93 protein-coding genes and 2 pseudogenes (2 of these 95 cut by a window edge) are annotated in these 115,343 nt (G+C 71.0%); 54 read left to right on the top strand and 41 right to left on the bottom strand.

Translation table 11 applies throughout. The annotated features are described in order from the left end of the window. Positions 1 to 569 carry the 3' portion of an SDR family NAD(P)-dependent oxidoreductase gene (locus ACQEV2_RS36035; protein WP_433051347.1) on the top strand. Its footprint begins 223 nt before the window's first position, so the window shows 569 of its 792 coding nt (coding positions 224-792); its start codon lies beyond the left edge, outside the window; the stop codon is at positions 567 to 569. A 4-nt stretch (positions 570 to 573) separates the two neighbouring features. Here the strand turns inward: ACQEV2_RS36035 and ACQEV2_RS36030 are convergent, their stop codons facing one another. Continuing rightward, positions 574 to 3,249, bottom strand: coding sequence for an ATP-binding protein (locus tag ACQEV2_RS36030; protein ID WP_433051344.1), 2,676 nt, complete (start codon positions 3,247 to 3,249; stop codon positions 574 to 576). 207 nt (positions 3,250 to 3,456) lie between these two features. Between ACQEV2_RS36030 and ACQEV2_RS36025 the strand changes: the two genes are divergently transcribed. The 3 genes from ACQEV2_RS36025 (at position 3,457) to ACQEV2_RS36015 (ending at position 7,189) form a co-directional block, all read left to right on the top strand. Then, on the top strand, positions 3,457 to 4,749 hold the full coding sequence (locus ACQEV2_RS36025) for an MFS transporter (RefSeq protein ID WP_433051341.1): 1,293 nt from the start codon (positions 3,457 to 3,459) through the stop codon (positions 4,747 to 4,749). 4 nt (positions 4,750 to 4,753) lie between these two features. Then, entirely contained in the window at positions 4,754 to 5,908 is a 1,155-nt protein-coding gene (locus tag ACQEV2_RS36020; RefSeq protein ID WP_433051338.1) for an anhydro-N-acetylmuramic acid kinase, read from the top strand. A gap of 75 nt (positions 5,909 to 5,983) precedes the next feature. Beyond that, positions 5,984 to 7,189 carry a DUF2510 domain-containing protein gene (locus ACQEV2_RS36015; RefSeq protein ID WP_433051335.1) on the top strand — a complete coding sequence of 402 codons (1,206 nt, stop codon included), beginning with the start codon at positions 5,984 to 5,986 and terminating at the stop codon, positions 7,187 to 7,189. A 178-nt stretch (positions 7,190 to 7,367) separates the two neighbouring features. Here ACQEV2_RS36015 and ACQEV2_RS36010 read toward each other — a convergent pair whose 3' ends face one another. Further along, positions 7,368 to 7,982, bottom strand: a complete 615-nt coding sequence (locus tag ACQEV2_RS36010; RefSeq protein WP_433051332.1) for a TetR/AcrR family transcriptional regulator — start codon at positions 7,980 to 7,982, stop codon at positions 7,368 to 7,370. A 257-nt stretch (positions 7,983 to 8,239) separates the two neighbouring features. Between ACQEV2_RS36010 and ACQEV2_RS36005 the strand changes: the two genes are divergently transcribed. Then, positions 8,240 to 9,085: a phosphatase PAP2 family protein gene (locus tag ACQEV2_RS36005; protein WP_433051329.1), complete on the top strand. Its 846-nt coding sequence runs from the start codon at positions 8,240 to 8,242 to the stop codon at positions 9,083 to 9,085. Next, on the top strand, positions 9,082 to 10,047 hold the full coding sequence (locus tag ACQEV2_RS36000) for a DMT family transporter (protein WP_433051326.1): 966 nt from the start codon (positions 9,082 to 9,084) through the stop codon (positions 10,045 to 10,047). Before ACQEV2_RS36005 ends, ACQEV2_RS36000 begins: the two co-directional genes overlap by 4 nt. 18 nt (positions 10,048 to 10,065) lie before the next feature. Here ACQEV2_RS36000 and ACQEV2_RS35995 read toward each other — a convergent pair whose 3' ends face one another. Then, the gene (locus tag ACQEV2_RS35995; RefSeq protein WP_433051323.1) at positions 10,066 to 12,117 is read right to left on the bottom strand and encodes a phosphocholine-specific phospholipase C; all 2,052 of its coding nucleotides are present in this window, start codon (positions 12,115 to 12,117) and stop codon (positions 10,066 to 10,068) included. A gap of 161 nt (positions 12,118 to 12,278) precedes the next feature. Between ACQEV2_RS35995 and ACQEV2_RS35990 the strand changes: the two genes are divergently transcribed. Next, positions 12,279 to 13,577 (top strand): MFS transporter, encoded by a 1,299-nt coding sequence (locus ACQEV2_RS35990; protein ID WP_433051320.1) that lies wholly within the window; start codon positions 12,279 to 12,281, stop codon positions 13,575 to 13,577. 97 nt (positions 13,578 to 13,674) lie between these two features. Here the strand turns inward: ACQEV2_RS35990 and ACQEV2_RS35985 are convergent, their stop codons facing one another. Further along, the gene (locus tag ACQEV2_RS35985) at positions 13,675 to 14,592 is read right to left on the bottom strand and encodes an amidohydrolase family protein (protein WP_433051317.1); all 918 of its coding nucleotides are present in this window, start codon (positions 14,590 to 14,592) and stop codon (positions 13,675 to 13,677) included. Between the two features lie 285 nt (positions 14,593 to 14,877). Here ACQEV2_RS35985 and ACQEV2_RS35980 point away from each other — a divergent pair, with 285 nt between their 5' ends. The 3 genes from ACQEV2_RS35980 to ACQEV2_RS35970 are packed head-to-tail and all read left to right on the top strand — an operon-like array spanning position 14,878 to position 17,056. Further along, on the top strand, positions 14,878 to 15,948 hold the full coding sequence (locus ACQEV2_RS35980) for a Rieske 2Fe-2S domain-containing protein (protein WP_433051314.1): 1,071 nt from the start codon (positions 14,878 to 14,880) through the stop codon (positions 15,946 to 15,948). Then, positions 15,945 to 16,124: a hypothetical protein gene (locus tag ACQEV2_RS35975; protein ID WP_433051311.1), complete on the top strand. Its 180-nt coding sequence runs from the start codon at positions 15,945 to 15,947 to the stop codon at positions 16,122 to 16,124. The genes ACQEV2_RS35980 and ACQEV2_RS35975 overlap by 4 nt, the downstream gene beginning before the upstream one ends. Next, a complete protein-coding gene (locus ACQEV2_RS35970; RefSeq protein ID WP_433051308.1) occupies positions 16,121 to 17,056 on the top strand; it encodes a PDR/VanB family oxidoreductase in 936 nt (311 codons plus the stop codon). The genes ACQEV2_RS35975 and ACQEV2_RS35970 overlap by 4 nt, the downstream gene beginning before the upstream one ends. Here ACQEV2_RS35970 and ACQEV2_RS35965 read toward each other — a convergent pair. Then, the gene (locus ACQEV2_RS35965; protein WP_433051305.1) at positions 16,971 to 17,876 is read right to left on the bottom strand and encodes an IclR family transcriptional regulator domain-containing protein; all 906 of its coding nucleotides are present in this window, start codon (positions 17,874 to 17,876) and stop codon (positions 16,971 to 16,973) included. The two genes, ACQEV2_RS35970 and ACQEV2_RS35965, sit on opposite strands and share 86 nt — an antisense overlap. 157 nt (positions 17,877 to 18,033) lie before the next feature. On the opposite strand from ACQEV2_RS35965, the gene ACQEV2_RS35960 reads away from it, so the two are divergent. The 4 genes from ACQEV2_RS35960 to ACQEV2_RS35945 all read left to right on the top strand — a co-directional run bounded on the left by ACQEV2_RS35960 (position 18,034) and on the right by ACQEV2_RS35945 (position 21,461). Then, positions 18,034 to 19,002, top strand: a complete 969-nt coding sequence (locus ACQEV2_RS35960) for an ABC transporter substrate-binding protein (protein WP_433051302.1) — start codon at positions 18,034 to 18,036, stop codon at positions 19,000 to 19,002. A gap of 63 nt (positions 19,003 to 19,065) precedes the next feature. Then, positions 19,066 to 19,839 (top strand): ABC transporter permease, encoded by a 774-nt coding sequence (locus ACQEV2_RS35955; RefSeq protein ID WP_433051299.1) that lies wholly within the window; start codon positions 19,066 to 19,068, stop codon positions 19,837 to 19,839. Beyond that, the gene (locus ACQEV2_RS35950; protein ID WP_433055046.1) at positions 19,839 to 20,615 is read left to right on the top strand and encodes an ABC transporter permease; all 777 of its coding nucleotides are present in this window, start codon (positions 19,839 to 19,841) and stop codon (positions 20,613 to 20,615) included. The genes ACQEV2_RS35955 and ACQEV2_RS35950 overlap by 1 nt, the downstream gene beginning before the upstream one ends. A gap of 24 nt (positions 20,616 to 20,639) precedes the next feature. After that, positions 20,640 to 21,461 (top strand): ABC transporter ATP-binding protein, encoded by an 822-nt coding sequence (locus tag ACQEV2_RS35945; RefSeq protein ID WP_433051296.1) that lies wholly within the window; start codon positions 20,640 to 20,642, stop codon positions 21,459 to 21,461. On the opposite strand, the gene ACQEV2_RS35940 is transcribed toward ACQEV2_RS35945, so the two are convergent. From ACQEV2_RS35940 to ACQEV2_RS35885, 12 genes are all read right to left on the bottom strand, one after another. Further along, positions 21,433 to 23,601 carry a discoidin domain-containing protein gene (locus tag ACQEV2_RS35940; protein WP_433055043.1) on the bottom strand — a complete coding sequence of 723 codons (2,169 nt, stop codon included), beginning with the start codon at positions 23,599 to 23,601 and terminating at the stop codon, positions 21,433 to 21,435. The genes ACQEV2_RS35945 and ACQEV2_RS35940 overlap by 29 nt on opposite strands. A 56-nt stretch (positions 23,602 to 23,657) precedes the next feature. Then, positions 23,658 to 25,244, bottom strand: a complete 1,587-nt coding sequence (locus ACQEV2_RS35935) for a glycoside hydrolase family 13 protein (protein ID WP_433051293.1) — start codon at positions 25,242 to 25,244, stop codon at positions 23,658 to 23,660. Positions 25,245 to 25,274: 30 nt separating this feature from the next. Next, a complete protein-coding gene (locus ACQEV2_RS35930; protein WP_433051290.1) occupies positions 25,275 to 26,135 on the bottom strand; it encodes a carbohydrate ABC transporter permease in 861 nt (286 codons plus the stop codon). After that, positions 26,132 to 27,088, bottom strand: a complete 957-nt coding sequence (locus ACQEV2_RS35925; RefSeq protein WP_433051287.1) for a carbohydrate ABC transporter permease — start codon at positions 27,086 to 27,088, stop codon at positions 26,132 to 26,134. Before ACQEV2_RS35925 ends, ACQEV2_RS35930 begins: the two co-directional genes overlap by 4 nt. A 6-nt stretch (positions 27,089 to 27,094) precedes the next feature. Next, complete coding sequence (locus tag ACQEV2_RS35920) at positions 27,095 to 28,435, bottom strand: ABC transporter substrate-binding protein (protein ID WP_433051284.1); 1,341 nt, start codon at positions 28,433 to 28,435, stop codon at positions 27,095 to 27,097. A gap of 133 nt (positions 28,436 to 28,568) precedes the next feature. Further along, entirely contained in the window at positions 28,569 to 29,567 is a 999-nt protein-coding gene (locus tag ACQEV2_RS35915; protein ID WP_433051281.1) for a LacI family DNA-binding transcriptional regulator, read from the bottom strand. 138 nt (positions 29,568 to 29,705) lie between these two features. Further along, on the bottom strand, positions 29,706 to 30,707 hold the full coding sequence (locus tag ACQEV2_RS35910; protein ID WP_433051278.1) for a proline racemase family protein: 1,002 nt from the start codon (positions 30,705 to 30,707) through the stop codon (positions 29,706 to 29,708). A gap of 34 nt (positions 30,708 to 30,741) precedes the next feature. Further along, positions 30,742 to 31,638: a dihydrodipicolinate synthase family protein gene (locus ACQEV2_RS35905; RefSeq protein ID WP_433051275.1), complete on the bottom strand. Its 897-nt coding sequence runs from the start codon at positions 31,636 to 31,638 to the stop codon at positions 30,742 to 30,744. 77 nt (positions 31,639 to 31,715) lie between these two features. Continuing rightward, positions 31,716 to 33,149, bottom strand: a complete 1,434-nt coding sequence (locus ACQEV2_RS35900; RefSeq protein WP_433051272.1) for an FAD-dependent oxidoreductase — start codon at positions 33,147 to 33,149, stop codon at positions 31,716 to 31,718. Beyond that, the gene (locus ACQEV2_RS35895; protein WP_433051269.1) at positions 33,142 to 33,444 is read right to left on the bottom strand and encodes a (2Fe-2S)-binding protein; all 303 of its coding nucleotides are present in this window, start codon (positions 33,442 to 33,444) and stop codon (positions 33,142 to 33,144) included. Before ACQEV2_RS35895 ends, ACQEV2_RS35900 begins: the two co-directional genes overlap by 8 nt. Then, on the bottom strand, positions 33,441 to 34,592 hold the full coding sequence (locus ACQEV2_RS35890; RefSeq protein ID WP_433051266.1) for an NAD(P)/FAD-dependent oxidoreductase: 1,152 nt from the start codon (positions 34,590 to 34,592) through the stop codon (positions 33,441 to 33,443). The genes ACQEV2_RS35895 and ACQEV2_RS35890 overlap by 4 nt, the downstream gene beginning before the upstream one ends. A gap of 137 nt (positions 34,593 to 34,729) precedes the next feature. Beyond that, positions 34,730 to 35,392 (bottom strand): hypothetical protein, encoded by a 663-nt coding sequence (locus tag ACQEV2_RS35885; protein ID WP_433051263.1) that lies wholly within the window; start codon positions 35,390 to 35,392, stop codon positions 34,730 to 34,732. A 221-nt stretch (positions 35,393 to 35,613) separates the two neighbouring features. On the opposite strand from ACQEV2_RS35885, the gene ACQEV2_RS35880 reads away from it, so the two are divergent. Together ACQEV2_RS35880 and ACQEV2_RS35875 are read left to right on the top strand one after the other, a co-directional pair. Then, positions 35,614 to 36,264: a helix-turn-helix domain-containing protein gene (locus ACQEV2_RS35880; protein WP_433051260.1), complete on the top strand. Its 651-nt coding sequence runs from the start codon at positions 35,614 to 35,616 to the stop codon at positions 36,262 to 36,264. A gap of 38 nt (positions 36,265 to 36,302) precedes the next feature. Further along, positions 36,303 to 36,827, top strand: a complete 525-nt coding sequence (locus ACQEV2_RS35875; protein WP_433055040.1) for a toxin-antitoxin system, toxin component — start codon at positions 36,303 to 36,305, stop codon at positions 36,825 to 36,827. A 61-nt stretch (positions 36,828 to 36,888) separates the two neighbouring features. On the opposite strand, the gene ACQEV2_RS35870 is transcribed toward ACQEV2_RS35875, so the two are convergent. After that, complete coding sequence (locus ACQEV2_RS35870; RefSeq protein ID WP_433051257.1) at positions 36,889 to 37,932, bottom strand: alpha/beta fold hydrolase; 1,044 nt, start codon at positions 37,930 to 37,932, stop codon at positions 36,889 to 36,891. A 232-nt stretch (positions 37,933 to 38,164) separates the two neighbouring features. On the opposite strand from ACQEV2_RS35870, the gene ACQEV2_RS35865 reads away from it, so the two are divergent. Next, positions 38,165 to 38,398, top strand: a complete 234-nt coding sequence (locus ACQEV2_RS35865; RefSeq protein ID WP_433051254.1) for a hypothetical protein — start codon at positions 38,165 to 38,167, stop codon at positions 38,396 to 38,398. An 18-nt stretch (positions 38,399 to 38,416) separates the two neighbouring features. Here ACQEV2_RS35865 and ACQEV2_RS35860 read toward each other — a convergent pair whose 3' ends face one another. Continuing rightward, positions 38,417 to 39,097: a 4'-phosphopantetheinyl transferase family protein gene (locus ACQEV2_RS35860; protein ID WP_433051251.1), complete on the bottom strand. Its 681-nt coding sequence runs from the start codon at positions 39,095 to 39,097 to the stop codon at positions 38,417 to 38,419. After that, a pseudogene (locus ACQEV2_RS35855) lies at positions 39,094 to 39,962 on the bottom strand (metallophosphoesterase family protein). Before ACQEV2_RS35855 ends, ACQEV2_RS35860 begins: the two are co-directional and overlap by 4 nt. A gap of 310 nt (positions 39,963 to 40,272) precedes the next feature. Here ACQEV2_RS35855 and ACQEV2_RS35850 point away from each other — a divergent pair. Both ACQEV2_RS35850 and ACQEV2_RS35845 read left to right on the top strand, forming a co-directional pair. Further along, positions 40,273 to 41,397, top strand: coding sequence for an ATP-grasp domain-containing protein (locus ACQEV2_RS35850; RefSeq protein WP_433051248.1), 1,125 nt, complete (start codon positions 40,273 to 40,275; stop codon positions 41,395 to 41,397). 176 nt (positions 41,398 to 41,573) lie between these two features. Continuing rightward, positions 41,574 to 43,259, top strand: coding sequence for a carbohydrate binding domain-containing protein (locus tag ACQEV2_RS35845; protein WP_433051245.1), 1,686 nt, complete (start codon positions 41,574 to 41,576; stop codon positions 43,257 to 43,259). A gap of 252 nt (positions 43,260 to 43,511) precedes the next feature. Here the strand turns inward: ACQEV2_RS35845 and ACQEV2_RS35840 are convergent, their stop codons facing one another. From ACQEV2_RS35840 to ACQEV2_RS35825, 4 genes are all read right to left on the bottom strand, one after another. Continuing rightward, entirely contained in the window at positions 43,512 to 44,762 is a 1,251-nt protein-coding gene (locus ACQEV2_RS35840; RefSeq protein WP_433051242.1) for an alpha-L-fucosidase, read from the bottom strand. 3 nt (positions 44,763 to 44,765) lie between these two features. After that, on the bottom strand, positions 44,766 to 47,825 hold the full coding sequence (locus ACQEV2_RS35835; protein WP_433051239.1) for an alpha-mannosidase: 3,060 nt from the start codon (positions 47,823 to 47,825) through the stop codon (positions 44,766 to 44,768). Positions 47,826 to 47,904: 79 nt separating this feature from the next. After that, positions 47,905 to 49,245 carry a 6-phospho-beta-glucosidase gene (locus ACQEV2_RS35830; RefSeq protein WP_433051236.1) on the bottom strand — a complete coding sequence of 447 codons (1,341 nt, stop codon included), beginning with the start codon at positions 49,243 to 49,245 and terminating at the stop codon, positions 47,905 to 47,907. After that, the gene (locus ACQEV2_RS35825; RefSeq protein ID WP_433055037.1) at positions 49,242 to 50,006 is read right to left on the bottom strand and encodes a DeoR/GlpR family DNA-binding transcription regulator; all 765 of its coding nucleotides are present in this window, start codon (positions 50,004 to 50,006) and stop codon (positions 49,242 to 49,244) included. Before ACQEV2_RS35825 ends, ACQEV2_RS35830 begins: the two co-directional genes overlap by 4 nt. Before the next feature lie 181 nt (positions 50,007 to 50,187). Here ACQEV2_RS35825 and ACQEV2_RS35820 point away from each other — a divergent pair, with 181 nt between their 5' ends. From ACQEV2_RS35820 to ACQEV2_RS35775, 10 genes are all read left to right on the top strand, one after another. After that, positions 50,188 to 51,225, top strand: coding sequence for a carbohydrate kinase family protein (locus tag ACQEV2_RS35820; protein WP_433051233.1), 1,038 nt, complete (start codon positions 50,188 to 50,190; stop codon positions 51,223 to 51,225). An 83-nt stretch (positions 51,226 to 51,308) separates the two neighbouring features. Continuing rightward, complete coding sequence (locus tag ACQEV2_RS35815) at positions 51,309 to 52,589, top strand: ABC transporter substrate-binding protein (protein WP_433051230.1); 1,281 nt, start codon at positions 51,309 to 51,311, stop codon at positions 52,587 to 52,589. Positions 52,590 to 52,713: 124 nt separating this feature from the next. Further along, a complete protein-coding gene (locus tag ACQEV2_RS35810; RefSeq protein WP_433055035.1) occupies positions 52,714 to 53,598 on the top strand; it encodes a carbohydrate ABC transporter permease in 885 nt (294 codons plus the stop codon). Further along, on the top strand, positions 53,595 to 54,467 hold the full coding sequence (locus ACQEV2_RS35805; RefSeq protein WP_433051227.1) for a carbohydrate ABC transporter permease: 873 nt from the start codon (positions 53,595 to 53,597) through the stop codon (positions 54,465 to 54,467). Before ACQEV2_RS35810 ends, ACQEV2_RS35805 begins: the two co-directional genes overlap by 4 nt. Positions 54,468 to 54,494: 27 nt before the next feature. Further along, on the top strand, positions 54,495 to 55,442 hold the full coding sequence (locus ACQEV2_RS35800) for an alkaline phosphatase family protein (protein ID WP_433055032.1): 948 nt from the start codon (positions 54,495 to 54,497) through the stop codon (positions 55,440 to 55,442). Beyond that, a complete protein-coding gene (locus ACQEV2_RS35795) occupies positions 55,439 to 58,378 on the top strand; it encodes a glycoside hydrolase family 2 TIM barrel-domain containing protein (protein WP_433051224.1) in 2,940 nt (979 codons plus the stop codon). The genes ACQEV2_RS35800 and ACQEV2_RS35795 overlap by 4 nt, the downstream gene beginning before the upstream one ends. Before the next feature lie 35 nt (positions 58,379 to 58,413). Next, complete coding sequence (locus ACQEV2_RS35790) at positions 58,414 to 60,252, top strand: LamG-like jellyroll fold domain-containing protein (RefSeq protein ID WP_433051221.1); 1,839 nt, start codon at positions 58,414 to 58,416, stop codon at positions 60,250 to 60,252. A gap of 16 nt (positions 60,253 to 60,268) precedes the next feature. Continuing rightward, entirely contained in the window at positions 60,269 to 61,936 is a 1,668-nt protein-coding gene (locus tag ACQEV2_RS35785) for a PHP domain-containing protein (protein WP_433051218.1), read from the top strand. Then, positions 61,936 to 62,784: a hypothetical protein gene (locus ACQEV2_RS35780; protein WP_433051215.1), complete on the top strand. Its 849-nt coding sequence runs from the start codon at positions 61,936 to 61,938 to the stop codon at positions 62,782 to 62,784. Before ACQEV2_RS35785 ends, ACQEV2_RS35780 begins: the two co-directional genes overlap by 1 nt. Before the next feature lie 24 nt (positions 62,785 to 62,808). After that, positions 62,809 to 63,663 (top strand): PaaX family transcriptional regulator, encoded by an 855-nt coding sequence (locus ACQEV2_RS35775; RefSeq protein WP_433051212.1) that lies wholly within the window; start codon positions 62,809 to 62,811, stop codon positions 63,661 to 63,663. 24 nt (positions 63,664 to 63,687) lie between these two features. On the opposite strand, the gene fxsT (ACQEV2_RS35770) is transcribed toward ACQEV2_RS35775, so the two are convergent. Continuing rightward, positions 63,688 to 67,728 (bottom strand): FxSxx-COOH system tetratricopeptide repeat protein, encoded by a 4,041-nt coding sequence (gene fxsT, locus ACQEV2_RS35770; protein ID WP_433051209.1) that lies wholly within the window; start codon positions 67,726 to 67,728, stop codon positions 63,688 to 63,690. Positions 67,729 to 67,896: 168 nt separating this feature from the next. On the opposite strand from fxsT (ACQEV2_RS35770), the gene ACQEV2_RS35765 reads away from it, so the two are divergent. From ACQEV2_RS35765 to fxsT (ACQEV2_RS35750), 4 genes are read left to right on the top strand one after another with little or no spacing between them, the layout of a single operon-like run. Next, positions 67,897 to 68,643, top strand: coding sequence for a TIR domain-containing protein (locus ACQEV2_RS35765; RefSeq protein ID WP_433051206.1), 747 nt, complete (start codon positions 67,897 to 67,899; stop codon positions 68,641 to 68,643). Continuing rightward, a complete protein-coding gene (locus tag ACQEV2_RS35760) occupies positions 68,640 to 69,515 on the top strand; it encodes a macro domain-containing protein (RefSeq protein WP_433051203.1) in 876 nt (291 codons plus the stop codon). Before ACQEV2_RS35765 ends, ACQEV2_RS35760 begins: the two co-directional genes overlap by 4 nt. A gap of 27 nt (positions 69,516 to 69,542) precedes the next feature. Next, complete coding sequence (locus tag ACQEV2_RS35755; protein WP_433051200.1) at positions 69,543 to 70,811, top strand: TIR-like protein FxsC; 1,269 nt, start codon at positions 69,543 to 69,545, stop codon at positions 70,809 to 70,811. Beyond that, entirely contained in the window at positions 70,795 to 74,643 is a 3,849-nt protein-coding gene (gene fxsT, locus ACQEV2_RS35750; RefSeq protein ID WP_433051197.1) for an FxSxx-COOH system tetratricopeptide repeat protein, read from the top strand. The genes ACQEV2_RS35755 and fxsT (ACQEV2_RS35750) overlap by 17 nt, the downstream gene beginning before the upstream one ends. Positions 74,644 to 74,709: 66 nt before the next feature. Here the strand turns inward: fxsT (ACQEV2_RS35750) and ACQEV2_RS35745 are convergent, their stop codons facing one another. Genes ACQEV2_RS35745 through ACQEV2_RS35730 form a run of 4 tightly spaced genes read right to left on the bottom strand, consistent with a single transcriptional unit; the run spans position 74,710 to position 78,491 of the window. Beyond that, entirely contained in the window at positions 74,710 to 75,165 is a 456-nt protein-coding gene (locus ACQEV2_RS35745; RefSeq protein ID WP_433051194.1) for a MaoC family dehydratase, read from the bottom strand. Between the two features lie 8 nt (positions 75,166 to 75,173). After that, entirely contained in the window at positions 75,174 to 76,676 is a 1,503-nt protein-coding gene (menE, locus tag ACQEV2_RS35740; RefSeq protein WP_433051191.1) for an o-succinylbenzoate--CoA ligase, read from the bottom strand. Between the two features lie 10 nt (positions 76,677 to 76,686). Next, on the bottom strand, positions 76,687 to 77,562 hold the full coding sequence (locus ACQEV2_RS35735; RefSeq protein ID WP_433051188.1) for an amidohydrolase family protein: 876 nt from the start codon (positions 77,560 to 77,562) through the stop codon (positions 76,687 to 76,689). Positions 77,563 to 77,573: 11 nt separating this feature from the next. Beyond that, a complete protein-coding gene (locus tag ACQEV2_RS35730) occupies positions 77,574 to 78,491 on the bottom strand; it encodes an SDR family NAD(P)-dependent oxidoreductase (protein WP_433051185.1) in 918 nt (305 codons plus the stop codon). 122 nt (positions 78,492 to 78,613) lie between these two features. On the opposite strand from ACQEV2_RS35730, the gene ACQEV2_RS35725 reads away from it, so the two are divergent. Both ACQEV2_RS35725 and ACQEV2_RS35720 read left to right on the top strand, forming a co-directional pair. After that, positions 78,614 to 79,162: a MarR family winged helix-turn-helix transcriptional regulator gene (locus tag ACQEV2_RS35725; protein WP_433051182.1), complete on the top strand. Its 549-nt coding sequence runs from the start codon at positions 78,614 to 78,616 to the stop codon at positions 79,160 to 79,162. A 10-nt stretch (positions 79,163 to 79,172) separates the two neighbouring features. Continuing rightward, complete coding sequence (locus ACQEV2_RS35720; RefSeq protein ID WP_433051179.1) at positions 79,173 to 79,961, top strand: IclR family transcriptional regulator; 789 nt, start codon at positions 79,173 to 79,175, stop codon at positions 79,959 to 79,961. Between the two features lie 354 nt (positions 79,962 to 80,315). On the opposite strand, the gene ACQEV2_RS35715 is transcribed toward ACQEV2_RS35720, so the two are convergent. Next, entirely contained in the window at positions 80,316 to 80,699 is a 384-nt protein-coding gene (locus tag ACQEV2_RS35715; protein ID WP_433051176.1) for a VOC family protein, read from the bottom strand. Positions 80,700 to 80,747: 48 nt separating this feature from the next. Further along, positions 80,748 to 81,035: a DUF1905 domain-containing protein gene (locus ACQEV2_RS35710; RefSeq protein ID WP_433051173.1), complete on the bottom strand. Its 288-nt coding sequence runs from the start codon at positions 81,033 to 81,035 to the stop codon at positions 80,748 to 80,750. Between the two features lie 207 nt (positions 81,036 to 81,242). On the opposite strand from ACQEV2_RS35710, the gene ACQEV2_RS35705 reads away from it, so the two are divergent. Then, positions 81,243 to 82,640 carry a glycoside hydrolase family 16 protein gene (locus tag ACQEV2_RS35705; RefSeq protein ID WP_433051170.1) on the top strand — a complete coding sequence of 466 codons (1,398 nt, stop codon included), beginning with the start codon at positions 81,243 to 81,245 and terminating at the stop codon, positions 82,638 to 82,640. Positions 82,641 to 82,752: 112 nt separating this feature from the next. On the opposite strand, the gene ACQEV2_RS35700 is transcribed toward ACQEV2_RS35705, so the two are convergent. After that, a complete protein-coding gene (locus tag ACQEV2_RS35700; protein ID WP_433051167.1) occupies positions 82,753 to 83,415 on the bottom strand; it encodes an ArsR/SmtB family transcription factor in 663 nt (220 codons plus the stop codon). A gap of 74 nt (positions 83,416 to 83,489) precedes the next feature. Between ACQEV2_RS35700 and ACQEV2_RS35695 the strand changes: the two genes are divergently transcribed. Genes ACQEV2_RS35695 through ACQEV2_RS35685 form a run of 3 tightly spaced genes read left to right on the top strand, consistent with a single transcriptional unit; the run spans position 83,490 to position 86,145 of the window. Then, complete coding sequence (locus tag ACQEV2_RS35695; protein ID WP_433051164.1) at positions 83,490 to 83,951, top strand: hypothetical protein; 462 nt, start codon at positions 83,490 to 83,492, stop codon at positions 83,949 to 83,951. Then, positions 83,924 to 84,889, top strand: a complete 966-nt coding sequence (locus tag ACQEV2_RS35690) for a rhodanese-like domain-containing protein (RefSeq protein WP_433051161.1) — start codon at positions 83,924 to 83,926, stop codon at positions 84,887 to 84,889. The genes ACQEV2_RS35695 and ACQEV2_RS35690 overlap by 28 nt, the downstream gene beginning before the upstream one ends. Next, a complete protein-coding gene (locus ACQEV2_RS35685; RefSeq protein ID WP_433051158.1) occupies positions 84,886 to 86,145 on the top strand; it encodes an MFS transporter in 1,260 nt (419 codons plus the stop codon). Before ACQEV2_RS35690 ends, ACQEV2_RS35685 begins: the two co-directional genes overlap by 4 nt. Before the next feature lie 81 nt (positions 86,146 to 86,226). On the opposite strand, the gene ACQEV2_RS35680 is transcribed toward ACQEV2_RS35685, so the two are convergent. Then, positions 86,227 to 87,117, bottom strand: coding sequence for a helix-turn-helix domain-containing protein (locus ACQEV2_RS35680; protein WP_433051155.1), 891 nt, complete (start codon positions 87,115 to 87,117; stop codon positions 86,227 to 86,229). A 180-nt stretch (positions 87,118 to 87,297) separates the two neighbouring features. Between ACQEV2_RS35680 and tkt the strand changes: the two genes are divergently transcribed. From tkt to ACQEV2_RS35640, 8 genes are read left to right on the top strand one after another with little or no spacing between them, the layout of a single operon-like run. Next, a complete protein-coding gene (tkt, locus tag ACQEV2_RS35675) occupies positions 87,298 to 89,373 on the top strand; it encodes a transketolase (RefSeq protein ID WP_433051152.1) in 2,076 nt (691 codons plus the stop codon). 19 nt (positions 89,374 to 89,392) lie between these two features. Then, positions 89,393 to 90,541 (top strand): transaldolase, encoded by a 1,149-nt coding sequence (gene tal, locus ACQEV2_RS35670; RefSeq protein WP_433051149.1) that lies wholly within the window; start codon positions 89,393 to 89,395, stop codon positions 90,539 to 90,541. Next, complete coding sequence (zwf, locus tag ACQEV2_RS35665) at positions 90,538 to 92,082, top strand: glucose-6-phosphate dehydrogenase (protein WP_433051146.1); 1,545 nt, start codon at positions 90,538 to 90,540, stop codon at positions 92,080 to 92,082. The genes tal and zwf overlap by 4 nt, the downstream gene beginning before the upstream one ends. Then, positions 92,079 to 93,014 (top strand): glucose-6-phosphate dehydrogenase assembly protein OpcA, encoded by a 936-nt coding sequence (gene opcA, locus ACQEV2_RS35660; protein ID WP_433051144.1) that lies wholly within the window; start codon positions 92,079 to 92,081, stop codon positions 93,012 to 93,014. The genes zwf and opcA overlap by 4 nt, the downstream gene beginning before the upstream one ends. Next, entirely contained in the window at positions 93,007 to 94,659 is a 1,653-nt protein-coding gene (gene pgi / locus ACQEV2_RS35655) for a glucose-6-phosphate isomerase (protein ID WP_433051142.1), read from the top strand. The genes opcA and pgi overlap by 8 nt, the downstream gene beginning before the upstream one ends. 1 nt (position 94,660) lies before the next feature. Beyond that, positions 94,661 to 95,539 (top strand): phosphogluconate dehydrogenase (NAD(+)-dependent, decarboxylating), encoded by an 879-nt coding sequence (gene gnd, locus ACQEV2_RS35650; RefSeq protein ID WP_433051139.1) that lies wholly within the window; start codon positions 94,661 to 94,663, stop codon positions 95,537 to 95,539. 6 nt (positions 95,540 to 95,545) lie between these two features. Continuing rightward, positions 95,546 to 96,145, top strand: a complete 600-nt coding sequence (locus ACQEV2_RS35645) for a histidine phosphatase family protein (protein ID WP_433051136.1) — start codon at positions 95,546 to 95,548, stop codon at positions 96,143 to 96,145. A gap of 33 nt (positions 96,146 to 96,178) precedes the next feature. Continuing rightward, on the top strand, positions 96,179 to 97,624 hold the full coding sequence (locus ACQEV2_RS35640) for a membrane-associated oxidoreductase (RefSeq protein ID WP_433051133.1): 1,446 nt from the start codon (positions 96,179 to 96,181) through the stop codon (positions 97,622 to 97,624). A gap of 1 nt (position 97,625) precedes the next feature. Here the strand turns inward: ACQEV2_RS35640 and ACQEV2_RS35635 are convergent, their stop codons facing one another. After that, positions 97,626 to 99,404, bottom strand: coding sequence for a bifunctional sugar phosphate isomerase/epimerase/4-hydroxyphenylpyruvate dioxygenase family protein (locus tag ACQEV2_RS35635; protein WP_433051130.1), 1,779 nt, complete (start codon positions 99,402 to 99,404; stop codon positions 97,626 to 97,628). An 87-nt stretch (positions 99,405 to 99,491) separates the two neighbouring features. Next, entirely contained in the window at positions 99,492 to 100,388 is an 897-nt protein-coding gene (locus tag ACQEV2_RS35630) for a shikimate dehydrogenase (RefSeq protein WP_433051127.1), read from the bottom strand. A gap of 169 nt (positions 100,389 to 100,557) precedes the next feature. On the opposite strand from ACQEV2_RS35630, the gene ACQEV2_RS35625 reads away from it, so the two are divergent. After that, positions 100,558 to 101,223 (top strand): TetR/AcrR family transcriptional regulator, encoded by a 666-nt coding sequence (locus ACQEV2_RS35625; RefSeq protein WP_433051124.1) that lies wholly within the window; start codon positions 100,558 to 100,560, stop codon positions 101,221 to 101,223. A gap of 207 nt (positions 101,224 to 101,430) precedes the next feature. Next, complete coding sequence (locus tag ACQEV2_RS35620) at positions 101,431 to 102,777, top strand: MFS transporter (protein ID WP_433051121.1); 1,347 nt, start codon at positions 101,431 to 101,433, stop codon at positions 102,775 to 102,777. A 66-nt stretch (positions 102,778 to 102,843) separates the two neighbouring features. Here ACQEV2_RS35620 and ACQEV2_RS35615 read toward each other — a convergent pair whose 3' ends face one another. The 4 genes from ACQEV2_RS35615 to wecB are packed head-to-tail and all read right to left on the bottom strand — an operon-like array spanning position 102,844 to position 108,592. Beyond that, positions 102,844 to 105,027 (bottom strand): glycosyltransferase, encoded by a 2,184-nt coding sequence (locus ACQEV2_RS35615; protein WP_433051118.1) that lies wholly within the window; start codon positions 105,025 to 105,027, stop codon positions 102,844 to 102,846. Positions 105,028 to 105,046: 19 nt separating this feature from the next. Then, positions 105,047 to 106,864 carry a hypothetical protein gene (locus tag ACQEV2_RS35610; RefSeq protein WP_433051115.1) on the bottom strand — a complete coding sequence of 606 codons (1,818 nt, stop codon included), beginning with the start codon at positions 106,862 to 106,864 and terminating at the stop codon, positions 105,047 to 105,049. Next, on the bottom strand, positions 106,864 to 107,511 hold the full coding sequence (locus ACQEV2_RS35605) for a class I SAM-dependent methyltransferase (protein ID WP_433051112.1): 648 nt from the start codon (positions 107,509 to 107,511) through the stop codon (positions 106,864 to 106,866). The genes ACQEV2_RS35610 and ACQEV2_RS35605 overlap by 1 nt, the downstream gene beginning before the upstream one ends. Beyond that, positions 107,504 to 108,592, bottom strand: a complete 1,089-nt coding sequence (gene wecB, locus ACQEV2_RS35600; RefSeq protein WP_433051109.1) for a non-hydrolyzing UDP-N-acetylglucosamine 2-epimerase — start codon at positions 108,590 to 108,592, stop codon at positions 107,504 to 107,506. Before wecB ends, ACQEV2_RS35605 begins: the two co-directional genes overlap by 8 nt. Positions 108,593 to 108,790: 198 nt before the next feature. On the opposite strand from wecB, the gene ACQEV2_RS35595 reads away from it, so the two are divergent. From ACQEV2_RS35595 to ACQEV2_RS35585, 3 genes are all read left to right on the top strand, one after another. Then, positions 108,791 to 110,251 (top strand): glycosyltransferase family 4 protein, encoded by a 1,461-nt coding sequence (locus ACQEV2_RS35595; RefSeq protein ID WP_433051106.1) that lies wholly within the window; start codon positions 108,791 to 108,793, stop codon positions 110,249 to 110,251. Positions 110,252 to 110,257: 6 nt separating this feature from the next. Beyond that, positions 110,258 to 111,583 (top strand): nucleotide sugar dehydrogenase, encoded by a 1,326-nt coding sequence (locus ACQEV2_RS35590; protein WP_433051103.1) that lies wholly within the window; start codon positions 110,258 to 110,260, stop codon positions 111,581 to 111,583. Between the two features lie 117 nt (positions 111,584 to 111,700). Further along, the gene (locus ACQEV2_RS35585; protein WP_433051100.1) at positions 111,701 to 112,867 is read left to right on the top strand and encodes a glycosyltransferase; all 1,167 of its coding nucleotides are present in this window, start codon (positions 111,701 to 111,703) and stop codon (positions 112,865 to 112,867) included. Positions 112,868 to 112,895: 28 nt separating this feature from the next. Here the strand turns inward: ACQEV2_RS35585 and ACQEV2_RS35580 are convergent. Continuing rightward, a pseudogene (locus ACQEV2_RS35580) lies at positions 112,896 to 113,198 on the bottom strand (VOC family protein); the annotation flags it as partial. A gap of 78 nt (positions 113,199 to 113,276) precedes the next feature. After that, positions 113,277 to 113,726, bottom strand: coding sequence for a PPOX class F420-dependent oxidoreductase (locus ACQEV2_RS35575; protein WP_433051097.1), 450 nt, complete (start codon positions 113,724 to 113,726; stop codon positions 113,277 to 113,279). Between the two features lie 91 nt (positions 113,727 to 113,817). Between ACQEV2_RS35575 and ACQEV2_RS35570 the strand changes: the two genes are divergently transcribed. Together ACQEV2_RS35570 and ACQEV2_RS35565 are read left to right on the top strand one after the other, a co-directional pair. Continuing rightward, the gene (locus ACQEV2_RS35570; protein WP_433051094.1) at positions 113,818 to 114,402 is read left to right on the top strand and encodes a TetR/AcrR family transcriptional regulator; all 585 of its coding nucleotides are present in this window, start codon (positions 113,818 to 113,820) and stop codon (positions 114,400 to 114,402) included. Further along, positions 114,399 to 115,343: the 5' portion of an MFS transporter gene (locus tag ACQEV2_RS35565; RefSeq protein WP_433051091.1), read on the top strand. 405 nt of this gene lie beyond the right edge of the window; 945 of the gene's 1,350 nt are visible here — the first part of the coding sequence; its start codon is at positions 114,399 to 114,401; its stop codon lies beyond the right edge, outside the window. Before ACQEV2_RS35570 ends, ACQEV2_RS35565 begins: the two co-directional genes overlap by 4 nt.

Below are 115,343 nucleotides of genomic sequence, written 5' to 3'. Positions count from 1 at the left end.
ATCCCGAGCTCGACGTGCTGATCAACAACGCGGGGGTGGGCTTCGGTTCGCCCGACGCGGGCCGTGAGCTCAGCGCCGACGGGCACGAACTGCGGCTCGCGGTCGACTACTTGGCGCCGGTCGCGCTGACCCGCGCCCTGCTCCCGGTCCTGCGCGCGAACGCGCCGGCGCGGATCGTGAACGTCGGCTCGGCCGGCCAGGAGCCCCTCGACTTCGACGACCCCGAGCTGAGCCGCGGCTACAACGGTGTCTCGGCGTACCGCCGTGCCAAGTTCGCGCTCGCCGCCCATACGTTCACCCTGGCCGAGGAGCTGGCCGGCACGGGCGTCTCGGTGAACGTCCTGCACCCCGCCACCTTCATGGACACGGCGATGGTCCGGGAGGGCGAGATAGCGCCCTGGAACACGGTCGCCGACGGGGCTCCCGGCGTCCTGGCCCTGGCCACCCGTGACCTGGGCACCGGTCAGTACTTCGACGGCACGCGTCCGGCGCGGGCGCACGAGGGCACGTACGACCCCGAGGTACGCAAGCGGCTGGCCGCGGTCACCGATCAGTTGCTGGCCCTCTGACCTCTCACACCACGCCCGACAGCAACGCCGCCTCTGCCTGCGCCACCAGCCCGTCCGCACCGCACGACCGGGCCAGGGTCAGCCCGCGCCGGAGCTCCGCCGACGAGCGGGCCGCGATGCCGTACTCGACGCGGGCGGCCGCGTGTTCGTACTGGCAGGGCGAGGCCTCCAGATAGGTGACCGCCTGTTCGGCGAGGCGTACCGCGCGCTGGCCGGTCTCCAGGGCGGCGGCGCAGCGCAAAGCCTCGCCGATGGCGGTGTCGGTGCCGAAGCGCTCGGCGTGGCGGCGGACGTCGGTGGCGAGCCGGGCGGCGCGCGCCGGGTCCTCATTGGCGAGGGCGCGGGCCAGGTCGACGGTCCAGGGGACCAGCACCGGGTTGTGGTGGCCGCGCACGGCCGCCGCCTTCTCCGCCGCCTCCAGTTCGTTGATGCCGTCCTTGGTGCGGCCGACCGCGAGGAGCAGGCGGCCGCGGACCGAGCGCGGGTCCGGCAGGACGATGGTGGAGGGGTAGGGCGGGGCGAAGCCGTACTCCTCGGCGACCTGCCACGCCTGGTCGACATGGCCGCGGGCGAGCAGGGTGTCGACGAGGTTGCAGGTCGCGGACCAGTGCAGGGGCAGCCGGCGGCCGACGCGTTCGGCGAGCGCCAGCGACTTGCGCAGGGACGCCTCGGCCTCGCGGAGCCGGCCGCGCCTGCGGTGGGCGAGGCCGACGTAGGCGTGGGCCAGGGCGAGGTGGCCGCCGCTCCAGCCCGCGGACTCGTAGGCGCGCAGGCCCTCGTGGTAGAGGGTTTCGGCCCGGTCGAGCCGGTCGGTGTAGGCGTAGGAACTGGCCAGCATCATCGGCAGCTCCAGGCCCCACTCCGGGTCGGTCCAGCCGAGTCCGGGCGCGAGGCGGCCGTTGACGAGGGCGCGGTCGCACAGCTCGACGACCTCCTCGGAGTTCTCGCCGCGGGCCATGGCGTCGAAGCCGCGCAGGATGAGCAGGGCGCGCTCGGAGTTGTCGCGGCCGGTGCAGGTCCCGGCGAGGTCGGCGAGGCGTGCGGAGCGTCCCGGGGAGGTGGCCTCGCCCGCGTGGATGCCCTCCCACATGAACTGCACCGCCTGGAGCCGCAGCTTGGCGGGTCCGGCCGGTTGCCGGGCGGCCTCCGCCTCGACGGTGCGGACGGCCTCCTCCAGCTGGTCGTTGTGGAGCAGGGCCTGGGAGAGGCGGTGGACGGCGTCGACGCGTTCGTCGCCCTCCAGGCCGGGCATGGCGAGCGCGGTCTGGAGGTGGTCGACGGTGGTGGCGGGCGCGGAGAGCAGGGTGACGCAGCCCAGTTCGTAGAGCACCCGCGCGTGGACCTCGGGCAGGGGCGGCTCCACCAGGGCGCGCTCCAGGCAGCGGCGGGCCGCGTCGGGGGCGCCGACCGCGAGGTGCTCGCGGGCGGCCTCGCGCAGCTGCTCGACGAGTTCCTCGTCGCTGTCCGGGTGGACCTCGAGGAGGTGGCGGGCGGCGACCGCGGCACTGTGGCCGTTGTCGGTGACGACGCGGGCGGCGATGCCGTGCATCGCGGTGCGCAGGGCGTCGGGGATGGAGTTGTAGACGGCGGTGGCGATCAGCGGGTGCACGAACTGCAGCTCGCCGTCGTCGGGCTGGACGCCCGCCGGGTCGGGCTCGGTGAGGATGCGGGCGGTGCGCAGCAGGTCGGCGCAGCGGACGGCGTCGTCGAGGCTCATGGTGGCGAGCTCGGCCACCAGGTCGACCGAGATGCCGGTGCCGAGGATCGCGGCCGCCCAGGCGAACCGGGTGGCCTCGATGCCGAGCGTCTCCAGGCGGGCGACGAGGCCGCCGCCGCGCGCCGAGCGGTTCAGGGCGCGCAGTTCGCCGGCCGCGGACTCGGTCGGCTCGAACTCGCTGTCCTGCACCTTGGCGAGGAGTTCGACGGTCTCGTACGGGTTGCCGCCGGTCACGGCCCAGACCTCGCGGCAGAACGGGGCGTCGGCGTGCGCGCCGAGAGTGGCGCGGGTGAGGCCGGCGGTCGCCTCCGGGGTGAGGGCGCTGAGGTTGGCGACGGAGGAGCCCGTGGCGGCGACCGCGTCGAGGTGGCGGGCGCTGTCGCCGCTGACCTCGCCGGGGCGGCGGGCCACCACGACCAGGACGTTCAGGTCGTCGAGGCGTTCGGCGAACGCGGCGAGCCAGCGCAGGGTCTCCTGGTCGGCCCAGTGGGCGTCGTCGATGAGCAGCACCAGCGGCCAGTCGCGGCGGGCGAGTCGGCGTACGGCGGCCACCAGGCCGTCGCACACGCCCTGCGGGTCGGCCTGGCGCTCGCCGGGGTCCGTGATACCGAGGGCGGGGCCGGCGATGTCGTACCAGTCGCCGAGGTATTCGCGCGCCTCTTCCGGCATCAGCGACAGCAGCGCGGGCTGCAGCAGCTGCCGTACCACGTTGAAGGGCACGGAGCTCAGGGTCTCGCTGCCGCGGGCCGACCACACCGTGCAGCCGCGGGCCTCGGCGATGCGGCGTGTCTCGGACAGCAGCGCGGTCTTGCCGAGTCCCGCCTCGCCCCGCAGCACCAGGAGGCTGCCCGAGGAGGACTCGTCGGCGCACAGCGTGTCGAGGGCCCGCTCGACGGCGGCGAGTTCCTCGTCGCGCTCCCACAGGGAGGCCGAGGCGGCCGGTGTGGGCCGTACCTGCGTCATCCCGCTCCCTCCCCAAGTCGCCCGAACGACGTACAGAGCTCGAGCGTAGCCGTCCGATTGACTGAGTGGAGGCCGGTCCGGGCAGCTGTTGCCGTGATGGGTGAAAGCGGGTGCGTGCGGGCGACGCACAGGGCCCGCGACCTGCGGTGGTGAAACTTACCGACAGTCAAAAACCGACGGCCGCACCGACAGTCGAGAGGCGCGGGCATGACGCTGACGATCCATGGGAGAGGCACGGTCCGTTCCCGCAGGGCCCTGGTCGCGGGTTCGGTGGGCAACTTCATCGAGTGGTACGAGTTCGGTGTCTACGGCTACTTCGCGACGATCATCGCGGCGCGGTTCTTCACGCCGGAGGGCGGCAGCGAGGCCGAGGCGCTGGTGAGGACGTACGCGTCGTTCGCGCTGGCGTTCTTCTTCCGGCCCGTCGGAGCGGCCCTGTTCGGCCGGCTCGGCGACCGGATCGGCCGCCGACCGGTGCTGATCGTGGTGATCCTGCTGATGACGGGGGCGACGACGCTGATCGGCGCGCTGCCGACGTACGCCACCGTCGGCGCCCTCGCCCCGTGGCTGCTGACGTTCCTGAGGGCGCTTCAAGGGCTGTCGGCGGGTGGGGAGTTCGGGGGCGCGGTGTCGGTGATGACCGAGTTCGCGCCGGCGGGGCGGCGCGGGCTGTACGGGGCGTGGCAGTCGTTCACGGTGGCGCTGGGGCTGCTGGGCGGTGCGGGGGTGGCTGCGCTGCTGGCCACGGTGCTGACTGAGGATCAGCTGGGCGACTGGGGCTGGCGGTTGCCGTTCCTGCTGACGCTGCCGCTGGGGCTGGGTGCCCTGTGGCTGCGGCTGAGGCTGGACGAGACGCCGGCGTTCCGGGAGGAACGGGAGGCCGAGCGGCCACCCGGGCGGGAGGTCGTGGGGGCGATCGCGCTGGGCGCGGGGCGGATCATGGGGTGGGCGGCGGCCGGGTACACCTTCCTGGTCGTGCTGCCGTCGTATCTGCAGTCGACGCTGGACGCGACGTTCCAGCAGGCGCTGATCGCCACGGTCCTGGCCAATCTGGGGTTCGCGCTGACCATCCTCCCGGCCGGCCTGCTCAGCGACCGGTTCGGCAGGCGGGCGGTGATGCTGACGGGGGCCGTGCTGGTGGTGGTCCTCGCGGTGCCGCTGCTCAACCTTCTTCAGGACCCGGGCGTTTCCCTCACCGTGAAAGGTGCGGCAGTGTGGGGCGCGGGTGCCGTCGTGGGGCTGATGGCGGGGCCCGGCCCGGCGATGCTCGCCGAGCTGTTCCCGACGAACGTGCGGTACACGGGGCTGGGACTCGCCTACGCCCTGTCCAATGCGGTGTTCTCGGGCTGCGCCGGGCTCATCATCACGGAGACGATCGAACGGACCGGGAGTGTGGACATCCCCGCGTACTACGCGGCGGCGACCTGCGCTGTGAGCGTCCTCGCGCTGGCCAGGGCCCCCAAGGCCCGGGGCAGGCCTCCGGAGGGAAAGGCGAGTTGAGCACATGCGGGTGATCGGCCTGATGTCGGGCACGTCGTACGACGCCATCGACGCGGCCGCCGCCGACCTGAGCCTCGTCGGCGACAGCCTCGTCCTCAGGCCGCTGGGGCTGGTGAGCGAGGCGTACGACGACGTGCTGCGCGAGGAGCTCGCGGCGGCGCTGCCGCCGGGGACGACGTCGATGGCCGAGGTGTGCCGGCTCGACACCCGGATCGGGCAGGCCTTCGCGTCGGCGGCCGTCCGGGCGGACCGGGAACTGTGCGACGGGCGGGCCGAGTTGGTCGCCTCGCACGGGCAGACCGGGTACCACTGGGCCGAGGACGGGCGGGTCCACGGCACGCTGCAGCTCGGGCAGCCGGCGTGGATCGCCGAGGCGACCGGGCTGCCCGTGGTCGCCGACTTCCGGCCACGCGACATCGCCGCCGGCGGCCAGGGCGCGCCGCTGGTCAGCCTGGTCGACCTGCTGTGGCTGCGCGGGCGGCCGGGTACGCCCGTCGCCCTCAACCTCGGCGGCATCGCCAACCTCACCGCGCCCGACGGCACCGCCTTCGACACCGGGCCGGGCTGTGCGCTGATCGACGCGGCGGCGCGGGGGTTCAGCGGCGGACGGCTGGCGTACGACGTGGACGGGGCGCTGGCCGGCAGCGGCGAGGTCCGTGAACCGCTGCTGCGACGGCTGCTGGAGGAGCCGTACTACGCGCTGCCCGCGCCCAAGACGACCGGCAAGGAGCTGTTCCATCTCGGCCGTCTGACGGATGCGCTGGCGGGGTTCGGGACGCTGCCCGCCGAGGACGTCGTCGCCACTCTCACCATGCTCACGGCACGGACGGTCGCCGACGCCGTGCGCTCGGTGGGCGCGACGGAGGTGATCGCCTCGGGTGGCGGGACGCGCAACCCGGTGCTGATGAGGATGCTCGGGCAACGGCTGCCGGGGGTGGCGCTGCGCACCTCCGACGCCTTGGGGCTGCCGGCGGCGGCGAAGGAGGCGTACGCCTTCGCCGTGCTGGGATTTCTGACGGTGCACTCACTGGCGGGCACCGAGCCGGCGGCCACCGGCGCCCGGCACGCGCGCGTGCTCGGCTCGATCACCCCCGGCCGGGACGGGCTGCGGCTGCCACCGCCAGCACGGGAGCGGCCGGTGCGGCTCGTTCTGGAGTGACGGCGGCCGAAATCCGTACGTGCGGGGGCGGGATCCTCTCATCCGGCTTTCACCGAGACCTCATACGGTGGGCGTATGACGCAGGTGACTCCTCCCGGCTGGTACCCCGACCCCGGCCGGAAAAGTGACGGTCCGCCCACCGAGCGCTGGTGGGACGGCAAGGCATGGACGGACCAGGTCCGGCCCGCGGGGTCGGCCGCCGCGTGGGGGCCTCCGGGGCAGCCGCCGGCCGGCGGAGCGCAGTCCGCGGACGCGGGGCAGCCGCCGGCCGGCGGAGGGCAGCCGGCGGATCCCGGGCAGCCGACGGCCGGCGGAGGGCAGCCGGCGGATCCCGGGCAGCCGACGGCCGACGGAGGGCAGCCGGCGGAGCTGCTGCAGTCACCGACTGGCGCGGCTCATCTCGCGTATCCGGTGCATCCGGGGTATCCCGGCGAGCCGCAGTCCCGCGGGCGGCGCGGCCTGCGCACGGGCATAGCCGTGGGAGTGGCCGCGGTCGTCCTCGCGAGCATCGGTGTCGGCGTGTACGCGCTGACCGCCGGCGACGGCTCGGGCGGCGGCAGCGCCGACTCCCGGCAAGGCCCTGGCGGGCCGGGTGGACAGGGTGGACAGGGCGGGCCCGGCGGCGGTCAGGGCGGGCCCTTCGGTGACTCCGGCGGCGGCAACGGCGGCGGTTCCGGTGGCAGCGGTGGTTCCGGTGGCAGCGGTGGTTCCGGCGGGCAGTCGCCCTCCCCCGACGAGTCCGAGGCGCCGAAGGTGGACAGCGGTTCCGTGTCCGACCCCGTGAACGGGATCAGCATCCCCATCCCGGACGGCTGGTACGGCCAGCAGATCGGCTGGGGCGCGCAGGTCGCGTCGGACGAGACGTACAAGTGCCCCTCCGACACCTCCCAGACCTGTATGAAGGGCGGCGCCTACTCGGCGCCCGCGCTGGCGCTCCGCACCAAGGGCGACACGGCCGAGGAGGTCGCCAAGGCGGACATCGCGGCGAACGCCGAGGAGTCCTACGGCAAGGGGTACGGAAAGATCACCTCGCACGAGGTGCTGGCTTCCAAGGCGGTGACCGTGGCCGGACAGAAGGGCTACATGGTCCGCTGGAAGGCGGTCACGAGCAAGGGCGCCGACGGCTATGTCGAGTCGCTCGCCTTCCCCTCGCCCGTCAATGAGCAGCAGATGGTCGTGGTCCGCTTGGGCGTCGACGCCGGCGAGCAGCAGTCGGTCCTCGACGAGATCACCAAGGGCATCAAGGTGTCCACCGGCGGCGGCAACGGCCAGGACGTCTGAGCCGCGTTCCCGACGCGCCCCCACACCCCGGGTCGCGCCGGACATGATGCGGCCGGGTGGGGCGCCCCTCCGCTCAAGAGGAACCCCACCCGGCCGGGGGGTGCGCGCCGCCCCCGTCCCCACGGTGCGGCGCGGAACAGGTCACCGTCCAGTCATCCCGTGGACGGCGGCCTGAGTCTCAGGTCAGGCCCAGACAGGGCAGCACGGCGGCCTCCACGAAGCGGACGAGGTAGTCGGGGTCTGCGTCCTCACCGTCCAGGATCGGACGCGCCCGCAGCACGCCGAAGATCTGGGCGGGGACGTACTCCAGCGCCGGATGGTCTCGGGCGACCTCGCCGCGTTCGACGCCGCGCCGCAGGATCGCCTTCAGCGCTTCGATCTCGGGTTGGATGAGCGCCTCGCGCAGGGCGCACTGGAGCTCGGGGTCCTGCGTCACGGCGTGGCCGAGCGCCTGGAGGAGCCGGGTGTCCTTGGCCGACCACGCCCCCGCGGCCCGGGCTGCCTCGCGCAGGTCCCCGGCGAGGGTGCCGGTGTCGATGCCCTCGAAGCGGGTCTGCCGGCTGGCGCGCAGGGCGGCCGCCACGAACTGCGGCTTCGTCTTCCACTGCCGGTAGAGCGTGGACTTGCTGCAGCGTGTGCTGGCGGCGATGCCCTCCATGGAGACGGCGTCGTAGCCGCACTCGCGGATCTGTTCGAGCACGGCGTCGAAGAACTCCTGCTCACGCTCGGGCGTGATCTTGGAGCGGCGCGAGGCGGCGACCGTCTCCGGTCCGTCCGCGGCCTGCGACGTCATCGGCTCTTCTCCTCGTTTCGCGTGCGGTGCCCGCCGGGTGAATCGGGCTGCGTTTCCAGTGTGGCGTACGTCTATCGATACGCCACTGTACCGGAACGCTGCCGTATCGGTACAGTGGCGTATCGGTACAGATGCGTTTCGGTACGCCGACGTATCGATGAGTTCGGCGAGCCCGCGCAGTCAGCACTCGACAAGCTCACCCCGCACCACCCAGCACCACGCAGCACCACCCACCGTTCAGCGAAAGGGCCGGGGGAATGAATGGCCGCACCGAGCCTGCAGAAGCGGAGACCGACGCGATAGCGCGGCCTCCGCTGGTCCGTGAGCTCCTGCTCGTCGCAGGGCTCTTCCTCGTCTACAAACTGGGCCGGCAACTGGCCACGGGCCACACCGGCGAGGCCTTCCGCAACGCCGACCGCGTGTGGGACCTCGAACGAGCCGTCCGTCTGCCCGGCGAGGGCTCGGTGCAGAACCTGCTGCTGCACGGCGACACGCTCATACACGTCGCGAACACCTATTACGCGACCGTGCACTTCCCGGCCACCGCGGCCTTCCTGATCTGGCTCTATCTGCGCCGCCCCGCACACTACGTCCGGTCCCGCCGCGTCCTCGCCGCGCTCACCGCCGCCGCCCTCATGGTGCATCTGGCCTTTCCGCTCGCCCCGCCGCGCATGCTGGCCGCGACCGGCCTGATAGACACCGGGCAGGTGTACGGCCCCTCCGTGTACGGCTCACCTCAGACCGACCACCTGTCGAACCAGTTCGCGGCGATGCCGTCGCTGCACTTCGGCTGGGCCCTGATGGTGGCGATCGGCCTGATCGCGGCGACCCGGTCGCGGTGGCGATGGCTGTGGCTGCTGCATCCCTTGCTGACCCTGCTGGTCATCGTGGGCACGGCCAACCACTACTGGCTGGACGCGATCGTGGCGACGGCCATGCTCGGCCTCGCGCTCGCGGTGATCCTCCCCCGGACTTCGTCCGGAGGGACCCCCATCTCGCTTCGCTCGCCGCAGCGCACGGCCACGACGGCCGGACGCGGCACCCGGAAGCTCGTGCCGACGCCCCGGGACGAGGAAGCCGTCCTCGTGGGAGCGGGCCGATGAACGCCACCCTTCTCGCCGTCGTCCTGTCCCTGTTCTCCGCCGTCGCCTACGCCACCGCGGCCGTCGCCCAGGAGCGCCTCGCCTCCCGCAGCCCCGGTTCGGGCCTGCTGCGGCTGCTGGGCTCCGGCGCCTGGTGGGGCGCGGTCCTGCTCAACGGCTCCGGTGCGCTGCTGCACGTGGCGGCCCTGAAGTACGGTCCGCTGACGCTGGTGCAGCCGCTCGGCGCGCTCACCCTGGTGGCCGCGGTGCCGCTGGGCGCGCGCGTCGCCGGGCGGCGGGTCAGTGCGGTCGAGTGGCGCGGTACGGCGCTGACGCTGGTCGGCCTGGCCGCGATCCTCGTCACGGCGTCCGGGCCCGCGCCCGACGATGTGCTGAGCACGTCCGAGGCGCTGGCGGTCGCGGCCGTGACCGCCGCGCTGATCGGCATGCTGGCGCGGCCGGGTGCCCGGCCGGGACTGCGGCACGCGAGCGCGTCCGGCATCACCTCCGGGGTCGCCTCGGCGCTGACGCAGACCGTGACGGTGGCCGCCACGGACCACTCCGCCCCGCCGCTCAGCCTCCAGGTGGTCGGCGTGGCGCTGCTGGTCGCGGCCTTCGCGGCGAGCGGACTGCTGCTGTCGCAGACCGCCTACCGGGGTGGCCTGGGCGCACCGCTGGCCGTGGTGACGCTGGCCAACCCGATGGCGGCCGCGGTGATCGGGCTCGTCCTGCTCGGCGAGCGACTCCAAGGAGGCGCGGCGGGCGTCCTCCTCGCGCTGGCCGGAGCGAGCCTGGCGTCCTGGGGTGTGGTGCTGCTCAGCCGGGCGACACCGGAACCCGCCTCGGACGAGGAGCACGTCGCTCCCGCGCCGGTCGACGAGCACCCCGTGGCCGCCGTACTGGCCCTGGAGTCCGAATCGGCGCAGCCCGAACCGGCGTTGGTGCCCCGGCAACCGGAGCCGGGGCACCTCACGGCGCTCTGAGCAGCGCTCCGTTTCGGGCTACTCGGTGATGATCGCCGGGTCGCTCACCCCCGGCCGCCCGTTCTCGACGTGCCCGGCGAACCGCCGCAGGAACGCCGCGTCACCGTCGGAGGTGACGGTCAGGTCGTACCAGCGCCGGCTCGCCAAGAGGTCGACGCACCGCCGCACCGTGGCGCCGGACGCAACCGTCACCGTCGTGGCGGGACCGCCGTACCCGTTGGCGATCTTCAAGCGAACGCTCGCCGTTCCCTTGTTGGTGAAGGTCAACTCGATGTCGTCGCCCTTGTGCCGGGCGGTGACCTCGGGACCGGCCGCCTTGTTCGAGCCCTTGAACCAGCGCACGAACCCGTTGGGGCCGTGCACCGTCAGGTCGTACGAGCCGTTCGAGTACGCCGAGTTCCAGGTGTCCGCGATGCTCTTGCCGGCCTCGGTGGTGTACATCCAGGGGCCGTCGGTGCGATTGCCGGACGTGACGTGGAAGGCGGCACCGGCCTTGGCGCCGGAGGCGAACGTCAGCGTGAACTTGCCGGCCGCCGCGTCGACGGAACCGTCCACGTAGGGGGCGTACTTCAGCGGGCGGGCGGGGCGCAGGCCGCGCTCCTGCCTGGGCATGTCCGGGTCGGCCGGCGGCGTCGGCTTGTAGTCGGGGTGACGCTCGCGGTCCTGCGGCTCGTACTCGTCGGTCCCCGGCAGCGCGGCCGGGCGGCTGTCCTTGCGGGAGAAGTCGAAGGCCGAGGTCAGGTCGCCGCAGATGGCCCGACGCCAGGGAGAGATGTTGGTCTCCTTGACGCCGAAGCGGCGCTCCATGAACCGCAGGATCGAGGTGTGGTCGAGGGTCTCGGAGCAGACGTAGCCGCCCTTGCTCCACGGCGAGACGACGAGCATCGGCACCCGCGGGCCGAGGCCGTAGGGGCCCGCCGGGCGCTTGCTGTCGCCCGGGTAGAGGTCGAGCGAGACGTCGACCGTGGACTTGCCGCGGGAGGCGTCCTTCGGCGGGAGCGGCGGCACGACGTGGTCGAAGAAGCCGTCGTTCTCGTCGAACGTGATGAACAGGGCCGTCTTCGACCAGACCTCGGGGTTGGCGGTGAGGGCGTCCAGGACCTGGGCGATGTACCAGGCGCCGTAGTTCGAGGGCCAGTTGGAGTGCTCGGAGAAGGCCTCGGGGGCGGCGATCCAGGAGATCTGCGGCAGCTTGCCCGCCTTGACGTCGGCCTTCAGCCGGTCGAAGTAGCCGTCGCCGTTCTTGACGTCGGTGCCGGTGCGGGCCTTGTCGAACCAGGGGTCGCCGGGCTGGGCGCCCCGGTATTTGTTGAAGTACAGCAGCGAGTTGTCTCCGTAGTTGCCCCGGTAGGCGTCCTCGATCCAGCCCCAGGAGCCGGCCGCGTCCAGGCCGTCGCCGATGTCCTGGTAGATCTTCCAGGAGATGCCCGCCTGCTCCAGGCGCTCGGGGTAGGTCGTCCAGCCGTAGCCGAGCTCGTCGTTGCCGAGGACCGGCCCGCCGCCCGTGCCGTCGTTGCCGGTGTAGCCCGTCCACATGTAGTAGCGGTTCGGGTCGGTGGAGCCGATGAACGAGCAGTGGTAGGCGTCGCAGACGGTGAAGGCGTCGGCGAGGGCGTAGTGGAAGGGGATGTCCTCACGGGTCAGGTACGCCATGGTCGTGGTGCCCTTGGCGGGGATCCACTTGTCGTACTTGCCGCCGTTGTAGGCCTGCTGGCCGTCGGTCCAGCCGTGCGGCAGGCCCTCCAGGAACTGCATGCCGAGGTCGTCGGCGTCCGGGTGGAACGGCAGGATCTCCTTGGTGCCGTCCGACTGGTGCCAGTTCGACTTGCCGTTGTCCAGTTTCACCGGGCGCGGGTCGCCGAAGCCGCGGACGCCGCGCAGCTTGCCGAAGTAATGGTCGAAGGAACGGTTCTCCTGCATCAGGACGACGATGTGCTCGACGTCCTCGATCGACCCCGTGCGGTGGTTCGCGGGGAGGGCGGCGGCGCGCTGGATGCTGCTCGACAGAGCCGTGAACGCCGTGGTCGCGCCCGCGAGTTGAAGGAATCTGCGCCGGTTGACTTCGGGCATGAGTGAGGGACCTCTTCCCATAGTGGGTGTTTTGACCGGCCGTTGGTGATGGAATGCGCGCGGAAGGAGTGTTCCAGGAGCACCAAACGTCAGGGAAGGGTCTGGTGGCGCTCGTGTGAAAGTCGTCGGTACGCCAGGTGTGCCGGGGGCGGGACGCGGGGATGGTCGCGATCATGACAGAGACGACGCGCACGGACTCCCCGCCGACGAACCGGCCCGTACGCCAGCTCCTCGCCGCCTCGGTCGGCAATGCCGTGGAGTGGTACGACTGGTACGCCTACACCTTCCTGGCCACCTATATCGCGGCCGAGATCTTCCCCAAAGGGGCGGACAACTCCCTGGTGCCGCTGCTGTCGACGTTCGCGGTCTTCGCGGTGGGCTTCTTCATGCGCCCGGTCGGCGGGCTGCTCATGGGCACGATCGCGGACCGCCGCGGCCGGCGCGCCGCCCTCACCGTCACCATCCTTCTGATGGGCGGCAGCAGTCTGCTCGTCGGCCTGACCCCGACGTACGAGACGGCCGGCGTGCTGGCTCCGGTGGTTCTGGTGGTGGCCCGGCTGCTCCAGGGCCTGTCGGTGGGCGGCGAGTTCGCGGCGTCGACGACCTTCCTGGTGGAGTCGGCGGGGCCGGGCCGTCGCGGGCTGTTCTCCAGCTTCCAGTACGTGTCGACGACGGCCGGGCAGCTGGTCGCCTCCGGTATCGCGACGCTGCTGGTGGACACCTTGAGCGACGGGCAGATGAACGGCTGGGGCTGGCGGGTGCCGTTCGTGCTCGGGGCCGTCCTCAGCCTGGTCGGCTTCTGGATCCGCCAGGGCGCGGCGGAGACGAGGAGCACCGAGCAGCAGCAGGCCCCGCGCCCCGGCCTGCTGGAGGCACTGCGCCGCCATCCGCGCCAGTCCCTGCTGATCTGCGGCATCACGGCGGGCGGCACCATCGCCTACTACACCTGGACGTCGTACCTGCCGACGTACGCGGAGCTCAACGCGGGCGTCGAGAAGTCGGACGCGCTGCTCGCGGGCACGATCTCACTCGCCTTCTTCGGCCTGCTCCAGCCCCTCGGCGGCCTCCTCTCCGACCGCTTCGGGCGGCGTCCCCTGCTCCTCTTCTTCGGCCTGGGCTTCACCCTCCTCACCGTCCCCCTCCTGCACACCCTGCGCGACTCGTTCGCCGTGCTGCTGCTCGTGCAGTGCGCGGGCATGGTGCTGCTGACCGGGTTCACCTCGATCAGCGCGGCCGTGAACGCCGAGGTGTTTCCGCCGCGGGTGCGGGCGGCGGGCATCGGGTTCCCGTACTCGCTGACGGTCGCGCTGTTCGGGGGTACGGCACCGTACGTCGGCACGCTGTTCAAGGAGCTGGGTCACGCCGACCTGTTCCCCTGGTACGTCGCCGTCCTCTGCCTGGGCTCTTCGCTCGTGTATCTGCGCCTTCCCGAGTCCGCGCACCGGGCTCTGGAACGGTGAGCGCACGGCTGCGGGTCAGCGGGGCGCGGCGATGGTGCCGCGTACGACGAGCCCTCAGCACAGGTCCTGAACGGCATGAGGAATCATGAAACGGCTCTCACAGTCCGAACAGCCCTGCCGCGTTGTCGTGGCACACCGCCCGCAGCCACTCGTCTCCGAGATCCAGCCGCTCCAGGGCGTGGAGCTGGTCCACGTACGGGTAGGGGATGTTGGGGAAGTCGGAGCCGAGCAGAATGCGGTCGCCGAGCCCGGCCAGCCGGGGCAGAGCCCGGCGGGGGAAGGGCATGAGCCCCTCGGTGAAGTCGGTGAACGCCATCGTCGTGTCCAGCCGCACCTCCCCGTACCGCTCGGCGAGACCGAGAAAATCCTCGTACTCGGGCATCCCCAGATGCGCGACGACCAGCCGCAGCCGGGGATGCCGCGCCAGCACCTGCCCGATCGGCCCGGGGCCGGTGTGCTTGCCGGGCGCGGGCCCGGAGCCGCAGTGGATCACCACCGGGATCCCGGACTCGGCCAGCAACCCCCACGCCTGCTGGAGGAGTTCGTCGGCCGGGTCGTACGCCCCCACCTGCGCATGCGCCTTGAAGACGCGCGCACCCGCCTCGACGGCCTGACGGACGTATGCCTCGACGCCCGGCTCGGGGTAGAGGGTGGCGGTGTGCAGACAGTCGGGGGTGCGGCGGGCGAACTCGGCCGCCCAGCCGTTCAGCCAGCGGGCCATGCCGGGCTTGTGCGGGTAGAGCATCGCGGTGAAGGCCCGTACGCCGAACTCCCGGAGCAGGGCCGTCCGTTCCGCCTCCTCCTGCCGGTAGGTGATCGGCCACTCAAGCCCGCCGGTCAGCGGTCCCAGCGCGTCGAAGTAGTCCCAGACCTTGCTCAGGACACGCTCGGGCATGAAGTGCGTGTGAACGTCCACCAGCCCGGGAAGACCGAGCCGACCCCAGAACCGGCGCACCTCCCGGGCGAATTCGGCGGAGCCGGCAGGGTCCAGAGGGTTCATGGGGTGATCGTTCATGTCGCCCACGATCGGCCCAGGTGAGGTGGCGGGTCCATTCCTTTGCGCAGGGAATCCGTGAGGGATCCGTCACCGGCCGAACGCGGCAGTGGTACCGCAGTACCACTCCCGCACCCCAGGAAGTTCCCCGCGAAGGGGCGCCGTGACCAGCCCTTGACCTGCCACTTCACAGAAGCTCTTCCGTCTGGCAGAAGCCACCTTGCCTCGCCACCGCAAGCCTCACGACCCTGATTCCAACCACGGCACGCGGGGCGACGAAGCCCCGCCGACAGGGACGGGAACCCCATGCCTCACACGACCGCCTTCGCCAGGAACCAGTGGTACGTCGCCGCCTACAGCCATGAGGTCGGGCGCGAGTTGCTCGGCCGGACGATCCTCGGTGAGACCCTCGTGCTCTACCGCACGGAGGAGGAGGGGACGCCGGTCGTCCTGCACGACCGGTGCGTGCACCGCCGCTACCCGCTGTCCGAGGCCCCGACCCGCCTCGACGGCGACCGGATCGTGTGCGGGTACCACGGGTTCACGTACGACACGACCGGTGCGTGTGTGTACGTGCCGGGGCAGAAGCGCGTCCCGCGCACGGCGCGCGTAGCCTCGTATCCCGTCGTCGAGCAGGACTCCCTGATCTGGGTGTGGATCGGCGACCCGACGCTCGCCGACCCGCAGAGCATCCCGCGGGCCAGGCATCTCGACTCCCCCGGCTGGGTCACCGTGCGCGGTATGGAGCCCATCGACTGCGACTACGGGCTCCTTGTCGACAACCTCCTCGATCTGTCACACGAGACCTACCTCCACGGCGGCTACATCGGTACCCCCGAGGTCGCCGAGACGCCGATCACCACCGAGGTCGACGAGGGCGCCGGCATCGTCCGGGTGAGCCGGCACATGGACGATGCCGAGTGCCCGCCGTTCTACGCCAAGTCGACCGGCATCAAGGGCCGTATCACCCGCTGGCAGGACATCGAGTACCACGCCCCGTGCCTGTACCTGCTGCACAGCCGTGTCGCTCCGGTCGGGGTGGTGCCCGAGCCGGACGGCAGCGACCCGAACGGGTTCCACACCGAGGTGACGTACGCCATCACGCCGTCCGGCGAGGGCAAGGTGTACGACTTCTGGGCGGTCTCGCGGGACTGGGCGACGGACGACGACGAGGTCACCGAGTTCCTGCGGGGCAACAACCACACCGTCGTGATGCAGGACGTCACCGCCCTCAACCTGCTGCAGAAGACCCTCGGCACCGAGCGCCACGGCTACCAGGAGCTGAGCATCAACATCGACACCGGCGGTCTGGCGGCCCGGCGTATCCTCGCCCGGCTGGTCGAGGAGGGCGAGAAGCCGATGGAGAAGGTCCAGTGACGAGCCCGACCGGAGAGATCTACCGCATCGACTGGCTGCCGGGCACCGACATCCTGCACGGCACCTGTCACTGCGGCCGCGAGCACACCGCGCGGGACCCGGTGGAGATGTGGGAGTGGATGCTCGCCCATCCCCAGGGCCACTCCTTGGACAAGCCGCAAGGAAACAGCTCATGAGCGTGTACGAAGCCGAACTCGTCGTCGATCGCAGGGAGTCCGCGGCCGACGGCGTACTCGCCCTCATCCTGCGCCATCCGCTGGGCGAGGAGCTCCCGGAGTGGGAGCCGGGCGCCCATATCGACGTCGTGCTCGCGCCCGGGCTGGAGCGGCAGTACTCGCTGTGCGGCGACCCGGTCGATCGCACCGCCTGGCGGATCGCCGTGCTGCGCGAGCCGGACGGGCGAGGTGGATCCGCCCATGTGCACGAGCAGTTGGGGCAGGGCGACAAGGTCCGGGTGCGCGGGCCGCGCAACCACTTCGCCCTGCTGCCCGCGCCTCGCTACCGCTTCATCGCCGGCGGCATCGGCATCACCCCGATCCTGCCGATGCTGGCCGCGGCCGAGGCGGCGGGCGCCGAGTGGACGCTGCTGTACGGCGGGCGTACTCGCCGGTCCATGGCGTTCACCGCGGAGTTGGGGCGGTACGGCGACCGGGTGACGATCGCCCCGCAGGAGGAGACCGGGCTGCTGGATCTGGCCTCGGTGCTGGGCGATGTGCCGGACGGCACGCTCGTCTACTGCTGTGGTCCCGGGCCGCTGCTCGACGCCGTCGAGGAGCGGTGCCCGGCCGGGGTGCTGCGCGTCGAGCGGTTCCAGCCGAAGGCACAACCGGGCGGCGAGGACGGGGACTTCGAGGTCGAGCTGGCGCAGAGCGGCCTGACGCTCACCGTCACACCCGGTGTCTCCGTGCTGGACACGGTGCGGGCGGCCGGCATCGAGGTCCTCTACTCCTGCACCGAGGGCACCTGCGGGACCTGTGAGACCGACGTCCTCGACGGCACCCCGGACCACCGGGACTCCGTGCTTACGCGGGAGGAGCAGGAGAGCGGCGAGACGATGATGATCTGCGTGTCGCGCTGCCGGGGGAAGCGCCTGGTGCTGGATCTGTGACCCAGCCCGGATCTGTGACCCGGCCCGGATCTGTGACCCGACCTGGATTTGTGACCCTGAGGTCGGCCTCGATCCCGGCGACGGTCGCCAGCAGGGGCGGCAGCAAGTCCCGGCGCACGGAGTCGACGGAGTTGCGGCCGGCGTGCACGGCGATGTTGACCGCCGCGACCACCTCGCCGTCCCGGTCCCGCACCGGGGCGGCGACCGACCTCAGCCCCTCCTCCAGTTCCTGGTCGACGACGGCGTAGCCCTGTCGGCGGACGCGACGCAGCTCCGCCCGCAGGGCGTCCGGCGCGGTGAGGGTGCGCGCTGTCAAGGGCTTCAACTCAGCCCTGCCGAGTTGGACTTCGACCTCCTGGTCCGGCAGATGGGCGAGGATCACCCGGCCCACCGACGTCACATACGCGGGGAAGCGGGTGCCGACCGTGATGGACGCGCTCATGATCCGGCGGGTCGGCACCCGGGCGACGTACACGATGTCGTCGCCGTCGAGGACGCACAGCGACGACGACTCCCGTACCTGCGTGACGAGTTGCTCCAGATGCGGCTCGGCGATCTGCGGCAGCGTGTAGCTGGAGAGGTAGGAGTAGCCGAGTTCCAGCACGCGCGGGGTGAGGCGGAAGAGCCGGCCGTCCTGGTGGACGTAGCCGAGGTCGGCGAGGGTCAGCAGCAGGCGGCGGGCGGCGGCGCGGGTCAGGTCGCAGGTGTGGGCGACCTCGCTCAGCGTGCGGGAGGGATGGTCCGCGTCGAAGGAGCGGATGACGGCGAGGCCGCGCTCGAAGGACCTCACGAAGTGCGGTGCGCGGTCTTCGGCGGACATCGCCACCTCCAGAAGTGTCAACAATGTTGTCGGAGAGCCCATTGAACGGATGCGTTTGAGACTTCTACCTTCCCGCTGAGCAACTCCGCGCACTACTGTGCGCCTTGCGCACAACCTGTCGGAACACCGTTGCACCGTTGTCTGTACAGGAGGAGCCATGCGTCGTCTGTCGGCCGGTCTCACCGCCGGCGTCCTGCTGCTGGTCGCGACGGCCTGTGGCTCGTCCGACGGCGGTACGCCGGAGGCGGGCGCGTCGTCCGGCGGTGTCACCACCGTCAAGCTCGGCCTCATCCCCATCGTCGATGTCGCGCCGCTGTACCTCGGCCAGAAGAAGGGCTTCTTCGAAAAGCAGGGCCTGAAGCTGGAGTTCACGGCCGCTCAGGGCGGGGCGGCGATCGTGCCCGGCGTGATCAGCGGGCAGTTCCAGTTCGGGTTCAGCAATGTGACGTCCCTGATGGTCGCCCAGACCAACGGCGTTCCCGTGAAGGCCGTCGCCAACGGCATCGCGTCGACGGGCGTGCGCGGCAAGGACTTCAACGGCCTCATGGTCAAGAAGGACAGCCCCGTCAAGTCGCCGAAGCAGCTCGAGGGCAAGAAGGTCGCCATCAACACCCTGAAGAACATCAACGAGACCGCGGTCCGCCAGGCGGTGCGCAAGGACGGCGGCGACCCGGACAAGGTGAAGCTCGTCGAGATGGCCTTCGACCAGATGCCCGCCGCCCTCGACAACGGCCAGATCGACGCCGCTTGCGTGGTCGAGCCGGCGACCGCCACCATCAGGAGCCAGGGTGGCCGGGAGATCGCCTCGCCCCTGATCGACATCGCGCCGCAGCTCACCGTCGCGATGTACTTCACGTCGAACCAGTACGCGCAGCAACACCCGGACGTGGTCAAGAGGTTCCAGGAAGCCACCGCCGAGTCACTCGCCTACGCCGAGGCCCACCCGGACGAGGCCCGGCAGATCGTCACGACGTACACCAAGATCCCGGCGTCGGTGCTGGACCAGGTGACCCTGCCGATGTGGCCGGCCGAGCCGAACCGCTCCTCCATCGAGGCCCTCATGAAGCTCGGCGAGGAGGACGGCCTGTTCAAGAAGACGCCCGACCTGGACGCGCTGCTGCCGTGAGGGGCGGGGCACATGAGGGACACGGACGTATGAGAGACGCACACGTATGAGAGACGCAGACGCATGAGAGGCGGGAACGTCGCCCTCGGTGCGGCCGGGCTCGCGGCCTTCCTCGCCCTCGGTGAGGTGGTGCCGCGGCTCGGCCTGGTCAAGGAGGCCTACTTCCCGCCGACGAGCCGTATCGCCTCCGCCCTGCGGGACGAGCTCTCCGACGACGCCTTCTGGCACGCACTCGGCGACACCCTCACCGGCTGGGCGCTGGGCCTCGCCATCGCGGTCTGCGCCGGAGTCGTCGCGGGCGTGGTCGTCTCGATCGTGCCGTACCTGCGCGAGGCCACGGCTTCGACGATCGAGTTCCTGCGCCCGATCCCGTCGGTGGCGCTGATCCCGCTCGCGGTGCTGCTCTACGGCACCGAACTGAAGTCGGTGCTCCTGCTGGTGGTGTACGCCTCCTTCTGGCAGGTGCTGATCCAGACCCTGTACGGCGTCCAGGACGTCGACCCGGTCGCCGAGGAGACGGCACGCAGTTACGGCCTCGGCACCTGGGCGCGCGTCCGCCATGTGCTGTGGCCGACGGCCCTGCCGTACGTCATGACCGGTGTGCGGCTGGCCGCCGCGGTGGCGCTGATCCTCGCGATCACCGCCGAACTCGTCATCGGCGCACCGGGGTTGGGTCAGCAGATCGCGGTGGCGCAGACCTCGCAGGCGGTGCCGGAGATGTACGCGCTCATCGTGGTCGCGGGACTTCTGGGACTGCTCATCAACGTCGGCGCACGGACCGTGGAGCGGCGGGCGCTGGCCTGGCACCAGTCGGTGCGCGGGGAGGTGGCGGTGTGATCGGGCGCCTGCTGCTGAGGCTGTTCTTCGCCGTCGCGCTGCCCGTGGTGCTGGTCGCGGTGTGGTGGGCGGCGTCGTACGGCAGCACGGACCCGTTCTGGCCGCCGCTGCGGACGATCCTCGACACCTTCCCCGACGTCTGGACGGCCGACCGGCTGCGCACGGACGTCGTACCGAGCCTCCTGCGCCTCCTGGGGGGCTGTGCGACGGCTGCCGTGGTCGGTGTCGCGCTGGGCACGGTCATCGGCTCGTACCGCAGGGTGCGCGCGGTGTGCGAGCCCGTCCTGGAGTTCCTGCGGGCCGTTCCGCCGCCCGTGCTGGTCCCGGTGATCATGCTGTTCGCGGGCATCGGCGACACCATGAAGATCGTCGTGATCGCGAGCGGCTGCGTCTGGCCGATCCTGCTCAACACGGTGGAGGGCGTACGCGCGGTCGACTCGGTGATGCTGGAGACGGCCCGTTCCTACGGCGTCACGGGGATCGCCCGCCTGCGCCATCTGGTGCTGCGCTCGGCGAGCCCGCAGATCTTCGCCGGGCTGCGTCAGGCGCTGTCCATCGGCATCATCCTCATGGTCATCAGCGAGATGCTCGCCGCCAACAACGGCATCGGGTTCACCGTCGTCCAGTTCCAGCGCAGCTTCGCGATCCCCGACATGTGGACCGGGATCCTCGTCCTCGGTCTGCTCGGCTTCCTGCTCTCCGTCGTCTTCCAGCTGGTCGAGCGCCGGGTGCTCGGCTGGTACCACGGTCTGCGCTCCACCACCCGGCGGTCCTGAGTGAGCATCCTGAAGGGGCGGTCCATGCTCGACGTACGCGGCCTGAAGAAGGTCTACGAGGGTTCCGGGCGGCGCGTGGAGGCGGTGCGCGACCTCACCTTCACCGTCGACGCGGGCGAACTGGTCTGTCTCGTCGGCCCGTCGGGCTGCGGCAAGACGACGCTGCTGAAGTGCATGGGAGGGCTGCTCACGCCGACGGGCGGGGAGGTGCTGCTGGAGGGGCGGAGGGTGAACGGCCCGCCGCCCGGGATGGCGTTCGTCTTCCAGGAGTACGGGCGCAGTCTGTTCCCCTGGATGCGGGTCGGCGAGAACGTCGAACTACCGCTCAAACAGAAGGACTTGAGCAAGGCGCGGCGTCGGGAGCTGGTGCGGGACGCGCTGGAGTCGGTGGGCCTGGCGGATGCCTCCGGGGCGTATCCGTGGCAGCTGTCCGGCGGCATGCAGCAGCGGGTGGCCATCGCCCGGGCGCTGGCCTACGAGCCCCGTGTGCTGCTGATGGACGAGCCGTTCGCGGCGGTGGACGCACAGACGCGGGCCGATCTGGAGGACCTGGTCCGGGGGCTGTGGCGGGAGCGCGGCATCACGATCCTGTTCGTCACCCATGACATCGACGAGGCCGTCTACCTGGGCGAGCGGGTGATCGTGCTGTCCGCGTCGCCGACTGTCGTCCGGGAGCAGCTGAAGGTCGATCTGCCGGCCGAGCGCGACCAGTTGCACACCCGGGTGGATCCGCGCTTCGCCGAGCTGCGTACCCATGTGTACGAGCAGATCCAGGCGGCGAAGCGCGGAATCCCTCAGGACGCGGGCGGGAACACCGTCAAGACAGATACGCCTCCACCTCGCTGAACTGGGCTGCGGGCCACCCCGTGTTGCCGGTGACGTGCAGCCTCAGGTGGCGCAGGCTCGTGCCGCTCGGCAGCGAGACGGTGACCGTGTTGCCGGTCGCCGGGTCGAAGCGGTAGTCGCGCGCCGGGACCACGGTCGAGTACGCCGAGCCGTCCGTGCTGCCCTGGACCGAGAGCGTCTGGGTGCGGGCCTGCCAGGCCGACAGCGGCGGCAGCTTCAGCACCAGCCGGCGGACTGCCTCTGTGGAGCCGAGGTCGACGGTCCAGGACTGCGGGAAGGCGTTGTTGGTGGACTCCCAGTAGCTGCCCGCGTCGCCGTCGACCGCCTTGCCCGGCGTGTAGACGTCCTGCGATCCGCTAGCCGTGGCCGGGCGGCCCTTGGCCAGGTTGCGGCCGGGATCCGGGTCCGGGTTGCCCTGGCCGGGCTGGGGCCAGGTGGAGCAGTCCTGCCAGGTGCTGCTCCAGCCGGAGTTGCCGCCGCCGTCGGTGAGGGTGAAGGTGCCTGAGCCGTTGGGATAGGGGCAGTTGTAGATCCCCGCGGCGCCGACGCCGGTCGCCGTGACGTTGCGGAAGGTGGCGGCGCCCTGGGTCTCGGCCTGGACGACGACCGTGCCGGTGCCCCGCACGGTGGCGCCCTCGACGGTGATGTTCTTCGCCGCGAATCCGCGTCCGCTGCCGGAGACGAACTCGAAGGCGCTGTAGGGGCTGTCCGTGATCGTGGTGTTGGTGATGCGGACGTTCGCCTCGATGGCGCTGTCGTAGGAGTCGACCCGCAGGGCGCCCATCGGGTGGTTCCAGTTGGGGTTCATCGCGCCGGTGCGCACGAGGGTGTTGCCGTCGACCGTGATCGTGCCGGCCAGCGGATGGAAGGGGTCCAGGAACTTCTGGTTGGAGATCGCGATGCCGCTGCCCAGGGCGTTGGTGTCGGAGATCAGGTTGTCCTTGACCGTGATGTCGGTGCCGCCGTAGATCGCGATGCCGTTGGCGAGGTTCGGCTGTGTGATCGTGTTGTTCTCGAAGCTGCTGTTGGTGTCGGGTGCGTACAGCGACCACATGGCGAGCGCGTCGTCGCCCTGGTTGCGCAGGAAGTTGTGGCGGACGCGGACGCCGCGCGCGTTGCCGTTGAGGTTGAGTCCGTCGGCGGTCATGTCGAGGAAGCGGTTGTTCTCGACGACGAGGTTGTCGTTGTTGCCCATCAGCCAGAGGCCGACCTTCAGGTGCTGCAGCCACATGCCGGAGACGGAACTGTTCGGTCCCAGCGAGCCGTTGACGAAGTTGTCGGGGCTGGAGTCGACCCGCTCGGTCACCTCGCCGATCACCGCGAAGTCCTTGATGCGGACGTTCCCGGAGGAGCTCGACTGGTCGATGAAGCGGGAGGTGCGCACGACGGAGTGCCAGTGCCCGGCCCCCTGGAGGGTCACGTTCCGCACGCCGTTCAGGGACGAGGTCAGCCGGTACTCCCCCGGCGGAATCCACACCACGCCGCCCTGCGCGGCGGCGATGGCGTCCCGGAAGGCCTGCGTGGAGTCGCCCTGGCCGCTCGGGTCGGCGCCCTTGGAGGTGACGGAGACCGATCCGGCGGGCTGGGTCGCGGGCCCGGAGGCCTGCTCGAAGTCGGCGACGTCGACGGTGGTCTGGACTCCGGTCGCCTGGACGGCCACCTTGTCGCCCGCTTGCAGGTTCTGTCCGAGCAACAGGCGGGCGTTGTCGTAGAAGTGGTGTGTCTTGGCGCCGGGGATCCAGCCGGTGTCGACGTAGGAGTACTTGGAGGTGACCGTGAGGGTCTTGGCGATCCGCTGTCCGTTGACGTACACGTCGAGCGTGCCGGACTGGCCGTCGGGGACGCTGTAGGCGACGTTCACGGCGTTGGCCGCGCGCGGGACCGTGAACTCGACGCGCTGGCCGGCCGCGAGGCGTACGGCCTGGCGTCCGGAGGCCTCCGAGGCGAGGGTCCCCTGCGTGTGGTCGGGGCCGATCCTGGTGCCGGTCGTGGTGGCGGACTCTGCCTCGACCGAGGTGAAGGGGAGGGTGGCGCCGGCGGCCGCGTGGGCGGTCGGGGCCGTCGCGGTGAGCAGGCCGGCGGCGAGGGCCACGGCGACCACGGGTGGCATGACCCTGACATATCTGCGCGTGTACTGCATGTACTGCATGTGCTGATCCCTTCGTGGTGGGGGTACGGGGATAGCGGGCCGCGGTCTCAGGCGCGGAGCCAGACCGCGGTGTCCTTCGGCAGTCGGCCCTCGTCGTCCAAGGGACCGCTGGCGAGGAGGAGTTCCGTGCGGGCGGGCAGGTCGGCGGGGGCGTCCGCCAGGTTCACCATGCAGGTCACTCCCGGCGCGCGGGTGAAGGCGAGGACGCCGTCGGGCGCGGGCAGCCACGTGAGCGGGCCGTGGCCGAACGCCGGCCGGAGCGCGATCGCCCGACGGTAGAGGGAGAGCATGGAATGGGGGTCCGCGGCCTGACGGTCGACTGCATACGATGTCCAGTCGACCGGCTGCGGAAGCCAAGGCGGCGTATCCCGTGCGCCGAATCCCGCGTACGGCGCCCCGGCCACCCACGGCAACGGCACCCGGCACCCGTCCCGCCCCGGGTCGGTCCCCCCGGAGCGCGCGTGCATCGGATCCTGGATGCGGTCGACGGGAATGTCGGCCTCGGGCAGACCGAGCTCCTCGCCCTGGTAGACGTAGACGGCTCCGGGCAGCGCCAGCGACAACAGCGCGGCCGCCCTGGCCCGGCGGGTGCCGAGGGCGGGGTCGGTCGGGGTGCCGAAGACCTTGGTGGCGAAGTCGAAGCCGGTGTCGGCACGGCCGTAGCGGGTGACCGTACGCGTCACGTCGTGGTTGCCCAGCACCCAGGTCGCGGGGGCGCCGACCGGGGCGTGCTCGGCGAGGGTCTCGTCGACGGCCGTGCGCAGCCGCCCGGCGTCCCAGGGGCAGGTCATGAACGAGAAGTTGAAGGCCGTGTGGAGTTCGTCGGGGCGCAGGTAGCGGGCGAAGCGTTCGGTGTCGGGGAGCCAGACCTCGCCGACGAAGATGCCGTCGTACTCGTCGGCGACAGCGCGCCAGGAGCGGTAGATGTCGTGGAGTTCGTCACGGTCGACGTAAGGGTGCGGGTTCCGGCCCTCGGCGAGGTCCGGCAGGCGCGGATCCTTGACCAGGAGCGCGGCGGAGTCGATGCGGACTCCGGCGACGCCGCGCTCGAACCAGAAGCGCAGGATGTCCTCGTGCTCCTGGCGGACCGCCGGGTGGGACCAGTCGAGGTCGGGCTGTTCGGGGGCGAAGAGGTGGAGGTACCAGTCGCCGTCCGGTACCCGCGTCCAGGCGGGGCCGCCGAACTGGGACTGCCAGTCGTTGGGAGGGAGTTCGCCGTGCGGGCCGCGTCCCGGGCGGAAGTGGAACAGGGCGCGCTCCGGGCCGCCGGCGAGGGCGGCGCGGAACCACGGGTGCCGGTCGGAGACGTGGTTGGGCACGATGTCGACGAGGGTGCGGATGCCGAGCTCACCCGCTTCGGCGATGAGCTTCTCCGCCTCGGCGAGGGTGCCGAAGGCCGGGTCGATCGCGCGGTAGTCGGCGACGTCGTAGCCGCCGTCCTTCATGGGTGACACGTACCAGGGCGTGAACCACAGGGCGTCCACGCCGAGTTCGGCGAGATACGGCAGCCGGGCGCGAACGCCCCCGAGGTCGCCGGTGCCGTCGCCGTCGCCGTCCGCGAAGCTGCGCACGTAGACCTGGTAGATGACGGCGGAGCGCCACCAGTCCGGCTGGGCATGGGTGGGCTGTCCCACTGAGCTTCCCCTCTCTTGGAACGGTTTACGTCAGCCCTTCGTGCTGCCCGCGCTGATCCCGGCGATGATCTGCCGCTGGAAGAGCAGGAACATCGCGACCATGGGGATGCTGGCGATCACCATCGCGGCGATGAGCACGGTCAGCGGGATGTTCTGCGACAGCTGGACGAGTGCCACGCTGATGGGCTGTTTCCCGGTGTCGGAGAAGACCATCAGCGGCCACAGGAAGTCCTGCCACACGGCGACGAGAGCGAAGATCGAGACCACTCCCAGGACCGGCCGTGACATCGGCAGCACGATCGACCACAGCGTGCGCAGCTTCCCCGAGCCGTCGATCTCGGCGGCCTCCAGCACGTCTGTCGGGATCTGGTCGAAGAACCGCTTGAGCAGGTACAGGTTGAAGGCGTTCGCGACGGCCGGCAGCCAGATGGCCACGGGGTCGTTGAGCAGGCCCAGGTCCGCCACCGTCAGGTATTTCGGTACGACCAGCGCCTGGGCCGGGACCATCAGGGTGGCGAGGATGCCGCCGAGGATCACCTTGCCGAAGGCGGGCCGCAGCCTGGACAGCGCGTAGGCGGCGGCCGTGCAGAACACCAGCTGGAACAGCCAGGCGCCGGCGGCCTGGACGACCGTGTTCCACAGGTGCGTGGGCAACTGCATCAGGTCCCAGGCGTCGGTGTAGCCGCTGAGGTGCCACCGCTCCGGTACGAGGGTGGGCGGGGTCCGCGCCACCTCGTCCGGTGACTTCATCGCGCCCGTCGCCATCCAGTAGACGGGGAAGAGGAAGGCGAGCGCGAACAGCAGGACGGTGCCGGTGAAGACCGACCAGTAGACGGCCCTGCCGCGCGGACGGGACAGGGTCGCCGGGGAGACGAGGGTCCGGGTGGTCATGCGTCCTCCCCCGAGGTGCGCGTCAGACGCAGGTATACGGCGGAGAAGGCGCCGAGGAGCGCGAGGAGCAGGACGCTGAGGGCGCAGGCGCCGCCGAAGTCGTTGTAGAGGAAGGCGTACTTGTAGATCAGGTAGAGGACGGTCACCGTGGCGTTCTCCGGGCCGCCGCCCGTGATCACGAAGGGCTCGGTGAAGACCTGCATGGTGGCGATGATCTGAAGGAGCATCAGCATCAGGATCACGAAGCGGGTCTGCGGGATCGTGACGTGGCGGACGCGTTGCAGCAGGTTCGCTCCGTCGAGTTCGGCCGCCTCGTACAGCTCCCCCGGGACGGCCTGGAGCGCGGCCAGGTAGATGAGCACGGTGCCGCCCATGTTGGCCCAGGTGGCGACGATGACGAGGGAGACGAGCGCGGTGTCGGCGCCGTTGGACCAGTTCGAGGTGGGCAGGTGCAGGAATCGCAGCGCCTCGTTGGCGAGGCCCGTGCCGGGGTCGTAGAACCACTTCCACAGCAGGGCACTGACCACCGGCGGGATCATCACCGGCAGATAGACCACGACGCGGAAGAACGCCTTGGCGTGTCTCAGCTCGTTGAGGACCAGCGCGAGTACGAAGGGGATCGCGAAGCCGATGAGCAGGGCGAGCAGGGTGAAGGTGAGGGTGTTGCGCCAGGCCGCCGCGAACTCCGGGTCGGCGAGCACGCGGGTGAAGTTGGCGGTGCCGACCCACTCGGGCTCGCTGCCGGGCGTGTACTTCTGGAAGGCGATCACGACCGCGCGGATCGCCGGGTACCAGGAGAAGAGGGCGAAGCAGATCAGGCCGCCGAGGAGGAAGCCGTAGGCGCGGGCCTGGTCGGCGAGGCGGCGCCGCCTGGCGTCCCCTGCCGGGGGCGGCGCCTGCACGGGACGGACCGTGACCTTGGCGACGTTCCGCCGCTGAGCCGTCCTGGTCATCGTCCGTCAGCCCCGGGCCAGAATGCCGTCGATCTTGGTGGACGCGTCCTTCAGGAGCCGGTCGATGTCGGCGTCCTCCTTGGTGAGAACGGCGGAGACGACGCCGTCGAGGACGGAGTAGATCTGCTGGGCGTGCGGTGGCTCGATCTTCATGTCAAGGTTCTGGTTGCCGTCGAGGAAGGCCTGGTAGTTCTCCACGGGCACATTGGCGTTGGCCTTCTTGACCTCCTGGTCCTTGGCGTCGGCGGCCCCGGTGAACAGCCGCGGCTCGGGCAGGCCGACCGGTGCGTCCGCCTTCTTGGCGCGGGCGTAGTCGCCGAGGAAGCCGTCGCCAGGGGTGAGGAACATGTGGTCCAGCCACTTCAGTCCGGCGCGGATCCGGGCGGGGCTCGCCTTCTTGTTGACCATGTAGCCGTCGCCGCCGATGAGCGTGCCCTTGCCGCCGGGCATGGGGGCCAGCGCGAGGTCCTTGTAGTCGCCGCCCTTCTCCTTGACCAGGATCGGGATGTTGTCGGGCGCGGCGAGATACATGCCGAGCTTGCCGGAACCCATCATCTGCTGGACGTCGTTGATGACGAGGAGCTGCTTGCTGCCCATCGAGTCGTCCGTCCAGCGCATGTCGTGCAGGTTCTGCAGCACGGCGCGGCCCTCGGGCGTGTCGACGGTCGCCTTCCTGCCGTCGGCCGAGACGACGTCGCCGCCCTGGGAGTACACCTCGGCGGTGAAGTGCCAACCTCCCTGGTTCTGGGCGCTGTAGTCGGCGTAGCCGACGATTCCGTCGCCGAGGCCGGCGATCTTCTTGGCGGCGGCGCGCAGCTCCTCCCAGGTCGCCGGGGGCTTGTCGGGGTCGAGGCCGGCCGCGGTGAAGAGCTTCCGGTTGTAGATCAGGCCCATCGAGTAGCCCGTGCGCGGGATGCCGTAGATCTTGCCGTCGACGGTGTAGATGTCCCGCAGCTGCTGCTGGATGGTGTCGTAGCTCTTCAACTCCTTGACGTACGGCGTGAGATCGGCGGCCTGGTCGATGTCGACGACGTGCCGTGCGTCGGTGAAGTACGTGTAGAAGACGTCCTCCATCTGCCCGCCGGCGAGCTTGGCGTCGAACGTCTTCGGGTCCTGGCAGGGGAACGCGTCGTGGGCCACGACGTCGATGTCCGGGTTCTGCTTCTCGAAGACGGCGACTTCCTGCTCGAAGAACCGACGGTCGACCTTGGCGCTCTGGGGCGGCATGCAGTTGACCGTGATGCGGGTCTTGCCGCTCGCCGAGTCCCCGCCGGATCCGCAGGCGGTGAGGGCGAGGGAGCAGACGCTGAGCGCGACGAAGGCATGGCGGAACCCGGTGCTTCTCATGGCTGGACCCCTCTGGGCAGGAGCGGTGGGCGCCGCACACTCAAGCACCGGCGACATCGGCGCGCAAGATGTCGCGTGAGATTTGGAATTTTTGGACTACAGATCGGATGTCGGGGGCAGACGCCTGCGGCGCTCAGCGGCGGGGCGCCTGTGCCGTCGACCCGCGCACCACCAGCTCCGGCTCGAAGAGCAACTCCTCCGCGGGTACGGCAGTGCCCGCGATCTGCGCGTTCAGCAGCTCCACGGCCGCCCTGCCCATGGCTTCGATGGGCTGACGGACGGTGGTGAGCGGAGGCTCTGTGCAGTTCATGAACGCCGAGTCGTCATACCCCACCACGGAGATCTCCGACGGGACGTCAAGTCCCTTGCGGCGAGCGGCCCTGATCGCCCCGAGCGCGAGTGGGTCGCTGGCGCAGATGATGCCGGTCACCCCTCGGTCGATCAGCCGGGAGGCCGCCGCATGCCCGCCCTCGATCGAGAAGATGGCCCGCGCGACGCGCTCCTCGGGCAGCTCCCCGGCGATACCCCGGGCCGCGGCCAGCTTGCGCGCCGACGGCACGTGGTCGCCCGGGCCGAGCACGAGCCCGATGCGTTCGTGGCCCAGCGAGGCCAGGTGCCGCCATGCCTGCTCCACGGCCACGGCGTCGTCGCAGGACACGCCGGGGAAGCCAAGGTGCTCGATGGCCGCGTTGACCAGGACCACGGGGATGTTGCGGTCGGCGAGTTCCTTGTAGTGGTCGTGGGGGGCGTCGGCCTGGGCGTACAGCCCGCCGGCGAAGACGACGCCGGAGACCTGCTGTTGCAGCAGCAGCGTGACGTAGTCGGCTTCGGAGACCCCGCCCTTGGTCTGCGTGCAGAGCACCGGCGTCAGCCCGAGCTGGGCGAGCGCTCCGCCGATCACCTCGGCGAACGCGGGGAAGATCGGGTTCTGCAGCTCCGGCAGCACGAGGCCGACGAGGCGGGCGCGTTCGCCGCGCAGCTGGGTGGGCCGCTCGTAGCCGAGGACGTCCAGGGCGGACAGCACCGCCTGCCGGGTGGCCTCGGAGACGCCGGGCTTGTCGTTGAGCACCCGGCTGACCGTGGCCTCGCTGACCCCGACCTTCTTCGCCACCTCAGCAAGTCGTCGCGTCATGCGCGCAAGAATAGCGCAACAAATGCAAGCCGTTTGCGTAATGTCACGCGTTATGCGCCTCAATATCGTCGACGTTCAGGGCACCGGTCCTCGACGTTCGGTGCACCGGTCGACCGTCGGTGCACCGATCCCCGACGTTCAGAGCACGAACCCGGCCGGGAACGGGTCGGACGGGTCGAGCAGGTACTGCGCGGTGCCGGTGATCCAGGCGCGGCCGGTGAAGCTGGGCAGGACGGCCGGGCGGCCCGCGACCTCGGTGGTGCCGAGGAGGCGTCCGGTGAACCGGGTGCCGATGAAGGACTCGTTGACGAACTCGATGTGCAGGGGCAGTTCGCCACGGGCGTGCAGCTGTGCCATCCGCGCGCTGGTGCCCGTGCCGCAGGGTGAGCGGTCGAACCAGCCGGGGTGGATCGCCATGGCGTGCCGGGAGTGCCGGGCGGTGGCGCCGGGGGCGATCAGGTGGACGTGGTGGCAGCCGTGGATGGACGGGTCTTCGGGGTGGACGGGTTCCTCCTCCGCGTTGATCGCCGCCATGAGGGAGAGGCCGGCCTTGAGGATGTCGTCCTTGCGGGTGCGGTCGAAGGGCAGCCCGAACTGGTCCAGCGGGAGGATCGCGTAGAAGTTGCCGCCGTACGCCATGTCGTAGGTCACGGTGCGTCCGTCGGCCAGGGTGATCTTGCGGTCGAGGGCGACGGAGAAGGACGGCACGTTCTGCAGGGTGACCGCCTTCGCGGCGCCGTCCTCCACGGCCACCTCGGCGACCACGAGCCCCGCCGGGGTGTCGAGCCGGATGGTGGTGACCGGCTCGACGACCTCGACCATGCCGGTCTCGACGAGCACGGTCGCCACGCCGATGGTGCCGTGCCCGCACATCGGCAGATAGCCGGAGACCTCGATGTAGATCACGCCCCAGTCGCAGTCGGGGCGGGTGGGCGGCTGGAGGACGGCGCCGCTCATCGCCGAGTGGCCGCGCGGCTCGTTCATCAGGAGCTGCTTGATGTGGTCGCGGTGTTCGCGGAAGTACAGGCGCCGCTCGTTCATGGTCGCGCCGGGGATCGTGCCGATGCCGCCGGTGATCACGCGGGTGGGCATGCCCTCGGTGTGCGAGTCGACGGCGTGCAGGACGAGTGTGCTGCGCACGGTCAGGTCTCCTTTGCGGTGAGCGCGAGTGCGGTTATGCGAGCCCTGCGGCGACGGCCTTCTCGGTGGCGGCGCGGATCGTGGCCTCCTGCTCCGGCAGCAGGGGCACCCGCGGTGGACGGCAGCGTCCCCCGTGGCGGCCCACGATGTCCATGGAGAGCTTGATCGCCTGCACGAACTCGACCTTGGAGTCCCAGCGCAGCAGCGGGTGCAGCTGCTCGTAGAGCTTCCTGGCGGTGCCCAGGTCGCCGCCCACGGCCGCCCGGTACAGCTCCACGCTCGACTTGGGCAGCGCGTTCGGGTAACCGGCCACCCAGCCCTTCGCCCCGGCGATCGCCAGCTCCAGCAGGACGTCGTCGGCGCCGATCAACAGGTCCAGTCCGGGGGCGAGTTCGGCGAGCTGGTAGGCGCGGCGGACGTCGCCGGAGAACTCCTTGACCGCGTGGATGTACCCCTCGCCGTGCAGCTTCGCGAGGAGTTCGGGGACGAGGTCGACCTTGGTGTCGACGGGATTGTTGTACGCCACGACCGGGACGCCCGCTTTCGCGACCTCCTCGTAGTGGGCGAGGACGGAGCGCTCGTCGGCGCGGTACGCGTTCGGCGGCAGCAGCATCACGGACGTACAGCCCGCGTCCCGGGCCTGTTCGGCCCACCGCCGGGACTCGGCCGAGCCGTAGGCGGCCACGCCGGGCATCACCCGCGACCCGCCGATCGCGGCGACGGCCGTCTCCACGACCTTCGCGCGCTCCTCCGGGATGAGGACCTGGTACTCCCCGAGAGAGCCGTTCGGCACGACGCCGTCACAGCCGTTCTCGACGAGCCAGGCGCAGTGCTCGGCGTACTTGGCGTAGTCGACGCGGAGGTCGTCGTCGAGCGGGAGCGCGGTGGCGACGAGGACGCCACGCCAGGGACGGTTCTCGGTGGTGGTCATCTGAGTTCCCTCTCAGCGGCGTGTGACATTTTATTGACGGACGACGAGGGACGCCGACGGGCGACGGCGGTCGGCGGCTACGGCACTCGGGCGTCGTCGTCCTCACTCTCCCCGGCCCGCGCCAGCACCCCGAGCGGCACCGGCCGGGCGAAGGGCCGACGTGCCGGGGTGAGCTCGCACCCGGCGAGCCCCGCAACCGCCGGCCCGCACATCCGGCCCTGGCACCAGCCCATCCCGGCCCGGGTCAGCAGCTTCACGGTCCGCAGGTCTCCGGCGCCCAGCTCCGCGACCGCCGCACGGATCGCACCGCCGGTGACCTCCTCGCAGCGGCAGACGACGGTGTCGTCGGTGACCTGCTCGGGCCAGTGGGCCGGCGGGGCGTACACGGAGTCGAGTGCGGCGAAGAAGGCGCGCAGCCGTGTCCGGGTCCTGGCGGCGGCCGCCCACTGTGCCGGGTCGGGCCGGGCGCCGTGCAGGCGGGCGGCGGCCGATCGCCCGGCGATGTGCCCCTCGGCGAGCGAGAGGGCCGCGCCCCCGATGCCGGTGGTCTCCCCCGCGGCCCACACGCCGGGTACATCGGTGCGCTGCTCTTCGTCGACGTGCACGGCGAGTCCGTCGAGGCGGCAGCCGAGGGTTTCGGCGAGGTCGGTGTGCGGCAGCATGCCGTGGCCGACGGCGAGGGTCTCGCAGGGGATGCGGCGCCCGGTGCCGGGCCTGACTCTCCCGTCGGCGTCGAGCGCGGCGACGGTCACGGCCTCCAGCCGCTCGGTGCCGTGTGCCTCGACGACGGTGTGCCGGGCGAGGAGCCTGACCCGGTGCCGCAGCAACCGGGCCCCGTATCCGGCGCCTTCGGCGATCTTGCCGGGCTGGGCCGCCAGCGCACGGGTGCGCCGTGCGAACGCCTTCGGATCCGCGGCCTCGACGAGCGCGGCCACCTCGACCCCGGCCGCGGCGAGCCCGGTCGCCACGGGGAGCAGCAGCGGGCCGGTGCCGGCGACGACCGCGGTGCGCCCGGACAGCGCGAGGTTGCCCTTGAGCATGGCCTGGGCGCCGCCGACCGTGACGACGCCGGGGAGGGTCCAGCCGGGGAAGGGCAGCGCCTTCTCGTATCCGCCGGTGGCGAGGAGCACGGCGTCGGCCCGCACCTCGGCCGGGTCCTGCTGTTCGGGGCCGAGCAGGGTGTGCACGGTGAAGCCGCCGTCAGGCCGGTGCTCGACGAGCCAGACGTGGTGGTCGGTCAAGTGCCGTACCCGACCGGCCTGAACGTGGGTGTCCAGCCCGTTCCTCAGTCGCTCCCACGTCCGCCACGCATGGTGCAGGGCCTGCGGTCTGCGGGCACGCAGTCCGGTGGCCGGCTGCCGGTAGAACTGGCCGCCCGCCTCCGTGGCCGAGTCCAGCAAGGTGACCCGGACGCCGTGGGCAGCGGCGGCGAGGGTCGCGGCCAGTCCGGCGGGGCCCGCCCCGATCACGACGAGATGCGGCGTCCTTCGTTCGAGGTCGCGGTCAGTCATCGTGCCCCGTCCCCTCCTGCGTCCGGATCGCGTCCCCCGGTCGCAACGGCACCAGGCAGGCCCGCTGGTTCGGGCGGTCGTTGACGGTGATCAGGCAGTCGAAGCAGACGCCGATACCGCAGAAGACGCCGCGCGGGCGGGCCTCGCCCCGGCTGGTCCGCCAGGAGGTGACTCCGGCGGTCCAGAGCGCGGCGGCGACCGTCTGACCGGGCAGGGCCTCGATCTCGCGGCCGTCCAGGGTGACCGTGAAGGCCGGGCCCGGGTGGGCGTCGGCCAGGTCCAGAGGGGTTCTCACGCGGCCTCCTCGGCGAAGCGGTCGGGGCGGAACGGCGTCAGGTCCAGGTCGGGGGTCTTGGCGGTCAGCGCCTGGGCGATCAAGTGGCCGGTGCCGGTGGCGAGTCCGATGCCGGCGCCCTCGTGGCCGCAGGCGTGGTGCAGGCCGGGCACGCGCGGGTCGGGGCCGATGGCGGGCAGGTGGTCGGGCATGAACGGGCGGAAGCCCAGGTAGGCGCGCATCGCGTGGACCTCCGCCAGGAACGGGAACAGCCGGGTGGCGCCCGCCGCCAGCGCCCGTACGACGGGCAGCGAGAAGGTCCGGTCGAAGCCGACGCGCTCGCGGCTCGCGCCGATCAGGACGGGGCCCGCCGCCGTGCCCTCGACGACCGGTGAGGTCTGCAGCGCGGCCGAGTCGCTGGCGACGTCGGCCACGTAGTCGGCGGCGTACACCTTGTGGCGGACCTTGCGCGGGAGGGGCTCGGTGACCAGGACGAAGCCTCGCCGCGGGAGGACGGGGAGGTCGACACCCGCGAGTGCGGCGAGTTCGCCGCCCCAGGTGCCGGCCGCGTTGACGACCGCGGGGGCGTGGATGTCGCCGTGGTCCGTGCGGACCCCGCGTACCGAACCGTCCGGCGCGCGCAGGACGTCCGTCACCGTGCGGCCGGTGAACAGGCGGGCGCCCGAGGCGCGGATCAGGTGGGCGGCGGCCAGGGCGGGCATGACCTGGCAGTCCTGGGGGTAGTGGACGCCGCCCGGCAGTCCGGGTGCCAGGTGGGGTTCGAGGTCGTACAGGCGGTCCGGCGCCACCGGCTCCGCCACGACCGCGGCGGCGCGCTGCCCCTCGGCGAACCGCTCCAGTGCCGTGAGTCCGCCCGGCGACGACGCCACGACGACGCCGCCCTTCGCCTCGTACTCGACGGCCGCCCCGAACTCCCGCGCCAGCTCGGCCCACAAGCGCCCGGACAGCAGCGCGAGGTCGAGCTCCGGGCCCGGTTCCTTGTCGGAGACGAGGAGATTGCCCTCACCGGCGCCGGTCGTGCCGCCGGCCACCGGGCCCCGGTCGACGAGGATCACGTCGAGGCCGGCCCGGGCCGCGTACAGCGCACAGGCCGCGCCCACCATCCCCGCACCGACGACAACGACGTCGCAGGTCAGTCGCTCACTCACGTCAGTACTATGTCACACACCACTATCGGGCGGAATGGTGCGGCGACAGCGGCACGCCGCAGTACGCGTCTGATCCCGTACGACCACACGGCACTGACGGGGCGCCGTCGGCGACCTGAACGCCGACGGTGCCCCGTTCAGTCCTCGGTGGCGGGCACCACGCGCAGGTGGGCCGCGCCGCGCCGCACCCCGCGCGCCCTGGCCCGGTCACGCCGCACCTCACGCAGCACCAGCGTCAGCCGGGTGTACCCCATCTCCTGAAGGGTCCTCGGCGTCTCGTCGACGACCCGGCACTCGGTCGCGCCCCATCGCGGGTCCGGGTGCAGCAGCGGGCGTACGGCGCCGTCCTGCGCGACGGCCCGCTCGCCGACCGCGCGGATCCAGTGCGGCAGCCCCTGCCGGTAGGCGGCCTCCATGATCGGGTCCTGGGCGATCTCCCGGCGGATGGCCTGCAGCCCGTGGTCATGACCGTGCCGTTCCACCGCCGCCGCGAACTGCGCCAGCATCGGCAGGCACCAGCTGGACTCGTGCTCGCCGAGGACCGAGCCGGCGTCCGGATGGAAGAGCACGAATCTGAGGAAGTTGTCGTCGGGCATGGCCGTCGGATGCGAGCCCACACCACGGAAAAGTGACGCGAAAGCGGCGTTGGTCAGAACGACGTCCCAGCGGTGATCGAGGATCACGGAAGGGAAGGGCACGGCCTCCAGGAGAGTGGCGTAGTCCCGGAGATACGCCTGGGCCTCGCAGCTGTCGGGGACGGGCCGCGGTACGAACCGCTGCCCACCTGCCTGATATGCCATCGGGAGGTCACCCCTCTTGCCTATGCGGCCTTCACGCGGCGTCTTGATCCTGCTGCCCGGTCCGGACCATGTCAACTATCGTGGCATTCCATGCCTGTTGACGGCTGAAATTGGCCACAGTTGTGGCGAGACCTGGATGTGAGTTCGAACCAACGGGTAATCTCCCCCAAGTTCACGGCAACCGCTTGTGAGAAGCCTGTGAGAGACGTAGGAGATCGTCGGTGACGGTTGGCTTCGAGGGTCCGGGCGCCACCCCGACGGCTGCGCTGCCGGCCGTCGTCGCTCGTGTCACCGCGCTCGCCGACCGGCTCGGCGTGCCGCACGCGGAGGTCTTCGACACCGGCCGCCTGTCCGTGGCCTCCGGCGTCCCGGAGCCCGTGGTCAAGGCCCTGCTGAGCGGCCGCCCCGCGGGCGAGCCCGACGTCCAGGCCCGGTTCCTGCAGCGCCTGGACCTCCTGCGCCGCACCCGCCTCAAGCCCAACGGCCGCAGATACACCCAGCAGGAGATCGCCGACGGCGCCGGTATGTCCCGCCAGCAGGCAGGCGCCCTCATCAACGGCGACCGGCGCCCCACCATGGAGCACTGCGACGCCATCCAGCGCTTCTTCCGCGTGCACGCCGGATTCCTCACGGCCGAGGACCCCGAGGCGCTCGCGGGTGCCCTCCAGCGCACCGAGCAGGACCTGCTGCAGAAGCTCGCCGAGCGGGAGGCGGCCCAGGCCGCCGAGGATCCGCTGGAGAGACTCCTGCAGGACCACGGCGTACGCGGAATCGCCTGGCGGGCCGCACAACTACCCACCGACCAGCACCGCGACAAGGTCGCGGAGTGGCTGGACATGCTCCTGGAGAGCGTCAAGCGGCCCGAGTCGTGATGCGGGAGAACGGGAGACCTGTGGGCATCGGTAGGGAAATGCGCCGCCTGTGCGGCGAGTTGGTCGCGGAGCTGACGCTCCCCGCACCCGCGGCGCCGGAGAAGCTGTACGGCGCCCTGTGCGACGCGATGAGCAGACGCCGCGGCCGCCCCGTCCACTTCCGCACGGCCGCCTTCCCGGCCGGCACGGCCAGCGGCCTCTGGCTCGACATGGCCGACCAGGACCTGGTCGTGATCGAGGAACGCACCGCCCCCGACCACCAGTTGGTGATCCTCGGCCACGAACTGTGGCACATGAAGGCCGGCCACTGCAGCCACAGCATCGAGGGCGCCACGGTGGCGGCCCGCCTCCTGAACGACGACGCCGACCTGCACTCGACGGTCCTGAAGGTGGCCGCCCGCAGCCACTTCGACCAGGCCGAGGAAAAGGAGGCCGAGACCTTCGGTCTGTTGCTGGCCAGCAAATGCCGAGCATGGCTGGCGGTGTCGTCGGTGCGGGGCCAACGGGACCACCTGGCAGGCCGGATCGAGGCGTCACTGGGCTACCTGGGCCCTCAAGCCTGAGCGGTGTGTGCGATGGGGGTGGGCAGGCCGGCCTGCCGGCCCTGGCTGCGGAGGTACCCGGTCAAGTAGCGCTGCGTTCGCTGGCCTCCCGCAAATCCCGCTCCACCGCGCGGCTCCGGGCCGTGTCCGGCTGCCCCGCCGCTGTCCCGGGCCGTCCCGCCCGCAACAGCTCACGCCACGTCTCCCGGCTCCAGTCCGCCGGTGCCGTGCTGCTCGTGAACTCCTCGACCAACGCGACAAACCTATCGGGATCCGTGTGGAACGGAAAATGCCCGGCGCCCTCGAAGATCTCCAGCCGGCTCCCCGGCATGGCCTCATGCGCCCCATACGCGTGCCGCACCGGAACCACACTGTCCCGGTCCCCCCACAGCAGCATGGTCGGCATGCCCTCGGTCAGATAGCAGCGGTCCAGCATGGTCACCACCTGTCCACGCCAGTCGACGACCGCCCGCAGGGTACGGATGAAGGCGTTGCGCGAGGTCTCGTCGGGCAGCGCGTCGACCAGGGTGAGCAACTCCGGCGCGTCCTGGCCGAGATCCGTGTCCAACAGCCTCATCAGCCGGACCGCCAGCCCCACTTGAAGCCGCATCCCCGGCACCCGCAGTGCCGACAGCATCAGATGGGCACCGGGCAGGGAGACCAGCCGCAGCACCGGATTGACCTCGCGGCCCACCCCGCCCGCGCTGACCAGGACGAGCCGCTCCGTGCGCTCGGGGAACTGGTAGGCGAACTGCATCGCCACTCCCCCGCCCAGTGAGTGCCCGACCAGCGTCGCCGACTCGATACCAAGGGTGGTGAGCAGATCGCGCACGCCGTTCGCGTACGCGGCCACCGAGTAGTCGGCGCGCGGCTTGTCCGAGGCGCCGTGGCCGAGCAGGTCGGGGGCGATCACGGTGTGGGTGCGGGCGAGGTCGGGTATGAGCCGGGCCCAGGTGTCGGAGGAGTCCCCGATGCCGTGGATCAGCACCAAGGCCGGGCCCTCGCCGGCCATCCGGAAGGCGCGCCGGTAGCCGTGCACGACGCGGTACTGCAATTCGAGTTCGCCGTCGCCCACCGGACGCAGCCGTATGGCGCGCGCCGGGGGCGGTCCCGGGACGTCGACCACGCACTCGCTCCCGTTCTTGTGCCCGTTCACCGGCCGCGACCACACGGCCGAAAGCCCTTCCCTCCAGCGTAGGACGGCTTTCTCACAAGGGATTTCGGTGAGGTTTCACCTCCGCTAAGCGGGCGAACCCGCACGTGGCCGAGCCCGATTGTCAGTGGTGGACGGCAAGCTGGTGGTGCGCCCTGGTATGCGGGGCGTGACGCGACGACGCCGACTTGGGGAGAGCCGACCGATGCCCACCGCCGTACTGACCGACCGTGAGCGCACCGCCGTCCAGGCCTATCTGCGGCTGTTGCACACCGTACGAGCCGCGTTCGACGGTCCCCCTGGCTCCCGCCGACCACCGGTCGTCCCGCCGGCCGTGCTGGCCGAGGCGGAACAGGCGCTGGCGGACGCGGGGCTGAGCGGAAACGAGGAGGAGTTCTTCCGGCTGCTGCAGAGCTGGTGTCCGGGAGAGGTGGTGTAGGGGGCTGCGGCGGGTGGCTCAGGTGTGCGGCACGCTCACCGCTGTCGCCACCAGCCCCCGCCGGACCGTCCACCGGCCCTCGAAGAGGTCGACCCGGCGGTCGCCCACCCGCGGGCCGGGGACGAGGAGCCGGGCGCGCAGGCCACCGCTGTACTGCTCACCGGGGTCGGCGAAGACGTCGATGTCGGCCTCGGTGAAGTCCAGCCACTGCCCGGTGAGGGGGAACCACGCCTTGTAGACGGATTCCTTGGCGCTGAACAGGAGCCGGTCCCAGTGGATGCCGGGGTGGTCGCCGGCCAGCCGGCGCAGCCGTTCCGCCTCGGCGGGCAGGGCGACGGCCGGGAGGACGCCCTCCGGAAGCGTCTGGTGGGGTTCGGCGTCGATACCGAGGGAGGCCAGGTCGGTGGCGCGGACCAGTGCGGCGGCGCCGTAGCCGTCGCAGTGGGTCATGCTGCCGGCGAGGCCGGCCGGCCAGGCGGGGGCGCCGCGCTCGCCGGGCAGGATCGGCTGGGGTGGCACGCCGAGCTTCTCCATGGCGCGGCGGGCGCAGGCGCGTACGACGGCGAACTCCCGGCGGCGCTTGGCGACCGCCTGGAGCACAATCGCCTCCTCCTCGGGGTACAGGACGGTGTTCGGAGGCTCTTCGTCGCCGTACGCCTCGACGGTGACCACCGTGTCCGGCAGCAGTTCCTCGATCAACGGGCCCCGTCCTCCCTGGACACACCGGGCAGAATCCGGCGCAGTCGTCCCGGCGGGTCCGGTCGCTTGCGCCACTCGCGGGGGTAGCCCACCGACACCTCCTCGAAGCGGACGCCCTCGTGCCAGGTGGTCCGCGGGATGTGGAGGTGGCCGTAGACCATGGTGTCGACGCGGAACCTGCGGTGCCAGTCCGCGGTCAGGCGGGTGCCGCACCACATGGCGAACTCGGGGTACCACAGGACGTCGGTGGGGTGCCGGTCCAGCGGGTAGTGGTTGACGAGGACGGTGGGCAGGTCCTCGGGCAGCGCGGCGAGCCGGCGCTCGGTCTCGGCGACCCGGGCCTCGCACCAGGCCTCGCGGGACGGGTACGGGTCGGGGTGCAGCAGGTACTCGTCGTTGCACACGATGCCGGTCCCGTGCGCGTACTTCAGCCCCTCGTCCTTGGTCGTGCAGCCGGAGGGCAGGAAGGAGTAGTCGTACAGCAGGAACAGCGGGGCCACGGCCACCGGGCCGCCGGGACCGTCCCAGACGGGGTACGGGTCCTCGGGGTGGTCACGCCGAGTTCCCGGCACACGTCGACCAGGTGGTGGTAGCGGGCGACGCCGCGCAGGGTGACGGTGTCCTTCGGGTGGGTCCACAGTTCGTGGTTGCCCGGCGTCCAGACGACCTTGCGGAAGCGGCCGGCGAGGGTCTCGAGGGCCCAGCGGATGTCGGCCACGGTCTCGGCCACATCACCGGCGACGAGCAGCCAGTCGTCGTCCGAGTCGGGGCGCATCTTCTCGACGAGGGCGCGGTTCTCCTCGTAGCCGATGTGCAGGTCGCTGATGGCCAGCAGCTGTCCGGCACCGCCGACCGTCGACGTCACCCCTCGCCCCTTTCGATCATCCGGATGGAACCACGAGAACACATGGTGCGTTCACGGTACAAGGCGGGATCACGTCGTCGTCCCGGCAGGCGGTGTGACGCCGGGTGTGCGGGGCGGCCGGGACGGTCAGGAATGATCCGCAAATCCGTAACACGTACGTTGCACGCCGCACCCCTTGAAAGCCGTATGATCGCCCCAACACCACCGCTATGAACGCCCCTCGCACGGGGCGCTTTGGTGTCCCTCCATCCACCCTGCCCGGGTACGGGCCTGCTTCGCCCTGCCCGCGAACCCGAAAGGACGGCCCTGCATGGTCTCTCGCGTACGCGTCTGGCTCAACCGCACGTACGCGGAGAACGTGTTCTTCATGGATCAGCTGCGGAGAAATCCCAGCGATCGGGCGGTCGAGATCCATGCGACGCACGGGGATGCCGACTCGCCCGTGCTGGCCGCCGCCGACACCGCCGATCTGGAGCCGGAGGGCCTGTCCCCGGCCGCGTATGTCGAGTACGCGCTCGACCAGTGCCAGCGCCGTGGCATCGACGTGTTCGTGCCCCGGCTGCACCAGTCGGCGATCGTGGCGCATCGCGCGGACTTCGAGGCCGTCGGTACGGCGCTGCTGGCGCCGCCGCCTGAGGCCGTGGCGGTCTTCCAGGACAAGGTGATCGCGTACGAGGCCGTACAGGCGATCGGGGTGCCGGTGCCGCCGTGGTGGCGGGTGCGCACCGCCGACGAACTCGTGGCCGCCGTCGAGGAGTTGGAGGCGGGCGGACACAAGGCCTGCTTCAAGCCGGCGTCCGGTGCGGGAGGAGTGGGCTTCCGGGTGATCACGCGCTCCCCCTTCTCACTGGTGCACCTCAACGGGTTCCCGACGCCGTACGTCCAGCTGGACCTCGTGGTGGACGCGTTGCGGCGGGCCGACGAGCCGGTGGACTGGCTGGTCATGCCGCGGCTGGAGCAGCCGGAGGTGTCGGTGGACTGCCTCACGGGTCCCGACAACCGGGTGCGGCTGGCGATCGGGCGCAGCAAGAACGGGCGGCGGCGTGGGTTCACGCTGCAGGAGCAGTGGCTGGAGCCGGCGCGGCGGATCGCCGAGGGGTTCGGGCTGCACTATCTGTCCAACATCCAGTTCCGGATGTTCGGGGAGACGCCGGTGCTGATGGATGTCAACACGCGGCCCGCCGGAGGGTTGCATCAGCTGTCGCTGTGTGGGGTCAACGTGCCTTGGCTGGCTGTGCAGTTGGCGCTCGGGGAGGACCCGGGAGAGGTGGCGCCGCCGTTCCTCGGGCAGGACTACACGGTGGTGTCGGGGCCGCGGCCGCTGCGGCCGGTGTCCATTCCGCAGCAACGCGCCGAAGAGACGGGGGCGTTGCTGCCTGCCTTGCCGGCGCCGGTCGAGTCCGTTGAGGTCTCGGCTCAGGTACTGCCGCTTTAGGTTGTCTGCCGGGTGCGGGTTGCGTGTGGCTTGTCGCGCAGTTCCCCGCGCCCCTAGGGCGTTGACCAATCCCGGCGTCCGGTCTTGACACCGGGATTGGTCCATACCAACTTGGTTGCGCACCGTTCTGCATGTCTCTGCACTCCCGAACACCCCACAGCCTTCAGGGAGATCGCGTGCGCAACTCACTGTTCAGACGTTCCAGACGGCGTCTACTCGCCCTGCTCGGCTCCGCCGCCCTCGCGCTCGCCGGAGCCGTCGCGCTTCCCGGTACGGCCCACGCGGCCAACATCCTCTCCAACGCAGGCTTCGAATCCGGCGCCCTCTCCCCCTGGTCCTGCGCCGGCAACCTCGGCTCGGTCGTCTCCTCCCCCGTGCACGGTGGGTCCAAGGCCCTCGCGGGGGCGGTGAGTTCGAGTGACAACGCCAAGTGCAGCCAGACCGTCTCCGTCCGGCCGAACACGACGTACTCGCTCAGCGGCTGGGTGCGCGGCTCCTACGTGTACCTCGGCGTGGACGGCGGCGCCTCGACGTGGACGTCGTCCCCGTCGGCGTACAGTCAGCTGTCCCTGTCGTTCACGACCGGCGCCTCGCAGACCAGCGCCACCGTCTACGTCCACGGCTGGTACGCGCAGGGCACCTACTACGCCGACGACATCAGCCTCGACGGGCCCGGTGGCGGCGGCTCGGACAGTCAGGCGCCGAGTGTGCCGGGCAGCCTGCGGTCCACCGGCAAGACGTCGTCGAGCGTGTCGCTCGGGTGGAACGCCTCGACGGACAACGTCGGGGTGACGGCGTACGACATCTACCGGGGTTCGAGCCAGGTGCTCAGTGTCTCCGGTACCAGCGCGACGGTCAGCGGGCTGTCGCCGAGCACGAGTTACACCTTCACGGTCAAAGCGAGGGACGCCGCGGGGAACGTCTCCGCCGCCTCCAACGCCGTGACCGTCACGACGGACGCGGGCGGCGGTGGCGGTACCGGATTCAAGCAGGCCGCGCCCTATCTGTACCTGGGCTGGGGCGACCCGCCCAGCGCGACCTCGGTGATGAGCGCCACCGGCATCAAGTGGTACACGATGGCGTTCATCCTGTCCTCCGGCGGCTGCAACCCGGCCTGGGACGGGCAGCGTCCGCTGACCGGCGGGAACGACCAGTCCGTCATCAACTCCATCCGCTCCGCGGGCGGTGACATCGTGCCGTCCATCGGCGGGTGGAGCGGCAACAAGCTCGGGCCGAACTGCGCGACCGCCGAGGCGCTGGCGGGGGCCTATCAGAAGGTCATCGACGCGTACGGGCTCAAGGCGATCGACGTCGACATCGAGAACACCGACGAGTTCGAGAACGCGACCGTGCAGGACCGGATCCTGAACGCCCTGAAGATCGTCAAGGCGAACAACCCGGGCCTGCGGACCGTTCTCACCTTCGGCACCTCCACGACCGGGCCGACGTACTGGGGCAACCGGCTCATCGAGCAGGCCAAGGCGCTGAACGCCGACATCGACGTGTTCACGATCATGCCGTTCGACTTCGGCGGCGGCGCCGACATGTACGGCAACACGGTGAACGCGACGGAGGGGCTGAAGAACAAGCTGAAGTCCACCTTCGGGTGGGACGACGCCACCGCCTACGCCCACATCGGCATCTCCGGCATGAACGGCCTGTCCGACCAGCAGGAGCTCACCTCGCCCGCGACCTGGACCCAGATCCGCGACTGGGCGAACTCGCACCACATCGCCCGCCTCGCCTTCTGGTCGGTCAACCGCGACCGGCCGTGCCCGGGGGGCGGCGTGACGAGCAACTGCTCCGGGATCAGCCAGAGCAACTGGCAGTTCACGTCCATCACGGCCGGGTTCACCGGCTGAGGCGGCCGGGGCGGCTGGGGCGGCACTTTCTCGGCAACCTTTTCCCGGGAGGGTGTATCAGGGCGCGGACCGCGCGCTCATAGGAGTGAAAGGCAACGGGGGAAGCACAACAACGGGGGACACGGGGGACGCACCACCACGGGGGAGCACCACCCACGGGGGAACGCACCGCACGGGGGAGCACGGGGGCCTCGGATCGGCCGGCGCTGTCACGGGGGCGGCGGCCGGCCGATCCGCAGGGGAGCCGTGGGATCAGAAGCGGCCCGAGCCCCGGTACAGCTCCAGCTCACCGTCCAGTTCGACGGCGAGCACCGTCGCGTGCGGGTCGAGGTCCGCCGCGGTGGGCGGTTCGATCCAGAGCACGCCCGGCGTTTCGTGCAGGCCGCCGGTGATGCGGTGGGCCAGTTCGGTGCCGCTGCCCAGCACCGTGACGCGGCGTACCGAACCGAGCAGTCCGCGTACGTTGATCTCGGCGCGCGGGGCGTCGAAGAGGATCAGGTAGAGGGTGCGGCGGTCCTTGGAGAGGGTGCTGGGGCCGTAGTGGTGACCGGCCGGAAGGCCGCGCACCGTGCCGTACACCGCCTCCGCGTGCCTCGCGATCCAGTCGCCGAGGCCCTCCAGCCGCTCGACCTGCTCCCGCGGGATCGTGCCGTCCTCCCGCGGTCCGACGCTGAGCAGCAGGTTGCCTCCACCGCCGATCGTCTCAGCGAAGTAGCGGATCAGCTGGTCGACCGATTTGTGGTTGTGGTCGTGGTGCTGGTGCCCCCAGGAGTCGTTGATCGTCAGGCACAGCTCCCAGGGGCCCTCGGGCGGGACGACCGGGGCGCCCTGTTCGGGCGTCGCGTAGTCGCCCTCGCTGAGCATGCGGGCGTTGAAGACGACGTCCGGTACCTCGGAGCGGATCAGCGCGGCCAGCTCCGGGATGCGCCACTGCTCCTCGCTGCGGTCCCACTCGCCGTCGAACCACAGCAGGTCCGGCTTGTAGCGTGACGTCAACTCCCGGATCTGGCCGTCCCGGTAGGCGAGGAAGCGTTCCCAGGCCTGAAGGTCCTCGTCCTCCGCCGCGACCTCCGAGTAGCGGTTGTCCTCCAGCTCCGGAGGGCGGCCGGGCTTGCGGGTGGAGGCGTAGTCGGGGTGGCTCCAGTCCGAGTGCGAGTAGTACAGGCCGACCTTGAGGCCCTGCTCCCGCAGGGCGTCGGCGTAGCCGCCGATCAGGTCGCGTCCCACGTTCAGGTCGCCGTACGCGGTGTCCCACAGGGCGACGCCGTCGTGGTGGCGGCTGGTCAGGACGGCGTATCTGGCGCCCGCCCGCGCGAAGAGCTTCGCCCAGTCGCGCGGGTCGTAACGGGAGGCCGTGAAGCGGTCGAACTGGGACATGTACTGGTCGTACGGGACGATGTCGTCGTAGAACGACCAGGACTCCTGCACGCCGTCGACGGCGTAGATGCCCCAGTGGATGAAGATCCCCAACTTGGCGTCGGGGAACCAGGGTTGCATCGGCACGGCTCAGCTCCCGTCGGCGCGCTTCAGTCGGAGCGTGAGCACCTGGAAGGGGCGCAGGGCCACCGCGACCCCGCCCTCGCCGGTGATGTCCACGTCCTCCTCCAGCGGGCGCTCCAGCAGGTCGGTCACCTGGGCGCCCGCGAGCGGGAAGCCGGTGCGCAGGACGCCGGTCGCGCGGCCGCCGCGGGACTCGTAGAGGCGTACGACGACGTCGCCGGACTGGTCGTCGGCCAGCTTGACCGCCTCGACGGTCACGCCGTCGCCGTCCACGGAGACGACCGGCTCGGGAGCGCCCGCGGAATCCGCCACCCGCAGCGGGAGGTTGAGGGCGTAGCCCTCGGCGACGGCGTCCTCGATGCTCGCGCCGGGGAGGAGGGAGTACGTGAAGCGGTGCTTGCCCTGGTCGGCCTCCGGGTCCGGGATGCGCGGGGCGCGGACCAGGCTGAGGCTGACCCTGGTGGTCGTACCGCCGTCCTCGCGGACCGTGCGGGAGACGTCGTGGCCGTACGTCGAGTCGTTGATGACCGCGACGCCGTAGCCGGGCTCGGCGATGTGCACCCAGCGGTGGCCGGAGACCTCGAAGCGGGCCGCCTCCCAGCTGGTGTTGGTGTGGGTGGGCCGCTGGATGTGGCCGAACTGGATCTCGGCGGAGGAGTGCGGGGCGCGGATGTCCACCGGGAAGCCGGCCTTGAGGATCTTCTCGGCCTCGCGCCAGTCGATCTCGGTCTCGAAGTCGATCCGGGGGCTGCCGGCGCGCAGGGTGATCGTCTGGGCGATCCGGGATCCCTTGCCGAAGGAGCGCGTGACGCGGATCGCGCCGACCAGCGTGTCCTGCTCGACGACGGTGACGGACTCGGGATCCAGCAGGTCCGTGTACCGGTTCTTGTAGTGCTTGTCGATGTCCCAGGCGTCCCAGTAGTTGGGCAGGTCCGTGTGGAGGCGGAGGAGGTTGCCCTGGTCGGCGAGGACTTCGCGGTTCGACCGTAGATCGTATACAGACGACAGTGTTCCGTCCTCCGCCACCTCCACACGGACCAGTCCGTTGTCGAGGACACGGCCCTCGACAACGACCGGCTGCGGGGGCTCGGCGTCACCGGCGAGGGGCGCACTGCCGCTCGCGGGCACCTTCACGTACACCGGTGCGCCCTCGGCCGTACGGACCACCTCGGCACGCTCGTACGGGCTCGTGTTGAAGACCCGGGTGTCACCACCGCCCAGCGCGGCGACCGCCTCGGCCGTCAGCTCCTCCAACTCCTCGGCGACGCGGGCGTATTCGGCCTCCGCCTCGCGGTGCACCCAGGCGATCGAGGAGCCCGGCAGGATGTCGTGGAACTGGTGCAGCAGGACCGTCTTCCACAGGCGGTCCAGCTTCTCGTACGGGTACGCGTAGCCCGGCGCGTGCAGCGCGGCGGTCGTCGCCCACAACTCGGCCTCGCGGAGCCGGTGTTCGGAGCGGCGGTTGCCCTGCTTGGTGCGGGCCTGGGAGGTGTACGTCGCCCTGTGCAGCTCCAGGTACAGCTCGCCGACCCACACGGGGGCGTCCGGGTACTCCTCGCGGGCCTTGGCGAAGAACTCGTCGGGGTGCTCGACGACGACCTTGGGCGAGCCCTCCAGATCGGCGAGGCGGCGCGCCCGCTCCATGATCTCGCGGGTGGGGCCGCCACCGCCGTCGCCCCAGCCGAAGGGGGCGAGGGAGCGGGTACCGGCGCCCTTCTCCGAGTAGTTGCGGACCGCGCGGTCCATCTCCTCGCCGCTGAAGCGGGCGTTGTAGGTGTCGACCGGCGGGAAGTGGGTGAAGATGCGGGTGCCGTCGATGCCCTCCCACCAGAAGGTGTGGTGGGGGAACTTGTTGGTCTGGTTCCAGGAGATCTTCTGGGTGAGGAACCACTCGTTGCCGGCGAGCTTGGCGAGCTGCGGGTAGGCGGCGGTGTAGCCGAAGGAGTCCGGCAGCCAGACGCCCTTGGTCTCGACGCCGAAGTGCTCGATGAAGAACCGCTTGCCGTGGATGAGCTGGCGGGCGATCGCCTCGCCGCCGGGCAGGTTGCCGTCGGCCTCGACCCACATGCCGCCGACCGGAGCCCACTGGCCCTTCTTCACCGACTCCTGGATGCGGGCCCACACGTGCGGGTAGTTGTCGCGGACCCACTCGTACTGCTGGGCCTGGGAGCAGGCGAAGATGAAGTCGTCGTACTCGTCGGCCAGGGACGTGACGTTGGAGAAGGTGCGGGACGTCTTGCGCTTGGTCTCGCGGATGGGCCACAGCCAGGCCGAGTCGATGTGGGCGTGGCCGACGCCGGAGATCGTGTGGGCGCTGGCGTGGGCGGGGCGGGCCAGGACGGGGGCGAGGACCTCTCGGACGGCCGTGGCGCTGCCGGAGATGTCGTCCAGGTCCAGGGTGTCCATGGCCCGGTCGAGGGCGTGCATGATCTCGTGGCGGCGCGGTTCGTGCTCGCCGAGGTGGACCATGAGCTCGCGCAGCACCTGAATGTCGAGGTCGAGGTGCCACACCTCCTCGTCGAGGACGGCGAGGTCGGCGCGCTGGAAGGTGTAGAGGGGCTTGTCGCCCGCCGTCAGGACGTCACCGAGCGGGGTCGGGGCCGCGAAGTTGTTCGCCAGGATGTCCGGGTTGGAGGCGGCCTCGACCAGGTAGTCGATCTCCTCGCCGCCCGCGACCGGGTTGCCGATCGGCACGTACTGGTTGAGCGGGTTGACCGCCTTCAGGGGGCGGCCGTCGGGCAGGTGGACCAGGGCCTCGGCCTGGTTGCCCGGCCAGTCGCCGACGAACCCGAGGTCGATGACCGCCTCGACGCGCCGTCCGGCCCACTCGGCGGGCACCCGGCCGCGCATACGGAACCAGGTCGTGCCCCAGGGCGGACCCCACGGGGTGTTCATCGCGAAGGGCGTGTACCGGGCGGCCGCGGCCTCCTCGAAGGAGACCGGCTCGCCCGGCGCCTGCCAGGCCTCGACCTCGAAGGGCACGGTGGCCGAGTAGATCGCGGGCTTGATGCGCTGGGCGTGGAGGCGCTCGACGCGCTCTTCGATCCGGCGTCGTTCGTCGTGCATCAGGGTCTCCAGGGAGGGAGCAAGCGGAGAGGGAAGCGAAGGGTGGGACGAGGAGTGGAAGCGATTTCCCGGGCGAGCGCTACTTAAGGTACGCCAGGCCGGGATGTACCCCGGTGTAGCCGTCGACCAGCCTGCGGGCAACGTTGACCGAGTCGACCAGCGGGTGCAGCGCGAAGGCCTTCACCGCCGTCCTGCGGGAGCCGGACTCGGCTGCGGCGAGCACCTCGCGCTCGACCGCCTTGACCGCGCAGACGAGCCCGGTGGCGTGGTCGGGCAGCGGGGCGACCGCGACCGGGTGGGCACCGTTGGCGTCGACCAGGCACGGGACCTCGATGACGGCGTCGGTGTCGAGGACGGACAGGGTGGCCTGGTTGCGGACGTTGAGGATCAGGGTCGTGCGCTCGTCCCGGGCGATGGCCCGCATCAGCGCGAGCGCCACCTTCTCGTAGCCGCCGGAGAGGTCGTCGGCGTCGCGCTCACCGGCGCCGGCCGTCTCCCGGTTCTCGGACATGTAGGTGGCCTCGCGCTCGGCGCGGGTGCGGTCCCACACGTCGAGGGCGGAGACGTCGGCGCGCCGGGCCACCTCGTAGAAGCGGGCCTGCTGGTCGCGCAGGAAGGCGCCGCGGGTCTTGTCGGCCTGCTGGTAGGCGCGGACGGCTTCCCGGTTGAAGTAGTAGTAGTGCAGGTATTCGTTGGGGATCGCGCCGAGTGACTGCAGCCAGTCGACGCCGAAGAGCTTGCCCTCCTCGAAGGAGCCGAGCAGGTCGGGGTCGGCGAGCAGGCGCGGGAGTTCGTCACGGCCGGCGACGCGCAGGCCGCGGACCCAGCCGAGGTGGTTGAGGCCGACGTAGTCGATCCACGCCTCGCCGGGGTTCTTCACGCCGAGCACGCGGGCGATACGGCGGCCGAGGCCGACCGGTGAGTCGCAGATGCCGATGACGCGGTCGCCGAGGTGGCGGGACATGGCCTCGGTGACCAGTCCGGCGGGGTTGGTGAAGTTGATGACCCAGGCGTCCGGCGCCAGGCGGGCCACCCGCCGGGCGATGTCGACGGCGACCGGGACCGTGCGCAGGCCGTAGGCGATGCCGCCGGCGCCGACCGTCTCCTGGCCGAGGACGCCCTCGGCGAGCGCGACCCGCTCGTCGTTCGCACGGCCCTCCAGGCCGCCAACGCGGATCGCGGAGAAGACGAAGTCGGCGCCGCGCAGGGCCTCGTCGAGGTCGGTGGTGGCGGTCACCTGGGGCGCGTCAGGGACGCCGGCCGCCTGTTCAGCCAGTACACGGGTGACTGCATACAGTCGACTGTCGTCCAGATCGTGCAGAACGACCTCGGTCACGCGCCCCTCGCCACGGTCCCCGAGCAGCGCCCCGTACACGAGCGGCACGCGGAATCCTCCGCCGCCCAGAATCGTCAGTTTCACGCTTGCACCTTTCCTGCCACGACCACTTGGACGCCCGCCTCCTCCAGGGAGGACCGGGTCGCCGCGTCGACCGGCGCGTTCGTCACCACCACGTCCAGGTCTTCCGGACCGCACACCTTGGCCATGCCCGTACCGGGAAACTTCGCCGCGTCGGCGAGCAGCACGACCTTGCCGCCGGCCTTGATCATGGCCCGCTTGACCGGCACCTCGACGACCGTCGTGTCCATCACCTGCCCGCCCGGCCGCACTCCACTGGTGCCCAGGAAGAGCCAGTCGGCATGCAGCTGGCGCAGATTGTCCTCGGTGAGGAAGCCGACCAGGGAGCGGTACTCGCGGCGGACCATGCCACCGAGCAGCACGAGTTCGATGCCCTCGTCGTCGGCGAGCTCCTCGTAGACCACCAGGTTGCTGGTGATCACGGTGAGGCGGCGGCCGTGCAGCTGGCGGGCCAGCCGGAACGCGGTGGTGCCGATGTCGAGCAGCACCGACTGACCATCTTCGATCATCGCGGCGGCGTGCACGGCTATGGCGTCCTTCTCGGGCACGCGCACCTCGGCGACCTCGGCGAAGGGCTGGTCGCCCTCGTCCACGACGGCGCCGCCGTGCACCCGGGTCAGCAGCCCGTCCTCCTCGAGTTTGACCAGGTCACGCCGGATCGTGGCGGGGCTCACACCCAGCTGTTCGGAGAGGTCGGTCACAGCCGCGGGGCCGCCGGAGCGCAGGGCCCGCAGGATGAGTTGATGTCGTCGTTCCGCCAGCATGGCGTGAACACTACTCGTCATCTTCAATCATCGCCATGCTCATTTCTGCTCGGGTATTGACCAATCTCGCTGAGCGGCGCACGATTCCGGTCACCGAATTGAAGAGTTTTGACGAGCGCCCCGCTCTCGGACTCCCCCACGCTCTCGAGCTGCCCACGCTCCCTGACGAGAGGACGTTGCCGTGGACGACGACCGGCCCGATGTGCTGCTCACCGGGCTGCTCTTCTACGACCTCGTCCTCACGGGGCTCGGGAAGCCGCCGACATCCGGCGAGGAGATCTGGACGCGGGGCATGGGCTGCGGTCCGGGCGGCATCGCCAACCTGGCGGTGGCCGCCGCCCGCTTCGGCCTGAAGACCTCGCTGGCCACGGTGTTCGGCGACGACTTCTACGGCGAGTACTGCCGGGACATCCTGTGCGACCAGGAGGACATCGACCTCTCGCTCTCCCGCACGGCGGACGGCTGGCCCACCCCGGTCACCGTCTCCCTCGCCTACGGCCACGACCGGGCCCTCGTCACCCACGGCCAGGAACCCCCGTACTCGCAGGACGTGCTGATGGGCGACCCGCCCGAGGCGCGCACGGCCCTCGTGCACATCGAGGCCGAACCCCGCGAGTGGCTGGCCAAGGCCGCCGCGAACGGCACGCAGATCTACGCCGACGTCGGCTGGGACCCCACCCAGCAGTGGTCGGCCGACCTGCTCGACCAGCTCGCCCTGTGCCATGCCTTCCTCCCCAACGAGACCGAGGCGATGGCGTACACCCGCACCGACAGCGCGGTCGCGGCCCTCGGCACGCTCAGCGAGCTGGTGCCGGTGGCCGTGGTGACGCGCGGCGGCGAGGGGGCCGTTGCCGTCGATCAGATCACCGGCGAGTACGCGGAGGTCCCGGCGCTGGACATCGATGTCCTCGACGCGACGGGCGCCGGCGACGTCTTCGGCGCGAGCTTCGTCGCGGCCTCGCTCGGCGGCTGGCCGCTGGAGGAACGGCTGCGGTTCGCCGTGCTCGCCGCCGGACTGTCCGTACGGCACCACGGCGGGGCACTGGCGGCCCCCGGCTGGTACGGCGTCGACCACTGGTGGCGGTCGGCGCAGGACCCCGAACTGCGACGCGCGTACGGCTTCCTCGCGCACCGCGTCCCGGCCGACGTCGGCCCGCCCGTGCGCCACGCCCCCGTCACCCCGCCGGCCAGTCCCACACCCGTGGGTCCACGCGCCTGAAGAACGGCGGCACCGACCACCAGACCCCCGCAGCACGTCGAACAGCCCCTCAGCACGTCGAACAGGAACAACAGGAGTGACCCGTGGACCTTTCTCGTAGAGGCTTCCTCCAGGCCGCCGTGTTCACCGCGGCCGCGTCCGGCCTGACCGTCGCCTGCGGCGGCGGCTCGGAATCGGGCGGCACCAAGGACGGCAAAGACCTCACCCTGTGGTACTGGGGTGGCGCGCTCAGCGACAAGGTGGTCGCGCAGGCCAAGACGCACTTCAGCAGCCAGGTCAAGCTGACCACCGCCTCCATCGGCGGCGACTTCAAGCAGAAGCTCACCACCACCCTCGCGGCGGGCGGCTCCTCCGTGCCCGACATCACCGGCATCAAGGGCGAGGACATAGCCTCCTTCCTGCCCAACGCCGACCGCTTCCTCGACCTGAACGACCTGGGCTTCAACAAGGTCTCGTCCCAGTACCTGAAGTGGAAGACCAAGCTCGCCCAGACCAAGGACGGCAAGCAGATCGGGTTCCCGATCGACATCGGTCCCACCGCGCTCTTCTACCGCGCGGACCTGTTCGACAAGGCCGGGCTGCCGACCGACCCGGCCAAGGTCGCCGCCGAGGCCAAGACCTGGGAGGACTACTTCGCGCTCGGCTCCGAGCTGAAGAAGTCGCAGCCCGGTGTCTTCCTGGTCAACAACATCAGCTCGGTGTTCAGCATCGCGGTCGGCCAGGGCACCAAGCGGTTCATCGACGAGGACAACCACTTCATCGGCGACCAGGACCACATCCGCACCGCGTGGGAAACGGCGATCCGCCCCTACACGCTCGGCATCGACGCCAAGATCAACGACAACACCTGGAACGCCGCCATCGGCAAGAACCTGGCCACCGAACTCGGCGCCGCCTGGCACGCGCTGGACATCGAGTCGGCCGCCCCGGGCACCAAGGGCAAGTGGCGGGTCTGCGCGACCCCGGGCGGGCCGGCCAACCAGGGCGGCTCCTACCTGGCCCTGCCCTCGCAGTGCCGGAACCCCGAAGAGGCGTTCAAGATCATCAGCTGGATCCTCAGCCCGGACAACAACGCCAAGAGCTACACCGACGCCACCATCTTCCCCGCCTCTCCGGCGACGTACTCGATGGAGGCCATGACGGGCCCCGATGCCTTCTTCGGCGGACAGAAGATCATCGAGGTCTTCGGCCCGGCCGCCGAGGCCATCCCGGTGAGCTACGAGGCACCCGCCGACTCCGCGGTCATGGCGCCCTTCATGGCCGAGCTGACCAGCATCGAGGCCAAGGGCAAGAAGCCCGACGACGCCTGGAAGGACGCGGTCGGCCAGGCCAAGCAGATCGCCCGGCGGCAGGGGGTGAGCTGAGGTGTCGTCCCCTCCGGTCACCGGTCCCGCCACGGTGCGCGAGCGCCGCGGCGGGCCGGGCCCGGCCCGGTTCCGGCCGCGGCGCACCCCGCCCCCGGGTGCCGCTCGGCCCGAGCGGCGCGGAGTGCTGTCGTACTGGCGGCAGTACCTGGCGATCTCGCCCTTTTTCCTGATCTTCGCCGCCTTCTCCTTCGGCCCCGTCTTCTATTCGCTGTATCTGGCCTTCCAGCGCTACGACGGCCTGGGCACCAAGCAGTTCGTGGGCCTGGAGCAGTTCGAGTTCCTCTGGAACGACCCGGTCTTCTGGCTGTCCATCCGCAACACCCTGGTGATCTGGGTCCTGTCCACCGTGCCCACGCTGTTCGGCGCCCTGGTGCTGGCGACGCTGCTGCATTCGGTGCGCCGCTTCAAGGGCTTCTACCGCATCGCCCTGTACGTACCGAACGTCACCTCGATCGTCGCCGTGGCGATCTTCTTCGGAGCGGTGTTCAGCAACAACTTCGGTCTGGTCAACGCGATCCTGGGCACGGTCGGCATCGAGCCCGTCCCGTGGCTGAGCAATCCGTGGCTGATCAAAGTGGTCATCGCGCTGCTGATGACCTGGATGTGGACCGGCTACAACATGATCATCTACCTGGCCGGTCTCCAGGCCATCCCGACGCAGATCTACGAGGCGGCCAAGCTGGACGGCGCCGGCCCCGTCCGTACCTTCTTCCAGATCACCATGCCGATCATGCGGCCCATCATCCTGTTCACCGTGGTCATCTCGACCATCAACGGCCTGCAGAGCTTCAGCGAACCCCAGGTGCTGTTCGCCAGCAACGCCGCCAACCAGAACCTCGGCGGCCCGGGCCAGGCGGGCCTGACCACGCTGCTGTACTTCTACCAGTCGGCCTTCCTCGACAACGACTACGGCTACGGCGCGGCCATCGTGTGGGCCTTCTTCGTACTGATCATCGTGCTCGTCGTCATCAACTGGCGCATCGTGCAACGAGGGAGGAAGTCATGACGACAGCCGCCACCCCATCGCCGGCCACGGGCCCGAGGCGGCGGCTGCGGCGCCCCAGGGGCCTGACAGCGCACATCCTCCTCGTCCTGGCCGTCCTGGTCTCGGTCTTCCCGTTCCTGTGGACGATCGTGATGGCGACCAACACCACCAAGGACATCTACAAGAGCCCACCGAAGCTGACGTTCGGCTCCCATCTGCTGGAGAACATCCGGCATGTGCTGAACACCATCGATTTCTTCGGGTCGATGCTCAACACGGTCGTCGTCGCGTGCGTCACCACGGTCCTGGTGCTGTTCGTCGACTCGCTGGCGGCCTTCGCCTTCGCCAAGTTCGACTTCCCCGGGCGCAAGGTGCTCTTCGGCACGCTGCTGGTGTTCATGATGCTGCCGCTGCAGCTGGCCGTCCTGCCGCAGTTCATCCTCATGTCCGAGATCGGCTGGGTCGGCATGCTCAAGGCGCTGGCCCTGCCCGCCCTCGCCAACGCCTTCGGCATCTTCTGGCTGCACCAGTACATACAGAACGGCGTCCCCGACGAACTGCTCGACGCCGCCCGCATCGACGGCGCCGGGTTCTTCCGTCAGTACTGGAACATCGCGCTGCCGATGATCAGGCCCGCCCTGTCCTTCCTCGCCATCTACGCCTTCGTCAACGCCTGGAACGACTACGTCTGGCCGCTCATCGTGCTCACCAACCCCGACCACGTCACCCTGCAGGTGGAGCTCGCCCAGCTCAACGTCGGCCACAACACCGACTACAGCATGGTCATGGCCGGTGTGCTCATGGCGGCCCTCCCCCTGGTCGTGGTCTTCAGCATCTTCGCCCGCGGGTTCATCGCGGGCGCCACCGAAGGTGCGGTCCAGGGCAGCTGAACCGGTGTCGAGAGGGGGTGCCCAGTGGTGAAGGTTCTCGGCGGTGGCCGACCGCGGCGCGGCAAGGTGCTCGTGGTGGGCATGGACGGGCTGCGCTTCGACCGGCTGGCCGGCTCGCCGTCCTCGGCGCCCGTCCTGCACGGCCTGATGGCCACGGGCGCCCACGGCACCAGTCTGCTGCCCTACGGCGAGGTGGACGGCCAGGCCGACGACGGGCCGTCCACCGGCATGGCCTACACCGACTCCGGCCCGGGCTGGTCGAGCGTGCTGACCGGGGTGTGGCCCGACCGGCACGGGGTGACCGGCAACGACTTCAAAGGTGCCGACTACGCCCGCTACCCCGACTTCCTGAGCCGCGCCGCCACGGCCCGCCCCGGACTGCGCACCGCGGCCGCGGTGTCCTGGCCGGCGCTGATCCGCCGCGGCACCCTCGGCCGTGCCATCGGCCGGCGTGTGCGCCACAACGGCGAGTCGAGGGGCTACGAAACCGCTGACCGCCGCGTCGCCCGCACCGCCCTGCGGTGGCTCACCAAGTTCGAACCGGACGTCATGTTCGTGTACTTCGGCGCCACCGACGAGGCCGGCCACGCCACGGGCCCGCTCTCCCCCGCCTACGACCGCGCCCTGCGTGCCCAGGACGCCCACCTCGGGCGGCTGCTGGAGGCGATCGAAGCCCGGCGCTCGGACCCCGGGCGCGCCGACGAGCACTGGACCGTGCTGGTCACCACGGACCACGGCCACCTCGACAACGGCGGCCACGGCGGCGACACACACGCCGAGCGGGAGGTGTTCGTCATCCTCGCCGAGCCCGGACTGCCCGGCGGCACCCGGCTCCGGGCGCCCCGCCTCATCGACATCGCCCCCACCGTCCTGGACCGTCTCGGCATCCCCGTCGACCCCGCCTGGGGCCTGCAGGGCCGCATCCTGCCCGGCTCGACGTCACCCACGTCCGCACCGACCCCGGAATGGCCATGACCGACGCACCCCTCGATCCCCTGATCGCCCTGCGCCCCTGGGAGACACCCGAGGTGACCTCCTGGGGGCGGCTGCCCATAAACGCCGTCGACCGGCGCTGCGGAGCACTCCCCCTGGACGGCGACTGGCGCTTCCAGTTGCTCTCCGCTCCGGACGCGCCGGTCGGCGGTGCCGTGTCTTCGGCGTGCTCGGCATACGTCCCCGGCGTCTGGACCATGCAGGACACGGACGACCTGCCGCGGTACACGAACGTCCGTATGCCGTATACAGAATTCCCTCCACAGTCGCCCGCCGCCAATCCGACCGGCATCTACGAGCGTGAGGTCGACATCCCCGCCGAGTGGGCCGGACGCCGGATCGTGCTCCAGGTCGGGGCCGCCGAGAGCGTGCTGCTCGTGCACGTGGACGGACGGCCCGTCGGCATCTCCAAGGACTCCCATCTGGCCGCCGAGTTCGACCTGACGGAGGTGGTGCGGGCCGGCGAGCGGGCCACCGTACGGCTGACGGTCGTGAAGTGGTCGGACGCCTCGCACATCGAGGACCAGGACCAGTGGTGGCACGGGGGGATCACCCGCTCGGTACTGCTGTACACGACGGATCCCCTGTACCTCGCGGACGTCACCGTGCGGGCGCGGTACAGCGGTGAGCTGCAAGTGGACTGCCGGGTGCGGCACGCGGGCGGGGCGCTGCCCGAGGGGTGGTACCTCACCGGCGAGCTGGACGGTCGACTCCTCGCGCATGACGCCGAGTTCGACCGCGCGAACGCCGAGGACGAACGCGTCTCCGACTTCCTCGGCGAGGCCCGGCTGCTGACCACCGTCCCCGAGGTGCGCACCTGGAACGCGGAGACACCCGAGCTGTACGGCCTGACCGTCCGCCTGCACCGCGCCGACGGCACGGTCGCCGACACCTCGCAGCACCGCGTCGGCTTCCGCGACGTCGAGATCGTCGGCCGTGACCTGCTGGTCAACGGTGAGCGGGTGTTCATCCGGGGCGTGAACCGGCACGACTTCCACCCACTGACCGGGCGGACGGTGTCGTACGACGACATGCGCGCCGATCTGATCCTCCTCAAGCGCTTCGGCTTCAACGCCATCCGCACCGCCCACTACCCGAACGACCCCGCGCTGTACGACCTCGCCGACGAACTCGGCTTCTACGTCGTCGACGAGGCGGACATCGAGTCCCACGACCACGCCCACGAGATCGCGGACGACCCGCGCTATCTGAACGCCTTCGTCGACCGGGTCTCACGGATGGTGCTGCGCGACAAGAACCATCCGTCGGTCATCATCTGGTCGCTCGGCAACGAGTCCGACTACGGCGCCAATCACGACGCCGCGGCGGGCTGGGTGCGCCGGCACGACCCGACACGCCCGATCCAGTACGAGGGAGCGGCCAAGCTCGGATGGGCGGACCCGTCCCTCGCCTCCGACATCGCCTGCCCGATGTACGCGGCGCTGGAGGACTGCGTGGCCCACGCGCTCTCCGGCGAGCAGACCAAGCCGCTCATCCAGTGCGAGTACTCGCACGCCATGGGCAACAGCAACGGCACGCTGGCCGACCACTGGGCTGCCATCGAGGCCACCCCGGGTCTTCAGGGCGGGTTCATCTGGGAGTTCTGGGACCACGGGATTCTGCAACGCGTGAGCGACGGAAGACCGGCCGGGCGTGGGGGCGCCGGGCTCTATGACAACGGTGTCGCCGCGCCCGGTCATCGGTGGGCGTACGGCGGCGACTTCGGGGAGACGATCCACGACGGCGCGTTCATCGCGGACGGCGTGGTGTTTCCCGACCGCACGCCCAAGCCCGCGATGTACGAGCACCGGGAGGTCGCGGCGCCGGTGCGTATCGAGTGCTTCCGGCACGAGGGGATCGTCGTGGCCAACCACCAGCACTTCCGGGGCTTCGACTGGCTGGCCGCCGTATGGGTGCTGTCGCTGGAGGACGGCCGCACGCTGACCGCGCCGGCCGAGCTGCCCGAGCTGTGTCCGGGCGAGACGGCGGCGGTGCCACTGCCGTTCGCGCTGCCCGAGGACGGTGGCGAGGCGTGGCTGACGCTGCGGGTGACGACGGCGCAGGACCTGCCGTGGGCGCCGCGTGGCACGGAGGTGTGCACGCCCCAGGTGCTGCTGCGGGCGGCAGGCGTACGGGACGAACCCGTCGCAGCGGGTGCCGTGGAGGTCGACGACGAGGGGCTCCTCGTCCATCCCCTGCTGACCGCCGCCCCTGCCCTGTCGCTGTGGCGGGCGCCCACCGACAACGACGAGCTGGGCGGCATGGCAGGGCGCTGGCGGACCTGGGGGCTGGACGCGCTGGTCCGCAAGGTCGTCTCCGTGCGGCGGGACGCCGGCCGGGTGACGGTGACCGCGGAGTACGCCGGCGCCTGCGGCGTCGTCCGGCACCGGCAGGTGTTCACGCCGGTCGAGGGCGGGGTGCGGGTCGACGAAGAGGCCGAGCTGCCGGAGGAGTTCGACGACGTGGCCCGGGTCGGCTCGGTGTTCGAGACGGTGGCGGGACTCGATCTGCTGGAGTGGTTCGGGCAGGGGCCCTGGGAGTCGTATCCCGACCGGAGCGCAGGTGCTCCGGTGGGCCATCACTCCGTCCCGGTGGACGAGCTGTTCACTCCCTATCTGCGTCCTCAGGAGAGCGGCGGCCGGCACGGCGTACGACGGTTCACGCTGTCCGCGCCGGACGCCACCGGTCTCTCGGTCGTCCTGGACGAACCGCGTCAGGTCTCCGTCACCCGCTACCGCGCCGAGGATCTGACCGCCGCCGCGCACCACGACGAACTGGTGCCGCGCCCCGGCTGCGTGGTGCACCTCGACGCGGCACACCGGGGTCTCGGCACGGCCTCGTGCGGCCCGGACACCTTCCCCTCCTATCGCGTTCCGCCGGGCGTCCACCGTTGGAGCTGGACCCTGCGCGTTCTCTGAACTCCCCTTCCTCTGCCCCTCTTCACGGAGCACACGTGTGTACTTCGCATGACCACCCCCAGGGCGAGGCCGCGCAGGCCGGCGCCGCAAGACGCAGTTTCCTCCGGGCCACCGCGCTGCTCGGTGCCGCCGCGACGGCCTCGGTCGCCGTTCCGGCGGTCGCCGAGGCAGCGCCCGCCGAGGTCACGGCCACCGACTGGCGGCCCGACCCGGACAGCCGGCGCTTCACGCTCGCCGTGATGCCGGACACGCAGTACCTCTTCGACGGGCCGAGCATCGACAAGGCGCCCGTGGAGGCCTCCCTGCGCTATCTGCTGGAGCACGGCCGGGAGGAGAACATCGTCTTCCTGTCCCACCTCGGCGACCTCACCCAGAACGGCACCCAGCCCGAAGTCGCCGCGATCAGCGAGGCGTTCCGGATCCTGGACCGGCGGGGCGTGGGCTACAGCGTCCTCGCCGGCAACCACGACGTGAAGTCGTCCACGACCGACCAGCGCGGTGCGACGCCGTATCTGGACGCCTTCGGGCCGAAGCGGTTCCAGGGGAAGAAGACCTTCGGCGGTGCCTCCCCCGACGGCTACAACACCTTCCATCTCTTCAAGGCCGCCGGGCGCGAGTGGATGGTGCTGGCACTGGACTGGCGGCTGTCGGCGAAGGGCTACGCGTGGGCCAAGGACGTCATGGCCGCCCACCCGAGGACACCGGTCGTCCTCACCACCCACGAGCTGGTCGTCGAGGACGACTCCCTGTCGGCGTACGGGCAGCAGCTGTGGGACCAGCTGATCGAGGATCACGACCAGATCTTCCTCACCCTCAACGGGCACTACTGGCCCGCCGGCCGGGCGACCCGCAAGAACGCGGCGGGCAACGACGTACACCTGCATCTGACGAACTACCAGAACCGTTACTTCGGCGGCGCGGCGATGATCCGCCTGTACCGGTTCGACCTCGACCGGAACGTGATCGACGTGGAGACGGTCTCCCCGTGGATTCTGGGCCGGGCCGCCGAGGGGCTCAACGAGCTGGAGCGGCGGGAGATCGAACTCAGCGGTGACGCCGACCGGTTCACGGTCGAGATCGACTTCGCCGACCGTTTCTCCGGTTTCGCTCCGGTGCCCGCGCGCCCGGCGCGGCCCGCGTCGCGGATGCTGATCCCGGGCACGGTGGCGTACTGGCGATTCGAGGAGCCCGTGGGCCACAGGGTCCGGGACCTGTCCGGTCGCGGCAACGACCTCACGCTCGTCACGGTGGGCGGCGGCAAGCTGGGCTGGTCGGCCGACCACCACCCCGACCAGCCGGGCCACGGCAGCCTGGAGTTCCAGGGCTTCAAGTCCCCGCTCAAGGGCGCGTACCTGCGCACGGTCGACGGTGCTCCGCTCAACTCGGCGACGCTCGCCGACGGTTACACCATCGAGGCGTTCTACCGCCTCCCCGCCGACTGGGACCCCTCCCACAACGCCTGGTCGGGTCTGGTCAGCCGCACCGGCACGGGTGGCGCCGCCGGCAAGACGGCCGACGACCCGGACGAGCCGCTCGCCACGCTGTCCCTGTCGAACGACCGCGAGCCGCAGTGGGCGATGCGCCCGCTGAACCAGGAGGGCATCGCCACCAACTGGGGCCAGGAGACGCCACTGGAGACCTGGTGGCACCTCGCGGTCGTCAGCGACGGCGAGCACACGACGCTGTATGTCGAGGGCTGCCCGGTGGTCCGCAACCCGAAGGCGCCGGTGGTCGGGATCACCTCCGTCGGCCTGCCGTGGTTGCTCGGCGGCTACGAGTACGGCGGCCGGATCGACCAGATCCTGTACGGCCGCCTCGGCGACGTCCGGATCGTCGGGCGGGCGCTGCCCGTCACGTCCTTCATGAACCACTGAGCCTTCGAGGATCACCATGACCGAGCAGCAGCTGCCCGTCTGGGCCGACCCGTCCGTCTCCCCCGCCGCCCTCGACGCCCAGGGCGTGTCGAGACGTCAACTCCTGCGCCGCGCGGGCCTGTTCGGCGCCGCCTTCGCGCTGGGCCCGGCAGCCGTGCCGGCCGTGGCCGCCGGCCGGCGCCTGGGCGGCGCCGACCCCCGCCTGGCCTACCTGGTCGGCGACCACCACATCCACACCGTCTACAGCCACGACGCCAAGTACACGTTCTCCCAACTGGCCGCCGCGGGCGCCGAGTACGGCCTCGACTGGATGGTGTTCACCGAGCACTCCAACTTCGGGCACGCCAAGTACGGAGCGCCGCTGGAGCACGAGGAGATCCTCAAGGCGCGCGCCGAGAACCCCCGCCAGCTGATCTTCCAGGGCCTGGAGTGGTACATCCCGGCCGCCGAACATTGCACGGTGTTCGCGGCGCCCGGCCCCAACGAAGTCGACCTGCTCACGAAGTTCGAGAGCGCCTACGACGGCAAGCTGCTCGGCTACACCGACGGCTCCGCGGGCGGCGCGGACACCGCCCGCAACGAGGCGCACGCCGTCAAGGCCATCCAGTGGCTCGCCGAACAGCGCCGTACCGGATACGTCGACGACGTCCTGGTCCTCGCCAACCACCCGATGCGCCTCGGCATCGACTCGCCGCACGAGATGCGGGGCTGGCGGGACGCCGCCCCCGAGATCATGATCGGTATGGAGGGCGCGCCCGGCGCCCAGGGCGCGGCCATCCCCGGCTGGCGCGGGGCGGCCTCGATCCGCGGCGAGTACGAGAACAAGCCGTCGGCGCAGTCCTGGGCGGGCTACCCGGCGGACGCCTACCTGACATACGGCGGTTTCGACTGGGCGACCGCGACGGTCGGCGGTCTGTGGGACTCGATGCTGGCGGAAGGCAGCCTGTTCTCGATCACCACGAACTCCGACGCCCACCGCATCGTCTTCGACACCTGGAAGAACGGCGACTGGCCGGCGGGCCAGAACTTCGACAACACCGGAAAGCTCCCCGACCCGGTGAACACCGACACCCCGCAGCCGGGCAGCGACTTCTGGCCGGGCCAGTTCAGCCGTACCCACGTCGGCGTCACCCGCTACGGCTACCGCGCGGTGATGGCGGGCCTGCGCGCCGGCCGGGTCTGGCTCGACCACGGGCATCTGCTCGACGGCCTCGACGTCCGCCTCAAGCGGGACTGCGACTTCGGCCGGGGCGTCACGCTGGGCGGCCGGCTGCGGGTACGCAAGGGCGAGAAGCTCACCCTGTACGTGACGGTCACGACCGCCTCCCGCCCCAATCCCCAGGGGATCCTGCCGGAGTTGGCGCACGTGGACGTCATCCGGGGCGCCGTGCGCGGCCCGGTGGCCGACCGGGACTCCTGGAAGGCGCCCGACACCAAGGTCGTCGAGACGAAGGACGTGAGCGGCCGCACGGGGACGTACACCCTGCGCATCCCGCTGACCGCCGGAGACGAGTCCTTCTACGTCCGGCTGCGCGGCAGCGACGGCAACCGCCACGGCGCGGGCTACCTCGGCGCGTCGGTCGACCCGCACGGGCCGATCCCGCACGAGCCCGGAAACGGTGACCCGTGGACGGATACGTGGTTCTATTCGAACCCCGTATTCGTCGACGTGGCAGGAGCCTGATGAGACGTCACTTCCTCACCTCCGGTTGCTTATTGGGTGCCCTCGTGCTCGGCGCGGGGACGGCGTCCGCCGCCGGTGACCCGCACTGGGCCGAGTCCGGTACGGCGTACACGGACACCCTGGGCGGCGGGCAGGGCCTGGCGAGCCGCGCGGACGGCTCACTGCTGTACCGCGGGCTCGCCTCCATCCCCCTGGACCTGCGCCTCAAGGGCTGGAACCACGTCGGCGACCCGGACATCGCACGCGGCCACGTCTTCGACGCCTACCAGGGCCCGGACACGGCGACGTCCAAGATGTTCGCGGTGACGACCCCGGCCGGAAAGCGCTACGAGTACGTCCATCGGCTGAACCCGGGCGAGAAGCTGAACAACTCCTTCGCCACCGTCTCGCCCGACGGGCAGTGGCTGGTGTCGGGCGAGTGGGGGGAGCAGAAGAGACTCCAGGTCTTCCCCGCCCCCCTGCTCAACCCGTCCACCCCGCAGACCGGCGGCGACCTGAAGGAGGCCTGGCAGATCACCCTGGACAAGCCGGTGCGCGACATCCAGGGCTGCGACTTCGTGACGGACACCCGGCTGGTGTGCGCCTCGAACGACGCCACGGGCACGCTCTTCCCGGAGATCCGCCCGCTGCTCCAGGTGGACCTGCCGCGCAAGGTGGACGGTCAGCCGATCACCGGCGCGGTGAAGAGCCTGTTCGCGCTGCCGCAGCGCAGCGTGTGCACGGGCACGTTCGAGACGGAGGGCGTCGACTACGACGTGAACAGCGGCACCCTGCGGGTGGAGATGATCCCGCCGGGGGTGTGCGCGGTGGCGACGGCCGTATACGCGTACCGGCAGGTCACGCGCTGATCGACGAGGGGTACGGTGGGCCGCGTGACCGGTGAAGAGGCACTGCGGCCCCAGTCCCTCATGCTGACGTTCCTGGGCGACCAGGTGCTCGGGCGGGACGTCTGTGTGTACTCGGGCAGCGTCATCGACGTCTTCGCGCGGGCGGGCGTCGGCGAGCAGGCGACCCGCTCGACGCTGACCCGCATGGTGAACCGCGGTCTGCTGCGCCGCCAGCGCGGGGGCCGCCGCATGTACTTCGGCCTGACCGAGCACTCGGAGAGGGTCCTGCGCGACGGCGCGCACCGCATCTGGCAGACCGGCGCCGTCAACCGCCACTGGGACGGCACCTGGACCCTGCTCGGCTTCTCCCTCCCCGAGTCCTGGCAGCGCCAGCGTCACGACCTGCGCTCCAAGCTCACCTGGAGCGGCTTCGGCCCGCTGTTCAGCGGCCTGTGGATCGCCCCCGGCGAGGTCGACGTGTCGTCCCTGGTCGCCGAACTCGGGCTGTCCGCCCACGTGAAGGTGTTCCGCGCGCACGCCGACGCCGGGATGGACATCAGCGCGATGATCGAGGAGACCTGGGAGCTGTCCGAACTGGCGGCGCTCTACGAGTCGTTCGTACGGCGCTGGCAACCGTGGGCGACGCAGCTTCCGGAAGCCGACGACGCCCTCGCACTGCGGCTGCGGCTGCAGGCGGAGTGGCTGCGCGTCATCCGCCGGGACCCGCGCCTGCCGGTCGAGCACCTGCCGGACGACTGGCCGGCCGAGAAGGCCGAGAAGACGTTCCGGGCGGTGCACGAGCGGCTCACACCCCTCGCGGACGAGACCGCCGGGCGCCTGCTCGACCTGGTGGCGGTGCGGCACGACACCGGCGAGTCCGCGGCACCTCTCGGTCACTGACCTGCCAAAAGCCGGTGCACGCGATCACGCGGGCAGCGGCTCCAGGTCCTGGTGGATGCGCTTGCCGTCGCGCACGCTCACGCTGTGGGGATGGTCCTCGCCGAGCAACCGGGTCAGATCGGCGTGGGCGCTCTCCTGGAGCCGGTCGGCCTCGGGGGTCCGGCACAGCGCGCGCAGGGTGACGGACAGGTTGGCGCAGGAGACGAGGGTGTCCGGGTGTTCCGGGCCGAGGGCGGACCGGAAGCCGGCCACCGCCCTGCGTTCCAGTTCCTCGGCTTCGTGCAGCTCGCCCTGCTCCGCGAGCACGTTGGCGAGGTTGACGGCGGAGGCGAGGGAGTAGGGATGGTGTTCGCCGAGCACCTCGCGCAGGGTGGCGTGGTTCTCCTCCAGCAGCTTGCCCGCCTTGGCGGTCTCACCGGCTCCGCGCAGGAAGATGCCGAGGTTGTTGAGGGCGGCCAGCGTCGCCGGGTGGCGCTCGCCGGGTGCCGCGCGGTACTGGCGCACCGTGTCCTGCGCCAGGAAGAGCGCCTCCTCCCGGGCACCGGTCGCGTAGAGGTCGGCCGCATGGTTCAGGGCGCAGTCCAGCACGTCCGGAGCGGACGCAGGGGTCTCACGCAGCCGGTAGTGCTCGCGGGTCTGCTGAGTCAGTGCCCGGGCCTCCTCCAGCAGGCCGGCCCTGCGCAGCGAGACGGCGAGGCTCTTGGCCGTGCGCAGGGTCTCGGGATGGGCCTCGCCGAACAGTGCCTCGTAGGTCGCGTGGCTGTCCCGCAGCAGTGCGACCGACGTCGGGTATTCACCCACTTCCCGCAGGTCACGGCCCAGGTTGGTGGCGCTGATCAGGGTGTGCGGATGCGTGCTGCCCAGGTCGTTGCGCCGCCGTTCGTAGATCGCCTGGTCGATGTCGCGGGCCTCGTGGTACCGGCCCAGCAGCCGCAGACAGACGGCACGGTCGTTGCCGGCACTCAGTGTGCGCGGGTGGTCCTCGCCGAAGCTCTCCGTGAAGCCGAGACAGGCCTCGTCGGCCATCTCCAGGGCGTCGTCGAAGCGGCCGATGCCACCGAGGTCGGTCGCGAGGCCGCCGGCCGTCATGAGGATGTGCGGGTGGCCGGGGCACAGCACTGTGCGCTGCCGGGCCAGGGTGTCCGAACCCAGGGCCGCCGCCTCCGCGTACTTGCCGAGCGAACGCAGCACGTTGGCGATGTGGAAGCACAGATGGAGGATCTGGATCTGCAGATCGGTGGCATGGCGTCGCTGGGCCGCGATCGTGGCCGCCCGCTCCTCGTCGGTGCCTGCGGTGCGCTCCGTGTCCGCGGCGGTCTTATCCTCCCGCGCGCCGATCCGTGCGCCTCGCTCGGCGAGTTGGCGCTCCCACAGCCGGCGCAGGGACTCTGCGAAGGCGAGGGCGGCGTCGAGATCGCCGCGCTTCCACAGGTAGCGGACGCGGTCGATGAGCAGCTGCCGGGTCTCCGGCTCGTCGCAGGTACCGGCCTCGGAGGCCTCCAGGTGCGGCCAGATGGCCGCGAAGACGGGCTGGTTCTCCGGCACGTCGATCGGTTCCTCACCCGGCGGACGGGCGCTCGCCAGGATGCGGTGGACCACGTGCCGAGCCTCGTCCTGTTCCTGTGGCGTGAGCTGGGAGCGGATCATCGCCTGCACCAGCCGGTGCACCTGGAGCGACTCGGTGGCCCGGTCGACCTTGGCGAGCGCGAACCTGCCGATCTCCCGGATCACCCGGCCGAAGACCATCCTCTCCTGCAGCAAGGGATCCTCCATGGCGAGGGCCCGGATCATCTCGTCGCCGTAGAGAAGCTTCATGGAGATCGGCTCGGCCGCGAAGAACGCGCACAGTTGAAGCAGGCGTACGGAGGCCGGTGAGCGCTCCTTCAAGCGCTCGAGGGAGACGTTCCAGGTGGCGCCCACAGGCTGCGGGTAGTTCGCGGGTCGGGTGAACGACAGTATGCGTTCGGCCTGTTGCTCCAGTTCCGCCAGATAGGTGTCGACGGGTGTGCCGGTCTCGGCCAGCCATGCACCCGCATGATCGAGGGCCAGCGGCAGGTCGCCGAGAGCGGCGGCGACCCGGTCGGCGTCCTCGGCGGTCAGATCGGCGGCCCGGCGCAGCAGATGCTCGACACTCTCCTCGCGCAGGAGCGGGTCGATCTCCACGACCTCGCCGTACTGCAGCCAGGTCTGGTTGCGTGAGGTCACCAGGACGTGGCCGGTGCCGCGGGGGAAGTGCCGGCTCACCTCCTGCGGCTCGTCGGCGTCGTCGAACACCAGCAGCCAGCGCAGTGTCGCGCCCGACCGGCGCAGATGGTCACACACCTCCTGGGCCGCCCGGCCCGTGTCGTCGCCGGCGCGCAGGCCCAGCCGGCGGGCCAGGTCCGCCAGGGCGGAGACGACGAGTTCGTTCTGCCCCGAGGGGATCCACCACACCAGGTCGTAGTCGGCGGCGAAACGGTGCACGTACTCCAGGGCGAGCTGGGTCTTGCCGACACCTCCCAGCCCGTAGAGGGCGTACGTTGCGGGCGCGCGGCCGGGGGCGCCGCTGCCGAGGCCGTCGCGCAGCCGCTCCAGCAGGGCGCTGCGGCCGGTGAAGGAGGGGTTGCGCGGTGAGACGTTCCAGAACTTGGGCACCGTGTCCGGGAAGCGGGCTTCGGTGGCCAGGGCGTCATCGGGCAGTTCGGCCGGCAGTGGCGGCTTGCCCAGGGCCCGCAGCAGCGCGGAGGCGGCGTTCTTCTCGTTCGTCCGGACCAGGTCGACCGTGGGCCACTCGCTGAACATCGGCGCGGGGCGGACGTCGCCGACCCGCACCGCGACCACCTGGCGGCGGCCGGAGTGGTCACCGCCCATGGCCGACTCCCACACCTGGCGGGCCCGGGCTGAGCGCTGGAACGCCGGAGAAATCACGACGACCCTACGGTCGGCGGGCTTCTCGGCACCGTCCCCCTCGCAGCCGACGTGCTTGAGCTCGACCCTGAACCCGGCCCTGGACAGCAGCCCGGCGATCCAGTCGGCCCACATGCGGTCCTCGGAGACATAACTCAGCTGCACGTCGGACGGCGGCGACAGCCGGCTGCGGGTGAACTTCCGGTTGATGCCCTCGCGCACGTTCGCGTCCATGCGCGGCAGCATCGTGACGGTCCGGTCGCTGATCACGCCCGTGACCCGTTCGAAGGCCGCCAGCAGCGAGGTCGGGTTGCCGGCCTCGTCCCCGAAGGTGGCCAGTGTCTCCTCGTAGGCGTAGTAGGGACGGTACGGCACCTCCACCGATCCCCAGTAGTCGGAGAGTTCCTCGGCGGTCATGCCGGAGGGGAAACCGTCGAACCTCTCCCGCGCCAGGGAACGTCCGGCGTCGGCCTTCGCTTTCTCGCCCTCGTCGATGCGCATGGGGACGGGCAGGATACGGATCCTGCGGCTGCGGAAGCGCTCGTGGATGTCGTGGGCGACCCTCGAGGCGCCGTCGATGCTCTGGTCGCTGAGGGTGAAGCAGTCCACCAGGACGTCGGGGAGGTGAGCGGTGCAGATGTCGGCGATGTCGGACAGTCCCGTACGGCTGTCGATGAGGACGTAGTCGTAGTTCTTCCGCATGTCCTCGCGCAGCGCGTCGAAGAAGGCACCGCCGCCGAGACGGTCGTAGAAGTTGTCCCAGTCGAAGGTGCTCACGATCGCCGAGTAGTCGCGGCTCTGCCGGCCCGCGGACACCAGGTCGAGCGTGCCGGGCTCGGGGAACGGCCAGTCCAGGGAGACGGCGTGGCGCTGGATGCGGGCGTATTCGCGATGCCAGTCCGGCGGCCGCCGCTCGCTGTCCATGCCGTCGCCGGTGACCGCCCAGGCGTACTCCTTGAGCAGGTCGATGACGCCGGTGGTGGCGACGATCGTGGCCGGGTCGAGGAACGGATGGAAGAAGCGGTGCAGGCCGGGCGCCTCCAGGTCCCAGTCCACCGCCAGGACCCGCTTGCCGTTGGCGGCGAGGATCCAGGCGACGTTGGCCAGCGCCATCGTGCGGCCCGTACCGCCCTTGTAGGAGTAGAACGTGACGATGCGTCCGTCACGGTCATCGGTCATCGCCGCCCCCCGCCATGCCGTGTCGGAACCGTGTCGCCGCCGCTTCGGGTTGTTGCGTGCTGGGTCGTCCAGATTAGCCGTCGAGGCGGCTGTCTGCGTCGGTCCAGGAGCAGTTGGCCACCGCGGGGCTTATCCTCGCAGCGGGCCGCAGAGCCAGGGGGACGGGGAATGAAGATCTTTCTCAGCTGGTCCGGACGCGCCTCTCAACAGTGCGCCGAACTGCTCGCCGAGTGGCTGCCGTTCTTCAGCGACGAGATCGAGCCCTTCGTCTCCTCGGACAGCATCAGGAAGGGAGCGCGCGGGCTGGACGAACTCAAGGAACAGCTCGACCAGAGTTCCTTCGGGATCGCCTGCATCACCCACTCCAATCTCGACGCACCCTGGATCACTTTCGAATCGGGAGCCCTGTCGAAGGAGGTCAATGAGCACGAGGGCAGAGTCGTGCCGTTCCTCCTCGAAGGCAGCCACGCCGATCTGGAGGCGGCGAGCAGTCCACTTCGCCAGTTCCAGTCGACCCGGGCTCATGACAGGGACGATGTGCTGAGGTTGGTGCGGACCATCAATGAGGTGCTCTGCAAGTCCGCGGGCCGCCAACCCGACGACACCAGGCTCACGAAACGGTTCGCCAAAGCGTGGCCCGATCTGCGCGATGCCCTGGCTGCGATCGACCTGGCGGCGGACGGCGACGGACAGGGGCCGCCCCGCCGCTCGCAGAAGGAGATCCTGGAGGAGCTGGCCTCGCTGGTGAAGGAACAGATCAGCCGTATCACCGACCTGGAACGGGCCGTGGACGCCCTCCGCAACGGCCATGGCACATCCCCGAGGAAGCTGACCAGATTCGTCGGTGTCTACGACGAGCCCGTCGGTCCGGTCACTGCCACGGCGGAGACCCCGAGCGGGGACGAGGCGGGATGAGTCCGGGGCTCAGGCACCGGCTGCGGATCCTGTTCGGCACCCGTCTCGGGCTGTCCACGGCCGGGCGGGCGTGCGCCGTGCAGTTCGGTGTGCTCTCGGGCGCCGCGCAGCTGTATCTGACGTTCTGGCCGGACAGTACGCTGCCTCGCGGTACGACGTTCCTTGTCATCGCGGGCGTGGCGCTGGCGGGGGGCATCGTGCAGTCCTGGCCCCGGGACCGGGTCAGTCACGACTTCACCCATCCGCAGTTTTCCGTGACCCTGGCAATCGGGGACCTGTTCGACCAGCCGTGCCATCTGGTCATCGGGTTCAACGATGTGTTCGACACCGACACCACCGACGATCTGGTGATCGCGCGGCGCAGTGTGCAGGGCCAGTTCCTGCATCGGGTCTATGCCGGGGAGGTCGACCGGCTGGACCGTGAACTCGCGGTCGCCCTGACGGGGAAGCAGCCGGTCGCGGTGGAGGAACGGGCGGCGAAACGGGCCGGCAAGCTGTCCCGCTATCCGCTCGGCACGGTCGCCGTCCTCGGCCTCCCCGCCCGGCGATACTTCCTCAGCGCCTACGGCACCATGCGCAACGACCTGACGGTCGGCTCGGGGCCCGACGAGGTCTGGCACAGTCTGGGCGAGCTGTGGCGGGCGCTGCATGTGCACGCCCGGCGCGAGACGGTGGCCATGCCGGTCATCGGCTCGGACCTGGCCCGCATCGACACCATGGACCACGCGAGCCTGATCAAGCTGATCCTGTTGTCCTTCGTCACCACGTCACGGCAGTCGGTCGTCTGCAAAGAGCTGACGATCGTCGTCCACCCGGAGGAATATGAGCGCGTCGACATGTTGGAGCTGGCCGCGTTCCTGCGGACGCTGTGACCATCGGACCCGTAGGGAGGGCTTCGGGTGGGGCTGGAACGGAGCGAGCCGGATGCGAACAGGCCCTACTTCTTTCTGAGTTACGCGCACACGCCGCGCCTCGACCCCTTCGACGCCCCTGATCCGGACATGTGGGTGCACCGGCTGTTCCGAGACCTGTGCGAGTACATCATGTCGATGACGGACGTCCCCGCCGTCGGATTCATGGATCGTGAGATGAGGGCCGGTGAGAGCTGGAGCGACCGGACAGCGGAGGCACTGGCCACCTGCCGGGTGTTCGTCCCCCTGTACTCGCCCCGTTACTTCATCAGCGACACCTGCGGCCGCGAGTGGTCGGCCTTCTCCCAACGTCAGGCACGCCACAGCGCGTTGTCGCCGCCCGGTCCCCCGGCCATCGTGCCGGCGCTGTGGGCGCCCGTACCGTTCCAGAGGCTTCCCCACGCCGCGCAGAGCCTGCCGTACGAGCACGAGCGATTCGGCCGGGAGTACACGACCTTCGGCCTGTACGGGCTGATGAAGCTGCGGTCGTTCCGGCAGCAGTACGAGAAGATCACCTACCTGCTGGCTCAGACGATCACCGCGACCGCCCAGCAGAACCCGCTCCCCGTCGGACGCCCCCTGGACTTCGCACAGCTGCCCAGCGCCTTCGAACAGCGCACCAGCCTGCGCCGGATGCGCATCATCGTGGCCGCACCCAGCCGCCAGGAGCTGCCACCGGGACGCCCCGTACAGTGCTACGGACCCTCCGCCCTCGACTGGAATCCCTACCGCCAGAGCGACACGGACTCCACCCGGCCACTCGCCGAGATCGCCGCGGCCATCGCCGAGCGGCTCGACTACCGTCCCACGATCGAGTCGCTCGACGGAGCGGTCGGCGGTCTGCTCACCGAGCGGCGACCGGACGGTCTGGCACTGATCCTGCTGGACAAATGGACGCTTTCCGACCCTAAGTGGCGGGCACTGCTGACCCGGGTGGATGATGCGGCGCTGCCGTGGCTCGGGGTGATCGTGCCGTCGGACGCGTCCGGCTCGGACGACGAAAGCGGACTCGGGTGGCAGACGGCCCTGGAGCAGACCCTTCCGCGAACCGTCCAGCGCGTCCGGAGCATCCCGCGGGCGGCGATGGCCGGAGTCCCCTCGCTGACCGAGTTCATGGCCCTCCTTCCTCACGTGATCCAGTGGGCGGCCGCGCAGTTCCTCAGGTTCACCCCGAGCCATCCGCCTCCGGGTTCGCAGACCCCCCGGTTCCGGCTGGGAGGACCCGTCGAGGGGGCATCCGATGACCGCCGCCCCTGACGGACAGATCATCACCTTCTACTCCCAGAAGGGCGGCACCGGACGGACCATGGCACTGGCGAACGTGGCGTGGATCCTCGCTTCCAACGGCTACCGGGTACTGGCCTCGGACTGGGACGTCGAGGCGCCGGGCCTGCACCGCTATTTCCACCCGTTCCTCGACGCCGCGACCTCCGGCGCGACGACGGGAGTGCTCAACCTCTTCGCGGACTACGTGGTGGACCGGCGCACCGGCAACGAACCGGAGGCAGACGTGATACGCCGTCATGCCAGCGTGCTGCCGCACTCCGTTTCGGTCGACTGGACCTTCCCCGGCGGCGGGACCCTCGACTACATGCCGGCGGGGCGGCGGGACGCCGAGTACCTGACCCATCTGATGGGCTTCAACTGGGGAGACTTCACCGAGTTCCTCGGCGGCGTGCGGTTCCTGGAGGCGTTGCGCCACGACATGAGGAACCACTACGACTACACCCTCATCGACAGCCGTTGCGGGGTGAGCGACCTGGTCGCCCTGTGCACCATGGATCTGCCGGACGTGGTGGTGAACTGCTTCACCTTGAGTTCGCAGAGCATCGCAGGCGCGGTGGCCATGGACCGGACCATCCGGCGGAACGCGAGACCGCGCGACGTCCATGTGCTGCCGGTCGCCATGCGGGTCACCGAGGGGCGGGCCGAGCGGCTGGCCGCCGCGCGGGAACTGGTCCGTGTCTCCTTCCCCGACCAGCCGCCCGGCAGCCCGGCCGGCTTGGAGATCCCGCACCGGCAGGATTACGCATACGAGGAGATGCTCGCCGTGTTCGGTGACGCGCCCGGCGCCACCGACAGCCTGCTCGCGGCCCTCGAACGGCTGACGGGCCAGATCACCGCCGGGCGCGTCAGAAGCTTCCCGCCCCTCGACGACGACCTGCGCAGACGTCACCTCACCTCCTACGTGCGGCCGCTGTCCCCCGTGGCCACGCCGCTGCGGCTGTGGCACGCGCCGGAGGACAGGATGTGGGCGGACTGGGTCGGCTGGGTACTCACCCGCTCGGGCTTCGTAGTGCTCGCCCCCGATGCCGATGCCGAGCCGACGCCTTCAGGCACAACACCGCGCACTGTGGCGCTGCTGTCCTCGTCCTTTCTGCGCTCCACACGGGCCCGCACACTGCGGGAGCGCGTGGACCCGCCCCGGCCCGGCTCCCCTGGGCAGCTGGTCCCGTTCCGTATCGAGCCCATCACCCTCACGCCGCCGTTCAGCGACCACGGTCCGGTCGACCTGACCTCCCTCGACGAGTCGCACACGGCCCAGACCGTCCTGCGCAGCGTCGGACTCTCCGGCGAGGCGACCGTACGACCGCTGGAGTCGGCCCGGCCCCGGTTTCCCGGCCGCACGCCGGCCGTCTGGCAGGCCCCGCCACGCAACCCGTTCTTCGTGGGCCGCGACCGGCACCTGGACCAGTTGCACGCCATCCTCGACGTCAGCCGTCGTCAGGCCGCGATACTTCCCCACCAGGGCCTCAGCGCCTGCGGTCGCACCCAGCTCGCCGTGGAGTACGCACATCGTTTTCAGGCGGCATACGACCTGGTGTGGTGGGTGCGCGCGCAGAGCCGGGAGTCGACGTTGCTGTCACTGGCGCGGCTGGCCGACCGTCTTGGACTGCGGCACAGCGACGGCGTGCCCGAGGCCGTTCGCCGGACCCTTGACGAGTTGGGCTCGGGCGCGCCGTATGACCGATGGCTGCTGGTCTACGACAACGCCGGCAGCCCGCAGAGTCTGGACGGGCTGCTGCCCTCGGGCGCGCATGGGCATGTGCTGGTCACCTCGCGCGACCGCCGCTGGAGCGAGGCGATGGACACCGTGGAGGTCGACGCCTTCACCCGTGAACAGAGCGTCGAGCACTTGCGTCGGCGGGTGCCGGCCCTGGCTCCCGGCGATGCCGACCGGGTCGCCACGGCCGTGGAGGACATGCCGCTCGCGGTGACCCAGGCGGCGTCGTGGCTGGCACAGACCCCGCAGGTGGAGCACTATCTGCGGCAACTGACCGAGCAGCTCGAGGAGTTGTCGTCGGCCACGGTCGGCAGTCCGGTCGCGGCCACCACCCGGCTGGCCCTGGCCACCTTGCGCAAGCGTGCTCCCGCGGCGCTGCGGCTGCTCGTCCTCTGCTCCCATCTCGCCCCGCTGCCGATGCCGTTGGCGCCGCTGTACACCGACACGGCCCTGTGTCTTCTGCGTCCCCACGACCCCGGCGTGCACGAGCGGCTGCTGCTGAGCAAGGCGGTGCAGGAACTCAGCCGGCTCGGCCTGGCCGAGGTCGACCAGGCCGGTCACACGCTGAAGGTGCACCGCATGGTGCAGGCCCTGGTGCTCGCTGCGCTGCCCGAGTCCGAGGGTGCGGGCGCCCGCCATGAGGCGCACCGGCTGATCGGTGCCGCGGGACCGCACCACGACAGGGCCGGTGCCGATACCGACGACGAGGCGTCGCAGGAGTTGTGGCCGCACCTCGATCAGACGCGGGCCGACGAGTGCGCGGACGACGACATCCGGGACATGCTGATCGAGCGGCTGCGCCGCACCGTACGACTGGGGATGCCGGAACGCGCGTTGGAACTCGCCCGTCGACTCGACGAGTGCTGGAGCCAGGCCGGCGCGGACGCCGAGCATCAGGTGCTGCAACTGCGCACCCATCAGGCGGCCGCGCTGCGGAGTCTGGGCGCCTACGGTGAGGCGTCCGGTCTGGACGCCGACACGCTGAGCCGTCAGCGCGAGCTGCTGCCGCCGGGCCACGCGCACACCCTCATGACCGCCGCGGGCCTCGCGGAGGACCTCAGGGCGCTGGGCCGCTTCGACAAGGCCCTGCAGCTGGCCCGTGAGGTGTCGGCTGGGTTCCAGGAGTCGTTCGGTGAGGAGCACCCGCAGGCGCTCTCCGCCTCCGAGGCGTTCGCCAGGTCGCTGTCCCTGGTCGGCGAGTACGCGGCCGCCCGGGAGCAGAGTCTGGCCGCCCTGCAGCGCAGACGCGAAGTACTGGGCAACGGTCATCCGTCGGCCCTGGTGTCCACGCTCGGTCTCGGCCGGGACCTGCGCGAGGTGGGTGACTATGCCGGGTCCGTGGCCGTACTGCGGCCGGCTCTGAAGGAGTTGCGGGGGCGGAGCACGCGCAGCGCGCTGCGGGCGACGGTCAGCCTCTCGGTTTCGCTGCGCCGCATGGGCGAGTTGAAGGAGGCCGAGGTGCTCGCCTCCGCGGCCGACCAGGCGTACGGCGACCGATGGGACCGGGACGATCCCGACCGGCTGGCCTGCGGGCTCAATCTGGCGGTCCTGGCGGCCGACGTCGGCGACCTGGCCTCCGCACGCACCGCGCTCAGTCTCCTCCAGCACCGTTTCATCCGCCTCCGCGGCCCCGAGCACCCGGACATCGCGGTCTGCGACCACAACCTCGCGCTCTGCCTCCGGTCGGCCGGGGAGGCCCATGAAGCACTGGCGACAGCCACCCGGACGGTACGGTCGCTCAGCACATGCCTCGGCACCACCCATCCGTATACTCTCTGCGCCAGGCTGACGCTGGCCAACGTGCTCGGCGACCTCGAGCAGTTCGACAGAGCCGAAGAGGTGTCACGCTCCTGCGCCCAGGCTCTGCACGGCTGTCTCGGGGGCAGCCATCCCGACAGCCTGATCGCCGGCCTCGGCCTGGCGGTCACGCTGCGCTCGCTCGGCCGCGTCCCGGAGGCCACACAGCTGCGGGACGAGGCGGTGTCCCTGTTCGCCCGCCGGCTCGGGGCCGGCCACCCCTGGACGAAGGCCGCACGGAACTGGCAACGCATCGACCGTGACCTCGAGCCGCTGTTGCCCGCGTAGCTGTCTCGAACACGTCAGCCGCACAGGGTGCGTGCGACCTTCACTCACATCCCTGGGACTTCCGGCTCAGGCGTAGAACCGCGACAGACTCCGCAGCACCGCCGCCGGCTTCGTCCCGCCCTCGATCTCGATGGTGCCGTCGACCGTGATCTGCACGCCGCCCGGCACCTCCTCGACCTCCGCCAGCCTGCCGACCAGCCGTATGCGCGAGCCGACCTTGACCGGCGAGGGGAAACGCACCTTGTTCAGACCGTAGTTGACCTTCGTGGTGACGCCCTGGACGTCCAGCAGCTCGGTGAAGAGGGGGATGAAGAGGGAGAGGGTGAGGTATCCGTGGGCGATGGGGGCGCCGAAGGGGCCTTCGGCGGCCTTCTCCGGGTCGACATGGATCCACTGGTGGTCGCCCGTGGCGTCGGCGAACGTGTTGATGCGCTCCTGGGTGATCTCGATCCACTCGCTGGTACCGAGGTCGCTGCCCGCCAGCTTCTTCAGTTCGTCGAGGCCGTTCACGGTGATGCTCATGCGGTTCCTTAACTGTTGCCGTACCGGGTACGGACTCGGGACTTGAGGAGTTTTCCTGAGGCGGTGCGCGGGAGTTCGTCCGCGAGCACCACCGACTTCGGGATCTTGTACTTGGCGAGGCGGCCGGCGAGGGACGCGAGGATCTCGTCGGGGTCCGGCGAGGCGCCCTCACGTGGCACCACGACCGCCCTCGGCACCTCGCCCCACTTGTCGTCGGGCACTCCGATCACCGCGCACTCGACGATGTCCGGGTGGGCGAGGAGCAGGTCCTCGATCTCGGCGGGGTAGATGTTCTCGCCGCCGGAGATGATCATGTCCTTGATGCGGTCGACGATGAAGACGTAACCGTCCTCGTCGACCCGGGCGGCGTCCCCGCTGCGGAACCATCCGTCGGCGAAGGAGGCGGCCGTCTCCTCGGGCAGCCCCCAGTAGCCGGGCATGACGTGCGGACCGCGCACGACGACCTCGCCGGTCTCGCCGACGTCGACGGGGGTCAGGTCCGGCCGTACGACGCGTACGTCGCTGAAGAAGTGCGGCACGCCCGCCGAACCCGCTTTGCTGACCGCGTGTTCGGCGTCCAGGAACAGCGTCCCCGGGGCCGCCTCCGTCATGCCGTAGCCCTGGAGGAAGGTGAGCCCGCGCTCCTGGTACGCGGCGATGAGCGGTGTGGAGACCGGGGAGCCGCCGCAGGTCAGGATGCGCAGGGAGGAGAGGTCCGCCTCCGCCCAGCGCGGGTGCCGGGCCACCTGCTCGAACATCGTCGGCACGCCGAACATGAAGGTGATCCGGTGCCGTTCGATCAGGTCGAAGGTGGCCTCGGGGTCGAAGGCCTCGACCAGGACGCAGGTGCCGCCCTTGAGCAGCACCGGGAGCGTCAGCATGTTCAGGCCCGCCGTGTGGAACAACGGGGCCGAGACCAGGGCGCGTTCGTCGGCGATCAGGTCGGTGTCGACGAGGACGTTGAGCGCGTTCCAGGTGATGTTGCCGTGGGTGAGCATCGCGCCCTTGGGGCGGCCCGTCGTTCCCGAGGTGTACATGATGATGCAGGTGTCGTCCGGGATGACCGGCGCGTCGATGGGCTCCACGGAGGCGGACGCGAGCGCCTCTTCGTATTCGGCGCCGACTTCGACGTAGGTCCGTACGTCGGTGCTGCCCGGCAGTCCGGCGACGAGCCCGGCATGCGAGGGGCCGTAGACGAGGGCCTTGGCGCCGGAGTCGGCCAGCTGGTAGGCGATCTCGGGGCCCGCCAGGCGGGTGTTGAGCGGGACGAAGACCGCGCCGAGCGTGCCGGCCGCGAACAGGGTCTCCAGGTAGGAGGGGTGGTTCGGGCCGAGGTAGGCGATGCGGTCGCCGCGGCGGACACCCCGCTCGCGCAGGGCGTGGGCGAGGCGGGTGGTGCGGTCGTACAGCTGCGCGTAGGTGAGTGTGGTGTCACCGTGGATCAGGGCCGTGCGGTGCGGGGTCTTGCGGGCCCGGCGTGCGGGCCATGACCCCAGTCCCTCGTTGCGCATGTCGCGCCCCTTACGGTTTCGTCAGCCCGAGCAGACGGGCGGCGTTCTCCTTGAGGATCTTCGGCTTCACCTCGTCCTTGATCGACAGCTTCTCGAAGTCGGCGAGCCAGCGGTCGGGGGTGAGGACGGGGAAGTCGGAGCCGAAGAGGACCTTGTCCTTCAGCAGCGAGTTGGCGTACTGCACCAGCTGCGGCGGGAAGTACTTCGGCGACCAGCCGGACAGGTCGATGTGCACGCCCGGCTTGTGGGTGGCGACGGCGAGGGCCTCGTCCTGCCAGGGGAAGGACGGGTGCGCCAGGATGATCTTCAGGTGCGGGAAGTCGGCCGCCACGTCGTCCACATGGAGAGGGTTCGAGTACTTGAGCCGGATTCCGCCTCCGCCGGGGACTCCGGCGCCGATGCCCGTCTGGCCCGTGTGGAAGAGGGCGATCGTGCCCGTCTCCTCGATGACCTCGTAGAGGTCGTACGCCACCGAGCGGTCGTTGGGGAAGAAGCCCTGGATGCTGGGGTGGAACTTGAAGCCCTTCACCCCGTACTCCTCGACCAGGCGGCGGGCCTGCTTGACGCCCGCCTTCCCGCGGAAGGGGTCGATGGAGGCGAAGGGGATGAGGACGTCGGAGTTGGCGGCGGCCGCCTCCGCGACCTCCTCGTTCGGGACCGGCGCGGTGCCGGTCGCGGACTCGGCGTCGACCGTGAAGATCACGGCGGCCATCTTCCGCTCGCGGTAGTACGCGGCGGTCTCCTCCAGGGTCGGCTTCCGCTTGCCCTCCACCTTGAAGTAGGCGGAGGAGGCGTCGTGCAGGTCGTCGTCCAGGGAGGAGTGGCCCTTCGTGGAGACCTCCGCGTGGGTGTGGACGTCGATCGCGACGAGGTCTTGGACGTTCATGGAGGGGGTCATCACGCCTCCGGGAACTTGGGCGCCGGGATGCCGACCGACTGCAGTTCGGCGCCCACCGACGTCGGGAAGGCGTCGGCCAGGGTGTCGGGGGTCCAGCCGCCGTCGGCGTACGCCGTCTTGATCTCCTGCGGATGCGACCAGAGTGCCACCTTGTCGCCGCCGATGCCGATGGCCTGGCCGGTGATGCCGCGGGCCGCCTCGGAGGCGAGGAAGGGCACGAGGGCCGCGCAGTCCTCGGGGGTGCCGAAGCCCTCGCCCTTGCGCAGGAAGTCCGGGAGCGGCTCGCCGTTCTTCATGGCCTCGATGTACGGGGCGAAGGCGGGGATGGTCTCGGTCATCGCGGTCGCGGCGACCGGCACGATCGCGTTGACGGTGATGCCCGCGCGGCCCAGCTCCATCGACCAGGTGCGGGCCATGGCGGCGATGCCGGCCTTGGCGGCGGCGTAGTTCGTCTGGCCGAAGTTGCCGCGCTGCCCGGCCGGGGAGCCGACCAGGATCAGGGTGCCACCCTCGCCCTGCTCGCGCATGCGGACGGCGGCGGCGCGGGCACAGGTGAAGGTGCCCTTGAGGTGGGTGGTGATCACCGCGTCGAAGTCGTCGTCGGTCATCTTCCACAGCACCTTGTCGCGCAGGATGCCCGCGTTGGTGACCAGGATGTCGAGGCGCCCGAACTCCTCCACCGCCCGGTTCACGAGCCGCTCGGCGGCCTCCGTGGTGCCGACCGGGACGACCTCGGCGACGGCGGTTCCGCCGGCCTCGGTGATGGACTTCACGGCGGCCTCGGCCACGGCCTCGTCGACGTCGTTGACGACCACGGAGGCGCCGTGGGCGGCCAGGGCGTGGGCGTAGGCGAGGCCCAGGCCCCGGCCGCTGCCGGTGACGACGGCGGCCTTGCCGGTGAGATCGATGCTGGGCACGGGCGGGTCCCTTCGGGTGGCGTCGCGACTTCTCGCTGCGACTTTCTCGGTGCGGCTTCGAGATCGAAGGTAAGAACAATAGTTGTTGACGTCAATAGTTGTTGCCGACCCGTCCTTGCGTCATGCTGGGTGCGGTACGTCCGCACGCCCCACCCGGGGCCTCGACCAGGGAGCCCGCCATCACCAGCCGGCAGACCACCCAGCACACCGCAGGCCCTGCACCGATCGACGCCGACGAGCCGTGGATGCGCGGGCTGCACGCGGACACGGGCTATCTGCTCTACCGCCTCGGCCTGCGCTCCGGTCAGTTGTTCAACACCTTCCTCCAGGAGTCGGGACTGCGCCTGCGCCACTACGCGCTGCTGCGGTTCCTCGCCACCTCCCCGGGCGCCCTCCAGCGCGAGCTGAGCGCGTCGCTCGGCTACGACCCGAGCGCGATCGTCGGCCTGGTCGACGACCTGGAGAAGCTGGGATTCGCCGAGCGGCGCCCCTCCCCCGACGACCGCCGCAGCCGGATCATCGTCCTGACCGAGGGCGGCCGGGCGTTCCTGCGGGACACCGACGAGGCCGGGCAGCGCGTCACCAACGAGCTGGTCCAGCCCCTCGACGCCGCCGAGCGCGAGCAGCTCCACGCGCTGCTGCAGAGAGTCGCCGAGTCCGGGCTGGGGTGACGGGGTGCCGATGACCGCCGACGCCGTGCCGTCCCTGCCGGCCAAGGGGACGCGTTCCGCACCCGACCGGCTGCTGTCGGTGCTGGGTGCCTTCGACCTGGAGCACCCGGCGCTCAGCCTGACGGACATCAGTCGGCGGGCCGGGCTGACCCTCACCACCGCGCACCGGCTCGTGGCCGCCCTCACCGAGTGGGGCGCCCTGGAGCGGGACGGCTCCGGCCTCTACCACGTCGGGCTGCGGCTGTGGGAGGTCGCCGCACTCGCCCCGCGCGGGCTCGCGCTGCGCCAGGTCGCACTGCCGTATCTGGAGGACCTGTACGAAGCCACGCACGAGAACGTGCAGTTGGCGGTCCAGGACGGGCCCGAGGTCGTCTACATCGAGTGGCTGTCGGGACGGTCCGCGGTCGGCGTGCACATCCGGGTCGGGGCCCGCTGGCCGCTGCACGCCACCGGGGTGGGGCTCGCGCTGCTCGCGCACAGCGCCCCGGAGTTCCAGGAGGAGTACTGCGCCGGACCGCTCGCCTCCTTCACGCCGTACACCGTCACCGAACCGGCCCGGCTGCGCCGCATGCTGGCCGACGTACGCCGCACGGGGGTGGCGGTGAGCAGCCGCCAGGTCACCGACGACGCGCTGTCCGTCGCCGCCCCGGTGCGCGGTCCGGGCGGCTCGGTCGTCGCCGCCGTGTCGGTCGTCGTACCCCAGGCCGACGCACAGGTGCCGGTGCTGGTGCCGGCGGTACGGCTCGCGGCGCGGGGGATCTCGCGGGGGCTCGGGTGGCAGCCGGAGAAGGGGGCGTAGGCGGCCCTGCGGACCGGCCGCGAAACCGGGTTTCCCCAGGTCTAGCTGGCGGTTCAGAGGGCGCCTGGGCCCGTGGGCCGGTGATCTCGCCTACGCGGCGCCGCTCGGCGCCGGCAGGCGCTCGGCGAACCGGACGAGGCCGAGGACACAGACAACGGCGGCCGCGCCGACGTGGGCCAAAGGTCGACCAGCTCGCGAACCGCCGGAAGCTCCGCGCTCGCGGTGGCCGGCTGCCGAGGTGCGACAAGGCCGACCACCGCGAGCGCCATGCAGTCGAATGCGGCATCAACCGACTCAACAGGCACCGGGCGGTGGCCACCCGGCACGGCAGGCTCGCCGTCCGCTGCGTGAGCGTCAGGAATTCATGGCGGCCCGGTCGGACTCACTGCGCAGAACGCAGAATTCGTTGCCCTCGGGATCAGCAAGGATCGCCCAGCCCGAACCATCGGGATTCCGGTGATCGGCGACAAAGGTGGCACCGAGGCCCAGCAGCCGTTCCACCTCCTGATCGCGCGAGGTCTCAGGGCGCAGACACACATGGATCCGGTTCTTGATCGTCTTGGCCTCGGGCACCTGGTTGAAGTACAGCACCGGGCCCTCCGCCAGCATCACCTGAGTCTCCCGGTCACCGGGTCTGTCCTCCGGATGCAGCGGACGGCCGGTCACCCTGCTCCAGAACCGAGCCAGCTCGTAGGCATCCGCACAGTCAATCGCCACGTTCTGCAATACCGAGACCATGCGCGCGAGCCTTCCTGATCTCCACGCCGAACGCCACCGAGTTGCGCTCTAGAGGCGGACGGTCATCCCCACGGTCACCTCGTCACCGGCCCCGAGCCCCTGCGGCGCACGCACGGCCTTCTTGAGCGGCAGCAGATACCCACCGTCCTTGGGGAACAGCGACGTCTCGAAGGCGACCTCGCCGATCCGCGCCTCCACCGGGATGACACCCCAGCCGTACGTGGCCATCGCGGCCACCTCCCGGATGTCCGCGGACTCGTGGTCCGGCACCTGGACGAAGTAGTACGGCGCCGGCCCGCGCCATTCGATCACCCGGCCGGTGAAGACGAGTTCCATACGGTCAGAGCCTCTTCTCTCCCAGGCGGCACGCGTCGGCACATTCACGCATTCATAGGGTGAACTTCCCTGCGGCGCAAGGCTTTTCTGTGCTTCACCTCTTGACGACCGGAACGACGGGGAGCACATTGGCGACACTTTGAGAGCGCTCTCAACGGCACCCGCACCCTCAACTCCCCACTCCGTACACCGAGAGGCAGCACCCCCATGAGCGAACCCTCCGGCATACACCGCAGACGCCGCCCCCTCACCCGCGTGCTCGTCGCGGCGCTCGGCACTCTCGGCCTGGCGGCGGCCGCCGCCACCGTCGCCGTCCCGCCCGCGAACGCCTCCGCGCCCACGCCCCCGACGGGCTGGACGCAGGTCTTCCTCGACGACTTCAACGGCGCCGCGAACACCGGCGTGAACACCTCCAACTGGCAGTACGACATCGGCACGTCGTATCCGGGCGGCCCCGCCAACTGGGGTACCGGCGAGGTCGAGACGATGACGAACAGCACCGACAACGTCTCGCTCGACGGCAACGGCAACCTCCGCATCACGCCCCGGCGCGACGCGGCCGGCCGATGGACCTCGGGCCGTATCGAGACGGTGCGGACCGACTTCCAGCCCCCGGCGGGCGGCAAGCTGCGCGTCGAGGGCCGCATCCAGATGCCGAACGTCACCGGCACGGCCGCCGAGGGCTACTGGCCGGCGTTCTGGATGCTCGGCGCGCCCTACCGCGGCAACTACCACAACTGGCCGAGCGTCGGCGAGCTGGACCTCATGGAGAACGTCCAGGGCCTGAACCGGGTCTGGGCGACGATGCACTGCGGCACCAACCCCGGCGGCCCCTGCAACGAGACCACCGGTATCGGCAACTACACGGCGTGCCCCGGCTCGACGTGCCAGTCGGCGTTCCACACCTACACCATGGAGTGGGACCGCTCGGTGAGCCCGGAGACGATCCGCTTCTACGTCGACGGCACCCAGTTCCACTCGGTCAACGCGAGCCAGATGGACGCGACGACCTGGTCCAACGCCACCAACCACGGCTTCTTCATCATCCTGAACGTGGCGATGGGCGGCGCCTTCCCGGACGCCTTCGGCGGCGGGCTGGACGCCGACACCCAGCCCGGCCACCCGATGGTCGTCGACTACATCCAGGTGCTGTCGGCCAGTGGGAGCGGTACCACACCCCCGCCGACGGGCAACCGTGACGCCTACAGCGCCATCCAGGCCGAGTCGTACGACGGCCAGAGCGGCGTGAGCACCGAGTCCACCTCGGACTCGGGCGGCGGCCAGAACATCGGCTCTCTGGCCAACGGCGATTGGGCTCTCTTCCGGGGCGTCGACTTCGGCTCGTCGGCGGCCACTCAGTTCGTCGCCCGGGTGGCGAGCGGTGCGGCGAGCGGCGTCAGCGGGCTGGTCGAGGTGCGCCTGGACAGCCGCAGCAACGCGCCGATCGGCAGCTTCGCGGTGGCCAACACGGGCGGCTGGCAGTCATGGCGGACCATCCCGGCGAACATCAGCGGGGTGACCGGCACGCACGACGTCTATCTCACCTTCACCAGCGGTCAGCCGTCGGACTTCGTGAACGTGAACTGGTTCAACTTCGGCCGCTGACAGACGCGGTGTTGATGCCCTTGTTCTGTCGACGCCCCTTGTTCTGTCGACGCCCCCTGTGTTGCCCATGCCCTCGCGAGACCTCCGTGGTCCTCGCGGGGGCGTCACCCGTTCACGCCGCCGTCTCCACGGGCAGCTCCGCCAGCCGCCACTCCAGCATCCCGTCGGTGAGCCGGACGGCCCGGCGGCCGCGGGCTTGCAGAAGGCGTACGGCGTCGTGGGCCAGGACGCAGTAGGCGCCTCGGCAGTAGGCCACCACCTCGGCATCCTCGGGCAACTCGGTGATGCGGTCGGCGAGTTGGTCGACCGGGATGGACAGCGCGCCCGGGATGTGTCCGGCCGCGTACTCCTCGGCCGGGCGGACGTCCAGGACGACGATCTCGCCGGCGGCCGCGCGGGAGAGCAGCTCCTCGCGGTCGACGGCCGTGGTGTCGTCGGCTCCCAGGTAGGCGGTGCGGGCGGGTTCGACGGCGGGCTGGTGAGTCTGGGCGACGCGCCGGAGCAGGACGTAGAGGGCGGCCACGTCGTCGCCCGCCAGGCGGTAGTGGATGCGTACGCCGTCGCGGCGGGTGGCGACCAGGCCGGCCTGCCGGAGGGTCTGGAGGTGCGCCGAGGCGGTCGTCAGATTCAGGCCGGCGGCCTTGGCGAGGGCGTCGACGGTGCGCTCGCCCTGGGCCAGCAGATCGAGCAGTTCGAGGCGTTTTCCGCTGCTCAGCGCCTTGCCGGTGCGGGCGAAGGCGTCGTACAGGGCGGCTTTGCGCACCGCGTCTCCCATGGCTTTCCTCGCCTCCCGTGGATTCCTCCATCATTCCATGGAATATTGTAAGCAACGGGAATGAGGATGTGGGCGTGCGGGGCGCCCGGCCCGTACCGTGGCATCTGGAGGATCCCGTGGGCTTCGCCGACGATCATCTGGTTCCGCTGGTCGACACCGGTCTCGGCAACAGTGCCTACCTCGTCGACCTCGGTGACGGCCGCGCCCTGGCCGTGGACGCGAGCCGCGATCTGCGCGCCCTGCGTACGGCGGCCGGGCGACGCGGGCTGACCGTCGCCTTCGCCGCCGACACACACCTGCACGCCGACTTCGTCACCGGCGCAACTCAGCTCGCCGCCGACGACGGCGCGACGGTGCTGGCCTCCGCCGCCGGGCGGCGCACCTTCGACCACCGCGGGCTGGCCGACGGAGACGAGGTGGACCTGGGCGGGCTGACCCTGCGCACGCTGGCCACCCCGGCCACACCGACGAACACCTGTCCTTCCTCCTCCTCGACGGCGCACGGGAGGTGGGCGTCTTCACCGGCGGCTCGCTGATCGTCGGCTCCGCCGCCCGCACCGACCTCCTCGGCCCCGCCCGCGCCGAGGAGCTGGCCCGCGCCCAGTACCGGTCCCTACGGCGCCTGGCCCGGCTCCCGGACGTGACGGCCGTATGGCCCACGCACGGCGCCGGTTCCTTCTGCTCCGCCCCGCCGGGCGCCGAGCGCACCACGACCATCGGCGCCCAGAAGCGGGCCAACGCCCTGCTGGCCGCGTCGGACGAGGACAGTTTCGTACGGGAACTGCTCGGCAGCCTCGGCTCCTACCCCGCGTACTTCGAGCGGCTGGCGGAGATCAACCGGCGTGGCCCCGCGCCGCTCCCCGCCGAGCCCTCGCTTCCGGCGCTGTCCCCGGCCGCCGTACGGGAACTGCTCGGCCAGGGCGCGCAGATCGTCGACGTACGCGGGGTGCGGGACTTCGCCGAGGGGCACGTTCCCGGCGCCGTCTCCATCCGGCTGCGCGACGCGTTCGCCTCCTGGCTGGGCTGGCTGCTGCCCGACGACAGCTCCCTCGTCTTCGTCACCGAGCCCGGCCAGGATCTCGCCGAACTCACCTGGCAGGCCCTGAAGATCGGCTACGAGCGACTGTGCGGGCATCTGACGATGGACGCCTGGACGGCCGACGGTGGCGAGCGGGTGACCGTCGAGGTCGTCGCCGCCGCCGACGTGGGCGACCGTCCCGTCCTCGACGTCCGCCAGCGGTCCGAGTGGGAGTCCGGGCACATCCCGGGCGCGGTCGCCATCGAACTCGGCGATCTGGCCGCCCGTGCGGACGAGGCGCCGCCGGGTGCGCTCGTGCACTGCGGGCACGGTGAGCGCGCCATGACGGCCGCGAGTCTGCTGCAACGCGCCGGGCACGAGGGCCTCGCCGTCCTCGCGGGCGGCCCGGCCGACTGGGCCGAGGTCACCGGCCGCCCGCTCCAGGAGGGCGCGTGACCACGCACACCGAGGCCGGCGCCGTACGGCTCGGACTGCGCGCCAATCTCGCCCAGTTCAGCCTGCTCGTCCTCGTCAACGCCCTGGTCGGCGGCATGCTCGGCCAGGAGCGCACCGTACTGCCGCTGCTCGCCGACGACGTCTTCCACCTGTCCGCCTACACCGCCGCCCTCACCTACATCCTGGCGTTCGGCGCGACGAAGGCGGTGACCAACTTCTTCGCGGGCACCCTCTCCGACCGGTACGGCCGCAGGCCGGTGCTGATCGCCGGGTGGCTGATCGCGCTGCCCGTGCCCGCGATGCTGGCATGGGGTCCGTCCTGGGGCTGGATCGTCGCCGCCAATGTCCTGCTGGGCGTCAACCAGGGCCTGACCTGGTCCACGACCGTCATCATGAAGATCGACCTGGCGGGTCCGGAGCGGCGGGGCCTCGCGATGGGCCTGAACGAGGCCGCCGGGTACGGCGCGGTGGCCGCCACCGCGATGGCCACGGGCGCCATCGCCGAACACGCCGGCCTGCGCCCCGAGCCCTTCCTGCTCGGCGCCGCGTATCTCGTCGTGGCCCTCGGCCTGTCCGTGTTCGCCGTCCACGAGACCCGCGAACACGCCCGCGCCGAGGCCGCACTGCACCCCGTACAGGCAGCAGCCGAACGTGAGTTGACGACCGCTCAGATCGCGCGCCGGACGAGCCTCACCGACCGGGCCCTGTCGGCGGCCAGCCAGGCAGGCCTCGTCAACAACCTCAACGACGCCCTCGCCTGGGGCCTCTTCCCGCTGCTGTTCGCCGCGCACGGCCTGTCGGTCGCGGAGATCGGTGTGCTGGCCGCGCTCTACCCGGCGGTCTGGGGTGCGGGGCAACTGGTCACCGGCTGGTGGTCGGACCACATCGGCCGCAAAGCCCTCATCACCGCGGGCATGCTGCTGCAGGCGGCGGCGATCGGTCTCGTCGCCGAGGGAACGACGTTCGCCGTGTGGGCGGCCGCGCAGGTCCTACTGGGCGTCGGCACCGCGCTGGTGTACCCGACCTTGCTCGCCGTCATCGGCGATGTGGCCCACCCCGCATGGCGGGCGCGCGCGGTCGGCGTGTACCGCCTGTGGCGGGACGGAGGGTTCGCGGTGGGGGCGTTGCTGGCAGGGGTGCTGGCCGACGCGTACGGTCTGACGACGGCGATCTGGACAGTGGCAGCGCTGACGGCGACCTCGGGCGTGATCGTAGCGGTGCGGATGTACGAAACACGCGGTTCGGCAACCCCCTAGGGGCACGGGGAACTGCGCGACAAGCCACGACGCACCCGCAGACGCCGAACGACCCGGCGCGGCACCCTCGAAGGCGCCCGATCAACGCAGCTCCGCACGGAACGCCGCCGGCGTCACCTCCGTGTGCTGATGGAAGAACTTGGAGAAATTCGCCGCGTCCGGAAACCCAACCGCCGCCCCCACCCGCCCAATCGGCATGTCCGTATGAGCAAGCAACCGCTTGGCCTCCAAAATCACCCGCCGGTCGATGAACCCCTTCGGCGTCTGCCCCGTCGCCGCACGAACCGCCCGCACAAGAGTCCGGCGTGAGTAACCGAGCTGGTCGGCATAGGCACTGACACTGTGATTCGTCGCGAACCCCTTCTCCACCGCATCCCGGAAGAGGGTGAACGTCGTGTCGGCCTGCCCGCGCGCGGCCTCCGCCGAGCTCGCGGCGAGGTGGGCGAGGCGCAGCAGGAACGCCGTCAGCGAGTGCCGCAGCACCGCCGTGTGCAGGCTCAGCGGCAGCGTCGCCGTGTCCTCGTACTCGTGTTGGAGCTGGGCGAGGGCCGACCGCAGGGCGCTGAGCTGGGCCTCGTCGGGGTGGAGCAGAGGCGGGAGGTCATAGCGGTACAGGCCCGTCGCCTCGACCGTCGCGCGGGGCAGGAAGCCGGGCTGCATGGTCAGGACCGTGCCTCGGTACCCGCCTGTCCCCGAGAAGCGGTGGACCTGGCCGGGGCGGATCCACAACAGGTCGCCGGCCTGCGCCTCGTACTCGGCGAAGTCGATCATGTGACGTACGGGACCCTCGCTGAAGAGCATCACGATGTGGAAGTCGATGCGGTGCACGCGCTCCAGCGGCGCGCTGTCCGGGTGCCAGGTGTGCTCGGTGCCCATCGGCCCGACCTGCATGCCGACGCCGCCGACGCTCAGCTCGACGGGGAAGGGAAAGGTTCTGATCCCCTCGGCGCCGCCTTCGCCCCTTGTATCCACGATGTCCGTCTCGTGCCGTCTCACTCGAGTACCGCCCCCGCTCAGCCGTGCGCAGCACTCCGCGCGGTGTCCCACTTTCACCACAGCCTGACACACGCCGACCTTCCCTCGTAAAAGTCAGACTTTTACTTTTGAATGCGTTGGACCAGCCGCTTCGCTCCGAACGAGGACTTTTTGAAGATGAGCACGCAGACACCGGACAGCTTCGAATGGACCGACTTGGACCGGCGTGCCGTCGACACCGCCCGCCTCTTGGCGGCCGATGCCGTGCAGAAGGTCGGGAACGGCCACCCGGGCACGGCGATGAGCCTGGCGCCGGCCGCGTACACGATCTTTCAGAAGGTGATGCGTCACGATCCCGCCGACCCTGAGTGGACCGGGCGGGACCGTTTCGTTCTCTCCCCCGGCCACACCTCGCTCACGCTCTACACCCAGCTCTTCCTCGCCGGGTACGAGCTGGAGCTCGACGACCTCAAGGCGTTCCGGACGCACGGTTCGAAGACGCCGGGTCACCCCGAGTACGGCCACACCGCCGGCGTCGAGACCACGACCGGACCGCTCGGCCAGGGTGTCGCCAACGCGGTCGGCATGGCGATGGCCGCCCGCTACGAGCGCGGCCTGTTCGACCCGGAGGCTCCGCGGGGCGAGTCCCCGTTCGACCACACCATCTGGGCGATCGTCTCCGACGGCGACCTGGAGGAGGGCGTCTCGGCCGAGGCGTCCTCGCTGGCCGGCCACCAGAAGCTCGGCAACCTGGTCTTCCTGTACGACGACAACCACATCTCCATCGAGGGCGACACGGCGACGGCGTTCTCCGAGGACGTGCTCAAGCGGTACGAGGCGTACGGCTGGCACGTGCAGCGGGTCGAGCCCGCCCTGGGCGGGGACATCGACGTCCACGCGCTGTACGCGGCGCTCAAGGCGGCGCAGGCCGAGACCGAGCGCCCCTCGATCATCGCGATGCGCACGATCATCGCCTGGCCCGCCCCGAACGCGCAGAACACCGAGGCCTCCCACGGATCCGCCCTCGGTGCCGAGGAGATCGCCGCCACCAAGCGCATCCTCGGCTTCGACCCCGAGCAGTCCTTCGAGGTCGCCGACGAGGTCCTCGCCCACACCCGCCGGGCCCTCGACCGGGGCGCCGAGGCGCACGCTGCCTGGGACAAGCAGCTCGACAAGTGGCGCGGCGCCAACTCCGAGCGGGCCGACCTGTTCGACCGGATCGTCGCCGGCCGGCTGCCCGAGGGCTGGGAGTCCTCGGTCCCGGTCTTCGAGGAGGGCAAGGCGGTCGCCACCCGCGCCGCCTCGGGCAAGGTGCTCCAGGCGCTGGGTGCCGTCATCCCCGAGCTGTGGGGCGGTTCCGCCGACCTCGCCGGGTCGAACAACACCACCATCGACAAGACGAGTTCGTTCCTGCCGAAGGGCAACCCACTGCCCGAGGCCGACCCGTACGGCCGGACCATCCACTTCGGCATCCGCGAGTTCTCGATGGCCGCCGAGATGAACGGCATCGCCCTGCACGGCAACACCCGTGTCTACGGCGGCACGTTCCTGGTGTTCTCCGACTACATGCGCAACGCCGTCCGCATGTCCGCGCTGATGCAGCTGCCGGTGACGTACGTGTGGACGCACGACTCCATCGGCCTCGGCGAGGACGGCCCCACCCACCAGCCGGTCGAGCACCTGGCCTCGCTGCGGGCCATCCCGGGCCTGAACATCGTCCGCCCGGCCGACGCCAACGAGACCGCGATCGCCTGGGCCGAGATCCTGCGCCGGCACGCCACCGACCCGGCCCCGCACGGCCTCGCGCTCACCCGCCAGGGCGTGCCGACGTACGCACCCAACCCCGAGGCGGCGAAGGGCGGTTACGTCCTTCGCCAGTCCTCGACGGAGATTCCGGACGTGGTCCTCATCGCCACCGGCTCCGAGGTCCAGCTCGCCGTCGCCGCGCGGGAGCAGCTGGAGGCGGAGGGGATCGGCACGCGGGTCGTGTCGATGCCGTCCGTGGAGTGGTTCGAGCAGCAGCCGCGCGAGTACCGCGAGAGCGTCCTGCCGCCGGCCGTGAAGGCGCGGGTCGCGGTCGAGGCCGGGATCGGGCTCACCTGGTACCGGTTCGTGGGCGACGCCGGACGCATCGTCTCCCTGGAGCACTTCGGCGCCTCCGCCGACGCCAAGACCCTGTTCGCCGAGTACGGCTTCACCCCCGAGAACGTCGCCGCCGCAGCCAGGGAATCGCTGGCCGCCGCGCGTGGTTGATCCTGCCGCCAGAAAGAAGATGATCACAGTGACCACCGAAGCAACCGCCACCGCGGGCAGCCTCAAGCGCCTCTCCGACGAAGGCGTCTCCATCTGGCTGGACGACCTGTCGCGCAAGCGGATCGAGTCGGGCAACCTCGCCGAACTGGTCGAGAACAAGAACGTCGTGGGCGTCACCACCAACCCGTCCATCTTCCAGGCCGCCATCGGCTCCGGCGAGGGCTACGAGGAGCAGCTCGCCGACCTCGCGGTGCGGGGCGTCACGGTCGACGAGGCCGTGCGGATGATGACCACCGCCGACGTCCGTGCCGCCGCCGACATCCTGCGGCCCGTGTACGACGCGACGGACGGCCGGGACGGCCGCGTCTCCATCGAGGTCGACCCGCGCCTCGCCCACCACACGGCGGCCACCATCGCCGAGGCCAAGCAGCTCGCCTGGCTGGTCGACCGCCCCAACGTGATGATCAAGATCCCGGCGACCAAGGCCGGTCTGCCCGCCATCACCGAGGTCATCGCCCAGGGCATCAGCGTCAACGTCACGCTGATCTTCTCCCTGGAGCGCTACCGCGAGGTCATGGACGCCTACCTGGCCGGTCTGGAGAGGGCCGCCGCGAAGGGCCTGGACCTGTCCGCCGTCCACTCCGTGGCCTCCTTCTTCGTCTCCCGCGTCGACACCGAGATCGACAAGCGGCTGACGGCGCTCGGCACGGACGAGGCCCTCGCGCTCAAGGGGCGCGCGGCGCTCGCCAACGCCCGCCTTGCCTACGAGGCGTACGAGGAGGTCTTCGCCGGTGACCGTTGGACCGCCCTCGCCGGGGCGAAGGCGAACAAGCAGCGCCCGCTGTGGGCCTCCACCGGTGTCAAGGACCCCGCCTACAAGGACACCCTGTACGTCGACGAGCTGGTCGCTCCCGGCACCGTGAACACCATGCCGGAGGCCACGCTCGACGCCACCGCCGACCACGGCGAGATCACCGGCGACACGGTGACCGGCGGCTACGCCCAGTCCCGCGCCGACCTGGCCGCCGTAGAGGCACTGGGGATCTCGTACGACGAGGTAGTCACCCGACTGGAGGACGAGGGCGTCGCCAAGTTCGAGGTGGCGTGGCAGGACCTGTTGAACGCCGTGAAGAAGTCCCTCAGCAGCAAGGGAGCTGACGCAGCATGACCTACTCCGACCGGGACCGGGGCTGGGACAACCCCCTGCGCGACCCCCGCGACCGCCGTCTCCCCCGGATCGCGGGCCCGTCCGGCCTCGTCATCTTCGGCGTCACCGGCGATCTGTCCCGCAAGAAGCTGATGCCGGCCGTGTACGACCTCGCCAACCGCGGCATGCTGCCGCCGGGCTTCTCGCTCGTCGGGTTCGCCCGCCGGGACTGGGCGGACCAGGACTTCGCGCAGGTCGTGCACGACTCGGTGCGCGAGCACGCCCGTACGGAGTTCCGCGAGGAGGTCTGGCAGCAGCTCGCCGAGGGCATGCGGTTCATCCCGGGCGACTTCGACGACGACGAGGCGTTCAAGCAGCTGCGCCAGACGGTCGACGAGCTGGACACGGCGCGCGGTACGAGCGGCAACTACGCCTTCTACCTCTCCGTACCGCCGAAGTTCTTCCCGAAGGTCGTCCAGCAGCTCAAGGAGCACGGCCTGGCGGACGCCCCCGAGGGGTCCTGGCGGCGGGCGGTCATCGAGAAGCCGTTCGGGCGCGACCTCGCGAGCGCCCGTGAGCTGAACGAGATCGTGCACGACGTGTTCGATCCGGAGCAGGTCTTCCGTATCGACCACTACCTGGGCAAGGAGACCGTCCAGAACATCCTGGCGCTGCGGTTCGCCAACCAGATGTTCGAGCCGATCTGGAACCGGTCGTATGTCGACCACGTACAGATCACGATGGCCGAGGACATCGGCATCGGCGGCCGGGCCGGCTACTACGACGGCATCGGCTCCGCCCGTGACGTCATCCAGAACCACCTGCTCCAGCTGATGGCGCTGACCGCCATGGAGGAGCCGGCGTCCTTCGACGCCGCGTCGCTGCTGATGGAGAAGCTGAAGGTGCTCAAGGCGGTGAAGCTGCCGGAGGACCTCGGCGAGCACACCGTGCGCGGGCAGTACGCGGCCGGGTGGCAGGGCGGTGAGCAGGTCCTCGGGTACCTGCAGGAGGACGGCATCGACCCGAAGTCGAAGACCGACACCTACGCCGCCATCAAGCTGAACGTCGACAACCGGCGCTGGGCGGGCGTGCCGTTCTACCTGCGCACCGGCAAGCGGCTCGGGCGGCGGGTGACGGAGATCGCCGTGGTCTTCCAGCGGGCGCCGCACTCCCCGTTCGACTCCACCGCCACCGAGGAACTCGGCCAGAACGCGATCGTCATCCGCGTCCAGCCCGACGAGGGCGTGACGGTCCGGTTCGGCTCCAAGGTGCCGGGCACCTCGATGGAGATCCGGGACGTGACGATGGACTTCGCGTACGGCGAGTCGTTCACGGAGTCCAGCCCGGAGGCGTACGAGCGGCTCATCCTGGATGTCCTCCTCGGCGACGCCAATCTGTTCCCCCGTCACCAGGAAGTGGAAGAGTCCTGGAAGATCCTCGACCCGATCGAGGAGTACTGGGACACGCACGGCAAGCCGGCGCAGTACGCGTCCGGGAGCTGGGGACCCGAGGAAGCCGACGAGATGCTCGCACGAGACGGACGGAGCTGGCGCAGGCCATGAAGATCGACCTGACCGACACCACGGCAAGCAAGATCAACAAGGCGCTGGTGCAGGGCCGCCGCGCGATCGGCACACCGGCCGTGGGCATGGTCCTGACGATGGTCATCGTCACGGACGAGGAGAACGCCTACGACTCGATCAAGGCGGCCGAGGAGGCCTCGCACGAGCACCCCTCGCGCACCCTGGTCGTCATCAAGCGGCACGCCCGCACCCCGCGCGACCGCACCCGCTCCCACCTCGACGCCGAGGTCCGCGTGGGCGCCGACGCCGGCACCGGCGAGACGGTAGTGCTGCGCATGTACGGCGAGGTGTCCGACCACGCCGACTCGGTCGTGCTGCCGCTGCTGCTGCCGGACGCCCCCGTCGTGGTCTGGTGGCCGGTGGACGCGCCGGAGAACCCGTCGAAGGACCCGCTGGGCGCACTGGCGCAGCGCCGGATCACCGACCTGTACACCACCGAGACCCCGCTGGCCGACCTGGAGCTCCGCGCCCGCTCCTACGCGCCCGGCGACACCGACCTCGCCTGGACCCGGCTCACCCCGTGGCGCTCGATGCTGGCCGCGGCGCTGGACCAGGCGCGGGTGCCGATCGTCTCGGCGGCCGTGGAGGCCGAGGCCGACAACCCGGCGGCCGAGCTGCTGGCCCGCTGGCTGGAGGCACGCCTCCATGTCACCGCCGAGCGGGTCGTCACCGCCGGACCGGTCGTCACCGGCGTGCGCCTGGGCACCGAGAACGGCGAGATCGTCATCGACCGTCCGGAGGGCCCGCTGGCCACGCTGTCCCTGCCGGGCCAGCCGTCCCGCACCCTCGCGCTGAAGGTCCGCACCACCTCCGAACTCATCGCCGAGGAGCTCAGGCGCCTCGACGCGGACGAGATGTACGCCGTCGCCCTGCGCGGCGAGGCTCCCAAGGAGACGCCCTCTCATGTCTGAGACGCCCAAGCTGACCCGGCGCCCCGAGTGGGCGGCCCTGGAGGACCACCGCGCGGACGTGCTGCACCGCCCCAGGCTGCGTGAGCTGTTCGCGGCCGACCCCTCACGCGCGCAGCGGTACGTCGTGCGCGTCGGTGACCTGCGCATCGACTACTCCAAGCACCTCGTCACCGACGAGACGCTCGCCCTGCTGCAGGAACTGGCCGCCGCCACCGACGTGTTCGGGCTGCGTGACGCCATGTTCCGCGGCGAGAAGATCAACGTCACCGAGGACCGGGCGGTGCTGCACACCGCGCTGCGCGCCCCGGCCGACGCGGTGATCGAGGTCGACGGCGAGAACGTGGTGCCCAAGGTGCACGCGGTGCTGGACAAGATGAGCGCGTTCGCCGAGCGCGTCCGCTCCGGCGAGTGGACCGGCCACACCGGCCGCCGTATCCGCAATGTCGTCAACATCGGCATCGGCGGCTCCGACCTCGGTCCGGCCATGGCGTACGAGGCCCTGCGCCCGTTCACCGCACGGGAGTTGACGTTCCGGTTCGTGTCCAATGTCGACGGCGCCGACCTCCACGAGGCGGTGCGGGACCTGGACCCGGCGGAGACGCTGTTCATCGTCGCGTCCAAGACGTTCACCACGATCGAGACGATCACCAACGCCACCTCGGCGCGTTCCTGGCTGCTGGCGGGGCTGGGCGGCGACGACAAGGCGGTCGCCCGGCACTTCGTCGCGCTGTCGACGAACGCCGAGAAGGTGACGGACTTCGGTATCGACCCGGACAACATGTTCGAGTTCTGGGACTGGGTCGGCGGGCGGTACTCGTACGACTCGGCGATCGGCCTGTCGCTGATGATCGCCATCGGCCCGGAGCGTTTCCGGGAGATGCTCGACGGCTTCCGCATCGTCGACGAGCACTTCAAGAGTGCGCCCGCCGAGGCCAACGCCCCGCTGATCCTGGGCCTGTTGGGCATCTGGTACGGCAATTTCTGCGGCGCCGAGTCCCATGCGGTGCTGCCGTACTCGCACTACCTGTCGAAGTTCACGGCGTATCTGCAGCAGCTGGACATGGAGTCCAACGGCAAGTCGGTGGACCGCGACGGCCACACCGTCGGCTGGGAGACCGGCCCGGTGGTGTGGGGCACGCCCGGCACCAACGGGCAGCACGCCTACTACCAGCTGATCCACCAGGGCACCCGGCTCATCCCGGCCGACCTGATCGGCTTCGCCCGCCCCGTCGCCGAGCTGAGCGACGACCTCAAGGCGCAGCACGACCTGTTGATGGCGAACCTCTTCGCCCAGGGTCAGGCGCTCGCCTTCGGCAAGACCGCCGACGAGGTGCGCGCGGAGGGCGTGCCCGAGGAGCAGGTGCCGCACCGCACCTTCCAGGGCAACCACCCGACCACCACGATCCTCGCCCCCGAGCTGACCCCGTCGGTCCTCGGCCAGCTCGTCGCCCTCTACGAGCACAAGGTCTTCGTCCAGGGCGCCGTGTGGAACATCGACTCCTTCGACCAGTGGGGCGTCGAGCTCGGCAAGGTCCTCGCCAAGCGCGTCGAGCCCGCACTGACCCAGGGCGCCGACGTGCCCGGTCTCGATGCCTCCACCGCCGCTCTCGTGGCCGCCTACCGTGAACTCAAGGAAGTGAAGTGACATGCAGCTCGGTTTGATCGGCCTCGGCAAGATGGGCGGCAACATGCGCGAGCGGATCCGCCGCGCCGGCCACACCGTCATCGGCTACGACCGCAACCCCGAGGTCTCCGACGTCAAGAGCCTGGAAGAACTGATCCACAAGCTCGACGCGCCGCGCACGGTCTGGGTGATGGTCCCGGCCGGCACCGCCACCCAGACCGTCATCGACGAGCTCAAGGACCTGCTCTCCCCCGGTGACACGGTGGTCGACGGCGGCAACTCCCGCTGGACGGACGACGAGAAGCACGCCGCCGAACTCGGCATCAAGGGCATCGGCTTCGTCGACGCGGGCGTCTCCGGCGGCGTGTGGGGCCTGCAGAACGGCTACGCGCTGATGGTCGGCGGCGACAAGGAGCACGTGGAGCGGCTGAAGCCGATCTTCGAGGCGCTCAAGCCGGAGGGCCCGTACGGCTATGTCCACGCCGGCCGGGTCGGCGCCGGGCACTTCTCCAAGATGGTCCACAACGGCATCGAGTACGCCATGATGCAGGCCTACGCCGAGGGCTGGGAGCTGCTGGAGAAGGTCAGCTCGGTGGACAACGTCCGCGAGGTCTTCCGCTCCTGGCAGGAGGGCACCGTCATCCGCTCCTGGCTGCTGGACCTCGCGGTGAACGCCCTCGACGAGGACGAGCACCTGCGGAAGCTGCGCGGCTACGCGGAGGACTCCGGCGAGGGCCGCTGGACCGTCGAGGCGGCCATCGACCACGCGGTGCCGCTCCCGGCGATCACGGCGTCGTTGTTCGCCCGGTTCGCGTCCCGCCAGGACGACTCCCCGCAGATGAAGATGATCGCGGCGCTGCGCAACCAGTTCGGCGGGCACGCCGTCGAGTCGAAGGAGTAGCGGGCCGTGGGGGATCTTCTGCTGGTCCGCCACGGTGAGACGGAGTGGAGCAGATCGGGACAGCACACCGGCTTCACCGATCTGCCCCTCACCCAGGACGGCGAGGAACAGGCCAAGTCCCTCGCCCCGCTCCTGTCCGGGCGGACCTTCTCCCTGGCGCTCACCAGCCCGCTGCGCCGCGCCGTCCGCACCGCCGAACTGGCGGGCGTGGCGGGGGCCGTACCGGACCCCGACCTGCACGAGTGGGACTACGGCGGCTACGAGGGCGTCACCACCGCCGAGATCCACCGCACCCGCCCCGACTGGTACCTGTGGACCGACGGAGTGCCGCCCGGCCCGGACGGGCACCCCGGTGAGTCACCGGCCAAGGTGGGGGCGCGAGCCGACCGGGTGCTGGCCCGGGTGGAGGCGGCGCTCCCCGACGGCGACGTGATCCTCGTGGCGCACGGCCACTTCCTGCGGGTCGTGACGGCCCGCCGGCTGGGGCTGGCCCCGTCGGACGGGCGGCTGTTCCAACTGGCGACGGGCACGGTGAGCCGGCTGTCGACGGAGCACGGCCGGCCGGTGATATCGGACTGGAACGCCAGGCCTCCCGCCGCGAGTTGACATGCTCGGCGGCCGGCGTCAGAGTCCCGGCTGATGGAGATCAACGATCTGACGCCGGCCGAGCTGCGGGTGTGGCAGGCATTCGCCAAGGGCGCGGAGGTGGACTTCCGTGAGGGAACCCAGCCGGAAGGAGCACCCGAACGCACCCTCCGCGCCGGGGTGTTGCGGGCATTGCTGCTGGACGGCCCGCGGGAACCCGGGGAGATCGCGGCCCTGAAGGTCAGAGGCGCACGCATCACCGGGCTCCTGGACCTGCGGTACGCGACGGTCGACAGCGTCCTGCACCTCACCCACTGCCGGTTCGAGAAGGCCCCGGACTTCGTCGGTGCCCAGCTGCGCTACGTCAGCCTGCGGGACTCCGAGCTGCCCGGCCTCTCGATGACGCGCTCCCGGATCGACGGCAGCCTGCGGCTGACGCGCTGCCGCTTCGACGGGGTCGTGCGTGTCGACGGGGCGCAGATCGCGGGCGCTCTCTTCATCGATCAGGCGCACATCACCGTGGGCGACGCCGTGCAGGCCGCCCTCCAGCTCAACCAGGTGTCCGTCGACGACGACGTGTGCGCCCATCACCTGCGCGCGCAGGGCCGGATCCGGCTGGACGGCGCCACCGTGGCGGGCTCGCTCGACCTGGAGGACGCACAGCTGCACAACCCCGGCGGCAACGTCATCGACGCCGAGGCCCTCGACGTGGGCGCCAACGTGCTCGCCCGACGGCTGCGCGCGCACGGCCGCATCGACCTGCGCGGCGCCCGCATACCCGGCCGGCTCGACCTGCTGTACAGCAGGCTGGCCAACCCCGGCGGCACCGCGATGCGGGCGAGCAGCTGTGTCATCGGCGAGGTGTGGCTGCGCAAGGGCCCGCCGATCGAGGGCATGCTCAACCTGCGCCGCTCGCAGATCGAGCACCTCAACCTGGAGCCGGAGATGCTGCCGGACCAGGTGCGCATCCTCGACCTCACGTACACCTCCCTGACCCCGCATGTGCCGCCCGAGCGCCGGCTGCCCATGCTGAACCGGGACGACGACACGTTCGACCCGCACGGATACGAGCAGTTGACCGCCGCCTACCGGCGGACCGGCGACGACCACGCCGCCCGCCTCGTCCAGCTCGCCAAGCAGCGCCGCCACCACGCCACCCTGCCCTGGTACGGCCGTCTGTGGGGCCACGTCCAGGACGCCACGGTCGGCTACGGCTTCCGACCGATGCGTGCCCTGGGCTGGCTGCTGTCACTGCTCGCCGTCGGCTCGGTCACCTTCGCGCTCCACACGCCCCCGGCGCTGAAAGCGGACGAGGCACCCGACTTCAACCCGGTGTTCTACACGCTCGACCTGCTGCTGCCGGTGATCTCCTTCGGCCAGGAGACGGCGTTCGCCCCGCAGGACGGGCAGCAGTGGCTGTCGTACCTCCTCATCCTCACCGGATGGATCCTGGCCACGACGGTCATCGCCGGTGTGACCCGGACCGTCAACCGCCAGTAGGTCAGTGCGCCAGGTGCTGCGCCGCCAGCCGCACCGGCGCGTTCGGGGCGCCGTAACCCCGGTAGCCGTCCCGCTGCACGAGTTCGAAGAAGACGCGGCCGACGGTCACGGTGTAGCAGTGCCGGAACTCGCCGTACGTGTCACGGTCGTAGAGGATGCCCAGCTCGCGATACGTCTCCAGCTCGCCGTCCGCGAACTCGTACCGGGCCGCCAGGTCGTCGTAGTAGTTGGCCGGGATCGGCAGCAGACGCCCGCCCGCCGCCCGGAAGCGGCGGGCCACGGCGACCACGTCGTCCGTGGCCAGCGCGATGTGCTGGGCGTGCACCGTGTCGTCCGTGGGCGCGGCGCCGACGCTCAGGGCGATCCGCACGCTGCCGTCGGCGTTGGTGACGGCGCGGCTGCGCATCAGGCCGTACGGGTCGGCGACGTCGACGCTCTCCTGGGCGTTCAGGCCGAGGACGCTGCGGTGGAAGAGGGTCGCCTCGTCGTAGTGGTGCCAGGGCTGGGTGAGGGCGAGATGGTCGATGCGGTGCACGCCCGCGGTGCCGGCCTCGGGCCCTACGTCCGCGAAGTCGGCGCGCCAGTTGGGCAGTTCGGGCCGGTCCGTCGCACAGAAGAAGAGTTCGGTGCCGTCGGGTGCCGCGACCGCGTCGAGGGGGGCGTCCTCCAGGGCGCGGCGGCGGGGCAGGACGGGCGCGAGGAGCGCCTCGGCGCGGCGGGCGGCCGCGGCCGGGTCCGGTGACTCCAGGCCGATGGCGGCGAGCCCGGTGCCGTCACGGCGTGCGGCGCCCGCGGTGTTGACCAGGACACGGGCCTCGCCCTGTTGCCAGAGATCGACCGGCTTGCTGCGGTGCCTCGCGGTACGGGTGAAGCCCAGGGCACCGAGCAGCGCCGAGATCGGTGCGGCGTCGGGCGTGACCAGTTCGGCGAAGGCGACGCCGGTGGGGACGACGGGTGCGGGCGGGGTCGCCAGGCCGACCGTCTCCTGCAGCACGATCAGGGAGCGGTGGGCGTCCACGGCGGTCGGCCCGGCCTCGGCCTGACGGAAGACGTCGTTGAAGACCTCGAGGGAGAGCGGACCCTTGTATCCGGTATGCAGCACACGGCATACAAGATCCGCCACATCGAATCCACCCTGCCCAGGGAAGCAGCGGTAGTGGCGGCTCCATTGAAGGACGTCCATCGCGAGCAGCGGGGCGTCGGCGAGCTGGAGGAAGAAGATCTTCTCGCCGGGGATGTCCTCGATGCCCTTGGGGCCCGACCCACGGGAGAGGATGTGGAAGCTGTCCAGGCAGGTGCCGAGCGCGGGATGATCGGCGGCCTCGACGATCCGCCAGGCATGGGCGTACGTGTTGACGTGCCGTCCCCAGGCCAGCGCCTCGTACGCCACCCGGATGCCGAAGTCCTGGGCCAGTTCGGCGAGTTGGCGCAGGTGATACGCGGCGAGCGCGTCGTCGTCCACGGCGAGGGGGTGCACGCTGGAGCAGACGAGCACGGTGTCGGCACCGAGCCGCCGCATCACCTCGAACTTGTGCCGGGCCCGGCGCAGGTTGCGAGCAAACTCGTCGGGGGGCACGGCCTCGATGTCCCGCATGGGCTGGTAGAGGTCGATAGTGAGGCCGAGATCGGCGCAGCGACTGCGGATCTCTTCGGGTGACAGCGGGCTGGCCAGCAGGTCGTTCTCGAAGATCTCGACGCCGTCGAACCCGGCCCGGGAGGCGGCGGTCAGCTTCTCGGTGAGGGATCCGCTGAGGGAGACGGTGGCGATGGACGTACGCATGGGACCTGTTCCTTTCAAATGCGGTAACTGCAGTTCCGGTAAGGGGCGCGGGGAACTGCGCGACCAGCCACGAACGGCTCGCAGCCGTCAGACGGCCTTGCCCGCCGAGCTCTCCGCGACGCCGGCCATCTCCGCAATGTCCGCCAGCATCCGCACACTGTCCGGCTCACGCCCCGTGAACAGCCGAAACGCGTCCGCAGCCTGGAACACAGCCATCCCACCCCCGTCCAAGACGGCGCAGCCAACCGCCCGGGCGGCACGCAGCAGCTCCGTCTCCAGCGGCCGATAGACCACCTCGGCCACCCACAACCCGGGATGAAGCAGTTCCCCAGGAAACGGCAAACCCGGATGCGCGGCCATACCCGTCGGCGTGGCATGCACGACGCCGTCGGCCGACCCGAGCAACTGGGCCAACCGATCCGGCGTGGCCGCGGCAGCGCGCCCGGCACCGAAGTGCCGGTTCAGCGCCCCGGCGAGACCGGCGGCCCGTTCGCTCAGCGCGTCGACGACAGTCACCCGCTCGGCGCCCAGCGTCAGCATGGCGTGGGCGACAGCCACACCGGCTCCCCCGGCACCCAGCTGCACGACCCGCTCCAGCGGCACGTCGGGCAGCCCGCGCGCGAAGGACGCGGCGAAGCCGGTGACGTCGGTGTTGTGGCCGACGGCCCGGCCGTCCTCGAAGACGACGGTGTTGACCGCGCCCAGCGCCTCGGCCTGCGGGGCGAGCGCGTCCAGGTGCTCGATGACGAGCTGCTTGCACGGGTGCGTGATGTTGAGCCCGTCGAAGCCCAGGTCACCGGCGGCCCGCACCAGGTCGCCCACCGCCTCGGGCGGGATGCCGAGCGCGTCGATGTCGATGAGCCGGTACACGTAGCGCAGGCCCTGCCGGTCGGCCTCCCGCTCGTGCAGCGCGGGGCTGAGCGACGGGCCGATGCCGGAACCGATCAGCCCGACGAGATACGAGTCCTTGGCGTCCTTGGCCACCGGGGACCTCCTGAGCGGCTCACTAATGTACGAACTGGTGAGTTAGTCATAGCAGGAGGCACCCGCGATTGGGAAGGGCCGTCCCGCCACACGAGGCGAGCGGGCTTCTACAATCACCGGCACGCGGGTGGGCCACCGGGGAGCGCTCACCCCTCGCCGAAGGAAGCCGATGACCAGCGTCGAAGAGCCGGCACGAACAGGCGGACGGATCCGTGACGCCGCCCGCACCAAGGCCGAGATCCTCGACGTCGCGACGCAGGAGTTCGCCCGCGCCGGCTACGACGGCGCCCGCGTCGACGAGATCGCCGCCCGCACCCGCACCACGAAGCGGATGATCTACTACTACTTCGGCGGCAAGGAGCAGCTGTTCACGGCCGTGCTGGAGCGGGCGTACGGAGTCATCCGGAAGGCCGAGCAGCAGCTCGACGTCGAGCATCTGGACCCGGTCGCGGCCATCCGGCGCCTGGCGGAGCTGACCTTCGACCACCACGAGCAGCACCCCGACTTCATCCGCCTGGTCAGCATCGAGAACATCCACGGGGCCGAGCACATCGCCGCCTCCGCCAAGCTGGGCAAGATCGGCTCACCGGCGCTGGACGTGATCCGCCGGATCCTGGAGTCGGGGCAGAAGTCCGGCCTGTTCACGGCCGACGTCGACGCCGTCGACCTGCACGCGATGATCAGTTCCTTCTGCTTCTTCCGGGTCTCCAACCGGCACACCTTCGGCGCCCTGTTCGGCCGCGACCTGGTGGATCCGACGCAGCGCGAGCACTACCGGAACATGCTGGGCGACATGGTGATCGCCTACCTGACGGCGGACCGCGCCACGGACTGAGCGGCGCGGGACCGCTCCGCGCCTTCGCGGGGTTCTCTCCGCACGACCTCTTGACACCCGGGAAACGTGAGCGCAACATCCCTACCCACCACGTACTAACTATCCAGTGGGTTAATTAGCCGCGATCCGGCTCCTCCCCTCCGCTCAGGTCCCCCTCCCTCACGTCCTCACTCCGCTTACGTTGGAGTCCCCTCGAAGGAGCACGCCGTGTCCGTCCCCGCGTCCGCAGCCCCGCCCGGGCAGCCGAAGAAAGCCGCCACCGCCGCCTGGATCGGCAGCGCCCTGGAGTACTACGACTTCTTCATCTACGGCAGCGCGGCCGCGCTGATCTTCCCCGAGGTGTTCTTCGACGAGTCCGACCCGGCGACCGCGACCCTGCTGTCGCTGGCCACGTTCGGTGTGGCCTACGCGGCCCGGCCGATCGGCGCGCTGTTCCTGGGTCACTTCGGGGACCGGGTGGGACGTAAGAAGATCATGGTCTTCACGCTGATCCTGATGGGCGTGTCGACGTTCCTCATCGGCTGTCTGCCGACCCGCGACCAGGTCGGCACCCTGGCGCCCGTCCTGCTGGTCCTGTGCCGGGTGCTGCAGGGCATCTCGGCGGCCGGTGAGCAGGCCAGCGCCAACTCGATGACCCTGGAACACGCGCCACCGCACCGGCGCGGCTTCTTCACCAGCTTCACGCTGAGCGGCACCCAGGGCGGACAGCTGCTGGCCACCCTCGTCTTCATCCCGGTCGCCGCGCTGCCGGAGGCGCAGCTGATGTCGTGGGGCTGGCGGGTGCCGTTCTGGCTGAGCGTGGCGGTCGCCGTCGTCGGTTTCGTCATCCGCCGCAAGCTGGACGAGACGCCCGCCTTCGAGCAGCAGGCCGCCACCGAGGGCGTGGCCAAGCTGCCGCTCGTGGTGCTGCTGCGGGAGCACTGGGCGGATGTGCTGCGGGTGATCGCCGGTGCGCTGGTCGCCTCGGTCAGCACGATCTTCACGGTGTGGGCGCTGTCGTACGCCACGAGCGACGCGGTCGGGATGAGCAGGTCCGCCATGCTGTGGGTGAGTGCTCTCGCCAACCTGGTCGCCCTCGCCGCGATCCCGCTGTGGGCCACGCTGTCGGACCGCACCGGCCGCCGTCCGGTGTACCTGATCGGCGCGGCGGGCAGCGCGGTGATGATGTTCCTCTACCTGTGGTCGATCTCCACCGGCTCCTACCCGCTGACCCTGCTGCTGGGCATCGTCGCGTTCGGTGTGGTCTACAGCGCCGCGAACGGCGTGTGGCCCTCCTTCTACGGCGAGATGTTCTCCACCCGGGTCCGGCTGTCCGGCATGGCCATCGGCACCCAGATCGGCTTCGCCGTGGCCGGTTTCGCGGTCACCTTCGCCGCGCAGATCGCGGGCCCGAACGGCGACGACTGGTCGGCGGTGGCCCTGTTCACGGCGGCCCTGTGCGTGCCGCCGGTCGTGGCCGCCCTCTCGGCCCGCGAGACCGCCAGGATCCCGACGGAGCAGCTCGGCGAGCGCTCGGCCAAGGAGGCCGCGCGCCCGGAGACGGTGACGGCCTGATGCCGCGCTGATCGTGCGCGAACTCCCGGGTCCCCGGACGCCTTGGCGGCTCCGGGGACTCGGGCATCACCCCGACACGAGCAGCTCCGTCCAGGCCTCGGCCACCCGCTCCAGGGAGAAGCCCTCCCGTACCTGGGTGCGGGCCAGCTCCCCGGCGGACCGCCAGCCGTCCTCCCCGAGCGAGGCGATCGCCTCCGCCATCGCCTCGGGGCTGTCATGGATCCACCGCCGGTCGTAGATCTCGTCCGCCCCGGGCCACGGCAGCAGCGAGGGTACGGCGCCCGACGCCATGCCCTCGGCGGGCGCGAGGTGGAAGCTCTCGTCGTCGCTGGTGGACAGCACATGCCCGACCCGCCGCAGCCAGCCCGCCACGTCCGGCCCGAACGCGTCGAAGACGACGGCCCCGTCGAGCAGCGGCGAGGTCTGCATCCGGCGCAGCACGGCGTCGTAGTGCGCCCGCTCCTCGGGCTTGTTCCAGATCCACCAGTACTCCCAGGGCGGCTTGGACTTGACCGACAGATGCCAGCGCGGGTCCCGGGCGCGCAACGCCTCCAGGACGTCGAGGCCGAGGTCGAGGCGTTTGCGGCTGGGCGCGATGCCGATCATGCCGAGGCGGTGGTGGGCGCCCGGCGCCTTCGGCCGGTCCAGCTGGTCGGTGTCCACCCAGTTGGGGACCACCACGACCTTCGAGGCGGGCCAGCCGGTGTGCTCGCGGGTGCGGCGGGCGTAGTACGGGCTGACGCACACCACCCGGTCGACGGCGTCGATGTCGATCTGCCGGGGCCAGGGCGCGTCCAGCTCGAAGCGGTGCAGCCGGACGACGAGCCGGCTGCCGCGCCGCTTGTGGCGGCTGTACCAGACGGCGGCCGGGCCGCACCACTCGACGACCACCACGTCCGCCCAGTCGGCGAGTTCCCGGCTCGTGTCCGGGTCGTGGCGGGCCAGCGCCGGCCAGGCGTCGACCCGTACGTCGAGACCGGGCAGCGCCCGGAAGTGGTCCAGCAGCCGGGTGAGGAACTTCAGGTCGTGCCCCGCGACACCCACTCGCAGGGGGCGTTGACGGGTCGTCACCTCGCGGGGCGCGGCGGGGAATGCCCTGGCGAGCTGGGCACGCCAGCGGGCGGCCGCTCCGTCCAGGGTGTACCGCCGGGCGGCCTCGCGGCAGCGGGCGGCCGCGAGGTGCCGCGCCTGCGGCTCGCGGACGGCCCGTGCGACGGTGTCGGCGGCGTCGTCGAGTCCGGCGCGTCCCGGCACGAACAGCGGGTAGTCGGTGCCGAGCAACGCCTCGTGCGCCGGGGTGCGGTTGAGGACCACGGGCAGGCCCAGGGCGCCGAACTCCAGGACCTTCGTGGACAGTTCGAGGCTGGAGTCGAGCACCGGGTCCCGCCAGCCGAGGCCCAGGTCGCAGTCGGCGGCGATGCGCATGGCCTCCTCGCGCGGCCGTCCCCCGTGGTGCTGGACGCCGGGGGTGCCGGCGAGCGCCCGCGCCATGGCGGCCCGGAAGCCGGGGTGGCCGGGATCGTCGTGGATCTTGTCGCCGACGGTGTGCAGTTCGGTGGGGACACCGCGTTCGGCGAGGAGTTCCGGCAGCCGCGTCATGGGCAGGGTGTTCCACCGGGGTGCGAACTTGCCGGTGTAGACGAGCCGCAGCGGATCGTGCGGTCCGTCCCGGTCCGGCAGCGCGAAGCCCGGCTCGGGCACGGCGGGCGGGCTGAGCACGCACTTGCCGCACGCCTCGGGCATCCAGGTCTCCAGGAAGCAGCGCAACTCCTCGGTCTGGCACAGGAGTCGGTGCGCGGCCTCGGCGATGCGGGTGAGGTCCGCGCGGGCCGCCTCGGTCATCTCGGCGGCCGACTGCGGGATGTCGGTGAGATAGGCCCAGATCCGCCCGTCGAACCGGCCGTCGGCCACGACCCGGGTGACCAGCCGCCGGCCGCGCAGCACCAGCAGGTCGCACGGGTCGTCCTCGTCCAGCCGGGCGAGCGCCTGTGCGGCCTGCACGGGCGACATGGGCCGGTCGGCCAGGCCCGGCAGCAGCCGCTCCTCGTGTGGGCACACCAGGGCCACCCCGGGCAGCTCGGCCAGCGGATCGGTCAACCGGCCGGTGCGGACCGGTGATTTGAGGACGAGCCGGGTCGCGCAGCCCGCCCGGGACAGGGCCTGCACCGTCGACTGGGCCCACACGGCGGAGCCGTCGATGAGATTGAGGTCCACGTCGCCGTAGACGAGCGCCCGCAGCGTGCGGCTCATGACGGCTCCCCATTGCGGCTCATGACGGCTCCTTCCCGCGCACGGCGAACAGACGGTGCCCCTGAGCCGCCCACCTGTCCGGCGCCGTACCGGACAGGTGCAGCGACCGGCGTACCAGCAGGGGGCGCAGCGACGGTACGAAGACGTAGTCGTCGGCGGTCGGCGTGTGGCCCACCGCGTCGGCGCCGGAGTACTCCTGGGCGCACATCAGGTCGAGCAGCAGGGTGTCGGGACGGTCCTCGGTGAGGTCCGTCCAGTCGGCGACCCAGGGCGCCCGGGGCTGCCCCCGGCGTACCGGCACTCCGGCGGCGGTGAGTTCGTCGAGTCCCGTGGGATCGGGCACGACGACCTCGGCCGGGCGGTGCAGCTGGCCGAGCACCTGGCCGACGAGCCGGGCGACGTCGGTGCGGTCCCGGGGCGCGGCCAGCACGGCGACGCGCCGCTCGTCCAGCGGATCCGGGGCAGCGGCAAGGCGCGCCAGCCGCGCCAGCCGTACCCGGGTGCTGTCCGCCCGGAACACCTCGCGCAGCCGCTCCCGGCCCTCCACCGCCGGGTCGAGCCGGGCGAGCCGTACGCCGGTGTCGGCGTCGACGACGGCGTCCCAGGCGAACCGGGCGAGCCCGGGCGCGGCGGAGGCGGGAGCGTCCCGCCACAGCACGGCCGACCGGCCCAGAGCCCTTGTCTCGGCGAGCAGTTCGGCGAGCGTGCGGTCCAGGTCGGGGGCGAGGCCGGTGCCGGTGAGCCACCAGGGCCCGTCGCCGGTGCAGGCGCTCAGCTGCACGACGAGCACGTCAGGGTCGGTGCGTTGCACCAGCAGCCGCCCGTCGTGCGGCAGCAGCCGGTTGACGACCACGTCCGCCGCGAAGTCCTCCGCGGTGGAGGGGGTGAGCACACCGGCCAGGACGAGGCGGTCGCGGGGCGCTGCGATCAGGGCGCGATGGGCGAGGTGGAAACGGCCGTCGAGGGGCACGTCCGGCTCGGCCCGGTCCTTCGGCGCGCTCTGCGGTGCCGGCGCGGCCGAGCGGCGCCGCCCGCGCCACAGTCCGTACAGCTCCCCCGGCAGCCGGGCCGCGCCCCGCTTCGGCGAGCGCGCGGCCGACACCAGCGCCTTTCCCACCCGCAGCGAAGTGGAGCCCTCCAGCATGGCCACGCGCGCCTGCAGCACCTCGACCCGGTCCCGGGCGGCCCGCAGCGCGGCGGCGAGCTGCTCCTTCTCCCGTACGGCGGCGGAGAGCCGGTCGGCGATCCCGTCCTGCCCGGCGGTGCCCCGGGCGCGTTCCGCCTCCTCGACGGTCCGTTCCAGGTCCAGTACCCGGGCGCGCAGGGACCGGGAGGCGAGGTCGGCGAAGACGTACTCGTCGGCGATCCGCAGCGCCGTGGCGTGCCCGTCGGACGGGACGGACCGGCCGAAGAAGTCGTGCGAAGGCAGCAGCTCGTCGGTGCGCGCGACGACCGCGCCCGCGTGCAGATGGACGTAGTCGAGGGGTGCCGCGCGCAGGACCTGGCAGCGGTGGGCCACCAGGGCGTCGAGGAGGCGGTGATGGGGGAGGTCGGCCACATGGTGGCCGAACACGATCAGCGCGCGTGCACCGGGTTGCATGCGTGCCAGTACGGCGCGCCAGGCGTTCTCGCTGCCGTGCAGCTCGGCGTCGGGGCCGTAGGAGAGGAGCGCCAACTCACCTTCGCCGAACGGTCGTTCGTCTTGCTCGTCGTCGCAATGCAGGGCGACACCCGGCGGCAGATGCAGGTAGGGCTCCAGGCGCAATCCCCCGCGCGTCGTGTCCACCACCGTCGTGACACCGTCGAGGTGCGGATGGAGCAGGTCGGTCAGACGCATCAGCTGGTCCTCGTGAAGACGTGGAAGCCGACCCGGTCCTCCCGGAAGCCGTACGGGCTGAAGAGGACGTGCCGCAGCCCGAGCGGCTCGAGTTCGGCGCGGTAGGCGGCGGTCGGGCGGTGCACGATGTAGTCACCGCGGGGAGTGCGATCGGCGGTGTCCTCGTCGGTGACGATCAGGCGGCCGGCGACGCGGACGAGGGAGGCCAGATTGCGCAGGCCGGCCGCCCACTCGTGGTCGTCCAGCACATGGAACAGGACGTCCACGCAGACCACGATGTCGTACGGCCAGGGACTGCGCCACTCGTCGAGCGCCGCGACGGCGTAGCGCGGGCCGCCGCCCTCCGCGCGGGCGTGTTGGACCGCCGTCGGGCTCGTGTCGAAGGCGTCGACCCGATGGCCGCAACGGGCCAGGGCACGGGCGAAGTACCCCTTGCCGCAGCCGGCGTCGAGCACGAACAGCGGGGCGGCGGGGCTCGACAGGTCACCGATGAGGGAGAGCAGCGTGCCGAGCCGCCGAGCGTAGAAGATCTCGTTGCCCGGACGGTCGAGCCCGATGTGCGCGCCGGAGGCGAGGTCGTCGTGGTCGGCGTGACGGGTGTCCCAGTACGTCCGGGTGTCGTCGTACGTCCGCATGTCGTCAGCCATGGCGCTCCAGCCACCCGGTGATGACGTGCGCGATCCGGCCGCCCGCCCGGCCGTCCCACAGCGGTGGCCCCTCCCCCGGCGCGGCTCCCCCGCCGTCCAGCACCTTGCGCAGAGCGGGCACCAACTCCCCGTGGCGGACCAGCCGGTTGGTGCCGTGGGTGACCGTGACCGGGCGTTCCGTCGTCGTGCGCAGGGTCAGGCACGGGACGCCGAGGACGGTCGTCTCCTCCTGGACGCCGCCCGAGTCGGTGATCACCGCGGCGGCTCCGCGTACGAGGCTCATGAACTCGACGTAGCCGAGCGGGTCGAGCAGATGGACGCCGGGCGCGTCCCCGAGGCCCGCCGCCCGCAGCGCCGCACGGCCGCGCGGGTGCAGCGGTACGGCCAGATCGAGATGGCGAGCGGCCTCGGCCAGGACCCGGGCGGCGGCCGCGGCGGCCTCCGGGTCGTCGACGTTGGCGGGCCGGTGCAGGGTGACGACGCCGTAGCGCTCGGGCAGTCGGTGTGCGGCGCGGGCGGTCACCGGGTCGAAATGGTCCAGATGGGTGAGCAGCGTGTCGATCATCGGGTTGCCGACGAAGTGCACCCGCTCCGTGGCGACCCCCTCGCGGGCGAGATGGCCGACGGCCTCGGGGCTCGTGACGAACAACAGCTCGGCCAGCTGGTCGACCAGACGCCGGTTGACCTCCTCCGGCATCGTCATGTCGAAGCTGCGCAGCCCGGCCTCCACATGCGCCACCGGGACGCCCAGCTTGGCGGCGGCGAGGGCGGCGGCCAGCGTCGAGTTCACATCGCCGTACACCGTGACCAGGGCGGGCGCGCGGGCGGTCAGTTCGCCCTCCAGGGCCGTCAGGAGGTCGGCGGTCTGGCGGGCGTGGCTGCCGGAGCCGACGCCGAGGTCGGTGTCGGGTTCGGGCAGGCCGAGTTGCCGGAAGAAGATGTCCGACATTCGTGCGTCGTAGTGCTGGCCGGTGTGGACGAGGATCTGGGCGCAGCCTGCCGTTCTCAGGGCGGCGACGACCGGCGCGGCCTTGACGAAGTTGGGGCGGGTGCCGACCACGTGGAGTACGCCGCCGTTCATCGTGCCCTCCGTTTGATGGCTCGGTCGCCTACGGGCGCTTTCAGCCGGTGTCGAGACGGCGATCGTGCTCAGCCCTTCGGGCCTCCGCGCGTTCGCCGTCTCGACACCGGCGCGCCCTTCGGCTCCCTCGCGGCCGGTGTCCTTGGGACAGTGACAGTTGGTGGGCACTTGCTCAGCGTTGCGGCCTACCTTTGCGGTATGTCCCGTTATGTTCTGCGTGCCCTCAGTCTGGCCGCCTCCGTGGCGCTTGGCGAACTGCGGCAGGATCCGCTGCGGGCGGCGTTGCTTGCGGTGCGGCTGGTGCCGGGGCGTGCCCGCCGTCGGTTGCGGCCGTTCGAAGTGCGGCTCGCCGGGCGTGCCCGCAGCGCCGGGCCGGTGGCAGCGCCGTCCGCCACGCGGGTGCCCGCGCCCGTCGGCCGGCGATTTCGGCCCGTGCCGGGCCGGGTGCTGCATCTGGTCACCAATGGGCTGCCGTTCCGGCACGCCGGCTACACCGTGCGCACGCAGAAGCTGGCCGAGGCGCAGCTGGCGGCGGGGCTGGACCCGCATGTCGTGACCCGGATCGGCTTCCCCGTGACCCAGGGGGTGCTGGACGCTCGCCCGTCCCAGCACGTGGGCGGGGTGCCGCAGCACCGGCTGCTGCCGCTGCGGCTGCCGTACGGGCAGGCCGCGGCGCTGGCGCGCAACGCCGACCTGGCCGCCCGGCTGGTGGAACGGCTGCGACCGGCCGTCCTGCATGCCGCGACCGACCACGGCAACGGGCGCGTGGCGCTCGCCCTGCGGGAGACCTACGGGCTGCCGGTGGTCTACGAGGTGCGGGGTTTCCTGGAGGAGACCTGGCTGACCCAGGCGCCGGGGCGCAGCCGGGACGACGAGACATACCGGGCGCGACGCGCTCTGGAGACGTCCTGCATGCGTGAGGCGGATCTGGTGCTGACGCTGGGTGAGGCGATGAAGGCCGAGATCGTGGGGCGCGGGGTGCCCGAGGAGCGGGTCCTCATCGTGCCGAACGCCGTGGACGACGCGTTTCTGGCCCCGCTGCCGGACGGGGCGCCCGTGCGCGCCCGGCTCGGGATCGCGCCGGAGGAGTTCGTCGTCGGCACGGTCGGCAGTCTCACCCCGCACGAGGGGCTCGACACATTGCTCCATACGGGTGAAGAGCTGCGCCGGCGTGGCGCCCCGGTGCGGCTGCTGATCGTCGGCGACGGACCCGAGCGGCCCGCGCTGGAGCGGCTGGCCGCCCGGCTGGGCCTGGACGACGGGACCGCCCTGTTCACGGGCCGGGTGCCGCACGCCCAAGTGCGGGACTTCCATGCCGTGTTGGACGTGTTCGCGGTGCCGCGCACCGACGAGCGCGTCTGCCATCTGGTGACCCCTCTCAAGCCGGTCGAAGCGATGGCGAGCGGTGTCCCCGTGGTGGCGAGTGACGTCACGGCACTCAGAGAGCTGGTCGAACCAGAGGTTAACGGACGACTAATTCAGGATAGATCGCAAAAATCCTGGGCTGATGAACTCGAAATGCTCATTTACAGTCAAAAGCGGCGGGCTGAGTGGGGAGCAGCCGCCCGCGCGATGGTCGCGCGTGACCGCACCTGGCAGCGGGCCGCCGCCACAACCCGTGACGCGTACCGCGCCCTTGGATGCCTTGAGGCGGGGTGAGTCCCTATGCAGGTCGACCAGACCGGACCGCTCGGGGAAGCGAGCGAACCGCTCGGGGAAGCAGAACGGCCCGACGCCGTGGAACTCGCGGTGATCGGGCTGGGATACGTCGGACTGCCGCTCGCGCGTGAGGCGGCGTCGATCGGCCTGAGGGTGGTGGGGCTCGACCGCGATCCCCGGGTCGTGGAGGCGCTCAACACCGGGCACTCCCATGTCGACGACGTCTCCGACGAGGATGTCCGCCGGATGCGGGCGGCCGGCTTCACCGCGTACACGGACGACGCCTGTCTGGCCCGTGCGCAGACCGTGGTGATCTGTGTGCCGACCCCGCTCAGCGAGGACGGCGGGCCCGATCTGAGCGCGGTGAAGGCCGCCGTGCGCACGGTGGCGGGCCGGCTGCGGCGCGGGCAGCTCGTCGTGCTGGAGTCGACGACGTATCCGGGCACCACCGAGGAGGTCGTACGGCCGCTCCTGGAGGAGTCGGGGCTGCGCGCCGGCGCGGACTTCGCGCTGGCCTTCTCACCCGAGCGCATCGACCCGGGCAACACCACGCACGGGCTGCGCACCACACCGAAGGTGGTCGGCGGCTGCACCCCGTCATGCGCGGCGCGTGCGGTCGCGTTCTACGGCAAGCTCGTCGACACCGTCGTCCAGGCGAAGGGCACCCGCGAGGCCGAGATGGCCAAGCTGCTGGAGAACACCTACCGCCATGTGAACATCGCCCTGGTCAACGAACTGGCCGTGATCAGCCACGAGTTGCACGTCGACCTCTGGGACGCGATCCGCTGCGCCGGCACGAAGCCCTTCGGCTTCCAGGCGTTCCGGCCCAGCCCCGGCGTCGGCGGGCACTGCATACCCATCGACCCCAACTACCTGTCGTACAAGGTGCGTTCGTCGCTCGGCTACGAGTTCCGGTTCGTGGAGCTCGCCCAGGAGATCAACCGGCGTATGCCCGAATACGTGGTGCGCCGCGCCCAGGACCTGCTCAACACCGCCGGCCGGCCGCTGCGCGGTTCCCGGGTGCTGCTGCTCGGGGTCACCTACAAGCCGGACGTGGCGGACCAGCGGGAGTCGCCCGCGGTGCCGGTGGCGCGGCTGCTGCGGGAGCGGGAGGCCGAGGTGTCCTTCCATGATCCTCACGTGCGGCTGTGGTCGGTGGACGGGGTGGGCGTCCCACGCGTCGGCGACGTCATGGCGGCGGTGCGCGAGCACGACCTGACGATCCTCCTCCAGGACCACTCGGCCTACGACCTGCCGGCCCTCGGCGACGCGGCCCGGCTGCTGTTCGACACCCGGGGGCGGATCTTCCGGCCCGACGTCGAAGTGCTGTGACCGGCACGTCTCCCGGGACGGTGGATCTCCGGGCAGTGGGTCCGGGGGCTCTCAGGCCGGCCGGGGCGCGTTACCTCGGTGCATTGGATCTCGGGGCAGTCGAAAGGTGCGTGCTCCATGCGGATACTCGTCGTCACCGTCGTCCACCACCCCGAGGACGCCCGGATCCTGCACCGGGAGATCGCCGCCCTGCGGGAGCGCGGTCACCGGATCGTGTACGCCGCGCCGTTCGCCGCCCGCCAGGTGGCGCCACGCCCGTACGTCGAGGGCGTGGACCTGCCCCGGGCCGCCGGACGGGACCGCCGGACGGCACTGCGTGCGGCCCGCACCCTGCTCGCCGAGCGTGGGCCTCAGGCGGACGTCGTCCTGCTGCACGACCCGGAGCTGCTGCTCGCCCTGCCCGGCACGCTGCGCCGATGGCGGCGCGAGGGACGCGCCCCGGTCACGGTGTGGGACGTGCACGAGGACACGGCGGCGGCGCTGGTGATGAAGCGCTGGGTGCCACGGCCGCTGCGACCGCCGCTGCGCCTGGCCGTGCGGTCGGCGGAACGACTGGCTGAACGGCATCTGCGGCTGCTGCTCGCCGAGGACGCCTACCAGCGGCGCTTTCGCCGCCCGCACCCCGTGGTGGCGAACCTCACGACGGTGCCCCCCGAGCCGCCCGAGCCGCCGGGCGACGACCGGGTCGTCTATCTCGGGCACCTCTCCAGGGCGCGGGGTGCGCTGGAGCTCATCGAGACGGCACGGCTGCTGGTGCCGGACATCCACGTCGAGGTGATCGGCGCGGCGGACCCCGACGTGCGGGACGCGCTCGCCGAGGCCGACGGGGACGGCGTGCTGCGCTGGCACGGGTACCTGGCCAACGACCGCGCCCTGCCGCTGCTCTCCGGGGCCCTGGCCGGACTCTCCCTCCTCCACGACCAGCCCAACTACCGGCATTCACGGCCCACCAAGGCCGTGGAGTACATGGCCCACGGCGTCCCCCTCGTCACCACACCCACCCCGCTGGCGGCCGACCTCGTCGAGCGCTACGGCTGCGGTCTCGTCGTGCCGTACGAGGACCCGGCCACGGCGGCGCAGGCCGTACGGCGTCTTCGCATCGACCCGGAGATGCGCCTGCGCGCGGCCGTACGGGGCTGGGAGGCGGCGCGCTGCGACCTCAACTGGGCGGACCGGGCGACCGAGTTCGTCATGTGCCTGGAAACCTGGGTGAAGGAGGCGTCCGCGGAGGCGGACACCGATTCCGCCGCCGCGGTCGCGGGCGGAGCGGCCCGTACCCGCTGAGCTCGCCGACGGCGATGCGGGGGCCGTTTCACGCGGAGGCAGCCGCGACGCAGAACTCGTTGCCCTCCGGGGCCGCCATCACTATGTGGTGGCCGTCGAACGGCGCCAGCACGGTCGCGCCCGCCCGCACCAGGACCGTACTGCCCACCACTGACACCCGGCGGCGGGCAGACAGGGGCGGTCGAGGGCGCCGGGCGTCCCGGGAAGCCGTACACCGCGTGCGAACTGGGCCCAGCAGCGGGCGAGTTGCGGGTCCGTTCGCACGCTCTCGTGCATCAGGCGGGCTACGTCGTCCAGTTCGCGAGGCGTCGTGGGGGCGGATCCACCATGCCGCGCACTCCCCCGTCCCTGTCTCCGCGTCGCTCGCAGTGGATCACCCCTAGCTGCCGGTGGGCGAGGTGACGGAGGCTCAGCCCCGATTGGTCCCCTTCGGGATGCCGTACGCCCGCTCCACCCGCAGCCGCAGCACCAGCCGCCCGTCCCGCACCATCGCCGCCCGGAAGTCCTCCCAGTCCGGATGCTCACCCAGGACGTCCCGGTAGAGCCGGACGAGTTCCTCGACCGTGGCGTCGTACGGGTCCTTCGCGACCGGCGTGAGATCGGCCGTGCCCTCGGCGACGACGTACGCCCACCGGTCGGGGGTCGTGACGTGGTACGACGCTCTGGGGTCCCGTCGCAGGTTGCGGGTCTTGGCGCGGTCGTCGGTGATCGAGACGCGGATGATCCGCTCGTCGGGGTAGTAGGCGTGGCTGACGTTCGACAGCTGCGGCCGGCCGTCGCGTTTGAGGGTGACCAGCACCCCGCCGCGGATCTCGGACAGCAGCGCGAGCAGTGCGTTCTGGGTGGCGTCCTCAGTCATGCCTGGATCAACCCTGCCCAGGAGCCCGGGCATTCCCGCCTGGATATCAGCCCCGTAGACACTGTCTACTCCTCACTGGTAGACAGTGTCTATGGCAGTACATGAACCCGATACGGGGCTGCGGACCCGACTGATCGACGTCGGCGTGGATCTCGTTACCCAGGAGGGCGCCCAGGCCCTCACCCTGCGGGAGATCGCCCGCCGCGCAGGTGTCTCGCACGGCGCCCCGCGCCGCTACTTCGCCACCCACCTGGAGCTGCTCTCGGCCATCGCCCGCCGCGGCTTCGAGGAGCTCGCCCGTCGCGCGACGGCTGCCGACGGCGACGGTACGGCGTCCCCACGGGCTCGGCTGACGGCGCTGGGGCGCGTCTATCTGGAGTTCGCGCTGGGCAATCGCGGCATGTACGAGCTGATGTTCCGTCATGATCTGCTGGCCAGCGGTTACTTGGGGCTGCGGGACACCAGCCTCCCCCTGTTCGGCCGCCTGGTGGAGCTGGTCGGTCAAGCCCGCCCCGACGCCGACGCCCGGCTCGTCGCGGGCGCGCTGTGGGCCGGTCTGCACGGGATCGCCCAGCTGTGGAGCTGGGGCAGCCTCCAACTCGCCAGCGGTGCCGAGGACTTCGTACCCCTGCTGCGGTCGGTCCTGGACGCGCACCTCGGGCCGGAGGGCGAGTGAACCCGCGGCTCACTCTCGCGAGCAGTGTCGTCGGCGCCGTGATCGTCGCGCTCGACGGCACCGTCCTGACCGTCGCCCAGCCGGCCCTGCAACGCGATCTGGGCGCCTCCTTCGCCGAGGTCCAGTGGACCAGCACCGGCTATCTGATCGTGGTGGCAAGCCTGTTGGTGTTCGCCGGGCGGCTCGGCGACCGGTACGGGCACCACCGGGTCTTCGGCCTCGGCATGCTCGGCTTCGGGGCCGCCTCGGCGGGCATCGCCCTGGCGCCCGGTGTCGGCTGGGTGATCGGGCTGCGGGTCGTGCAAGGGGTGTTCGGGGCGCTGCTGCAGCCGGCCACGCTCGGGATGCTGCGGGCCGCCTTCCCGGCCGACCGGCTGCGGACGCCGATCGCCGTACGGACCGCCGCGATCGGCGTGGCAGCCGCTGTCGGACCGGTGCTGGGCGGTGCGCTGGTGGCGGGGCCGGGCTGGCGGGTGGTGTTCCTCCTGAACGTCGTCCCCGCCCTCGCCCTCGGCGGGCTCGCCCTCGCCGTGCGGTCCCCGCACGACACCTCCCCCGCCCGGCTCGACGTGCCCGGCGCGCTGCTGCTCGCGGTGACCCTGGCCTGCCTGGTCCACGCCCTCGTCGCGCTGCCGGGGTGGGTCTGGACAGCGACGGCCGCCGCGGTCACCTGCGCCGCCTTCGTCCGGCACGAGCGCCGTACGGCCGACCCCCTCCTGCCGCCGGACCTCGTCGGATCGGCGGCGGTCGGATCGGCGCTCGGCATGCTGGTGGCCGCGTCGGCGGCGCTGTCCGGCGCGCTGTTCGCCGGCACGTTCCTGTTGCAGGACACGCTCGGCCTGGACCCGTTGCAGAGCGCCCTGCGCAGTCTGCCGCTGGCCCTGCTCATGGTGGTGGCGGCGCCCTCGTGCGCGGTGCTGCTGCGCCGGGCCGGTGCCCGC

This window comes from Streptomyces sp. CA-251387 (assembly GCF_050936625.1).
Taxonomy (GTDB): Bacteria; Actinomycetota; Actinomycetes; order Streptomycetales; family Streptomycetaceae; genus Streptomyces.
Note: the sequence above shows the minus strand (reverse complement) of the source record. Positions and strands in the feature narration are given on the sequence as shown.

Coding starts and splice junctions, on each gene's coding strand:
- ACQEV2_RS35780 (WP_433051215.1), top strand. CDS start 61,936: ATGAGACGTCACTTCCTCACCTCCGGTTGCTTATTGGGTGCCCTCGTG.
- ACQEV2_RS36005 (WP_433051329.1), top strand. CDS start 8,240: ATGAATGGCCGCACCGAGCCTGCAGAAGCGGAGACCGACGCGATAGCG.
- wecB (WP_433051109.1), bottom strand. CDS start 108,592: ATGAACGGCGGCGTACTCCACGTGGTCGGCACCCGCCCCAACTTCGTC.
- ACQEV2_RS36020 (WP_433051338.1), top strand. CDS start 4,754: ATGCGGGTGATCGGCCTGATGTCGGGCACGTCGTACGACGCCATCGAC.
- ACQEV2_RS35710 (WP_433051173.1), bottom strand. CDS start 81,035: ATGGAACTCGTCTTCACCGGCCGGGTGATCGAATGGCGCGGGCCGGCG.
- ACQEV2_RS35960 (WP_433051302.1), top strand. CDS start 18,034: ATGCGTCGTCTGTCGGCCGGTCTCACCGCCGGCGTCCTGCTGCTGGTC.
- ACQEV2_RS35925 (WP_433051287.1), bottom strand. CDS start 27,088: ATGACCAGGACGGCTCAGCGGCGGAACGTCGCCAAGGTCACGGTCCGT.
- ACQEV2_RS36015 (WP_433051335.1), top strand. CDS start 5,984: ATGACGCAGGTGACTCCTCCCGGCTGGTACCCCGACCCCGGCCGGAAA.
- ACQEV2_RS36000 (WP_433051326.1), top strand. CDS start 9,082: ATGAACGCCACCCTTCTCGCCGTCGTCCTGTCCCTGTTCTCCGCCGTC.
- ACQEV2_RS35980 (WP_433051314.1), top strand. CDS start 14,878: ATGCCTCACACGACCGCCTTCGCCAGGAACCAGTGGTACGTCGCCGCC.
- ACQEV2_RS35595 (WP_433051106.1), top strand. CDS start 108,791: ATGTCCCGTTATGTTCTGCGTGCCCTCAGTCTGGCCGCCTCCGTGGCG.
- ACQEV2_RS35760 (WP_433051203.1), top strand. CDS start 68,640: ATGAGTCCGGGGCTCAGGCACCGGCTGCGGATCCTGTTCGGCACCCGT.
- ACQEV2_RS35930 (WP_433051290.1), bottom strand. CDS start 26,135: ATGACCACCCGGACCCTCGTCTCCCCGGCGACCCTGTCCCGTCCGCGC.
- fxsT (WP_433051209.1), bottom strand. CDS start 67,728: ATGACCGATGACCGTGACGGACGCATCGTCACGTTCTACTCCTACAAG.
- ACQEV2_RS35720 (WP_433051179.1), top strand. CDS start 79,173: ATGACCGCCGACGCCGTGCCGTCCCTGCCGGCCAAGGGGACGCGTTCC.
- ACQEV2_RS35875 (WP_433055040.1), top strand. CDS start 36,303: ATGCGCCGCCTGTGCGGCGAGTTGGTCGCGGAGCTGACGCTCCCCGCA.
- ACQEV2_RS35965 (WP_433051305.1), bottom strand. CDS start 17,876: ATGTCCGCCGAAGACCGCGCACCGCACTTCGTGAGGTCCTTCGAGCGC.
- ACQEV2_RS35590 (WP_433051103.1), top strand. CDS start 110,258: ATGCAGGTCGACCAGACCGGACCGCTCGGGGAAGCGAGCGAACCGCTC.
- fxsT (WP_433051197.1), top strand. CDS start 70,795: ATGACCGCCGCCCCTGACGGACAGATCATCACCTTCTACTCCCAGAAG.
- ACQEV2_RS35795 (WP_433051224.1), top strand. CDS start 55,439: ATGACCGACGCACCCCTCGATCCCCTGATCGCCCTGCGCCCCTGGGAG.
- ACQEV2_RS35635 (WP_433051130.1), bottom strand. CDS start 99,404: ATGCGTACGTCCATCGCCACCGTCTCCCTCAGCGGATCCCTCACCGAG.
- ACQEV2_RS35990 (WP_433051320.1), top strand. CDS start 12,279: ATGGTCGCGATCATGACAGAGACGACGCGCACGGACTCCCCGCCGACG.
- zwf (WP_433051146.1), top strand. CDS start 90,538: ATGACCTACTCCGACCGGGACCGGGGCTGGGACAACCCCCTGCGCGAC.
- menE (WP_433051191.1), bottom strand. CDS start 76,676: ATGCGCAACGAGGGACTGGGGTCATGGCCCGCACGCCGGGCCCGCAAG.
- tkt (WP_433051152.1), top strand. CDS start 87,298: ATGAGCACGCAGACACCGGACAGCTTCGAATGGACCGACTTGGACCGG.
- ACQEV2_RS35610 (WP_433051115.1), bottom strand. CDS start 106,864: ATGCGTCTGACCGACCTGCTCCATCCGCACCTCGACGGTGTCACGACG.
- pgi (WP_433051142.1), top strand. CDS start 93,007: ATGTCTGAGACGCCCAAGCTGACCCGGCGCCCCGAGTGGGCGGCCCTG.
- ACQEV2_RS35945 (WP_433051296.1), top strand. CDS start 20,640: ATGCTCGACGTACGCGGCCTGAAGAAGGTCTACGAGGGTTCCGGGCGG.
- ACQEV2_RS35915 (WP_433051281.1), bottom strand. CDS start 29,567: ATGACGCGACGACTTGCTGAGGTGGCGAAGAAGGTCGGGGTCAGCGAG.
- ACQEV2_RS35705 (WP_433051170.1), top strand. CDS start 81,243: ATGAGCGAACCCTCCGGCATACACCGCAGACGCCGCCCCCTCACCCGC.
- opcA (WP_433051144.1), top strand. CDS start 92,079: ATGAAGATCGACCTGACCGACACCACGGCAAGCAAGATCAACAAGGCG.
- ACQEV2_RS35850 (WP_433051248.1), top strand. CDS start 40,273: ATGGTCTCTCGCGTACGCGTCTGGCTCAACCGCACGTACGCGGAGAAC.
- ACQEV2_RS35765 (WP_433051206.1), top strand. CDS start 67,897: ATGAAGATCTTTCTCAGCTGGTCCGGACGCGCCTCTCAACAGTGCGCC.
- ACQEV2_RS35640 (WP_433051133.1), top strand. CDS start 96,179: ATGGAGATCAACGATCTGACGCCGGCCGAGCTGCGGGTGTGGCAGGCA.
- ACQEV2_RS35955 (WP_433051299.1), top strand. CDS start 19,066: ATGAGAGGCGGGAACGTCGCCCTCGGTGCGGCCGGGCTCGCGGCCTTC.
- ACQEV2_RS35605 (WP_433051112.1), bottom strand. CDS start 107,511: ATGGCTGACGACATGCGGACGTACGACGACACCCGGACGTACTGGGAC.
- ACQEV2_RS35745 (WP_433051194.1), bottom strand. CDS start 75,165: ATGAGCATCACCGTGAACGGCCTCGACGAACTGAAGAAGCTGGCGGGC.
- ACQEV2_RS35905 (WP_433051275.1), bottom strand. CDS start 31,638: ATGACCACCACCGAGAACCGTCCCTGGCGTGGCGTCCTCGTCGCCACC.
- ACQEV2_RS35985 (WP_433051317.1), bottom strand. CDS start 14,592: ATGAACGATCACCCCATGAACCCTCTGGACCCTGCCGGCTCCGCCGAA.
- ACQEV2_RS35735 (WP_433051188.1), bottom strand. CDS start 77,562: ATGAACGTCCAAGACCTCGTCGCGATCGACGTCCACACCCACGCGGAG.
- ACQEV2_RS36030 (WP_433051344.1), bottom strand. CDS start 3,249: ATGACGCAGGTACGGCCCACACCGGCCGCCTCGGCCTCCCTGTGGGAG.
- ACQEV2_RS36025 (WP_433051341.1), top strand. CDS start 3,457: ATGACGCTGACGATCCATGGGAGAGGCACGGTCCGTTCCCGCAGGGCC.
- ACQEV2_RS35805 (WP_433051227.1), top strand. CDS start 53,595: ATGACGACAGCCGCCACCCCATCGCCGGCCACGGGCCCGAGGCGGCGG.
- ACQEV2_RS35575 (WP_433051097.1), bottom strand. CDS start 113,726: ATGACTGAGGACGCCACCCAGAACGCACTGCTCGCGCTGCTGTCCGAG.
- ACQEV2_RS35715 (WP_433051176.1), bottom strand. CDS start 80,699: ATGGTCTCGGTATTGCAGAACGTGGCGATTGACTGTGCGGATGCCTAC.
- ACQEV2_RS35900 (WP_433051272.1), bottom strand. CDS start 33,149: ATGACTGACCGCGACCTCGAACGAAGGACGCCGCATCTCGTCGTGATC.
- tal (WP_433051149.1), top strand. CDS start 89,393: ATGATCACAGTGACCACCGAAGCAACCGCCACCGCGGGCAGCCTCAAG.
- ACQEV2_RS35825 (WP_433055037.1), bottom strand. CDS start 50,006: ATGCTGGCGGAACGACGACATCAACTCATCCTGCGGGCCCTGCGCTCC.
- ACQEV2_RS35865 (WP_433051254.1), top strand. CDS start 38,165: ATGCCCACCGCCGTACTGACCGACCGTGAGCGCACCGCCGTCCAGGCC.
- ACQEV2_RS35570 (WP_433051094.1), top strand. CDS start 113,818: ATGGCAGTACATGAACCCGATACGGGGCTGCGGACCCGACTGATCGAC.
- ACQEV2_RS35835 (WP_433051239.1), bottom strand. CDS start 47,825: ATGCACGACGAACGACGCCGGATCGAAGAGCGCGTCGAGCGCCTCCAC.
- ACQEV2_RS35585 (WP_433051100.1), top strand. CDS start 111,701: ATGCGGATACTCGTCGTCACCGTCGTCCACCACCCCGAGGACGCCCGG.
- ACQEV2_RS35940 (WP_433055043.1), bottom strand. CDS start 23,601: ATGCAGTACACGCGCAGATATGTCAGGGTCATGCCACCCGTGGTCGCC.
- ACQEV2_RS36010 (WP_433051332.1), bottom strand. CDS start 7,982: ATGACGTCGCAGGCCGCGGACGGACCGGAGACGGTCGCCGCCTCGCGC.
- gnd (WP_433051139.1), top strand. CDS start 94,661: ATGCAGCTCGGTTTGATCGGCCTCGGCAAGATGGGCGGCAACATGCGC.
- ACQEV2_RS35725 (WP_433051182.1), top strand. CDS start 78,614: ATGCTGGGTGCGGTACGTCCGCACGCCCCACCCGGGGCCTCGACCAGG.
- ACQEV2_RS35885 (WP_433051263.1), bottom strand. CDS start 35,392: ATGGCATATCAGGCAGGTGGGCAGCGGTTCGTACCGCGGCCCGTCCCC.
- ACQEV2_RS35995 (WP_433051323.1), bottom strand. CDS start 12,117: ATGCCCGAAGTCAACCGGCGCAGATTCCTTCAACTCGCGGGCGCGACC.
- ACQEV2_RS35785 (WP_433051218.1), top strand. CDS start 60,269: ATGACCGAGCAGCAGCTGCCCGTCTGGGCCGACCCGTCCGTCTCCCCC.
- ACQEV2_RS35970 (WP_433051308.1), top strand. CDS start 16,121: ATGAGCGTGTACGAAGCCGAACTCGTCGTCGATCGCAGGGAGTCCGCG.
- ACQEV2_RS35615 (WP_433051118.1), bottom strand. CDS start 105,027: ATGAGCCGCACGCTGCGGGCGCTCGTCTACGGCGACGTGGACCTCAAT.
- ACQEV2_RS35625 (WP_433051124.1), top strand. CDS start 100,558: ATGACCAGCGTCGAAGAGCCGGCACGAACAGGCGGACGGATCCGTGAC.
- ACQEV2_RS35920 (WP_433051284.1), bottom strand. CDS start 28,435: ATGAGAAGCACCGGGTTCCGCCATGCCTTCGTCGCGCTCAGCGTCTGC.
- ACQEV2_RS35700 (WP_433051167.1), bottom strand. CDS start 83,415: ATGGGAGACGCGGTGCGCAAAGCCGCCCTGTACGACGCCTTCGCCCGC.